The organism is Georgenia satyanarayanai (genome assembly GCF_900116375.1).
GTDB lineage: Bacteria > Actinomycetota > Actinomycetes > Actinomycetales > Actinomycetaceae > Oceanitalea > Oceanitalea nanhaiensis.
Window position 1 is genome coordinate 165,285 of sequence record NZ_UETB01000004.1, and the last position, 101,853, is coordinate 267,137.

A 101,853-nucleotide genomic window follows, 5' to 3' on the forward strand; every position below is an offset into this window, starting at 1 on the left:
GCTGGGCTGGTGAGGGTGGCCGGCGGGGCGGGTCAGGCCGTGAAGCGCTCGACGGCGCGGGCGGACTCGGCGCGGTAGGCCTCGAGGACCTGCGGCGTCGGCTCGGCGGACAGGACGCGGGTGCCCTCCCGCTCCCACACCGGCGGCTGCTCGGCGCCGGACAGCACCCAGGCGGCCTGGCGGGCCGCGCCGTCGGCGACGTACTCGCCCGGCTCGGGAAGCTCGACGTCCTGGCCCAGCACGGCCGGCGCGACCTGCTGGACGGCCGCCGAGCGTGCTGCGCCGCCGATGAGGCTGATGCGCCGCACCTCCACGCCCTGGGCCTGGACGGCGGCCATGCCCTCGGCGAGGTGGCACATCATGCCCTCGACGGCGGCGCGGGCGAGGTTCTCGCGCGTCATCGACGCGCGCGTCATCCCGTGCAGGGACCCGGTGGCGGTGGGCAGGTTGGGGGTGCGCTCGCCGTCGAGGTAGGGCACGTGTACGAGGCCACCGGCGCCCGGCTCCGCGGCGAGCGCGAGCTCGCTGAGCCCGGCGTGGTCGACGCCGAGCAGCCGGGCCGTCGCGTCCAGCACGCGGGAGGCGTTGAGCGTCGTCGCCATCGGCAGGAAGTGCCCGGTCGCGTCGGCGAAGCCGGTCACCAGGCCGCTCGCGTCGCGGACCGGGTCGGCGGCGACGGCGGAGACGACGCCGGAGGTGCCCAGCGAGATCGTCACGTCCCCGGGCGCGAGTCCGACGCCGAGCGCCGCGGCCGCGTTGTCCCCGGCGCCGGGGCCGAGCAGCGCTCCCGTGCCGTCCACCTGGCCGGCGGTCGCGGAGGGACCGAGCACGCGCGGCAGGACGAGGTCGGTCTCCCGGCCGAGCGCGAGGTCGAGCAGGTCGCGCCGGTAGGTGTTGCCGGCCGGGTCGAAGTACCCGGTGCCGGAGGCGTCGGAGCGGTCGGTGGCGAGGTCCTCCAGCGCCCCGGTGCCGAGGAGGCGCCAGGTGAGCCAGTCGTGCGGGAGGGCGACGGCGGCCACGCGGGCCGCGTTCTCCGGCTCGTGCTGGGCGAGCCACCGCAGCTTCGTCACCGTGAGCGAGGCGACGGGCACCGAGCCGATGGCCTGCACCCAGGCGCGGCGCCCGGCCTCGACGTCGCCGTCCCCGAGCTCGCGCACGAGGTCGGCGGCCGCCTCCGCGGACCGGGTGTCGTTCCACAGCAGGGCCAGGCGGATGACCGCGCCGTCCGCGTCGAGGACGACCATCCCGTGCTGCTGACCACCGACCGAGACGGCCGCGACGTCGTCGAGACCACCGGCCTGAGCGAGCGCTTCCTGCAGCGCGTCCCACCACGCCTCGGGGTCCACTTCGGTACCGTCAGGGTGCGACGCCTGGCCGGAGCGGACCAGGCGTCCGGTGTCCGCCTCCCGGACGACGACCTTGCAGGACTGTGTCGAGCTGTCGACTCCGGCAACGAGCCGGCCGGCGAGCGGGGATGTCATGGCGCCACCTCTTCGGGACGAGATTGTTAGAGCATGGAACTAAACCAGGCGGGGATCGGTATGGTCAAGGCATGACGGTCACTGACGACGCGCAGAGCGTCACTCCGGGCTTGCTCACCCCTGGCGTGGGGCAGGCGTCGCTGCGCGACCAGAACCTCTCCGTGGTCACCATGCTGGCCTATGCCGCGCCGGAGCCGGTCTCCCGCGCCGCGATCGCCGCAGGTAGTGGCCTCACGCGCTCGACGGTGTCCCGGCTCGTCGACGAGCTCCTCGCCGGTGGGCTGCTCGAGGAGCTGCCGCCGCAGATCGCCGGGCGGGGCCGGCCCGCCACGCCGCTGGTCCCGGCACGCGGCACGATCGCCGGGCTGGGCCTGGAGGTCTCCCCGAGCTACCTCGGTGCCCGGCTGGTCGACCTCAGCGGTGCGGTCCTCGCCGAGCGCGTGGTGCCCGCCCACCTGGAGGCGAGCGACCCCGACGCCGTGCTCGGCCGCCTCGTGCACCTGGCGCGGGACATCCTCGCCTCCAGCGACGGGCGCTGGCGCGTGCTGGCGGGCGCGCGCCTCGCGGTCCCCGGCCTCGTCGACTCCGAGGGCCGGGTGCTGCGCACGCCCAACCTCGGCTGGCCGGAGGTCCTGCCCGCCGAGCGCCTTCGCCTGCCCGCCGTCCCCGGCGGGACGGAGCTGGCGCCGGTCGGTGTCGGCAACGAGGCGGACCTCGCCGCCCTCGCCCACGCGCTGGACGCCCCGGGCCGGCCCGCGGGCAGCGGGACCTTCTTCTACGTCTCCGCCGACATCGGCGTCGGCGGCACGTCCGTCGTCGACGGCGTGCCCGTGCGTGGGCGGCACGGGTGGGCCGGGGAGGTGGGCCACACGCTCGTCGACCCGGCCGGGCCGCCCTGCACGTGCGGCGCCGTCGGCTGCCTCGAGCAGTACGCCGGGCGAGACGCCCTCCTCGCCGGCGCCGGCCTCGGTCCGGACGCCTCGGCCGAGGAGCTGGCCGCGGCCGCGGCCGAGCCCGGTCCGGCGCGCGACGCCGTCGACCGCGCGGGGCGGGCGCTGGGCGCCGCCCTCGCCAACGTCGTCAACCTGCTCGACGTCGACGACCTCGTCCTCGGCGGGCAGTTCATCCCGCTGCTGCCGGCCCTGCGCCCGGCCCTGGAGGACGAGCTCGGCCGCCGCGTCCTCGCGGCCCCGTGGCTCGACGTGACGATCCGACCGGGCCTGTCCGGTGAGCCGGCACTGACCGGGGCGGCGCTCGCCGTCCTGGGCGACGTGGTCGCCGCGCCGTACGACTGGCTGCCCGGTGCTTGACACCCCCTGCCCCTCACGTAGTTAAATTGCGCTAAGAAACAAAACCCACTCGACGAGGAGTCACTCCATGGTTCGCAAGCCCACCCCCGACGACCGCTTCTCCTTCGGCCTCTGGACCGTCGCCTGGTCCGCCCAGGACCAGTTCGGCGCCGCCAGCCGCCCGGTGCTCGACCCCTGGGAGTACGCCACCAAGCTCGCCGAGCTCGGCGCCTGGGGCATCACCTTCCACGACGACGACGTCGTCCCGTTCGGCGCCGACGACGCCGAGCGTGAGCGCATCCTCTCCCGCTTCAAGCAGGCGACCGACGACGCCGGTCTGACCATCGAGATGGTCACGACCAACACCTTCAGCCACCCGATCTTCAAGGACGGCGGCTTCACGGCCAACGACCGCTCCGTGCGCCGCTTCGGCCTGCGCAAGGTGCTGCGCAACGTCGACCTCGCCGCCGAGCTCGGCGCCACGACCTTCGTCATGTGGGGCGGGCGCGAGGGCAGCGAGTACGACGGCGTCAAGGACGTCAACGCCGCGCTCGACCGCTACCGCGAGGGCATCGACACCGTCGCCGGCTACATCAAGGACAAGGGCTACGACCTGCGCATCGCGCTCGAGCCCAAGCCGAACGAGCCCCGCGGCGACATCCTCCTGCCGACCGTCGGCCACGCGCTCGGCTTCATCGCCGAGCTCGAGCACGGCGACATCGTCGGCCTCAACCCCGAGACCGGGCACGAGCAGATGGCCGGCCTCAACTACACCCACGCCCTGGCCCAGGCGCTGTGGTCGGGCAAGCTCTTCCACATCGACCTCAACGGTCAGCGGTCCATCAAGTACGACCAGGACCTCGTCTTCGGCCACGGCGACCTGCTCTCGGCGTTCTTCACCGTCGACCTCCTCGAGAACGGCTTCCCGGGCGGCGGCCCCCGCTACGAGGGCCCGCGCCACTTCGACTACAAGCCCTCGCGCACCGAGCACATGCAGGGCGTGTGGGACTCGGCCGAGGCAAACATGTCGATGTACCTCATGCTCGCCGAGAAGGCCAAGGCCTACCGCGCCGACCCGCGCGTGCAGGCTGCCTTCGAGGAGTCCGGCGTGCTCGAGCTGTCCCAGCCCACGCTCGCCGAGGGTGAGTCGCTCGAGGGCTTCCTCGCCGACCGCAGCACCTTCGAGGACTTCGACGTCGACGCCGCGGCCGCGCGCGAGTACCGCTTCGTGCGCCTCAACCAGCTCGCCATGGAGCACCTCATCGGCTGACCGCCGCCCCCACCGCACCCCACCCTCGCCGAGCGCTGAGTTGTTCCAGGAACAACTCAGCGCTCGGCACTGAGGGACGGGGAGGCGGAGGGGGAGAGCGAGGCCGCGCACAGGCCAGGCGCCGCCACACACATCCGCCGACAGCTGAGTTGTTACGCGTAACAACTCAGCTGTCGGCGGACTTGTGTGTGCGGGTGTGGGCGTTCGGGCGCTGGGGGCTACAGGCCGATGAGGGCGCCGAGCTCGGCCTTCATCTGGTCGAGGCGCTCGGCGGCGGCGCGCCGGGCCGCCGGCAGGCGGTCCTGCTCGCTCACCGGCTCGACGGCCTCGAGGTAGCACTTGAGCTTGGGCTCGGTACCGCTGGGCCGGATGATCGCCCGGTCACCGCGCGCGGTGAGGTAGACCAGTCCGTCCGTCGGGGGCAGCCCGTCCTCCCCGGCGGAGAGGTCGATGGTCCGCACGACCGGGGAGCCGGCCAGCGACTGCGGCCCGCTCTCACGCAGCCGCTGCATGGCCGGCCCGATGACCGAGACGTCCGAGACACGCAGGGTGAGCGGCGCCGTCGCGTGCAGCCCGTGCTGGAGGGCGAGCTCGTCGAGGACGTCGAGCAGCGTGCTGCCGCGGTCGACGAGCTGGGAGGCGAGCAGTGCCACCCGGACGGCCGCGCTGATGCCGTCCTTGTCGCGCACGGCCTGGGGGTCCACGCAGTAGCCCAGGGCCTCCTCGTAGCCGAAGACGAGCCCCGGCACCCGGCTGATCCACTTGAAGCCGGTGAGGGTCGTGCGGTGCTCCAGGCCGTGGGAGGTGGCGATGCGGGCGAGCAGTCGCGAGGACACGACCGAGCTGGCGAGGACGCCGTGCCCGGACACCGCGGCGCTGATCGCGGACTGCTTGCCCAGCAGCGCGCCCACCTCGTCACCGGTGAGCTGGCGCCAGCCCTCCACCGTGCCCGGGGCCGGCACGGCCACCGAGCAGCGGTCGGCGTCGGGGTCGTTGGCGATGACGAGGTCGGCCTCCACCTGCTGCGCGAGGCGGAAGGCGAGGTCCAGGGCGCCGGGCTCCTCGGGGTTGGGAAAGGCAACCGTGGGGAACTCCGGGTCCGGCTCGGCCTGCTCGGCCACGACGTGGACGTCGGTGAAACCGGCGGCCGCGAGGGCGGCCACGGCCACCTCCGCCCCGACGCCGTGCATCGGGGTGTACACGATGCGCAGGCTGCGGGCGTAGCCGTGGGGGACGAGCGAGGCGACCCGGGCGATGTACTCCTCGGTGATCGAGGCGTCGAGCACCTGCCAGCCGTCGACGGGCAGCGGGACGTCGGTGAGTGCGCCGACGGCGTCGATGCGGGCGGCGATCTCGGCGTCGGCCGGAGAGACGAGCTGGGCGCCCTGCCCGGAGTCGGTGACGACCCGGCCGCCGAGGTAGACCTTGTAGCCGTTGTCCTCCTTGGGGTTGTGGGAGGCCGTCACCATGACCCCGGCGTCGGCCTCCAGCGCCCGCACGGCGTAGGCGAGCACGGGGGTGGGCCCCACGGACGGCATGAGCATCGCCCGCCCGCCCGCACCGGTGATGACGGCGGCCGCGTCCTCGGCGAAGCGCGCCGAGCCGTGGCGGGCGTCGTAGCCGATGACGACGCGCGGGGCGGCGCCCCCGAGCTGCTCGGTCAGCCACGCGGCGAGTCCCGCGGTGGTGCGGATGACGACGGCGCGGTTCATCCGGTTCGGCCCACCACCGAGGGCCCCGCGCAGCCCGGCGGTGCCGAAGGCGAGCGGCCCGGAGAACCGGTCCTCCAGCTCGGCGCGGGCCTCGTGGGCCTCCGGGCCGCCGGCCGTGGCGCGCTCGAGGAGCACCCCCAGCTCGTTCGCGGTCTGGGGGTCCGGGTCCTGGGTGATCCAGCTCCGGACGACGTCGACGTCCATGGACGGTTCCTCTCTCAGATACGACGGACGATGTCTGCCAGCAGCCGGGAGATCCGCGGGCCGGCGTCGCGGCCGGCCTCGATGACCTCCTCGTGCGAGAGCGGCTGGGCACTGATCCCGGCCGCCTGGTTCGTCACGAGCGACAGGCCCAGGATCTCCAGGCCCACGTGCCGCGCGGCGATGGCTTCCAGCGTCGTCGACATCCCCACGAGCGTGCCGCCGAGGAGCGCGACCATGCGCACCTCCGCGGGTGTCTCGTAGTGGGGGCCGGGGAGCTGGACGTAGACGCCCTCGGTGAGGGTGGGGTCGACCTCGCGCGCGATCTCGCGCAGCCGCGGGGAGTACAGGTCGGTGAGGTCGACGAAGGTCGCGCCCTCGAGGGGCGAGGCGGCCGTGAGGTTGATGTGGTCGGAGATGAGGACCGGCGTGCCGGGCGCCACCGCCGGGTCCAGGCCGCCGCAGCCGTTGGTGAGGACGAGGCGTTGCACACCGGCGGCGGCGGCCGTCCGGACGCCGTGCGCGACCGCGCGCACGTCGCGGGACTCGTAGAAGTGCGTGCGCGAGCCGAGCACGAGGGCGTGCCGGGTCTCGTCGTCGGCGTCGATGCGGATCGAGCGGATGGTGGCGCCGTGCCCGGCGACGACGGGGGCACGGAAGCCGGGCACCTGTTCCGCGGGCACCTCGGCGACGGTCTCACCGAGCAGCTCGGCCGCCCCGCCCCAGCCGGAGCCGAGGACGAGGGCGACGTCGTGACGGGCCACCCCGGTGAGCTCGGCGAGGCGGTCCGCGGCCTCGCGGGCCAGGGCGAAGGGCGCGTCGTGGTCCGGTGTGCCGGTGGGGGTGACCATGCCCCGACGTTACCGTCCGGGGTGCTCGGCAGGCATGCTGCGGGACAAAGGCGGCACAATGCCTGCGTGAGCACTACGACCGACGATCACCGTCCCGCGGGGGAGCGCCCCGACCCCACCGCCCCCGCCGAGGGGCGCCGTACCCAGGACGCCGCCGGCAGCTCGCCGGTCCGTGCGGGCAGCCGCGTCGTCATCATCGGCGGCGGCCCCGGCGGCTACGAGGCGGCCCTCGTCGCCGCGCAGCTGGGCGCGCGCGTGACGCTCGTCGAGCGGCAGGGGACCGGCGGGGCCGCCGTCCTCACCGACGTCGTCCCCTCCAAGACCCTCATCGCCACCGCCGAGTGGATGACGACGACGGACGCCGCCCCCGAGCTCGGCATCCGCGGCGGGGGCGGGACGTCCGTCGACATGGCCGCCGTCAACAGGCGCGTCCTGGAGCTCGCGCGACGGCAGTCGCAGGACATCCGCGCCCGCCTCGAGCGGGAGGGCATCCGGGTCGTCGACGGCACCGGCCGGCTGGCCGGCCACCTCGGCAGCACCGGCACCCGGCCCGTCCACGTCACCACCGCCGACGGCGACGAGCTCGAGCTCGTCGCCGAGATCGTCCTCGTCGCCACGGGCGCCACACCGCGGGTGCTGCCCGACGCCCAGCCCGACGGCGAGCGCATCCTCACCTGGGTGCAGATGTACAACCTCACCGAGCTGCCCGAGCACCTCGTCGTCGTCGGCTCCGGCGTCACCGGCGCCGAGTTCGCCGGCGCCTACAACGGCCTGGGCGTGCCGGTCACGCTCGTCTCCAGCCGCGACCGGGTGCTGCCCGGGGAGGACGAGGACGCCGCCGAGCTCATCGAGAACGTCTTCCGCAACCGCGGCATGACCGTCCTGTCCCGCTCCCGCGCCGCCGCGGTCCGTCGCACCGGGGACGGCGTCGAGGTCGAGCTCACCGACGGCCGCGTCGTCTCCGCCTCCCACTGCCTCGTCGCCGTCGGCGGGGTCCCGAGCACCGCGGGCCTGGGCCTGGAGGAGGCGGGTGTCGTGCTGCGCGACAGCGGGCACATCCAGGTCGACCGCGTCTCCCGCACGACGGCGCCACGCGTCTACGCCGCCGGTGACTGCACCGGGGTCCTGCCCCTCGCCTCCGTGGCCGCGATGCAGGGGCGCGTCGCCATGTGGCACGCCCTGGGCGACGCCGTCTCCCCGCTCGACGTCGACGCCGTCACCGCCAACATCTTCACCGCACCCGAGATCGCCACGATCGGTGTGAGCGAGCGGCAGGTGCTCGACGGCGAGGTCGACGCCGTCGTCACCCAGCTGCCGCTGGCCCGCAACCCGCGGGCGAAGATGCTCGGCATCCGCGAGGGCTTCGTCAAGGTCATGGCCGACCGGCACTCCGGGGCGGTGCTCGGCGCGGTCGTCGTCGCGCCGCGCGCCAGCGAGCTCATCTTCCCCCTCGCCGTGGCCGTCACCCAGCGGATCACCGTGGACCAGCTCGCCAACGTCTACACGATCTACCCCTCCCTCAGCGGCTCGATCGCCGAGGCCGCCCGCACGCTGCACCAGACGGGGGAGTGAGCGGCCCCATGACCGCACCCGCACTGCCTGACCTGCGCACGGCCGACGTCGTCGACCTCACCCGTGCGCTGTGCGACATCCCGTCCGTCTCCGGTGAGGAGGGACCGCTCGCCGACGCGATCGAGGCCGCCCTCGCGGGGCTGCCGCACCTGGAGGTGCTGCGCGACGGTGACGCCGTCGTCGCCCGCACGCAGCTGGGCCGCGAGCGTCGGGCGGTCGTCGCGGGCCACATCGACACCGTGCCGGTCGCGGGCAACCTTCCCAGCGAGCTGCGCACCGTCGACGGCGAGGAGGTGCTGTGGGGCCGCGGGAGCGTCGACATGCTCGGCGGCGTCGCCGTCGCCCTCCACCTCGCCGCACGCCTCACCGCCCCCGCGTGGGACGTCACCTGGGTCTTCTACGACAACGAGGAGGTCGAGGCCGAGCGCAACGGCCTGGGCCGTCTGTCGCGCAACCACCCGCAGTGGCTGGACGCCGACTTCGCCGTGCTCGGGGAGCCGAGCAACGGCGGCATCGAGGGCGGCTGCAACGGCACGCTACGCGTGTCCGTCACGACGGCGGGACGCGCCGCCCACTCCGCCCGCGCCTGGCGCGGGGTCAACGCCATCCACCTCGCCGCGCCGATCCTCACGCGGCTGGCCGAGTACCAGCCCCGCTCGGTCGAGGTCGACGGGCTCGTCTACCGCGAGGGCCTGTCCGCCGTCGGGATCAGCGGCGGCATCGCGGGCAACGTCGTGCCCGACTCGTGCGAGGTGCTTGTCAACTACCGCTTCGCGCCGGCGTCCTCGCTCGCCGAGGCGGAGGCACACGTGCGGGAGGTGCTCGCCGGCTACGACGTCACCGTCGTCGACGGCGCCGCCGGGGCGCGCCCGGGCCTCGACGCCCCCGGGGTGGGCGACTTCATCGCCGCTGTCGGGCGCGTGACGGGCGGCGGCCCCGCCCCCAAGTACGGGTGGACCGACGTCGCCCGCTTCGCCGCGCTCGGGGTTCCCGCCGTCAACTTCGGGCCCGGGGACCCGTCCCTGGCCCATGCTGACGACGAGCACTGCCCCACAGACCAGATCCGTGACTGCGCCTCCGCCCTGGAGGCGTGGCTGACCGAAGGAGCACCATGAGCCGGTCCTACAACCGCAACGGCTCGGCCGACGGGGGCCGGGCGTCAGAGCGTCCCGCCGTCCGTGACGGCCGCGGGTCCGACGTCTACCGCAAGGGCCCGGTGACGCTGCGCGGTTCCCAGATCCCCCACGAGACCTCTGACGAGCGGCTGCTCGCCCAGGACGGTGACGCCGACTGGGTCCACTCCGACCCGTGGCGGGTGCTGCGCATCCAGAGCGAGTTCGTCGAGGGCTTCGGCGCGCTCGCCGAGCTCGGCCCCGCGATCAGCGTGTTCGGCTCCGCCCGGACCAGCACCGACTCCGCGGAGTACCGGATGGGCGAGGAGGTCGGACGCCTCCTCGTCGAGGCCGGCTACGCCGTCATCACCGGCGGTGGTCCCGGCGTCATGGAGGCCGCCAACAAGGGTGCGTGCGACGCGGGCGGGGTGTCCGTGGGGCTGGGCATCGAGCTGCCCTTCGAGCAGGGCATGAACGAGTGGGTCGACCTCGGGGTCAACTTCCGCTACTTCTTCGCCCGCAAGACGATGTTCGTCAAGTACGCGCTCGGCTTCATCGTCCTGCCCGGCGGCTTCGGCACCATGGACGAGCTGTGGGAGGCCCTCACCCTCGTCCAGACCGGCAAGGTGAACTCCTTCCCGATCGTCCTCGTCGGCTCGGAGTACTGGGGCGGGCTGCTGGCCTGGGCGCGCGACACCATGGTGCCGGCGGGCACGATCGCCGCGGCGGACCTCGACCTCATCCAGCTCGTCGACACCGCCGAGGAGGCCGTCGAGCGGGTCCAGGACCGGCTCGCGCTCATGCGCGACGAGGCCCAGTCGCAGGCCCGCACGGCGGAGGAGACCGCCAGCTCCTGAGCGTGCCGGGCCGTGCCGCCCTAGCGCGCCGACCTGCACCGTTGCCCCGAGGCCACACCGCCGCGGGGGAGGGGTGGACTAGACTGGCCCCGGTGCGCCGCAGACCCTGCGGCACGACACGTCGAACGAATAGGGGTGCCAGATGGCCGCGATGAAGCCGAGGACCGGGGACGGGCCGATGGAGGTCACGAAGGAGGGACGCGGCATCGTCATGCGCGTTCCCCTCGAGGGTGGCGGCCGCCTCGTCGTCGAGCTCACGCCCGCGGAGGCGGGCGAGCTCAGCGAGGCCCTCAGCGCCGTCGCCCCCGCCTGAGCGTTGACCTCCCTGAGCGAGCTCGGTCTCGCCGAGCTTCCTGAGGTCGTCGGTGCGGCCGGCTCGCTGGACGGCGCCGACCTCACGCAGGTCGACGCCGTCGTCGTCGCCGTCGCGCCCGCCGGCGCGGGCGACGAGGGCGTGGAGCCCCGGCCCGGCACCGCGGACGCGGCGGCGCGCTACGGCATCGACCTCGTCGACCTCGCCGCGCGCCACGGCCTGAGCGGGCGGGCGGGGGAGTCGGCGGTCCTCGACCTGCCGCGTGCCCTGCCCGGGCGCGACTTCGGCTGGAACGGGCTGCCGGCCCGCCTGGTCCTCGTCGGCGTCGGCGACGCCGGTCCGGACGCCATGCGCAAGGTGGGCTCGGCCCTGTGCCGGACGACCACCGGCCTCGGCACGGTCGTCACGCCCGTCGGCGCGCTCGCCGGCAGCACGGGCCTCGCCGCGCTGCTCGAGGGCTTCTGGCTCACCGCCTACCGCGGCCCGCGCATGGCGCAGTCCCCGCGGCCCGGGAAGCCCGCGGCCGCGCGGCTGGTCCTTCTCGGCAACGACGGGGACGCCGCCGTCGTCGCGGCCGCGCGAACGGCCGCCACCGCCACGGTGCGGGCGCGCTTCCTGGCCGCCACCCCGTCCAACGTCAAGAACCCGCAGTGGCTCGCGGAGCAGGCCCAGGCGCTGGCCTCGGGCGTGCCCGGCGTCAGCGTCGAGGTCCACGACGAGGCCTGGATCCGGGCGCAGGGGATGGGCGCGCTGCTCGCCGTCGGCTCCGGCTCGGCCACCCCGCCGCGGCTGGTCACCGTCACCTACAGCCCCCGCGAGCGCGGCGGGCGCACCGTCGCGCTGGTGGGCAAGGGCATCACCTTCGACACCGGCGGCATCTCGATCAAGCCGCGCGAGGCGATGGTCGGCATGAAGACCGACATGGCCGGCGCCGCCGCAGTGCTCGCCACCGTCCTGGCGGCCGCCGAGCTCGACGTGCCCCACCGGGTGGTGGGCGTGCTGGCCCTGGCGGAGAACGCCTTCGGTGCCTCCGCCTACCGGCCCGGTGACGTCGTGCGCGCCTACGACGGCACGTCGATCGAGGTGTCCAACACCGACGCCGAGGGCCGCATGGTGCTGGCCGACGCGATGGCCTGGGTGCGCGACACCGCGCGCCCCGACGTCCTCGTCGACGTCGCCACCCTCACCGGTGCGGTGACGCTCGGCCTGGGCCGCACCCACGCCGGTCTCTACGCCACCGACGAGTCCCTCGCCGGGGCCCTGCAGGCGGCGGGTGAGGTGAGCGGCGAGCGGACGTGGCGCCTGCCTCTGGTGGAGTCCTACCGGCACAGCCTCGAGTCCGCCGTCGCGGACATCTCCCACCAGGCGCGCGACCCGCACGTCTCGGGAGGGTCGATCACCGCGGCGCTGTTCCTCCAGCACTTCGCGGGGGACACCCCGTGGGCACACCTCGACATCGCCGGGGCCGGCCGCGCCACCAAGGCTCGTGACGAGATCCCCGAGGGCCCCACCGGCTTCGGCGCCCGCCTGCTGCTCCGCTGGCTGCAGACGCTCTAGGTCCAGATCCCCCCGCTCCCACAAGCGCCGAGAGCTGAGTTGTTCCGCGGAAGAACTCAGCTCTCGGCGTTCGTGAGGGCGGGGGGCGGTGTGGGCGGTGTCAGTCCTCGGTGACGAGGGGGTAGACGCCGTTCTCGTCGTGGACCTCCCGGCCGGTGACCGGCGGGTTGAAGACGCAGATCGTGCGAATCTCGGTGCGCGGGCGGACGACGTGCTTGTCGTGCTCGTTGAGCAGGTACATCGACCCGGGCCGCAGCTCGTGGGTCTCGCCGGTACCGAGGTCGGTGATCGTGCCCTCGCCCTCGACGATCATCACGGCCTCGATGTGGTTGGCGTACCAGAACTCGTTCTCGGTGCCGGCGTACAGGGTGGTCTCGTGGACGGAGAAGCCCACCTTGTCGCGGGCCAGGATGATGCGCTTGGAGCGCCAGTTCGGGGTCTTGATGTCGAACTCGGTGTCGTCGAGGTCGTGGAAGCTGCGGACGATCATGTCGGTCTCCTCAGGGTCGGGGATGGCGGAGTCACAGGTGGGCGCGCGTGACGGCGGGGCGGGAGCAGCGCTCCCGCCCCGCCGTCAGGGGGTCAGTTCTCGAGGACGGTGACGACGGCCTGCTCGAGGATGCGCATGCCGGCCTCGAACTCCGCGGGGCTGATGGTGAGCGGGGGCAGCAGCTTGACGACCTCGTCGTCGGGGCCGGAGGTCTCCACGAGCAGGCCGCCTGCGAAGGCCTCCTTGGTGACCCGCCCGGCGAGCTCGCCCGAGGGGAACTGCAGCCCGCGGGCCAGGCCCCGGCCCTTGGCGACGAGTCCGTAGCTCTCGTAGCGGGCCACGAGCGCGTTGAACCGCGACTCGATCGCCAGGCCGCGGGAGATGGTGCTGCGCTCGAGCGTGTCGTCGGACCAGTAGCGGCGGATCGCCTCGGTCGCGGTGACGAAGGCGGGGTTGGAGCCGCGGAAGGTGCCGTTGTGCTCGCCCGGCTCCCAGATGTCGAGCTCGGGGCGCACGAGGGTCAGCGCCATCGGCAGGCCGTAGCCGCTGATCGACTTCGACAGCGTGATGATGTCCGGCACGATGCCGGCCTCCTCGAAGCTGAAGAAGCCCCCGGTGCGGCCGCAGCCCATCTGGATGTCGTCGACGATGAGCAGGATCCCGTGCCGCTTGCAGAGGTCCGCGAGGTTGCGCAGCCACTCGGCGCGGGCGGCGTTGATCCCGCCCTCGCCCTGGATCGTCTCGACGATGACGGCGGCCGGCTGGTTGAGGCCGCCGCCCGAGTCGGTGAGCAGCCGCTCGAGGTAGAGGAAGTCCTGGACGTCGCCGTCGAAGTAGTCGTCGTACGGCATCGGCGTCGCGTGGACGAGCGGGACGCCTGCCCCGCCGCGCTTCATGGCGTTGCCGGTGACCGACAGGGCGCCCAGGGTCATGCCGTGGAAGGCGTTGGTGAAGCTGATGACCGACTCGCGGCCGGTGACCTTGCGGGCGAGCTTGAGCGCGGCCTCGACGGCGTTGGCGCCGCCCGGGCCGGGGAAGACGACCTTGTGGTCCAGGCCGCGGGGGCGCAGGATCGTGTCGGCGAAGGTCGTGAGGAACTCCTCGCGCGCGGCGGTGAACATGTCGAGCGAGTGCACGATGCCGTCGCGGGCGAGGTAGTCGAGGAGGACCTTCTTCAGCGCCGGGTCGTTGTGCCCGTAGTTGAGGGAGCCCGCACCGGCGAAGAAGTCGATGTAGGCGTTGCCGTCGGTGTCGTACATCGTCGCGCCGACGGCGCGGTCGAAGGTGACCGGCCAGGAGCGGGAGTAGCTGCGGACCTGGGACTCGAGCTCGGTCGTGGTCTCGGACGGGGTCGGGCTGGTGATCGTCATCGGGGAGGCTGCCTTTCGTGGCGGGGACGCGTCGGTGGGTGTGGGGTTCAGCTCTCGATGGGCTCCAGGGGGCCGATCCTCACCAACCCTTCGGTCTCGTGTCCGGCATCGGGGAAGTCGGCGGCGGCGAAGAGCTCGCTGCGCACCAGGGGGGCGCCGCGCTCGGCGGCGAAGCTCTCGAACAGGCGCTGGGAGGCGGTGTTGTCCGCCGTGATCGAGGCCTCGACGAAGCGGGCACCGGCGGCGACGTCGGCCAGCAGCCGGGCGGCCAGGCGCCGGCCCCGCTGGGCCGGGTCCACGGCCACCTGCCAGACGAACAGCGTGTCCGGCTCCTCGGGGCGGCGGTAGCCGAGAAGGAAGCCCACCACCTCGCCGTCGACCACAGCCACCCGGCAGGTGCGCGCGAAGTCGCGAGCGAGCAGCAGGTAGGCGTAGGAGGTGTTGAGGTCCAGGGCGCCGGAGTCACGGGCGAGGCGCCACATGTCGGCGCCCTCGGCGGGCCGCGGGGGCCGCACGGTCACGGGCGGGTGGCCACCGCCTGTGTCGGCGGCGGCGGAGGGGACACGGGGTACTGCTGGTGTGGCAGGGGGCATACGGGCGTCTACGTTAACGAGGTCGCGCGCGGTGCGACAGCCCTCGGGTGCCGCACCCGGCGGACTCGGGCCGTTCCGCGCGCGCCGACGGACCGGCGGTATCGCGTGGCACTGTGCGGGAAGGTCGCCCTCGGCCCGCGGTGCTGTCGGGCAGGGAAAATTGCGTCCACATGGTGAGATATTGCCGCGGCTGTGACCTGGGACATGCCCGACGTGTGGACGGTCAGTGGCGGGGCCGAGCCTTCTCCGCGGGGCGCTCACCGTCCCGCTGGCTCTCCTTCTCCGCCCGGCGCCGGGCGCGCTCGAGGGCTCGCTCACGCATCGCCCGGGCCTCGTCCTCGAGCTCCGCGGCCCGCTCCTCGCTGCGCGTGAGGTTGTCACCGGACTCGGGGTCGAAGAGGTGGAGGGAGGTCGGGTCGAACCACAGCTCGGCCGGGTCGCCGGCTCGGACCCGGCTGGCGGCGTTGAGCGAGATGATGAGCTGGGTGCGCATGCCCTCGCCGTCGAGGTCCCGGTCGAGCTCCTCGAGCTGCGCCTGGACGGCCTCGTGGGTCTCGAAGGGGATGTAGGCGTAGAGGACCTCACCGAGCCACTCGGTGACGTCGACGTCCACCTCGAACGTCACCCCGCTGTCGGTGCGGTCCTGCTCCATGGTGTCGACGTCCTCGAAGGCGTCCGGACGGATGCCGACGATGACGACCTCGCGGTCCCCGACGGCGGCGCGCATCCGCTCGTCCATGGGGACGTCGACGATCGGCAGCCGCAGGACGTCACCCTCGACGATCCCGGGCAGGAAGTTCATCGGCGGCGAGCCGATGAAGCCGGCGACGAAGAGGTTGACGGGCTGGTCGTACAGGCCGCGCGGGCTGGCGACCTGCTGCAGCTCGCCACGGCGCAGGACGGCGACCCGGTCCCCGAGGGTCATCGCCTCGGTCTGGTCGTGGGTGACGTAGACGGTGGTCGTGGCGAGGTTGCGCTGCAGGCGCGCGATCTCGGTGCGCATCTGACCGCGCAGCTTGGCGTCGAGGTTGGACAGCGGCTCGTCGAAGAGGAAGGCCTGGGCACGCCTGACGATGGCGCGGCCCATGGCCACGCGCTGGCGCTGGCCGCCGGAGAGGTTGGCGGGCTTGCGCTCGAGGTGCTCGTCGAGCTCGAGCAGCCGGGACGCCTCCCGGACGCGCTCGTCGATCTGCTCGTCGGTGTACTCGCCCTTGGCCAGGCGCAGCGGGAAGGCGATGTTCTCGTAGACGGTCAGGTGCGGGTACAGGGCGTAGTTCTGGAAGACCATGGCGAGGTTGCGGTCCCGCGGCGCCCTGTCGTTGACGACCTCGTCGCCGATGCGTAGCTCCCCGTCGCTGATGTCCTCCAGGCCGACGATCATCCGCAGCAGGGTGGACTTCCCGCAGCCGGAGGGGCCCACGAGGATGACGAACTCGCCGTCGGCGATGTCGAGGTCGATCCCCTTCACGGCGGTGAACCCGTCGGGGTAGGTCTTGACCAGGTTGTTCAGGACGATGGACGCCATCTGGGACTCCTTCGGATCGGGACGGGCTCGTGCGGGACTCAGCCCTTGACGGCACCCTGGGTCAGGCCGGAGACGATGCGTCGCTGGAAGAGCACGACGACGATGATCACCGGGATCGTCACGACGATCGCCGCGGCGGAGATCGACCCGGTGGGCTCCTCGAACTGGGACGCTCCGGTGAAGAAGGCCAGCGCCGCCGGCACCGGGCGGGCGGCCTCGGTGGACGTGAGCGAGATGCCGTAGACGAAGTCGTTCCACGCGATGAAGAACGCGATGATGCCGGTGGTGAACACCCCGGGGGCGGCAAGCGGCACGACCGCTTTGCGGAAGGCCTGGAACGGCGTCGCGCCGTCCACCTGGGCCGCCTGCTCCAGCTCCCAGGGGATCTGCTGGAAGAACGCCGAGAGGGTCCAGATCGAGATGGGCAGCGTGAGCGACAGGTACGGGATGATGAGGCCCGGCCACGTGTCGTACAGCCCGATGGACCGCCAGAGGTTGAACAGCGGGGTGACGATGGAGATCACCGGGAAGATCGACACCGCGAGCGACGTGATGAGGATGAGCCGGCGTCCGGGGAAGTCGAGGCGGGCGATGGCGTAGGCGGCGAGGGTGGCCAGGACGACGGCGATGAACGTGGCGATCAGCGAGATGCCCACGGAGTTGCGCAGCGCGCTGAGGAAGAGATCCTGGGCCGCGCCGCTCGGCAGCAGGATCGTCCCGTAGTTCTCCAGCGTCCACTCCGGGGGCAGGAACGTCCCGGAGTCGACGTCGGCGGGGGTCTTCAGCGACGTCATGAGGATCGACAGCACGGGGAACAGCGCCCACACGAGGACGACGATCGTGATGAGTGCCCAGGCCAGGCGCTGCTTGCCGCTCAGTGCACGGCCCATGTCACTGCCCTCCCGTCCGGGTCAGGTCGACCTTGAACCCCTTGACGGTGCCGATGGCGATGCCGATGACGCACAGGAAGAGGAGGACCGAGATCGCCGAGCCCATGCCGATCTCCAGTCTGCCGATCGAGGTGTTGTAGGCCAGGAGCGACAGTGCGCGGGTGTTGTTGGCACCGCCGGTCATGATGAAGATGTTGTCGAAGATCCGGAAGGCGTCCAGCGCGCGGAACAGGACGGCGACCATGATCGCGGCCTTCATGTTCGGCAGGATGACCCTGCGGAGGACCTGCCACGGCTTGGCGCCGTCGACCTTGGCGGCCTCCTCGTAGTCCCCGGAGACCTGTGCCAGGCCCGCGAGGAGGAGGAGGGAGATGAACGGCGTCGTCTTCCACACCTCGGAGGCGATGATGACGAAGAGTGAGGTCCCGGTCCCCGCGAACCAGTTGAGGTTCTCGTTGAAGCCGGGGATCCACGACAGCCAGTTGTTGACGTAGCCGGAGTTGATGTCGAAGGCGTAGAACCACGCGAAGGCCGAGACCACGGTGATGATCCCGTAGGGGATGAGGATCGCGGTGCGCAGGGCGCCGCGCAGCTGCCGGATGGCGCGGTGCATCACCATGGCGAGCGCAAAGCCGAGGATGAGCTCGAGCAGCACCGTGACGACCGTGATGAACACCGTGACGAGCATGGAGATCCAGAACTGGACGTCGCTGAGGACGACGCCGTAGTTCCCGAGCCCGACGAACTCGCGCGCGTCCGGATCGGTCAGGCGGTAGCTGAACAGCGAGTCGAAGAAGGCCTGGACGATCGGGTAGACGGTGACCGCGAGCATGATGACGAACGCGGGGCCGGCGAGCATCCAGCCCAGGCGCGCCTCCGCCTTGGCGCGGCCGGTCCGGCGCCGCCGCCGCCCGGGGTGGTTCGGGGGAGTGTCCTCCCGGGCGGCGTCGGCGACGACCTGCCCGTCCGGAGCTGTCGAGCTCACAGCAGCCGCTCCCCTCGAAGGACGCCGGTGATGAGGTCGGTGGCGACCTCGGGACTGCGATCGGGGTCGATGTCGGACATGGGGTACCACGTCTCCTGCAGGCCGATGGAGACCTCGTTGTAGTAGGGCGTCTGCGGCCGGGGGACCGCCTCCTCGAGGGACTCCCGGAGGAGGTCCGCCATCGGGTAGGCCTCCTGGATCTCGGGGCGGTCGTACACCTCGGCGTTGACCGGCACGTTCCCGCTGCGCTCGACGAACAGCGCCTGGTGGTCCGGGTTGCGCAGGCACTCGACGGCGTCCCACGCGAGGTCCGGGTGCTCGGTGAACGCCCCGACGGCCATGTTCAGCCCGCCGACCGGTGGTGTGCTGGGGGTGTCGGGGTCCACCCGCGGGTACCGTGCCCAGCCGATGTCCTCGACGACGTCGGGGGCGGTGTCGTTGGCGGCGGGCCAGGCGAAGGGCCAGTTGACCATGAAGGAGCCGTTGTCCCCGAGGAACTCACCGACCGAGGCGTCCTCGTTCTCCGTGGGCATGCCGGGCCCGCCGAGGCCCTCCCCGGCGATGGTCGACATGATCTCCGCGGCCCGCCGTCCGGCGTCGCTGTCGAGGTTGACCTCCAGCTCGTCGGCCGGGACCTCGGGATTGGGCAGGATCTCCTCGCCCTGGGAGGCGACGAGCGCGTTGACCCACACGGTCAGCGACTCCGCCTTGGTGCCTTGGACGCCGAGGTAGGTGCCGGTGTCCCGGGCGACCTCGATGATCTGGTCCCAGGTGACCGGCTGGCTCATGTCGAGCCCGGCCTCCTCCACCACCGACTTGCGGTACCACAGGAGCATCGTGTTGCTGAGGTACGGGGCCGCCACGACCTCGCCGTCCCAGGTCGCGGAGTCGACCGCTCCCTGGACGACGTCGCCGGTGAAGGTCTCCACGAGATCCTCGGGCACCGGGGCGAGGAACCCGGGCTCGGACAGCTCGGGGATGAAGGGTGGGTCGACGCTCATGATGTCGATCGACGCGTCCTCCGCAGCCAGGCGGCGGGCCAGCTGCTCGCGCTGGCTGGCGGCGTCGTTGGGCAGCAGGGAGATCTCCACCCGGTAGGCACCGTCGGAGGCCTCCGTGCAGTTGCGGGCCATCTCCACCTGGGTGCCGCCGCCGTCGGGGATCGTGTACCAGGTGAGCGTCGGCGGGCCGGACTCCGCTGAGCAGGCGACGAGCCCGGTGCTCAGCGCGAGCGCCAGTCCGACTGTCGGTGTCGAGCGTCGTCGCACGAGGTCCTCCCCGGTTGAGGTTGGCCCCTATGGAACACCGGGGGTGTGATGCGCGCCACTCCAGAGGGTGCCGGGTGCCGACGACGTCGTGCGGTGACGACCCCCGCCGCCCACAATGGGCGCCATGGCTACCAGCAGCGTCGACCGGTCCGATGCGCTGCGCCCGGCGGCCGCGCACCCCGCTGCCGTCGTCCAGGGCGAGACGTACCGGTTCACGGTGCTCACCACCCGCCTCCTGAGGATGGAGTACTCGGCCGACGGCGTCTTCGAGGACGCCGCGACCCAGCTCGTCGTCAACCGCAGCTTCCCGGTGCCCGAGTTCACCGTCGAGGAGACCGACGAGGCCCTGGACATCCGCACCGAGCACCTGCACCTGAGCTACACCAAGGGGCCGTTCAGCGCCTCACGCCTGTCGGTGACGATGCGCGGGAAGGTGCAGGACTCCCACCGCACCCGGTGGCACCACGGGGACCCGCAGCCCGAGCCGGGGTGGCGGCTGAACAACCTCGGCGGCACGGCACGCACCCTGGACGACGTCGACGGCCCGATCGAGCTCGAGCCGGGCATCCTCTCCTACAACGGGTACGCCACCGTCGACGACTCCGCCTCCCTGCTCCTCACACAGGACGGCTGGGTACGGCCCCGTCGCGCCACGGGCGAGGACCTGTACTTCTTCGGCCATGGCCGCGACTACGCGGCGGCGCTGCGTGACTTCTTCACGCTGACCGGCCCCAGCCCGCTGCTGCCCCGCTGGACCCTGGGCAACTGGTGGAGCCGGTACTACGCCTACTCCGACACCGAGTACCTCGAGCTCATGGACCGCTTCACCGAGGCAGGCATCCCCTTCTCGGTGGCCGTCCTCGACATGGACTGGCACCTCGTGGACATCGACCCGAGCCTCGGCTCGGGCTGGACCGGGTACACCTGGAACACGGACCTGTTCCCCGATCCGGCCGCGTTCCTCGAGCGGCTCCACGACCGCAACCTGCGGGTGACCCTCAACGTCCACCCGGGTGACGGCGTGCGGTCCCACGAGGCCGCCTACGCCGACGTCGCCCAGGACCTGGGCCTGGACCCCTCGACCGGCCACGAGATCGTCTTCGACATCTCCTCGCGAGCCTTCGTCGAGTCCTACCTGCGGCGGCTGCACCACCCCCACGAGGCCATCGGTGTGGACTTCTGGTGGCTGGACTGGCAGTCCGGCACCGCCTCCCGCATCCCCGGCCTCGACCCGCTGTGGCTGCTCAACCACGTCCACTACCGCGACTCCGGGCGGGACGGTCGGCGGCCGCTGACCTTCTCGCGCTACGCGGGGCTGGGGAGCCACCGGTACCCGGTGGGCTTCTCCGGTGACACCGTGGTCAGCTGGGAGTCCCTGCGGTTCCAGCCCTACTTCACCGCGACTGCCGCCAACGTCGGCTACTTCTGGTGGAGCCACGACATCGGCGGCCACCTCGGTGGCGCCAAGGACGACGAGCTCGCGACGCGGTGGTACCAGCTCGGTGCCTTCTCACCGATCAACCGCCTCCACAGCACGCGCCACGCCTTCAACTCCAAGGAGCCGTGGCGGTTCGGGCAGCGCGCGGAGCAGGTGATGACGCGCTACCTGCGCCTGCGCCACCAGCTGGTGCCCTACCTGTACTCGGCGATGTGGGAGGCGCACACCGACGGGACGCCTCCGATCCGGCCGATGTACCACGACCACCCGCAGCGGCACGAGGCCTACGAGGTGCCCAACCAGTTCGCCTTCGGGCCCGACCTGCTCGTCGCGCCGGTCACCGAGGCCACCGAGCCGGCGACCCACCTGGCCCGGGTGGACGCCTGGCTTCCCGAGGGCCGGTGGTACGACGTCCTGACCGGCCGTCGCTACTCCGGCGGCGGGAAGCGCGCGCTGTACCGGCCGCTCGACGACATCCCGGTGCTCGCCCAGGCGGGGACGGTGCTCCCGCTCGCCTCCGACGTCATGGCCGACCCGGGCCACAACCCGACGGCGCTCGACCTCATGGTCTTCCCCGGGGCCGACGGCGTGTGCACGGTCATCGAGGACGACGGCGAGGCCGAGCCGGCCGACCGGCACGAGACCCGTGTGGAGCTGAGCTGGGGCGGGACGGGGACGTCGGGCCTGGATGCCACGCTCACCGTTCGCCCGCCCACCGGGACAGGTGCGCTGCGACGTCGGGAGCTGACCGTCCGTCTCGTCGGCGTCGAGTCCGTCCGGGCGGCACGCCTGGACCCGGGGCAGCGACCGCTCGACCTGCATCGGGACGAGCGTGGGCTGCTCGTGGTGCCGCTCGGACCGACCGACCTCAGCGAGGGCATCGTCCTCCACCTCGAGGGCGTGGGGCTGACGACGCCGGACCTCGCCCGGGAGACCTTCACCCTGCTCGACCAGGCCGAGATCGCGTACGACGCCAAGTCGGCCGTCCAGGAGCTGGTCGAGCGGCTCGAGGGCAGCGCGCTGCTCGCGGCCCTGCACTCGCTGGACCTGCCGGGGCACCTGTACGGCGCCCTGGTCGAGCTCGTCTCAGCGGCGGACTGACGGCAGCGGGCCGCCTGCCGCCGGGTGCGACGTCAGGAGGCGGGTCGTGCTGTGTGCAGGTGCAGCAGGAGGCCGGCGGTCAGGCACGTGACGGCGGCGACCCCGAGGACGGCGCCGCCGTAGGCGACGAGGAGCTCGCCCCGGTTCGCGCCCGGCCCGATGGTCGCCGCGGTGAGGACGAGGGAGAGGGCGGCGAGCAGCCCGGCGAACCCCGCGGCGAGGAGCAGGAGCCGGCGCGTCACCGTGGTCGGGCCGTGCGCCGGGCCGGGCAGGTGCGGCTGGGCGACGAGGACCGCGAGGGCGCCCCACAGCAGGACGACGAGCATCGCCGCGGCGACGTCGGAGGCGCGGTGCCAACCGTTGACCATCGTCGCGAGCCCCGTCCCGCCCGCGTAGGCCCAGCCGGCGAGGGTGGCGGCCCACCGCCAGCGCGGCGGCGCGACGAGGACGGCGACGGCGGCCACCGTGCCCGCCACCGTGGTGTGCCCGCTCGGCAGGGAGTTGGCGACGGCCTCGGAGACGCCGAGGTCCGGGCGGGTGAGCACCCCGTACTTGAGGACCTGTGTCGTGACGTTGGCGCCGCCGACGAGGAGCGGCACCGCGAGGGCCGCGCGCCACTGCCGCTGCGCCAGGGCAAGGGCGACCCCAGCGGCGATGACGACGACGAGGAAGAGCACCGAGACGACGTCGAGCACCGTCTGGCTGCCCTCGGCCAGCCGCCCCCGCCCGATCCGCGAGCCCTCGAGCGCGGTGCTCTCCACCCGCTGGCCGAGGGAGGTGACGACGAAGACCCACCACACGGCGAGCACTCCCACGGCCGCGAGCACGGCAGTGAGGGCAGCGTCCCGGCGCAGGGTGCCGGCGGGGCGGGCGGCGGGCGGGCCTGCGCTCACGCGCGGGACGGCTCCCCGCCGTCGGGCCCAGTCTCCTGGGACTCGGCCGGCGCGTCCTGCTCCTGCTGGTCGGTGCGCAGGGAGGGCAGCTCGGCGGTCGCGTTCGGGTCGAGGTCCTCACCGTCGCTCGCGGGGTCCTCCTCGGGGACGTCGTCGCCGTCCTCGGCCCAGTCCTCGGGCCGGCCGGGGACGACGACGGGCTCGCGGTGGCCGATCGGCTCCGCGTCCCGGACCTGCTCGGCGAGGTCCTCGAGCATGTGGACGGCGTCCGCGACGATCTGCTCGTTGGACGTGTTGACACCGTGCATGAGCCAGCGCGCCAGGGCGAGCTCCCCGACGAGCTGGGCACGGTCGAGCAGGTACGTGTCGGCGTTCTCGGGCCGTGCGAGGGCGTAGGCCTCCTCGATCGCGTCGAGGCACTCCTCGGGGGCGGTCGCGAGCAGCCAGGCGAGGTCGACGGCGGGGTCACCGACGTGCGCCTCGGAGAAGCTGATGACGGCGCTCACCTCCCCGTCCTGGACGAGGACGTGCTCCTCGGCGAGGTCGCCGTGGACGGGGGTGGTGCGGAAGCGCCACAGCGCGACATCCTCCAGCGCCCGCTCCCAGCGGGCCAGGACGGCGGTCGGGACGTGTCCGGTGCGGGCGGCGGCGTCGACCTCGGCGAGGCAGCGCTTGCGGTACTCGTCGGCGTCGTAGACCGGCAGCCCGGCGTCCTCGACGACGCGCGCGGGCAGCTCGTGGAGGGCGGCGAGGCAGCGACCGAGGTCGGCCGCGAGGCCGGGCCCGGGGCCGAGGCGCTCGAGGTCGAGCGGGCGGCCCCGCAGCTGGCGGTAGACCATCGCGCGCCCGCCCTCGGGCAGCGCGGCGAAGCCGGCGGGCTCGGGCACGGCGAAGGGCAGCGCGCCCTCGCGGACGTGCACCGCGAGGGCGGCCAGCAGCGCGACCTCCGCCTCGAGCGACGCACCGGCCGAGGCGTGCAGCGGGCAGCGGACCACCCAGTGACGGCCGCCGGAGTCGAGGACCCCGGTGACCTGGAAGTCGGCGGTGGTGCTCTGCGGGGAGCGGGTCGCGACGACGTCGAGGCCCGGCACCGCCGCAGTGGCGAGCGCCGCCAGGGCGAGGGGCGTTCTACGTGTCACGCCCCAACCGTAGGGCGCGCGCGCCCTCCTCACGCGCGGCGCCCGCGGCGCGCCCCCAGATCGGGGGGCGGATACGGTGCCCGGGTGGCCCTCACCCAGCTCCCCCTCGCCCGGACGACCATCGACGCCGACGGCGCCTCCCGCGCCCGTCCCGGCCTGCTCGGCGAGCTGCGGCACGACCCCGCCACGCGCGTCGTCCTGGTCCACCGGGGCCTGGTCGGGGCGGAGGAGGACGGTCTCGTCCTGCTTCCCGCCGCCGACGTGCCGGCAGCCGCGTGGACGGCCGAGCAGGTCCACTACCTCGGCCGCGAGGGGGATGCGCGCTTCGTCGCGCTCGTCCTGCCCGGCCACCTCGGCTCCGAGCGGGACCTCGACGGCGCACCGGTCGACACCGACGCCCCTCTCGTGGGCCTCCTGGGCGGCGTGGAGATGCGGCACCTGCGGGAGGTCGGGGACCGGCTGAGCGACCGGGACACCGGCCTGGGCACGACGGCGGTGGCGCTCGCCGCGTGGCACGAGCGCAACCCGCGCTGCCCGCGCTGCGGGGAGGCCACCGAGGTGCTCGAGGCCGGGTGGGTCCGCCGCTGCGTCGTCGACCACTCGCTGCACTACCCGCGCACCGACGCCGCGGTCATCATGGCGGTCGTCGACGCTGAGGACCGTCTGCTCCTCGGGCACGCCGCCCACTGGCCTGAGCACCGCTTCTCCACCCTGGCCGGATACGTGGAGCCGGGGGAGTCGCTCGAGGCGGCGGTGCGGCGCGAGGTGGCCGAGGAGACCGGCGTCGTCGTCGGTGAGGTGCGGTACGAGGGCAGCCAGCCGTGGCCCTTCCCGTGCTCGCTGATGACCGCCTTCCGGGCGGACGTCGCCGCGGGCGCGGGCACGGAGATCGCCGTCGACGGCGTGGAGCTCACCGACGCGCGCTTCTTCACCCGCGCCGAGCTGGCCGACGCCGTCACCGAGGGCACGGTGCTCCTGCCGTCGCTCTCCTCGATCGCGCGCTCGCTCATCGAGGACTGGTACGGCGGCCCGCTGGTGGCCCCCTGACGACCGTGTGGGGTCCGGGTCCCCACAGGACCCGAACCCCACACGATGACCGCGGCACCTCAGCCGACCTCAGCCCAGGCGGGTCCTCACCTCGTTGAGGGAGGGGTTGGTCGCGGCGGAGCCGTCGGGGAACAGGACGGTCGGGACGGTCTGGTTGCCGCCGTTGACCTCCTCGACGAAGCTCGCGGCCTGCGGGTCCTCCTCGATGTTCACCTCGAGGTAGCCGATGCCCTCGCCGTCGAGCTGCTTCTTCAGCCGGCGGCAGTACCCGCACCACGTCGTCGTGTACATCGTGATCGTGCCGGGCTCGGGCGTCGTCGTGCTCATCGAGGTCTCCTCGGGTCGGGTTCGCTGACCATAACGCGACCCCGCGACGCCGTATTTCCCGGTCGCTGGGGACGGGCGGGCCGCGTGTCGGCGCGGGCTGAGACACTGACCGCGATGACGAGCTCGACCACCCCCAGCAGCGAGGAGCTCCTCGCCGCTCTCGACGACGACCAGCGCGCCGTGGCCCAGACCCTCACCGGACCCCTGTGCGTCCTCGCCGGCGCGGGCACCGGCAAGACCCGCGCCATCACCTACCGCATCGCCCACGGCGTGCACGCCGGCGTCTACAGCCCGACGACGGTCCTCGCGGTCACCTTCACCGCCCGCGCCGCGGGTGAGATGCGCTCGCGGCTGCGTGACCTCGGGGTGGGTGGCGTCCAGGCACGCACCTTCCACGCGGCGGCGCTGCGCCAGCTGTCCTACTTCTGGCCCGCCGCCATCGGGGGCGGGCTGCCGAGGATCCAGGAGCACAAGGCTCCGCTCGTCGCCGAGGCGTCCTCCCGGCTCGGCCTGGGCGTGGACCGCGTGAGCATCCGCGACCTCGCCGCCGAGATCGAGTGGGCCAAGGTCAGCCTCGTCACCGCCGAGGACTACGTGGCCCGCGCCGTCGCCGCCGGCCGCGAGGAGGCGGCGGGGCAGGACCGCGCCACCGTGTCCCGCCTCCTCGAGATCTACGAGGACGTCAAGACCGAGCGCGGCGTCATCGACTTCGAGGACGTCCTCCTCCTCATGGTCGGCATCCTCGAGGAACGGGAGGACGTCGCCGCGGAGGTCCGCCGCCAGTACCGCCACTTCGTCGTCGACGAGTACCAGGACGTCTCCCCGCTCCAGCAGCGTCTGCTCGACCTGTGGCTCGGGGGCCGCAAGGAGCTGTGCGTGGTCGGGGACGTCTCCCAGACCATCTACTCCTTCACCGGCGCCACGCCGCACTTCCTCACCGACTTCCCGCGCCGCTTCCCCGGCGCGGAGGTGGTCCGCCTCGTGCGGGACTACCGCTCCACGCCGCAGGTGGTGTCCCTGGCCAACAGCGTCCTCGAGCGGGCCGGGCGCCATCGCTCCAGCGCCGCCGTCCGGCTCGTGGCCCAGCGTCCCTCGGGGCCCGCCGTGCGCTTCGAGGCCTTCGACGACGACGTCGCCGAGGCCGCCGGGGTGGCCGCGCGCATCGCGGCGCTGGAGAAGTCCGGGGTGCCCCGCAACGAGATCGCCGTCCTGTACCGCACCAACGGGCAGGCCGAGGCGATCGAGCAGGCGCTCGCCCAGGCGGACATCGGCTACCTCGTCCGCGGCGGGGAGCGCTTCTTCTCCCGCCGCGAGGTGCGCGAGGCGGTCGTCCTGCTGCGCGGTGCCGCCCGCACCATGGCCGACCACCCCATGCCCGACGCCGTCCGCGACGTCCTCGCCGGCATGGGGTGGGCACCCGAGCCCCCCGCGGCCCGCGGCGCCGTCCGCGAGCGGTGGGAGTCGCTCCAGGCGCTCGTCGCGCTCGCGGACGAGATCGCGGCCGCCCGCGGCGCTGACCTCGCCGGCCTCGTCGCCGAGCTCGAGGAGCGGGCCGGCGCCCAGCACGCCCCCACCGTCTCCGGCGTCACCCTCGCCTCCCTCCACGCGGCCAAGGGCCTGGAGTGGGACGCCGTCTTCCTCGTCGGGGTGAGCGAGGGCCTGCTGCCCATCTCCCTGGCCGAGGGGGAGGACGCCGTCGCCGAGGAGCGCCGCCTGCTCTACGTGGGCGTCACCCGCGCCCGCGAGCACCTCATGCTCTCCTACGCCCGCGCCCGCACCGTCGGCGGGCGCGCGAGCCGCAAGCCCTCCCGGTTCCTCGACGGCCTGTGGCCCGAGGAGGGAGCCGCGCGCCGCCGCCCTGCCGCCCGGGCGCCCCGGCGCGACCGCCTCGCCGAGCTCACCGAGACCGACCCCGAGGGCGCTGCCCTCGTCGAGCGGCTACGCGCCTGGCGCGGGCAGGTCGCCACCGCGATCGGCAAGCCCCCCTACACGGTCCTGCACGACACGACCCTCGCCGCCATCGCCGAGGCCAAGCCCAAGGACCTGCGCCAGCTCGGGATCCTGCGCGGCGTCGGCGCCGCCAAGCTCGAGGCCTACGGGCCGGCCGTCCTCGCCGTGGTGCGCGGCGAGGACGTCGTCGTCGAGCCGCCCGGCGCCTGAGCCGTCCGGCTCGCCGAGCCCGCGGGATCGCAAGGATTCCCGCCCGTCGCGACGATCGGGAAAGTCTGCCCGATAAATCCCTTGCCCACCGTCACGGCGCAGGCGTAATGTCCCTCTCGTCCGTGACCGAGTAGGGGCCCGTGCCTAGCCAGCACACGAGGGCTCCCTGTGTGCGAAGGGGAGGTGAACCGCAGTGATGACCATCGTTCAGATGGATGCCGCCAGCCGTGGGCTGGGTCGAGCCATGCCCGGGTTCACCGGGGACTGTGCCCGCCTTCGCCCCGCGCCCGTCGGCTTCGCCGAGGGCCACGCGCTCCGGACGCCGTAGAACCGCACACGTTCTCCGCCGGACCGCGCAGCTCCCGACCGCGGTCCGCCCCTCCCGGGGACTGCCGCAGGTCCGTCCAGACCCGGCTTCGCACTCACGGAGACACTCGTGCAACTCACCACCCTTCTCGACCGCCTCAACGAGGGGTCCTCGCAGTCGTGGCCCCTGGCCGAGGAGACGGACGTGCTCGCGCTGGTCGAGCCCGCCGTGCTCGCCCCGTGCCAGGACACGGAGGACCCCGACCTCTGGTTCGCCGAGCGCCAGGCGGACGTCGAGTTCGCCAAGACGCTGTGCCGCACCTGCCCCGTACGCGAGGCCTGCCTCGCCGGCGCCCTCGAGCGCGCCGAGCCATGGGGTGTGTGGGGCGGAGAGGTGTTCGTCGGCGGAGAGGTCGTCGCGACCAAGCGCGGACGCGGCAGGCCCCGTAAGCACCACCCCGCGGCCTGAGGTCAGGCCCGAGCGGCGGGGACCACCCCCGTCCGCGCCGGCAGGCCGGTGCACCCGCAGTCCGGGTGCACCGGCCACTGCTGCGTCCGGGGCACCGGGCGCCGCGCGTCGACGACGAGGCTCGTCCCCGCCGTCGCCACCTGCCGGCCGTCGAGGTGCGCCACCAGCTGCCCGACGGTGACGGCGGCCGCGAGCAGGCAGGTGCCGGCCTCCACACCGCGGGTCGGCGTCCCGAGCAGCTGCGTGGCCACCGCCGGCCACCGCTCGTCCGCCGCCGTGCGGTGCAGCTCGACGCAGCGCCCGCAGGGCCCCGCCCCGGGCGTGACGAGCGGGCCGACGACGACGTCCACCTCCCGCGTGACGACGAGCAGGTGGACGATGTCCTCGCGCACGAGCGGCCGCAGCCGCACCGGGTCGCTCACGTCCTGCTCGACGAGGACGACGACGTCGGGCCGGGTCCGGGCCGGCGCCGAGGTGCGCAGGTGCGGGTACGCCAGGCGCAGGACCGCCCGGCCCCGCTCCCCGCGCTCCTTGCCGACGTCGTGCAGCACGTAGCCGCCCAGGCCGACGTCGTCGCGCCGCACCCGTGCCCGGTCCTCCACGAGGAGCGTCCCCACGCCCGCCGCCGCCAGCCCCGAGGCGACGAGCAGCCCCAGCCGCCCGAGCCCGAGGACGGCGACCACGGCACCGCCGCGGCGGGCGACGACGGCGCTCGCGTCCCGCTGCGCCACCCGTGACCAGTGGTCGATCTCCGCGCCCAGCCCCTGGTGGTCCAGGGACGGGTCGCGGGCCCGCTCCAGGGCGCCGCACTCCTCGAGCCGGGCCAGCAGCTCGCGCGCCCTGCCGGCGCGCACGCCGAGCTCGCGCCCCCGGGCGAGGAACGCGTGCTCGCTCGTCTCCCGCTCGAGGCCGTCGAGCAACCGCTGCTCCTCGCCCGTGAGGTCGTCGAGGACGACCGCGAGGTCCGGGTCCGCGTGCACCTGGCTGCTGCCCTCGTGGCGCCACAGCACCTGGGTGCCTGGTCGTAGTCGCATCTGCCCTCCCTCCGTCGAGGATGGCAGCGGGAGGCCCGGCGCCGCGCGGGTGCACCGGCGTCCTGTGGACAGCCGTGGCTGTGGACGGCCGTGACCCGCGCGGCGGAGCTGTCGGTGGCCGGCCGTAGATTGGTGGCATGTCGCAGATCGAGGTCAGGCGCAGCCGTCGGCGCACGCGGACGGTCCAGGCCTTCCGCGAGAACGGGCGCACCGTCGTCGCCATCCCGGACCGCTTCACCGCGGCGGAGGAGGCGGAGTGGGTGGCGCGGATGGTCGAGCGGCTCGAGCGCACCGGGCGCCGGCGCCGGCCGTCGGACGCCCAGCTCGCCACCCGCGCCGAGCAGCTGTCCACCCGCTACCTCGAGGGCCGCGCCCGCCCGCAGTCGGTCGCGTGGGTGGGCAACCAGACCACCCGGTGGGGCTCGTGCACCCCGGGCACCGGCACGATCCGCATCTCCGACCAGGTCAAGGGGATGCCCACGTGGGTGCTGGACTACGTGCTCGTCCACGAGCTCGCCCACCTGCTCGTCGGTGGCCACGGCCCCGACTTCTGGGCCTGGGTCGAGCGCTACCCCCAGACCGAGCGGGCACGCGGCTTCCTCGACGGCGTCTCGTTCGCCCGCCGGCTCGAGGGCCAGGAGGCGCCCGAGCCGGACGGGACGGAGGACTAGCGGAGGTCGCCTTCGTCGTCGTCGCCGTCGGGACGACTCTCGCCGGGGTCGTCGTCGGCGGCGTCCGTGGGCTCGGACTGCTCGGCCTCGGCGAAGATGCTGGCGAGGGCGGCGTCGACGTCCTCGTCCGCGCTCGCGGCGGCGTCCCGGGCGGTGACGAAGCCCAGCGGGTCGTCGAGCTCCTCGGCGGTCGGCATGAGGTCGGGGTGCGACCACAGCGCGTCGCGCGCCTCGGTGCCGCGCTGGCCGGCGAGGTGGGTCCACAGCGCCGCGGCCTCGCGCAGCCGCCGCGGCCGCAGCTCGAGGCCGACGAGAGAGGCGAAGGTCTGCTCGGCGGGACCGCCCGCGGCGCGGCGCCGGCGGATCATCTCGCGCAGCGGCACGGCGTGCGGCAGGTGCGGGGCGACGGCCTGGCCGGCGACGACCTCCACCCAGCCCTCGACGAGCGCCAGGGCCGTCTCGAGGCGGACGAGCGCCGCGCGCTGCGCGTCACTCTGCTCGAGGGCGAAGACCCCGCCGGAGAAGGCCTCGCGCAGCGACTCCGGGTCGCTCGGGTCGAGGCCCCGGACGGCCTCCTCGATGGCGCCGGTGTCGATGGAGATCTCCCGGGCGTAGGCCTCGACGGTGCCGAGGAGGTGGGCGCGCAGCCACGGCACGTTCGCGAAGAGCCGCGCGTGGGCGACCTCCCGCACCGCGAGGAAGAGGCGCACCTCCTCCGCCGGGGCGTCCAGGCCCTCGGCGAAGGCGTTGACGTTGGCGGGGACGAGGGCGGCGTCGGGCCCCTCGACGAGCGGCAGACCGGTGTCGGAGGCGCCGAAGGCCTCCGCGGCGAGCGTCCCCACGGCCTGCCCCACCTGCATGCCGAAGACCGCGCCGCCGAGCTGGCGGATCATGCCGCCGCCCGCACCGGCGCCCAGGCCGGCCGCGAGCGGGTGGTCGCCGAGCTCCCGGGTCTGCTCCTCCAGGACGCGCTCGAGCGCGCGGGCCACGGAGGTGGCGATGGGCTCGGCAAGCGTCTTCCACGTCGGCAGCGTCTCGCGGGCCCACTCGGAGCGGGACCACGCCCGAGTGGCGCCACCGCTCGGGCCGAGCTCGGTGACGGCGTCCAGCCACAGGTCGGCAACGCGCAGCGCCTCGGCGGCGTCGGCAGCCTGGGCCGCTGTGACGGTGACGTCACCGGCCTGGCGGACCACCTGGGTGGCGACGTCACCGGCGAGCGCCCAGTTGACGGGGTCGCTGCCTCCGGCAGCGAGGATGTGCTGCATCTGGCCGAGCATCATCGCGAGCTGGTTGCGGTCCTGGGGGAGGCCGGCGGCGTTCGCCATCGCCTCGGGGTCGAGGCCGGCGGCGCGCATCGCGGCCATGGCCTCGTCGGCGGCCTGCGGCCCGAGCATGGAGCGCAGCAGCGCCTCCCAGCTCTCCTCACCGGCGGGGTCCTGGCTCATTCGACAGCTCCGATCCTTCGGGGGGCACCACGGTAACCCCGGGGCCGGACGCGTCCGAGCACGGCCGGAGCGGTTTCGCCCAGGGCGTGACGGCGCCCGACGGTTCGGCCTGCCGCCCGCACGGGGTGATGATGTGGCCGTGCCTCTGCGACCCGACCAGCCTCCGACGACCGACGACGACCGGCCGCTGCTCACGCCTCGGACGGTGACGGCGGCAGTGGCCGGTGCGGTGACCTTCGTCCTCGCCCTGGCGATGCTGTTCATCACCCCGCCCTACGCGGTCCAGAGCCCCGGCCCCACGCTCGACACGCTCGGGGACGTCCCGGACGGCTCCCCGCTCATCACGGTCGAGGGCACCGAGACCTACCCGACCGACGGCGAGCTGCGGCTCACCACCGTCTCCACCCGCGGCGGGCCGGGCTACCCGGCCACCGCCGCCCAGATCATCGGCGGCTGGCTGTCGGGGACGACGACGGTCCTGCCCCGGGAGGCCGCCTTCGACCCCGAGCAGACGCGGGAGGACGTCGAGCAGGAGTCGAGCCTCCAGATGAGCTCCTCGCAGACGAACGCCACCGTCGCGGCGCTCACCGAGCTGGGCTACGACGTGCCCACCGAGCTGCACGTCGCCGGCACCAGCCCCCACGGCGCGACCGCCGGGCTGCTGGAGGAGGGGGACACGCTCGTCACCATCGCCGCCGGTGCCGGCCCCACCGAGCTCAGCTCCTTCGCCGTGCTCAGCGACGTCCTGGCCGACACCCCGCCCGGGTCGACGGTCACCCTCGGCGTCGAGCGCGCGGGGGAGGAGACGCAGGTGGAGGTCGTCACCGACGACGACGGCGACGGCGGCAGCCTCCTCGGCGTCATGATCTCCCCGGAGGTCGACCTGCCCGTGGACGTCGGCTTCGCCATCGAGAACATCGGTGGCCCGAGCGCGGGCCTCATGCTCGCGCTGGGGATCATCGACGTGCTCACCCCCGGCTCGCTCACCGACGGGGCCGTCGTCGCCGGCACCGGAACGGTCGACCTCGCCGGCGACGTCGGTCCGATCGGCGGCATCGCCCAGAAGATGGCCGGTGCGGTGCGCGACGGCGCCGAGTGGTTCCTCGCCCCGGTGGAGAACTGCGGCGACGTCGTCGGTGCGGTGCCGGAGGGGCTGGAGGTCGCAGCCGTCGACACCGTCTCCGACGCCGTGGAGGCGCTCGAGGCGGTGACGGAGGGACGGACCGAGGACCTCGAGCGCTGCCCGGCCCCCTGAGCGAGGAGCCGAGCTAGGAGAAGGTGGCGCGCAGCGCCTCGACGAGCCCGGGCACCGCGTCCGGGGCACCGCCCACGGCGTCCTCGGAGTCGTGCGCGCGCGAACGCAGCGCGCACCAGGACTCCCCGGTGCGCAGGACGCCGGCGACGATCCGCACGTCCTGCCGGTCGGGGTGCGCCTCGAGGTAGGCGACGGCCTCCTCCGGGTCGCGGGGCATGTCGGTCTCCGCCTCCGGGGGGACGACGATGCGCTCGACGACGATCGCGGCGCCGTCGACCTCCTCGGGCCACCCGAGCTGGGCGAGCAGCTCCTCGAGGCTGTCGGCCTGCGGCAGGCCGTCCTGCTCGATCGACAGCAGGTGCTCGGGGTCCAGCCGCGCCGACTCCTGTGCGCCGTCGGGCAGCTCGGAGGCGAGCGCAGGGTTGACCGCCAGTGCCGAGGCGGTGCGCACGAGCGAGAACACGAGCACGGGGGAGTCCCACCCGAGCGAGCCGACGTGGCGCTCGATGTCGCGGACCGCCTCGGTGAGGGCGTGCTGGCGGGGGGTGGGGTCGGTGGGGGAAGCCGTCATGGGCCCATGATCGCGCACCTCCGCACAGGGAGGCGAGCGGCGCGTGTGGGAACCTAGAGGGCGGGTGGCGCGTTGTCCCGGTAGGGGCGACCTCGCGCCGCCTCCCGACAGCTCCACGACCGAAGGTGCTACCACGTGACGACTGCTTCCGTCCCACGCCCACCGCGGCCCGCCGGAGGCCGACGACGCGGCGCACTCGTGCCCACGCTCGTCGTCCTCGCGGTCCTCGCGGCGATCCTCATGATCACCGCCCAGTTCTGGACGGAGGTGCTGTGGTTCTCGCACCTGGACTTCGAGGCCGTCCTGTGGCGGGAGTGGGTCACCCGCGCGGTGCTCTTCGCCGTCGGCTTCCTCGTCATGGGCGTGTCCGTCTGGCTCGGCCTGCGCCTGGCCTACCGCTCGCGTCCCATCTACGCACCCGTCACCCCCGAGCAGCAGAACCTCGACCGCTACCGCGAGAGCGTCGAGCCGCTGCGCCGCCTCGTGATGATCGGCGCACCGGTCGTGCTCGGCATCTTCTCCGGCATCTCGGCGAGCGGGAACTGGCGCTCGGTGCTCATGTGGCTCAACCGTGAGTCCTTCGGCACCACCGACCCGGAGTTCGGTCTGGATGTCGGCTTCTTCGTCTTCACCCTGCCGGTGCTGCGCACGCTCGTCTCCTTCCTCATGACGGTCGTCCTCATCACGCTCGTCGCCTCGCTCGTCACGCACTACCTCTACGGCGGCATCCAGCTCGCCGGTCGTCCCCAGCGGGTCACCCGCGCCGCGCGGGTCCAGCTGTCGATCATGGCCGCCGTCTTCGTCCTCCTCATCGGGGCGAACTACTGGCTGGACCGCTACTCGCTGCTCGTGGAGGAGAACGAGCGGTTCGCCGGGGCGTCGTACGCCGACATCAACGCCAACCTCCCGGCGCGCACGATCCTCGCCATCGTCGCCGTCCTCATCGCGGTGCTGTTCGTCGTCTCGGCCTTCCGCGGCAGCTGGATCCTGCCTGCTGCCGGGGTCGGCGTCATGATCGTCTCCGGCGTCGTCATCGGCGGCATCTACCCGGCTGTCGTCCAGCGCTTCCAGGTGACGCCGAACGCCGTCGAGGCGGAGTCGGAGTTCATCCAGCGCAACATCGACGCCACCCTCACCGCCTACGGTCTGGACGACGTCGACACCCAGACCTACGACGCCGTCACCGAGGCCGAGGCCGGTCAGCTGCGCAACGACACCGAGTCGACCGCGAGCATCCGACTCCTCGACCCGAACATCGTCAGCCCCACCTTCCGCCAGCTCCAGCAGAACCGGCAGTACTACGACTTCAACGAGACGCTGTCCGTGGACCGCTACGAGATCGACGGCGAGAAGCGCGACACCGTCATCGCCATCCGTGAGCTCAACCAGGAGGGCCTGGGCAACGACCAGCGCACCTGGGTCAACGACCACACGGTCTACACCCACGGCTTCGGCGCGGTCGCGGCCTACGGCAACACCGTGTCCGGTGACGGCCAGCCGGCCTTCTTCGAGTACGGCATCCCGAGCGTCGGTGAGCTGGAGGACTACCAGGAGCGGGTCTACTTCGGCCAGAACACGCCGAGCTACTCCATCGTCGGCGCCCCCGAGGGCACCGAGCCGTGGGAGCTGGACTACCCGGACGACGACGCACCGCAGGGTCAGGTCAACACCACGTACCAGGGCGACGGCGGACCGAGCCTGGGCAACTTCTGGAACCAGCTGCTCTTCGCGATCCGCATGGGCTCGGAGCAGATCCTGTTCTCCGACCGCGTCAACGCCGAGTCGCAGATCCTCTACGACCGCGACCCGCACGAGCGCGTGCAGAAGGTGGCGCCCTACCTGACCCTCGACGCCCGCGCCTACCCCGCGATCGTCGACATGGACGACGACGAGTCCACCCCCAAGGAGCTCGTGTGGATCGTCGACGGCTACACGACGACGAACGAGTACCCCTACTCGGCGCGTGAGTCCCTCGAGGACGCGACGACCGACGCGCTGACCGACGAGCTCGGTGGCGTCGTCGTCGGCCCCGCGCCGGAGGAGGTCAACTACATCCGCAACTCCGTCAAGGCGGTCGTCAACGCCTACGACGGCGAGGTCACCCTCTACGAGTGGGACGAGGAGGACCCGATCCTCCAGACCTGGCAGAACGTCTTCCCCGAGCACATCTCGCCGATGGCCGACATCAGCGGCGACCTCATGAGCCACCTGCGCTACCCCGAGGACCTCTTCAAGGTCCAGCGTGAGCTGCTCAGCCGCTACCACGTGACGGACGCGGCCTCCTTCTACTCCGGTGGAAACTTCTGGAACATCCCCAACGACCCCACCGCCGGGGAGGGTGTGCCGCAGCCGCCGTACTACCTCACCCTGCAGATGCCGGAGCAGGAGGACGCGCAGTTCTCCCTCACCTCGAGCTTCATCCCCGGTGGTCAGACCGACCGGAACATCCTCACCGGCTTCCTCGCGGTGGACTCGGAGACCGGCAACACCTCGGGTGAGGTGAGAGAGGGCTTCGGGCAGCTGAGGCTCCTCGAGCTGCCCTCGGACGTCACGGTGCCCGGACCGGGCCAGGTGCAGAACACCTTCAACTCCAACCCGACGATCTCCACCGAGCTCAACCTGCTCCAGCAGGGCGGGTCGCAGGTGCTGCACGGCAACCTCCTCACCGTCCCGGTGGGTGGCGGCCTGCTCTACGTCCAGCCCGTGTACGTCCAGGCCTCGACCGGCACGCAGTACCCGCTGCTGCAGTACGTGCTCGTGGCCTTCGGTGAGGAGATCGGCTTCGCGCCGACGCTGACGGAGGCGCTCGACCAGGTCTTCGGCGGTGACTCGGGCGCCGAGGGCGGTGACGCCGACGTCGTCGGCGAGACACCCGAGGGCGAGGCGCCCGAGGGGGAGACGCCCGAGGGCACCACCGAGGTCGACGCCGGTGCGCAGCAGCGCCTCACCGAGGCGCTGGCGGACGCGAACCAGGCGCTCCAGGACGGCCAGGCGGCCCTCACCGAGGGCGACTGGACGACCTACGGCGAGGCGCAGTCCCGCCTCCAGGCGGCGCTCGCGGAGGCGGCCGAGGCCCAGCAAGAGCTCGACGCCGCCGCGGCGGGCGACGTCCCGCCGCCCGAGGACGGCGCGACGCCGCCGACCGACGGTGAGGGCGAGGCGCCTGCCGACGGCACGCCCCCCGAGGGCGGCGACACCGGCGGAGGCTGAGCCGGCCGCGGCGGTCCGGCGGGTGGTGAGTCACCTCACTGCCCGCCGGATTGCCACCGGGGGTCACCGCCGCGTAGGGTGGTGACTACCGACGCGGGGTGGAGCAGTTCGGTAGCTCGCCGGGCTCATAACCCGGAGGTCGCAGGTTCAAATCCTGCCCCCGCTACCAGATCAGGCCCGGGAATCCACGGATTCCCGGGCCTGAGGCCTATAGAGATTTGATCCACCCTCCACAAACCCTCCACTTTGGCCTCTCCGTCGAGGTCGGGTCGGGTCTGCCGTGCGGTCGTCGCCGGTCGCTGCCGGGGTGTCACGGCTGCCACGGCGCGTCCCGCGCACCTGGCAGGCATGGGAATCTCAGCGACACGGTTGGGCGGGCTGGAACCACTCCTGGACGTTCAGGACCTCGCCGAGTACCTCGGCGTGCCGATCCGGATGATCTACGACTGGCGCCAGACCGGGCACGGTCCGCGCGGCTTCCGGGTGGGCCGGCACCTGAAGTTCGCCGTCTCGGACGTCGCGGCGTGGGTCGAGGCCCGGCGCAATGCCACGGCGGACCGCCGCGATCGCTCGGCGGGGTGATCTGAGGTGGCCCGGCCGCGCACGCCGATCGGCACGTTCGGCGACATCGAGTTCACCGCCCTGGCCAACGGGGTGGTCCGCGCCCGGGTGCGTGTCCGGGACCTCGACGGTCGGCTCCGGCGGGTCGAGGCGCGCGGCACGACGCGCAAGGCGGCGGAGCACCGCCTGAAGGAGAGGCTTTCCCGCCGGGCCGACTACGCCACCGGGACCGGGGAGCTGACCCCCGATGCCTCCTTCGGGCGCCTCGTCGACCTCTGGCTGGAGGATCTCGACCTCGAGGGCAAGCTCGCGCCGAGCACCAGGGCGCTCTACGAACGCAACATGCGGCAGCTGGTGATGCCGGCCTTCGAGCACTACACGCTGCGCGAGATCAGCGTCGCCAAGGTCGACAGGTTCATCAAGGCGCTGGCGACCACCCGGAGCTACAGCATGGCCAAGCAGGCGCGCACCGTCCTCAGCCTCGCCCTCGGCCTGGCGGTCCGCTACGACGCGCTCCGGGAGAACCCGGTGCGGGACACGGCCCGGTTGAGGAAGCCGCCGACTCGGGCGATGGCCCTGACCCTGGACCAGGTCGACGCGATCCGGGCCGCCGTGCGGGGATGGCGCCGAGAGCCCGGGATGCCCGGACCGCCGCCGGACGGCCAGCTCGACCAGATCATCGAGGTCATGCTCGGCACCTCGGCCCGCATCGGCGAGGTGCTGGCGATCCGTAAGTGCGACGTCGACGTCACCGTCTCACCCACCACCGTCCGGCTCAGCGGGACGATCGTCTCGCCCACGGGAAAGCCGACCCACCGGCAGCCGCACCCCAAGACCGCCAAGTCGGCCCGAACCGTCGCGGTGCCGTCATTCACCGCTGAGGTGCTGCGCCAGCGGCTCGCCGCGATCGCCGACGAGGACCCGGAGCACCTGATCTTCTTCAGCCGCAACCACACGCCGCTGACGACCAACAACGTGCGCCGGCGCCTGCGCGCCATCCTGGACGAGGCCGGTATCCCGGGGGTCGCGCCGCACTCGTTCCGTCGCACCGTCGCGACGGTCATCGACCGGGCGGGCGGTGCAGACCTCGCGGCCGAGATGCTCGGCCACACCTCGTCCCAGATCACCAAGGAGCACTACATCGAGCCCGACGAGAAGGTGAACCCGGTGACCGCCGAGATCCTCGAGTCACTCGCTCCTCGTGACAGCAGCACCGACGAGAAGTGACCTCCGGACGCGGTGTGAGGAGCCCTCACCACCGTTCTCTCCCCCGAAGCGCGCTCGCCGAACCCGGGGCGCAGGCCGACTTCGGCCTGCTCATCGTCCACGAGTGCGATCGCTCGATCCATGTGGCCAGTCTCGCGTGGGTGCGTTACCGAGAACGTACGGGGTGCCTGACCCCGTACGCACCCCGTACGCACCCCGTACGCACCCCGTACGCACCCCGTACGCACCCTGACGAGGAGCATCAGCCCAGGCCATGGGGCGTACGGGCAATCGTTGGCCGCGGGTGAGCGACTGGTGTCAGACATCCGGCCCGAGGCCAGCGGCGAACCGTCGATCAGTCGCCCACGCGGTGTTTCCAGTACCCCGGCAGGCGTCTCTCATGGGCGTAGGCGACGATCACGACCTCGCCTTCCGCAACGTAGTAGATCACCCCGTAGGGGAAGCCGGGCACGCCCTTGCGCCGGACGACTGGCTCACGGTCCCAGTCGCGGATCGGTGGCCATGCGTCGGGCATCGCGGCGATGCTCTGCCGTGCCTGGCGCGTGGCATCAAGGAACTCCTGGCCGGTGGCCGAGTCGTCGTACCAAGCGGCTCCGGCACGAAGCTCGGCGCGCGCCTCGGGATGCTCCCGCTGGGCGAGCGTCACCGGCGCTTCGACGCGAGTTCAGCTGATAGGAGCCGGTACGTCTCGTCCGCGTCGACCAGTTCGACATTGCCCGCGAGGATGTCGTTGATCCGAGACCCGACCTCATCGCGCCAGGCGACCTCGACCTCCGCCGGATCAGTGTCGGCGTCCTGATCCACGCTGAGCCGAAGCATGCGAGCAGCTTCCAGGCGCTCATCAGGAGTGAGCGAGTAGCCCGCCTCGATGTACTCCGTCAGCTTCGGGGTCATGCATCGATGGTACGGCGGCGCGCCGACGTCGGCCAGGACTGTGGACGTCGGCAGAAAGCATGCCCGCGCTGCCAGGCAGCCGGATGATTCACAGCACGTGCCTCGGTCCGTCGCGTCGATACTGCGGCCCGCTCGTTCATGCCCCGAGAAGTGCGCGAGAAGCCCCCGTTCGACTTCCAGGTGCGTCGTCGGCGCCAGAGCCACCAGCGTGTAGCACGATGCAGACCGGGACCGCGGGCTCGTCGCCGAGGATCATGCCGTCCTGCGAGCGGTCGCACTCGCGCGCAGATACCTCACGAACGAGCCGAGCCAGTGGCCAAGTTGTAGTCCTCACACCTCTGGCACCAGAGGCGGCTGCTGTTACGTCCGTACGGAAGCGAGGCGCGTGATGGCCGAGGTGTCAGTTGTCCAGATCGACCCGGGACTCTGCCCGCGATGCGGTGCGCCGGTCCCGCGACGACGAACGGGACGCCCCGCTACGTGGTGCTCGCAGTCGTGCCGGCGCGCGGCATACGAGGAGAGACGTGCGGCCGCACGTGGCGCGATCGCGGTGCATGTCGTCGACCGGGTGACCACGAAGACGGTCGAGAAGGAGCATGGGATCGAGGACTGCGTCGGCCGGGTGCTTGCGTCACCGGTGGCATGCACGGTGCTGCTCGAGGCGCTGGTAGAGCACCTCGTGGACAAGCAGAAGATGTGGGACCCGAAATGGGCGCGGACCGTCGGCGTCGCGGTACGCGTCGGCGGCACGTTGGCGTTCGCGCGGACGCGCACTCGATGAGCGTGCGGCGCTGTCATGGTGTTCACCGGAGGCCGCGAGTGCGGCAAGAACGGAGTGCGCGGTGCCGATGGCCCCGGCGCAGCCGATTGAAGACCGCAGCTGTGGCGCGCACGGGGCCCCGCCACCGGAACACATCACCGGACGGGCCATACGGACACCGGTCAGAGGGGCGAACACGCTGGCCCGCGCCGTTCTCGTAGCGGGTTCCTCAAACGGGACGACCGCAGAGCCCTCGTCGCACCGCCACAGGACGACGGGGCCGGAGTCCCAATGGCGTTCTCTAGGACAGAGGTGTGGGGGCTGGTGGACAGCACCCCGGCAAGCGGAGCGGCTTGCAACGTGGCGATCAGAGATCGTCATTGAGGTCGAGCAGGATCTCGCCGTCCTCGGCGTCACTCTCGGCGACGGCATCAGTCGTAAACGACTCCACCGTTGCGGTGTAGTAGCCGCCGCCCCGTGGCACCCGCGTCTCGAAGTAGAACATGCAGGCATCGCCGGCGCTGGAGAGAGCCCCTGCTCCATCTGGGCAGTTCCCACAATTGATCCGGAGGCGTCCAAAATCTGCACCTGGGGCTCGTCCATCAGATCGGTGACTCGGTCGTGCATGCTCTGCTGGGGGATCAAGGGAAGGCAGTCCTCCCATCATCAGTCACGAGGGACACGTCCGGTGTGAGTACCAAGCCGCCGCGCACAGTGAGTCCGGTGATGCTAACCGCGCCGGCCACACGCCACCCTGGTCATGTCAGCGCGCCACCATGACCACGATTGTCACCACGTAAGCCGCGGCGACCAGGCCGATTCCCGGCAGGGTGAGAACCACCCCGCGTCGGGCCCGCCGCTGGCCGTCGTCGGGCCCGGGGTCCTTGCGCTGCTTCGCAGTCATCGCACGCTCCGTTGACGTCGGCTCGAGCCAGGTGAGGCGGGCTCCCCCGCGGATTTCGCGTGGGATTGTGTGGAGTGTTACCAGCTCAGGTCGTGACAGCCGCCACTGTCGGCGGCCTCCACCTGCAAGGTGGCGTGGGCGATACCGTAGCGGTCGCGCAGCACCTGGCGCGCGCCGGCCAGCACGGCGCCGTGGTCGGCGCCCTGGTCGGCGACCAGGTGCGCGGTGGCCACGTTCATCCCCGAGGTCAGCGTCCACAGGTGCAGGTCGTGGACCTCCGCCACGCCCTCGACCGCGTCCAGGGCGCCGGCGACGTCCTGCGGGTCGACTCCCTCCGGGGCGTGCTGGGCCAGGACTGCGGCCACCTGCCTGCCCAGGACCACCGCCCGGATGATGACGAAGACCGCGATGAGTGCCGCGACCACGACGTCCCAGACCGGCTGACCGGTGAGGATGATCAGCGCGCCGGCGACCATGACGCCTACCGACCCGGCCGCGTCGGCGATCACCTCGTAGTAGGCGCCCTTGACGTTCAGGCTCTCCTTCGAGCCGCCGCGCAGCAGCAGCATGGAGGCGATGTTGATCACCAGGCCGGCGAACCCGACCGCGAGCATGGCACCGGAGGCGACCTCCGGCGCATCACCCAGCCGGCTGATGGCCTCGACCACCACGTACACCCCGACGGCGAGCATCGCGAGCACCGCCAGCGCCGAGGCGAACACCTCCGCCCGGTAGGAACCATAGGTTCGCCGCCCCGAGGAGTCCGGCCGGCTGGCGATCCGGGTCGCCACCAGGGCCGCGCCCAGCACCACCACGTCCGCGGCCATGTGCCCGGCGTCCGACAGCAGCGCCAGCGACCCCGACACCAGCCCCGCGATGAGCTCGATGAGGAAGAAGCCCGCCGTCAGGGCGAACGCCCCGGCCAGCCGCCGGCGGTGCCGGCCACCGGCATGCCCGACCGCTGGGGCGTGACTGTGCCCCGCCCCCATCAGCCCTGCCCCCCGTCGTGGCGGGCGTGCTCACGGGAGACGTCCAGCAGCATCCGCACGTGAGCGTCGGCCAGCCGGTAGTACACCATCCGCCCCTCCCGCCGGTTGTCGACCACGCCGGCGGTGCGCAGCACCCGCAGCACCTGGGACACCGACGCCTCCGGGACGTCCACCGACGCGGCCAGGTCGCACACGCACAGCTCCCCCGCCTCCAGCAACGCGTACAGCACCCGGGCCCGCCGCGGGTCCCCGAGCAGCTTGAACAACCCGGCCAACCGGGCGGCCTCCCCTTCGTCGGGGATCTTCTCCCGGGTCAGCGCCACCTTCTCCGGGTGGACGGCGGCGACCTCGCACGAATCCAACGGCGTCACACTCATGCGTCGACCATACACCTATGCAGATGTGCAGATCACGCCTGGGGAGCAGGCGCCAGAGATCAGCGTGTGCTGTATGGTCAGCGCATGCTGACTCTTGCTTCGCGGTTGGACGTGATGAACCGGCTGGGCCGGGCGATGGCCGATCCCACCCGCTCCCGCATCCTCATGACACTCCTCGAGGGCCCCAGCTACCCCGCGGTCCTCGCCCGCGACCTGGACCTGACCCGGTCGAACGTCTCGAACCACCTCACCTGCCTGCGGGACTGCGGCATCGTCGTCGCCGAACCTGAAGGCCGCCAGACACGGTATGAGATCGCCGACCCGCACCTCACGGTGGCGGTGACCGCGCTGGTCGAGGTCACCCTGGCCGTCGATGAGAACGCCCCGTGCGTGGATGCCACCTGCACGGTGCCCGGCTGCTGCCCCAGCGGGACTGTGGCATGAGCGCGACCACCCACGCCCCCGTCGAACAGCACGAGAGCGACGAGGAGCACGAGGCCCCGTGGTGGGGTGACCGCGCCGTCATGATCCCCGTCGCCTCGGGCGCAGCGTTCGTCGCCGGGCTCGCCTGTGAGTGGTCCGGCGCCCCGACGGCGGCACTAGTGCTCTTCTGGGCCGGTCTGCTGCTCGGGGCCTCCACCTTCGTCCCCGGCGCGCTGCGCAAGCTCGCCACCGGCAAGCTCGGCATCGCGCTGCTGATGACGATGAGCGCCACCGGCGCCGTCATCCTCGGCCACGTGGAGGAGGCAGCGGCCCTGGCGTTCCTCTACTCCATCGCCGAGGCCCTCGAAGACCGCGCCATGGACCGCGCACGCGCCGGGCTGCGCGCCCTGCTCAAGCTCGTGCCCGACACCGCCACCGTCCTTACCGACGGCAAGACCCTCACCGTCCCGGCCCGTGACCTGACCCCCGGGCAGGTCATGGTCATCCGGCCCGGTGAGCGCATCGCCACCGACGGCATCATCCGAACCGGTCACAGCAGCCTGGACACTTCGGCCATCACCGGTGAGTCCATCCCCGTCGAGGCCGGCCCCGGTGACGAGGTTCCCGCCGGGGCGATCAACGCCGCCGGTGTCCTGCAGGTCGAGGCGACCGCGCCCGGCACCGGCAACTCCCTGACCACGATCGTGAGCCTGGTCGAGCAGGCCCAGGCCGAGAAGGGGCAACGCGCCCGGCTGGCCGACCGCATCGCCCGCCCGCTGGTGCCCGGGGTCCTGGTCCTGGCGGTGCTCGTCGCCGTCATCGGCTCCCTGGCCGGTGACCCGCAGACCTGGATCGCCCGCGCCCTGGTGGTGCTCGTGGCCGCCTCCCCGTGTGCGCTGGCGATCGCGGTGCCCATCACCGTGGTCTCCGCGGTCGGCTCGGCGAGCAAGTTCGGCGTCATCATCAAGAGCGGGGCCATCTTCGAACGGTTCGGGGACATCGGGCATGTCGCCTTCGACAAGACCGGGACTCTGACCCGGAACCAGCCCACCGTCACCGCCGTCGTCCCCACCACCGATGGCACCGAGGAGCAGGTCCTGGCCTGGGCCGCCGCGCTCGAGCAGCACAGCACCCACCCGCTCGCTGCTGCCATCACCCAGGCGGCCCCCGCAACCCCCGCGGCCGTGGGTATCACCGAGGAAGCCGGTCACGGCATCCACGGCACCGTCGACGGCGTGGTGATCAGGGTCGGCAGCCCCCGTTGGGTTGACCCGGGCGACCTCGCCGACCGGGTCCATCACCTGGAGGCCCAGGGGATGAGCGTCGTCGTCGTGCACCGCGACGGCGCGGTCGCCGGGGCGATCGGGGTGCGTGACGAGCTGCGTCCTGAGGTTCCCGAGGTCCTCCAGACCCTGGCGGGCCAGGGCATCGGCGTCACGATGCTCACCGGGGACAACGAGCGCACCGCACGCGCGCTGGCGGCCCAGGCCGGCATCGGTGACGTGCGTGCCGAGCTGCGCCCCGAAGGCAAGTCAGCTGCCGTGGACGAGCTCCGCGCCCACCGGCCCACCGCGATGATCGGCGACGGCATTAACGACGCCCCGGCCCTGGCGGCAGCCGATGTCGGGATCGCGATGGGGGCCACCGGCTCCGACGCCGCGATCGAGTCCGCCGACATCGCCTTCACCGGTCAGGACCTGCGGCTCCTGCCCGAGGCGATCGCCCACGCCCGGCGCGGGCGGCGCATCGTCAACCAGAACATCGTCCTGTCGCTGCTCATCATTGCCGCCCTGCCACCGCTGGCCATCACCGGCGTCCTGGGCCTGGCCGCCGTCGTGCTCATCCACGAGGTCGCCGAGGTCCTGGTCATCCTCAACGGACTGCGCGCCGCCCGTACCCGCCAGCCCACGCTCGGACGCTGACCCCGCGGACCAACCGGCCGCACTAACCGTTCGCCGGCGATCCGGCGCGCCCTGAAAGGCACCGATGGAACTGCTCACCCCGATCCTGCAGGCGGTCGGCCTGTTCGTGGCTACGAACATCGACGACATCATCGTCCTGTCCCTCTTCTACGCCCGCGGCGCCGGCCAGCGGGGCACCACCCGCAAGATTCTTGCTGGCCAGTACCTCGGCTTCGGCGGCATCCTGCTGGCCGCCGTGCTGGTCTCCCTCGGGGCCCGCACCTTCCTGCCCGAGGCCGCCCTGGCCTACTTCGGGCTCATCCCCCTGACCCTGGGCCTGTACGCGGCGTGGCAGGTGTGGCGCAACCGCGATGAGGACGATGACGACGACGAGGCCAAGGTCGGTGACCGCCAGGTCGGCACGCTGACCGTGGCGGCCGTAACCTTCGCCAACGGCGGGGACAACATCGGGGTCTACGTCCCCGTCTTCGCCACCGCGTCGACCACCGCGGTCATCGCCTACTGCCTCGTCTTTCTCGCCCTCGTGGGCCTGCTCGTTCTCGCCGCGCGGTACGTCGCCACCCGCCGGCCCATCGCCGAGGTCCTCGAACGCTGGGAGCACATCCTCTTCCCGCTGGTCCTCATCGGCCTGGGCGTGGTCATCCTCCTCGAGGGCGGGGCCTTCGGCCTCTAGCACCCACCCCTCCACGATCCCACGGAGCCCTCGTGACCACTGACGTCGCCGCCGTCGCGGCACTGACCCTGTACCTGGCCGGCCTGGCGGCCGCCTTCGGTGCCCGCTCCTGGATCCACCGGCGGCGCACCGGCTCCGCCGATTTCCGCGGCCTCAGCGGCGCCCCCGGATCGGCCGAGTGGTGGGGCGGGATCCTCTTCGCCGGCGCTCTCGTGCTTGGCGCCGCCCGGCCCTGGTCCGCGCCGGCACCACTACCCCTATCGCCCTGCCCCCGGTCGTTCAGTGGGCGGGCCTGGCCGTGGCGATCGCCGGCTTCGCCGGCGTGCTGGCCGCCCAGGCGGCCATGGGCTCCTCCTGGCGGACCGGTGTCGACCCCACCGAGCGCACCGGCCTGGTCACTTCCGGCATGTTCGCCGTGGTGCGCAACCCCATCTTCACCGCGATGCTCACCGCCCTGCTCGGCCTGACGCTCCTGGTCCCCACGGCGTGACCGCCGCGGCGCTCCTCTGCCTGCTCCTCGCCGTGGAGATCCAGGTCCGCCTCGTCGAAGAGCCCTACCTGATCCGCGCCCACGGACACGCCTACGCAAGTTACTCCGAACGAGTAGGCCGGTTCCTCCCTGGCCTCGGCCGGCTCACGCACGACCGTTGACCCCCCTCCACCACCTGCTCCTCCGGCCCGCTGTCGGCCCACTGTCCGGTGCGGGATGGTCAATCGACGCCCTGCCGGTAGTGCAGCTTCGCCAATCTGGCCAGCGTCAGGGGTGGCCGGGCGCTCGGCGCACACGTCCTGGCGTCCAGCGCACCCCTTGGATCGGGAGGGTCAGCTGGCCACGGTGGTGGTCGTAGTGCTGCACCGGGTAGGCGTAGACCTCGGCCAGAGTCATCACGTCGGAAAAGTATGGGTCCCAGCTGGTGAGAAAGGGCATGCCGCGTGCCAGCGTGCGCTCATGCTCTGTGTGCAACCGGAGGGTCAGCGCGGCGATGGTGCGGTCGCACAGACCGCCCATCCGGCGGTGGTTGAAAACCAGCGTGGCGCCGCAGCTGCCGAGGTAGTTGATGAGGTGGAAGGGGCGCTGTCCGGCGTTGAGCAAGTGCGCGAATCCGCGCCCGACAGGCTCGGGTAGGAGGCTGACGAACCGGACCAGCGGCACCAGCCGACGCACGACAAGAAATCCGAAGACCATGTGGAAGAGCAGCTGCTCATTAGTCCATCGGGTGCCCTCTGAGCCGGCGCGCAACTGTGCGGGGGAGGCGGTGGCCAGCAGCGCATGAAGGTCGGCTCGTGCGCGCTCCAACTCGGCGGCGATGCCAGCACGGTCGACCGGGCCATCAAGGTTCGAGGTGGCCGAGTCCATACTTCTGATCATCCTCGCTACCGGGTATGTACGGCGAGTGCCTGCGAAAGTCACGAGGTGTCCGCAGAGGGATCCCCCTGCGGCGCGTCACTGCCTGGCTTCCCGAGCAACGTGGGCGTCGCCGGGGCGGGTTCCTCTTGCGGGACGGTCGCCGAGCCGGCGCACCCTTCGCCAGATCGCCGCAAGCGGCGTCGAAGATTCACGCCATGAGAGTGACGCCGCGCAACCACTGTTCAACCTGTGAGGCCGCGTGGGTGACCTCTTCGCCCCGGACAGCGAGGCCCTCACCGATGGAGGCACCGACCGTGAGCTCGGTGTAGACGTCAACGGATCGCCCGAGACCGCTCATTGCGTGCGTCGTCACGGGCAGGACGCGCTTGCCCTCTAGGGGGACCGACTCGACGAACGTGGACAGGATCATGGGTGGTCGGACGTTCCAGATGGGGCTGGCGAGGATCACCGTCTCGTATCGGCTCACATCTGGCCGTGGCGAGGCGATCGCGGGCCTGGCGTCCTGTTCCTGCTCGCGGACGTTGCGCGCGACGGTCGCCTCGTAGTCGGCCGAGTACGGGTCGGCCGCCTCGATCCGGTAGGTCTCACAGTCGACGCGGTCAGCGATCATCGTGGCAAGGACCTCGGTGTTGCCAACCTCAAGATCGCGCCGTCCGCCGTACCAGTAGTTCTCGCCGGGCCGGCAGAAGTACACGAGCAGCGTCCCGGTGTTGGTCCGGGGCCTTGGAGTCACGGCTGAGGGCTGCGGGCTCGGGGCGGTGTCCTGGGACATGCAACCGGCCACGGTGAGCAGGGTCGCCCCGCCGAGGGCCAGGCCGGCACGCAGGAACGTCCGCCGGCTGGTCGAGCGCGCGGTCATCCGCCCGGGGCGGTGATCGCGTCGCCGCGGGTGGCGGCCAATGACGCCAGCAGGGCCAGGCCGTCGGCGGCGGGTGTACCGGGTGCGGCGCTGTAGGCGATGAGGACGAGGCCGGGGTGCTGGACGAGTTCCATGACGTCGTACTCCAGGACGAGGACGCCGACCTCGGGATGGCGCAGGCGCTTGAGGCCCGTGCGGTGCAGGCGCACGTCGTGGGTGGCCCACAGGGTGCGGAACATCTCGGAGCGGGTGGACAGCTCGCCGACGAGGTCGGACAGCGGCTTGTCGTAGGGGTTATGCCCAGCGGCGCCGTGCAACGCCGCGACGCAGTCGTGGGTGACCTGCTCCCAGTCGGGGTAGTAGTCGCGCGCCGAGGCGTCGAGGAACGCGTGCCGGGCGCTGTTGGGTGGGGTGCCGGTGTGCCGGGCGAAGCGGTAGACGGGGCTGAGCAGCTCTCGGGCGAGGGCGTTGCCGGCGACGACGTCCATGTGGGAGTCGCGGACGTAGGCCGGCACGGTGGTCATCGCGTCGAGGACACGCTGCATCGAGGCGTGCACCGCGGGGCGCGGCGTGGGGGTGCGGCGCCGCCGCGTGGACTGGTTGGCGGCGTGGGCAAGGTTGCGCAGGTGCAGCTGCTCGGCCTCGTCCAGGCGCAGAGCGGCCGCGATCGCGTCCAGGACGGCGTCGGAGGCGCCGGCCAGGTTCCCGCGCTCGAGGCGGGCGTAGTACTCCGAGGAGACGCCGGCCAGGACGGCGACCTCGTCGCGGCGCAGCCCGGCGACCCGGCGTCGTCCCGTGCCAGCGGGCAGGCCGACGTCGGTCGGGCTGAGCCGGGCGCGGCGCGAGGATAGGAAGTCACGCACCTCGTCACGTTGGTCCATGCCCTCGACGGTACGAGCCCGAGGGCCGGGTAGCCACGTACTGCCAGTACACCCATAAGCAGGACGTTCCTGCCTGGGTGGGCGGGTGGTGGAGTGGAGGCACACGAGGGCGCCGGCCAGTGCTGGTGCTCGTCTTACCTGAGAGCTCACCGGAGGAACGGACCCATGCAGACAGTGACCTTGAACAACGGCGTCGAGATGCCGATCATCGGCTTCGGCGTCTTCCAGGTGCCCGCGGAGGAGACCGAGCGCGTCGTGAGCGACGCGCTGGCCGCCGGTTACCGCCACCTGGACACCGCCGCCTCCTACGGCAACGAGGAGGCCGTGGGCCGCGCCATCAAGGCCAGCGGCATCGCGCGGGACGAGCTGTTCGTCACCACGAAGCTGTGGATCCACTCCGGCGGGGAGGAGGGCACCAGGCGCGCCTTCGACACCTCCCTGCGACTGCTCGGGCTGGACTACCTGGACCTGTACCTGATCCACCAGCCGCTGGGGGACTACTACAGCTCCTGGCGCGCCATGCAGGAGCTGCACCGTCAGGGCGCGATCCGGGCGATCGGCGTCTCCAACTTCCACCCCGACCGGCTCGTGGACCTCATCGACCACAACGAGATCACCCCGGCCGTCAACCAGATCGAGACCCACCCCTACCACCAGCGCACGAGCGACCAGCAGGTCATGAGCGAGCGTGGCGTGCAGATCGAGGCCTGGGGCCCGCTCGCCGAGGGCAAGAACGGCATCTTCAGCGACCCGGTCCTCACCGCGATCGGTGAGGCCCACGGCAAGTCGGTGGCCCAGGTCACGCTGCGCTGGCTGATCCAGCGCGGAGTGGTCGTGATCCCCAAGTCCTCCCGGCCGGAGCGGATGGCCGAGAACTTCGACGTCTTCGACTTCGAGCTCACCGATGAGGACATGGCCTCGATCGCCACCCTCGACACCGGCGTCAGCGTCGCCTTCGACCACCGCGACCCCGCGATGGTCAGCTACCTCAACGACCGCCGAAACGGCTGATCGCTCACCGCTCCCGCGCAGGGGCGGCTCACGATCCGCCCGGCGCTCGGCCCGCCTACCCGTCCCCAGGAGGAACGACGATGATCACGCGCACCCTCGGCACCAGCGGCCTGGAAGTCTCTGCCCTCGGGCTCGGCTGCATGGGCCTGAGCCATGGCTACGGCGCCGCCGTCGACCATCAGGACGGCATCGCGCTCATCCGCGCCGCCGTCGACCAGGGCGTCACATTCTTCGACACCGCCCAGGTCTACGGGCCCTTCACCAACGAAGAGCTCGTTGGCGAAGCCTTGGCCTCGGTCCGCGACGAGATGGTCATCGCCACCAAGTTCGGGTTCTCCTTCGACGGCTCGACCTCCACGGGGCTCGACAGCCGGCCCGAGCACATCCGCGCCACCGTCGAGGACTCCCTGCGCCGCCTTGGTGTCGAGTCGATCGACCTGCTCTACCAGCACCGCGTCGACCCCCAGGTCCCCATCGAGGACGTCGCCGGTGCCGTCAAGGACCTCATCGCCGCGGGCAAGGTTAAGCACTTCGGGCTCTCCGAGGCCGGCGTCTCAACGATCCGCCGCGCCCATGCCGTCCAGCCGCTCACGGCACTGCAAAGCGAGTACTCCCTGTTTTGGCGCGAGCCGGAGGCCGAGATCCTGCCCACCCTCACCGAGCTGGGCATCGGGTTCGTGCCATTCAGCCCGCTCGGCAAGGGCTTCCTCACCGGCGCGATCACCACCGCTACGACATTCGCCGAGGGCGACCTGCGCAACAGTCTGCCGCGCTTCACCGAGGACGCCCGCGCCGCCAACCAAGCACTCGTCGACGTCGTCAGGGACGTCGGCGCCCGACGCGACGCCACCGCGGGGCAGGTCGCACTCGCCTGGTTGCTCGCCCAGCACCCGTCGATCGTTCCGATCCCAGGGACCACAAAGGTGCACCGCCTCGCCGAGAACAACGGCGCCGCCCAGCTCGAGCTGACGGCCGAGGACCTCACCGAGCTCACCCAGGCCTCCGACCAGGCAGACATCCGGGGAGCCCGGTACCCCGAGCACATGCAGAGATGGATCGACCGCTGACCCCACCAGCTGCGGGCGACGCAGCACGTACTGTCGCATCACACCACCAAGCGGCACTCCGTGACGATCCGCTGGAACTAGCGGAACGAAACGTCCGTTCAAGGATCGTCCAGCGGGGCGGACCGGCAGCGCTGGCGGTTACACCGGACGCGCTCGGTGCACGCTCTGCGCGGCGGCGCCCGCGCGTCCGTCGCGAGCACGAGAATTGCTCTGTCGACTCATGGTAGTACTGCGGTGGCATTACGGTATGAAGCTCAGTGTCAGCCTGCCAGAGGAGGATGTGGCAATCCTCGACGAGTACGCCCGTACCGCCGGCCTGCCCTCGAGGTCTGCAGCGGTGCAACACGCCGTGCGGATGCTCCGCTTACCCGACTTGGAGCAGGACTACGAAGCCGCGTGGCAGGAGTGGGAGGCCTCGGGCGATCAGGCGGCATGGGACTCGACCGCAGCCGACGGAATCGCCAATGTTGCGCGGTGAGATCCGGCTCGTCGATCTGGACCCCGTGCGCGGGAGCGAGGCCAGCAGTCGTCGTCCTGCCGTGATCGTCAGCAATGACCGAGCGACCGCGGCCGCGGCTCGACTTGGCCGCGGAGTTGTCACCGTGGTGCCGGTCACCAGCAACACCGACCGGATCTTCCCCTTCCAAACCCTCCTGCCCGCAGCCGTGACCGGCCTCCGGCAGGACTCCAAGGCCCGGGCCGAGCAAGTCCGCTCCATCGCAGTCGAGCGCCTCGGCGCCGTCATCGGACGAGCCCCTGCCGACGTCATGGCCCACCTCGACGACGCGCTTCGCCTCCACCTGCAGCTGTAAGCACCGCACTGCAAAAGTGGCGCTGGCCTGGATCCTGGGGACGCCGGCAGTCGGCAGGATGGCTGGGGTGCCAGCATCCGAGCCGCCCTCCATTTACCCTCCACATTGAGCCGTCACAGCCCGTCACAGACCGGGTAGAGTCGGAGGTGCCAGCGAGGAGACTTCCTCGACAACACAAGCGAATCCGCTGTTTCCCGCGCCGATCGGCGGTAGCCGGAAGGCCCTCGATTCGTTCCGGAGGTCGCAGGTTCAAATCCTGCCCCCGCTACCAGGAGAAGGCCCGGACCATCAGGTCCGGGCCTTCTGCGTTCCCCCGGGCTGTCGCTCAGGCGGGGCCGTGCCAGGCGAGCAGGAGCAGGCAGACGTCGTCGTGGCCCTCGCCGGGCGGGAGCAGCCGGTCGGTCACGGCCTGGACCGCCTCCTCCGGCCCGAGCACCAGGGTCTGCGCGCCCACCTCGACGAGCTCGTCGAGCCGGGTGGGCAGCGGCCGGTCACGTCGCTCCACGAGCCCGTCGGTGTAGAGGAGCAGCCGGTCACCGGGCACGAGGTCGACGGCCGCCTCCGGCCGCTCGCTCCCGGGCGCGGTCAGTCCCAGGGGTGTGGAGCGCCCGTCCCACACGAGGCGGGGCGTGCCGTCCCGCTCCAGGAGCAGGGGCGGGAGGTGGCCGGCGCACGCGAAGCGGAACCGGCCCGTGACGAGGTCCAGCTCGCCGTACAGGAGGGTGGCCGAGGTGGAGTCGGGGACGCGCCGGACGAACCGGTCGAGCGCACCGAGGACCCCGGCCGGGCCGATGCCGGGGCCGGCCACCGCCCGGACGGCGCTGCGCAGCTGCCCCATCGCGATGGCGGCGTCCAGCCCACGGCCCACGACGTCACCGACGGCGACCCCGAGGACGTCGTCGTCGAGGTGGAAGGCGTCGTGCCAGTCCCCGCCGACCTCGAGAGACTCCACGCCCGGCCGGTAGGACGTCGACACGACGACGCGCTCGTCCTGCGGCAGGGGAGCGGTGAGAAGGGCCTGCTGGAGCTGGTGCGCGATCGCGGCGCTGCGGTCGAAGAGGCTGGCGCGGTCCAGGGCGGCACCCGCCTGCTGGCCGACGGCGGTGAGCATCGCCAGGTCCGGCGGCTCGGCGCCCGCGCCGTCGTCGGGGAGCAGGGACAGCACCCCGAGCAGCCCCGACCGTCCGTGGAGGGGGACGAGGACGCGGCCGGCGTCGACAAGGGCCGTGCGCGGCCACGACCGCGGGGGCAGCGTGCCCGGGGTGCCGGTCTCCTCACCGGTGACCGAGTGGGCGACCAGGCGGCCGCGGGCGTCGGTGAGCCAGCACGTCGCCGCGCGGGCCCCCAGCGACGGCGTGGTGCCCAGCAGGGCGGAGGCCACCCCGTCACGGCCGACGGCGGCCGACAGCGCCGCGGTGACGTCCTGGAGCACCCGGGTGCGCTGGGCGGCGGCGTCGGCGTCCTTGCGGGCGGCCAGCAGCTCCCGCTCGTAGCGGGAGCGGTCGCGGGCGCTGGAGACCGCCACCCTGACCAGGCCGTCGGGAGCCACGACGGCGGTCATGAGCACGGGGACGCGGCCGTCCGGACCGCGCAGCTCGAGGGCCACCTCGTCCACCCGCCCCTCGACGTGCAGCAGGGGGGAGAGGTGGGTCTCCCAGTAGATGCGGCCCCCCACCGAGAGGAGCTGGCTCAGGCGCACGCGCCCGAGGACGTCGGCCGCGGGCCGCCCCACCCACTGGAGGAGGGTCGTGTTGGCGTCGAGCACCGTGCCGTCGCCGGCCAGCACGAGCAGGCCGCTGGGGGCCTCGTCCCAGGAGGCGGCGCGGTCGCTCACGCCGGCAGGTACGCCTTCATCGCCGCGACGAGCTGGTCCGGGGCGCTGAGGTTGGGGCAGTGCCCCACCGCGTCGAGCACGGCGAAGTCGCTGTTCGGAAGGTGGTCACGGACGTACTCACCCACCTCCATGGGCGCGATGACGTCCTCGCGGCACTGGACGACGAGCGCGGGGGTGGCGACCCCGGGCAGGTCCGCCCGGTTGTCGGACAGGAACGTCGTGCGGGCGAAACGGCGGGCGAGCGTCGGGTCGGTCCGGCAGAAGCTCGTCGTCAGCTCCTCGCCCAGCTCGGGGCGGTCGGGCACGCCCATGATCACCGGGGCGATGTGGGCCGACCAGCCGAGGTAGTTGTCGTCCATGGTCTCGAGGAGCTCGTCGATCTCCTCCTGGCTGAACCCGCCGCGGTAGTCGCCGTCGTCGATGTAGCGGGGGCTGGGGCCCACGAGCACGAGCCGGTCGAAGAGCTCGGGACGCTCGCGAGCCGCGAGGACCCCGATCATGGCGCTCACGGAGTGACCGACGAACACCACCGGTCCGGCGTCGAGCGCGTCGACGATCTCGACGACGTCCTGCGCGTACCCCTCGAGGCGGGCGTGGCGGGAGGCGTCGTACGCGGAGGGGTCCGACGCGCCGGCACCGACGTGGTCGAAGAGCACCACCCGGTGCGTCGGCTCGAAGCTCGGGACGACGAGTCGCCACATCTGCTGGTCGCAGCCGAAGCCGTGGGCCAGGACCATGGTGGGTCCCTCGGCCGCACCGCTCACCCGCACGTTGTTCCGCTTGAGTACATCCACGAATGCGACATTACGGCACCTGGGCCGGCCCCAGGCTCACACCGGGGCGGGAAGCGGGAAGGACCGGTCCGCGAAGAAGATGCTGCGGGCCGCCCGCTGCCCCGGCGTGGTGCGCAGCGCCGTGAAGGCGGCCTCCATGGCGGCCGGGGAGCGCACCAGTCCCATGGACCGCCGCATCGCCACCCGCCCGCGGAACCGCCGGCGCAGCGCGGCACCGTCGTAGGAGCGCAGCGCGCTTGGGTCGCCCGTGGTGAGGGCCTCGTCCAGGGCGTCCGCGGCGTGCTCGGACAGACGCAGGCACGGGTCCAGGCCACCGGCGGTCAGCGGGGACACGGCCCCGGCGGCGTCCCCCACGAGCAGCCCGCGGCGGGAGCTGATGCGTCGCAGCAGCCCGCCGACCGGGATGGGGCCGCCGCGGCGCTCGACGTCGGTCGGGCGGGACGGCAGCCCCGGCGCCACCGCCGTGAGCTCGCGCAGTGCGCGCCACACGCCCTCGGGGTAGCGGGAGGCGTAGCCGGCCGTGCCGAGGTGGACGTGCTCGCCGTCGTCGACGACCCAGCCGAGGTACCCCGGCGCGAGCCGCGGGTGCAGGACGCAGTGGAAGGTGGGGACCTCGGTGCCCGCGCTCGGGAAGACCTCCTCGGCGCCGACGAGCAGGCGCTCGTTGCGGTCCAGGTGGAGGTCCCGTGCCACCCGGGAGCGGGCGCCGTCGGCCCCGACGACGAACCGCGCGCGGACCACGGACGGCGCGCCGTCGCCGCCCACGAGCTGCGCCGCGCCGTCGGCGTACCCGGCGTAGCGGGTGCCGAGGAGCACCTGGGCGCCCGCCTCGCGCGCCCGGGCGGCGAAGGCGGCGTAGAGGCCGGGCATGTCCCCGACACGGAACTCGTCACGGCCGCTGACGAGGACGACGGGCCGGCGCAGGCTCGGCGGGTAGAGCGCGACCTGCCGGATCGGCGGGCCGAGGTGCCCGGCCGGGAGCGGGAAGTCGTCCAGGGTGCGGCGCACGAAGATGCCGGTGGTCCGGATCGACCGGCCGAGGTCGGCGCGTTTGTCGACGACGCTCACGGCGTGACCGCGCCCGGCGAGGAGCGTGGCCACGTGGAGACCGGCCAGTCCCGCCCCGACGACGAGGACGTCGGTGTCCCACCCGGCGCTCACGGCGCCGGGGTCCCGTCCGGCTCCCAGCGCAGCAGGTCGCCCGGCTGGCAGTCGAGCGCCTCGCACAGCGCCTCGAGGGTGGTGAAGCGGACGGCCTTGGCGCGACCGTTCTTGAGCACCGCGAGGTTGGCCGGCGTGATGCCCACCCGCTCGGCCAGCGTCCCGACCGACATCTTCCGGCGGGCGAGCATGACGTCGATGTCGACGACGATGGGCACCTAGATCACCTCGTCCAGCTCGGAGCGCAGGTGCTCGGCCCGGGCGGCGGTCTCGACGGCCTGGACGAGCAGCGTCCGCATGACGTAGACGACCAGTGCCACACCGGCGACCACGAGGGCGATGCCGCACAGGAGTCCGACGACGCCGGGCGCGACCTCGTCCCCCGGGGTCGTGCGGTTGACGACGGCGAAGGTCACCGCGACGCCGAGGACGAGCACCGACGCCGCCGCGATGGCGCCGATGACGACGTCGACGTAGCGGAACGCGCCCGTGGAGAAGACGGTGCCACGGCGCACCATCCCCAGCAGGCGCAGGATGCACACGGCGATGACCTGGAGGCACACGACCCCGAGGAAGAGACTGGCGGCGAAGGCCACCCGGGGGCCGGTGGCCAGGCCGTCGAGATCGACCCAGAGCAGCGGCAGCAGGACCGCCTGGACCACGACGGACCCGGCGAGCGCGACCGCGATGACGAGTTGGAGCACGCGGATGACGTACCTGCCCATGAGGACCTCCTCTGATTGACCGACGATGGGAATCTATCGAGACTCGATAGGCGATCGCAAGAGGGTGGCGTAATTCCGTTGCCTCACGTCGCGGGGAGGACGCAGGCTGTGGTGTCCCCGCGGACCCCCGCGCGTGTGAGGGACGGACGGTGAAGGACGAGCGATGACAGACCTGCGGAGCGCCACCCCAGCGCGCTGACGCCCACGGGCGCGGCGCGACGTCCTGCCGCCCCGAAAGGTCCTCACCGTGCCCAGCCCCTCGTCCTCCGTCGTCCTGCACGACCTGTCCTTCTCCTGGCCCGACGGCACCCCGGCCATCGACCGCGTGAGCGGCGCGTTCGGCTGTGGGAGCACCGGGCTCGTCGGTGCCAACGGCGCCGGCAAGTCGACGCTCCTCCGGCTGGTCGCCGGGGACCTCCTCCCCACCGGCGGCTCGGTCTGCGTCCGGGGCGTCGTCGACCACCTCCCGCAGCGGCCGGTGCCGGCCGCCACCCTGGCCGACCTCCTCGGCGTCCGCGCCGTCCTCCGGGGCCTCCGCGCGATCGAGGCGGGATCCACCGACCCCGCCGACTTCGACGCCGTCGGGACGGGCTGGGACGTCGAGGAGCGGGCCGCCGCAGCCCTCGCCTCCCTCGGCCTGCCCGTGGACCTGGACCGCCCCGTCACCGCGCTGTCCGGCGGGGAGGCCGTCCTCGCGGCGCTCGCGGGCGTACGGCTGCGCGACGCCGACGTCGCCCTTCTCGACGAGCCGACGAACAACCTCGACGGCGACGCGCGCGAGCGGGTCTACGAGCTCGTGCGCGGGTGGCGCGGCACGCTCGTCGTCGTCAGCCACGACCTCACGCTCCTGGACCTCATGGACGCCACCGCCGAGCTGCGGGCCGGTGAGCTCGCCACCTTCGGCGGCCCCTACAGCGCCTACCGGGAGTGGCTCGCCACCCAGCAGGAGGCCGCCCGGCAGGCGCTGCGTACCGCCGAGCAGGCCCTGCGCCGGGAGCAGCGTGAGCGAGCCAGGGCGGAGGAGCGCATGGCGCACAGCCGGCGACAGGGCCGCAAGGACCGCGCGGACGGCAGGTACCCGCCGATCGTCCTGGGGGCGCGGCGCAACGCCGCCGAGCGGTCCCAGGGGGAGCGCCGGGCAGCGGCGGACGCGCGGCTCGCCTCCGCCCAGGACGCCGTCGACCTCACCGGGACCGCCGTCCGCGGGGACGACGCCGTGCGCGTGGACCTGCCCGACCCTCGCGTGCCCCGCGGGCGCCGGCTCGCGGTGCTGCCGAGCAGCGACGGGCGCGACGTCGTCCTCCAGGGCCCCGAGCGCGTCGCCCTCGTGGGCTCCAACGGCGTGGGCAAGACGACGCTGCTGCGCTCGCTCCTGCCCTCGCTGTCGGCTCGCGTCGGCTACCTGCCCCAGCGGGCGGAGCTCGACGACGGCGCCACCGTCCTCGACACCGTGCGCGCCGCCTCCCCGCACCTGCTGCCCGGGGAGGTGCGCAACCGCCTCGCGCGGCTCCTCGTGCGCGGGGACATGGTCGACCGCGCCGTCGCCACACTCTCCGGCGGCGAGCGCTTCCGGGTGGCGCTCGCGCGCGTGCTCCTCGCCGACCCACCGCCGGAGCTGCTCGTCCTCGACGAGCCGACCAACGACCTGGACATCCCCACCGCCGACCAGCTGGTCGCGGCGCTGGGCGCCTACCGGGGCGGGCTGCTCGTCGTCAGCCACGACGGCGCCTTCCTCGAGCGGCTCGACCTCCACGCCGTCGTCCGGCTCACGGCGGACGCTCGGCTCCAGCGGATGACCTGACGAGGCAGTCGCTACCGGCGGGTGCGGATCTCGTGGACCGAGGCCCAGCCGAGGACGGCCAGCCCGGCGACGGCGACGACGACGAGCCACGGCACGGGCGCGGCGCCGTCGAGCAGGAGGGCGAGGCCGACGGCCACCTGCGCGACCGCCTGGACGGCGAGGAACCCGGGCAGCGCGCCCCTCAGGACGGCCACCTCCACCCGCCCGCGCCACGAGACGGCGTCGGCGACGGCGCCCACGCGCAGGACGGCGTGGGTGAGCACGACGAGGAGCACCAGCGCCCACCACGGGCCGGGCGAGAGGGCGAGCATGGCGACGAGGACCGCCACGGTGATCCCGAGCAGCGCGGCGTGCGGCCGCACCGCGACGACCACACCCAGCGCCGCCGCCACGGCCTGCTCCGTCGGGCTGGCGGCCACGACCGCGCCGGCCCCGGCGACGACCGCGAGCAGCGTCGCGCGCAGGACGAGGGCGGGCACGGCGGGACCCGTGCGCAGCGTCGTCCGGGGCCGGCGGGCCGCGCGCCGGCGGCCCACGGCGAGCGAGCCGTCGGGCCGGGGCAGGACGGCACGCACGCGCTCGAGCAGCCGCTGCAGCGCGCTCACCGGGGCACCCGGTGGCGGCGGCGCGCGAGGGTGGCCAGCTCGGCCCGCCCCCCGGCGGGCGGCGGCCCGTCCTCCGCCCAGCGCACCACGTCGACGCCGCCCCGCCGCAGCGTGGTGAGCCGGTCCTCACGCTGGATCGCGACCATCCGGTAGGCCATGAGGGTCCGCACCGACATGTCGGCACCACGGACCGGGGGCAGCACGTCGACGGCGACCACCCGGTGGCCGGCGTGCCGCCACGTCAGCGCCATCGTCGCCGCCTCGTCGTCGAGGAAGGTCGACAGCACGACGACGAGCGCGCCGGAGGGCACCTGCGGTGCACGGACCCGGGGGCGGGGCGTGCCCTCCGGGGCCGCGAGCGCCAGCCGCCGCACGACCCGCTCGAGGTGCCGGCGTCCGCCGCCGGGGCGCACGGGCCGACGGCGCAGGCCGAGGTCCTCCAGGCCCACCCGGTCGCCCTGGCCGAGGTAGGCCCGCGCGAGCGACGCGGCGGCCTCCCGGGCGATGTCGAGGGAGGTGACGTCGCTGGTGAGCACCTCGCGGCCGCCGGCCCAGGTCGAGACGTCCGGACCGACGTCGTCGCGGGAGTCGATGACGAGCACCACAGTCGCCTCGGCCGTGGACTGCGTGCGGCGCACGTACAGGTCCTGCAGCCGGCCGCCCTCCACGCCCCGACGGGCGCTGGTGCGCCAGTCGATCCGGCGCAGACGGTCGCCGGGGGTGAAGAGGTTGACGTCGTGGAGCTCCTCACCGTCACCGATCCGCCGGGCGGCGTGCGGGCCGACGAGGCCCTGCAGCCGCGGCGGGAGGGGCAGCTCGCCGAGCGGGCGCTGCCCCGGCAGGACGAGCACGGTGGCCGGTGCCACCGTGCGGACGTCACCCGTGGTCAGGTGCCCGCTGCCGAGACCGACGGCGTCGAGGCGGAAGAGCTGGTTCTCCCCGGTGCGCACGCTCGTCGTCGCGAGCGTGACCTCGCGGACCTGGCCCGGGAGGAGCCTGACGAGACGCTCCTCCGGCTCGGTGCCGGGGCTGGAGGCGCGCAGCCGCGCCGCGACGGCACCCTCCGGGACGTGCAGGAGCGCCGGGGCGTGCAGCTCGGTGCTCGCGGTGAGCTGGCGGGGTGCCCGGACCTCCACCTCGAGCGCACCGCGCGGACGGCGGGCCCAGCCCCACACGGCGGTGAGGAGCGGGGCGACGCCGAGCGCCGCGACGTCGGGGCGGCCGGCGAGCGCACCGGCGACCAGCACCCCCGCCCCGAGGACGAGCGCGGCGGTGAGGTGGGTGAGCGGCGCCCAGCGGGTCACCGGGTGCTGGCCGGGCCGGGGACCGAGGACAGCAGCGCGGTGACGACGCTGCTCGGCTGGGTGCCGCTCGCCCACGCCGCTGCCGTGAGGGTGAGGCGGTGCGCCAGCGCCGGCACGGCCACCGCCTTGACGTCCTCCGGGGTGACGAAGTCGCGCCCGTCGAGCACGGACAGCGCCCGCGCGACGAGCAGCAGCGCCTGGGAGCCGCGAGGGGACGCACCGACCTCGACGGCGCTGTGGGTGCGGGTGGCCGCCGCCAGGGCGACGCAGTAGGCGACGACGTCCGGCTCGACGGCCACGGCCTCGACCCCCGCCTGCATGGCGAGCAGCTGCTCGGGCGTGACGACCTGCCGCACGTCCGCGCGCTCGCGGCGGCGGTCCAGCCGCCGGTGCAGGACGTCCGCCTCGGCGCCCGCGCTCGGGTAGCCGACGGCCAGGCGCACCATGAACCGGTCGAGCTGGGCCTCGGGCAGCGGGTAGGTGCCCTCGTACTCGACGGGGTTGGAGGTGGCCATGACGTGGAAGGGCTCGGGGAGCGGGAAGCTCGTCCCCTCGACCGAGACCTGCCGCTCGGCCATCGCCTCGAGGAGCGCGGACTGCGTCTTGGGCGCGGTCCGGTTGATCTCGTCGGCGAGGAAGAGCCCGGTGAACACCGGACCGGGGCGGAAGGTGAAGCCCGCCGTCGCCGGGTCGTAGACGTAGGAGCCGGTGATGTCGGCGGGCAGGAGGTCCGGCGTGCACTGCAGCCGCCGGAAGTCCAGACCCAGCGCCGTGGCCAGGGACCTCGCCGCCAGCGTCTTGCCCAGCCCGGGCACGTCCTCGAAGAGCACGTGCCCACCCGCGAGGACCGCCGCCAGCGCCAGGCGCAGCGGCTGCGTCATGCCGACGACGGCGGTGCCCACCTCGCGCAGCACGTCACCGCCGAGGGTGGCGACCTCGGTGACGGGCAGCGGGGCGGGCGAGGGCGTGGGGTGGTCAGGCACGGGGGCTCCGGTTCTCGAGGGCGGTGAGGCAGGCGTCCAGGGCCCGCACGGGCTGGGGCGTGGTGGCGCGCAGGGTGCGCCACGCGCGGTCCCCGAGGTGGGCGCGCACGGCGTCGTCGTCGGCGGGGTCGATCCCGGCGAGCGCGAGGCGGCCGGCGGCGACCTCCCGCAGCTGGCGCAGGCCGCGCTCGCCGACGCGGCCGTCGCGGTCGGTCAGTGACCAGGACAGCTGGGAGACCTCGTGGCGGTGGCCGGCGCGCTGCTCGGCCGGCAGCTGCGGCAGGCCGTGCTCGCGGCCGAGGTCGCGGTGTCCGACGACGGCCGCGACGACGGCGGTGGCGGCTGCGGCCAGGGCGATGTTGACGCCGTCGAACCCGATGGCCCACATGGCGGCGACGACGGCGGCGACCGCCAGGACGGCGACAGCGGCCCGGCCCCGGCTCACCGGGACTCCCAGGAGGCGGCGATCTGCTCGAGGCAGCGGCCTGCCTCGGCGACGTCCTCGGCGGTGAGGACGGCGTGCGGGGCGAAACGGGCGCGGTGGTACAGGCGCAGGAGGCCACGGGTGGCGACCGGGTCGGCGCTGGTGGAGTCGAGGACGGCGGTGGTGAGCTCGGTGGGGGTGTCCGACGGTGCGCGCTGCACGCCTGAGCTCGCGGCGGCAGCCTCGAGCTCGAGCCAGGCGGCGACGACGGCGTCGTCGGGCTCCCCGCGGGAGGCGAGCACCGCGCGGGCCGCGGCGACGCCGCGACGCAGGGCCGGCAGGTCCGGCTCGGGCTCGCCGGGGTCGGGCGCGACGGCGGTGCCGAGCGCCGGGTCGTGCGGCGGGGCGGTGCTGCCGCGGGCCAGCGTCGCGCGACGCAGGAGGGCACGGAGCAGGAGGGCGAGGAGGAGGAGACCGGCGGCGGCAAGGAGGAGCGTGACCGGCAGGCCGCGCTCGCCGGGCTCCGGTGGCGGCTCCTGCTCGACCTCCTCCGCCGGCGGGCGCGTCTCCTGCTCGGCCGGTGGCGGGGCCAGCTCGACCTCGCGCGGCGCGACGTGCCAGGGCCCGGCGAGCGCGGCGCCGGCCACGACGGCGAGCGCGACGACGGCCGCGAGCAGGGGCAGGAGCAGCGGGCGGGCCGTCCCGGGGGCGCGGCGCTGCGCCGTCGCCCTCCGCCCGTCCATGGCCTCACCGTATCGGGCCGCCGTCCCCTACCGTGGGGACATGGAGCGACGGGTGCGCAGGGGCCGCCTCACCTTCGACGTCCGCGACGAGGGCAGTGGCCCGCCGGTGCTGCTCCTGCACGGCTTCCCGCAGGACTCGACGAGCTGGCGGCACGTCGTCCCGCGGCTCCGCGCGGCCGGCCTGCGCACGATCACGATGGACCAGCGCGGGTACTCCCCGGGCGCCCGGCCCGCGCCGCGGGCGGCGTACCGGCTGGAGTTCCTCGTCGCGGACGTGCTCGCGGTGCTCGATGCCGCCGGCGTGGACCGCGCCCACGTCGTCGGGCACGACTGGGGCGGCGGGGCCGCGTGGGTGGCCGGGTCGCGCCACCCGGACCGGGTGGCGTCCCTGACGGTCGTCTCGACCCCGCACCCGGCGGCGCTCACGGCGGCGCTGCTGCGCTCGGACCAGGCGCTGCGCTCCTCCTACATGGCCTTCTTCCAGCTGCCCGGTCTGCCCGAGCGCGTGCTGCGCAGGCGCCTGGAGCAGATGCTCGTCTCGGCGGGGCTGCCGCCCGAGCAGGCCCGGCACTACCAGGAACGGATGCGCGAGCCCGGGGCGGCGCGCGGTGCGCTCAACTGGTACCGCGGCGTGCCGCTCAGCCGGGAGGGTGCCGGCCGCGTGCGGGTGCCGACGACGTACGTGTGGGGCGAGGAGGACCCCTACCTCGGGCGCCGGGCCGCCGAGCTGACCAGGGACTACGTGCACGCCGACTACGAGCTCGTCGTCCTGCCCAGAGGGCACTGGTTGCCCGAGCTGAGCCCGGAGGCGGTCGCCGACGCCGTGCTGTCGAGGGTCGCCTCAGCGGCCTGACCGGGCACCGCCCCCGTGCACGGGGGCACGCCGCGGGTTGTACTGGTGGCGACCGTGCCACCGACGCCCGGAGGGTGCCGTGAGAGTCAAGGGCTGCGTCGTCGTCGTCACCGGCGCGTCCAGCGGGATCGGACGCGCCACGGCACTGCGCTTCGCACGGGAGGGGGCGGACGTCGTCCTCGCGGCGCGCCGCGGGCAGGCGCTGGAGACCGTCGCCGAGCAGTGCCGCCGTCACGGTGTGCGGGCGCTGCCCGTCGTCACCGACGTCACCGACGCGGCGGCCGTCGACCGGCTCGCGCAGCAGGCGGTGACGTCGTTCGGCCGGATCGACGCCTGGGTCAACATCGCCTCGGTGACCGTCTTCGGGCCGTTGCTGGCCACGCCGATGGAGGACGTCCGGCGGGTCGTCGACGTCAACGTCATGGGCTACGTCCACGGGGCGCGCGCGGCGCTGGAGCACATGCGCCGGCAGGGCAGCGGCGTGCTCGTCAACGTCTCCTCGGTGGTGGGGGAGATTCCCCAGCCCTACACGCCGGCCTACTCGATGGCCAAGGCCGCGGTCCGGGCGCTGTCGGTCAGCCTGCGCTCGGAGCTGTGGCTCGACGGCGCCCGCGACATCCACGTCGTCACCGTCCTGCCGGCCACGTACGACACCCCGTTCTTCCAGCAGGCCGCCAACTACAGCGGCCGGCGGGCGCAGCCGATCCCCCCGCTCTACGCCCCGCCACGCGCCGCGCGCGGCATCGTCGGGGCCGTACGCCGGCCGCGGCGGGAGGTGACCGTCGGCGCCGGGGGCCGGCTCATGCGTGCCCAGCACCGGGTCGCGCCGGCACTCACCGAGACGATGATGGCCGTCCTCGTGGACCGCACCCACCTCTCACGGACGCACAGTGCCCCGCCCACGAGCGGCAACCTCTACGAGCCCTCCTCCGACGAGCGGCTCGCGCAGGTGACCGGTGGCTGGGGCGGGCGGCGGCGCACGGCCGTCCGCACGCTCGCCGGGGCCGGTGCGCTCGTCGGCGGCGGGTTGGCGCTGCGCCGGCTGCGCCGCTGAGACGGTCCCGAGCGGCCCACCGGCCGGCGCACCGACATCCACGCCCACGACCGAGGAGATCCCCCCGTGACCGAGTCCCCCACCGTGTCCCCGTCCGACGCCGCCCGCGCACTGCTGGGCGTCCTGGTGCCGATGGTCGCCGGCGGGGCGATCGCCCGCCGCCCGCGCGTCATGGGGCTGGCCCAGCGGCTGGACCTCGACAGCCGCGCCGTCAAGGAGATGCAGCGGCTGCGCGACCGCTACGGACCGGGCCCCGTCCAGGTGCTGCCGGGTCGGGGCATGGCCCTGCTCCTCGACGCCGGCGACGTCCACCGCGTGCTCAACGGCTCTCCGCGGCCCTTCAGCCCGGCGAGCCGGGAGAAGCGCGGGGCCCTGGGCCACTTCCAGCCCGAGGGGGTGCTCGTCTCCAGCCCCGAGGAGCGCACCCACCGTCGGCCGTTCAACGAGCAGGTGCTGCAGCCGGGGCGGCCCGTGCACGACCACGGGGAACGCATGGCCGCGGTGGTCACCGAGGAGGTCGAGGCGCTCCTCGGCCACGTCGACTTCACCGGCGAGCTCACGTGGGACTCCTACGCCGTCGCGTGGTGGCGGATCGTGCGGCGCATCGTCCTGGGCGACGGCGCGCGCGACGACGAGCAGGTCACCGACGACCTGCTGCGGCTGCGCAAGGACGCCAACTGGGCGTACTTCAAGCCCCGGCGCACGGCGCGGACGCGTCGCTTCCTGCGCCGCGTGCAGGAGTACGTCGACCGGGCCGAGCCGGGCAGCCTCGCCGAGCTGACGGCCAGGACGCCCGCGCGCCCCGGCACCGAGCCCCACCAGCAGGTCCCGCAGTGGCTCTTCGCCGCGGACGCCGGCGCCTGGTCGTCCTTCCGGGCGCTCGGGCTGCTGTGCACCACCCCGGGGGCCGTCGCCCGCGCCCGGGAGGAGCTGGACGGCTCACCGGACCTGCCCTACCTGCGCGCCGGCGTGCTGGAGTCCCTGCGGCTGTGGCCCACCACCCCGCTGATCCTGCGGGACACCACCGAGGACACCGAGTGGGCGCGCGGCACCCTGGCGGCAGGCTCCTCCGTCGTGATCTTCGCGCCGTTCTTCCACCGCGACGAGCGCCACGTGCCCGAGGCGCACCGCTTCGCCCCCGAGCTGTGGCTGCGGGAGCGCACCGACGCGGACTGGCCGCTCGTGCCCTTCAGCGGTGGGCCGGCGATGTGTCCGGGCCGCAACGTCGTCCTGCTCATGGCGAGCACCGTCCTCGGGCGGCTCCTCGCCGAGCGGGACTACGCCGTCGAGGGCGGCCCGCTGAAGACCGGCGGCCGCGTCCCCGGCTCGCTCAGCCCCTTCGCCCTGCGCTTCCGCGTCAGCCGCTAGCACGCACCCCTCGGTGTGCTGTCCGAGGAGAGTCTTCCGCTCGACGTAGCACTCCTGCTACATTTGCTCCCACCACTACGACGGAGGGTGGGACATGGACAGCAGAGGGTCGGTCGTCATCGAGGCGACGGACGTGCGCATGCGGTACGGGACCACGGACGTCCTCGACGGCGTGACCTTCCGCGTCGACCGGGGCGAGGTCGTCGTGCTGCTCGGGCCCAACGGCGCGGGCAAGACGACGACGATCGAGATCCTCGAGGGCTTCCGGCTCCCCTCCGGGGGCCGCGTCCGCGTGCTCGGTCAGGACCCCGCCCGCGGCGAGGAGTCCTGGCGCGCCGACGTCGGGGTGGTGCTCCAGTCCTGGCGCGACCACGGCCGGTGGACCGTGCGGGAGCTCGTCGAGCAGTTCGGCTCCTACTACCGGCCCTACTCCGCCCCGGAGCGTCCGCGGCCCTACCCGACTGGGGAGCTCCTCGAGCGCGTCGGGCTCGCCGAGCGGGCCGACCAGCAGGTCAAGAAGCTCTCCGGGGGTCAGCGGCGCCGGCTCGACGTCGCGATCGGGATCGTCGGTCGCCCCCGGCTCCTCTTCCTCGACGAGCCGACGGCCGGCTTCGACCCCGTGGCCCGCCGCGACTTCCACGACCTCATCCACCGGCTCAGCGACCTGGAGGACACGACGATCCTCCTCACCACCCACGACCTCGGCGAGGCCGAGAAGCTCGCCGACCGCATCCTCATCCTCGACGGCGGACGGATCGTCGCCGACGGCAGCGCCGAGCAGCTCGCCCGGCAGGTCGCCGGACGCACCGAGGTGCGCTGGTCCGCGGACGGGGAGCGGCACGTCCACGCGACGTCCGACGGCACGGCCTTCGTCCGCGACCTCCTCGCCCGGCTCGGGGAGGAGGTCAGCGACCTCGAGGTCCGCCGCACCACCCTGGAGGACACCTACCTGGCGATGGTCGCGCGCAGTGACGCGCCCCTGCGCCACGGGGCCGCCCTCCCCAGCCTGAGCCCCGTCTCCCAGGAGGAGGCCCGATGAACCCCACGACCAGCGCGGTCCACGCCGGTGCGCGCCGCGGGTGGATCGAGTTCCGCAACTCCCTGCGCGCCCCCGAGGACCTCACCTACTACCTCCTCGGCACGACCGTCTTCCTCGTCGTGCTGTGGCTCAACCGCACCAACGAGGTCGAGGGCACCGGCATCACGGTGGCGCTCCTCCTGCTGCCCGGCGTCCTCGCCTTCACGACGATGTTCTCCGCCTCCTACGGCCTCGCGACCGCCGTGGCCGCCGAGCGCGAGGACGGCACGCTGCTCCGCGCCAAGTCCGTCCCCCACGGCATGCGCGGCTACGTCACGGGGCAGACCGTCCGCGCCAGCCTCGAGGTCGCCTTCAACGTCGTCGTCCTCACCGTCCCGGCGACCCTCGTGGTCCCGCGCCTGTGGTCCGCCACCGGTCCCACCGACGTCCTCCTGCTCGCCGCCGCGCTCGCGCTCGGGCTGGCCGCCTGCCTGCCCATCGGCTTCGCCGTCGGCTCGGTGTTCCGCAGCCCGCGGGCGGTCGGCGGCTGGGGGATGCTCGTCATGGCCGGCCTCGTCTTCGTCTCCGGCGTGTTCGTCCCCGCCTCCCAGCTCCCCGGCTGGGCGCAGCTGCTCGGCCAGCTCACCCCGATGTACTGGATGGGGCACCTCATGCGCCAGGCGGTCCTGCCCGAGAGCGTCGTCGTCATCGAGATCGGCGAGACGTGGCGCACGGCGGAGGCCTTCGGTGTCCTCGGCCTGTGGGCGCTCGTCGGTGTCGTGCTCGCCCCCGTGCTCCTGCGCCGGATGGCGCGGCGCGAGTCGGGCTCCGTCGTCGCCGCCGGCCGGGAGAAGCAGCTGCAGCGTGTCTGAACCGAAGAGCCCGGAGACCGTCCACAACCGCATCGCCACCCTCCGCGTCGACCGCGGCGTCACCCGCCGCGAGCTCGCGGACGCCCTCGGCGTCCACTACCAGACGGTGGGCTACCTCGAGCGGGGGGAGTACGCCCCCAGCCTGCACCTCGCCCTGCGGATCGCCGCCTACTTCGACGTCCCGCTCGAGTTCGTCTTCTCCCTCGAGCCCTTCCCGCGGATCGGGCCGGCCTGAGCTCAGTGGCGACGGTAGGTGAGGATGCGGAAGCGCATCCCGTTCTCGCCCACGTGCCAGCCGCCGTCGTCGGGGTCCTGCTCGACGACCTGCCACTCCGGGCCGATCGGCGGCGCGTAGGTGTCGCCCTCGACGGCGTGGTCGATCTCGGTGACGACGAGGAGGTCGGCGTGGTCGATGGCGGCCTCGTAGACCTGGGCGCCGCCGCAGATCCACGCGTCCTCGCCGGCGACGAGCTCGAGAGCGGCGGCGAGGTTGTCGACGACCTCGGCGCCCGGCGCCTCGAAGTCGGGGTTGCGGGTGAGGACGACGTTGCGGCGCCCGGGCAGCGGCCGGATCTTCTCCGGCAGCGACTCCCACTGCCGGCGGCCCATGACGACGGCGTCGCCCGCGGTCGTGCTGCGGAAGTGGCGCAGGTCCTCGGGCAGGTGCCAGGGAAGGTCGTTGTCGCGGCCGATGACGCGCTCGTGGGCCTGGGCCCAGATCATCCCGAGGGTCATACCGCCACCGGTGCCTTGATCGCGGGGTGGTGCTGGTAGTCGTGGACGACGACGTCCTCGTAGGTGTAGTCGAAGAGCGAGGGCGCCCGCCGCAGCTCGAGGCGGGGCAGGGGGTAGGGCGTGCGGGAGAGCTGCTCGCGGACCTGCTCGACGTGGTTGTCGTAGACGTGGCAGTCCCCGCCCGTCCACACGAAGTCCCCGACCTCCAGACCCACCTGCTGGGCCACCATGTGGGTGAGCAGGGCGTAGGAGGCGATGTTGAAGGGCACACCGAGGAAGAGGTCCGCCGAGCGCTGGTAGAGCTGGAGGGACAGGCGTCCCTCGGCGACGTAGAACTGGAAGAAGGCGTGGCACGGGGCCAGGGCCATCGCGTCGAGGTCCGCGACGTTCCACGCGGAGACGATCATCCGGCGCGAGTCGGGGTTGTTGCGCAGCGTGTCGAGGACACCGGCGAGCTGGTCGACGTGCCCGCCGCCCGGCGTGGGCCACGAGCGCCACTGGTAGCCGTAGACGGGACCGAGGTCGCCGTCCTCGGCGGCCCACTCGTCCCAGATGTGCACACCCTTCTCCTGGAGCGGGCGCGCGTTGTGCTCACCGCGCAGGAACCACAGCAGCTCCTCGACCACCCCGCGCAGGAAGACCCGCTTGGTCGTCACGAGCGGGAAGCCCGCACGCAGGTCGAAGCGCATCTGGTGGCCGAACACGCTGCGCGTGCCGGTCCCGGTGCGGTCGGACTTCGGCGTGCCGTGCTCGAGCACGTGGCGCAGGAGGTCCTCGTAAGGGGTCGGGACGAGCGGAGTGGTCACGGCGCCATGGTAAGCCGAGGGCCGCCGCCCGGGTGGTCCGGTGCGGCGGCCCTGTGGCGGGTCCGGCTCGAGCCGTCAGGCGTTGGCCGGCTCCTTCTCGCTCTGCTCGATCGTGCGCGGCGTGTGCGCCACCTGGATCTTGCGGGGCTTGGCCTCCTCGGCCACCGGGATCGTCAGCGTGAGCACGCCGTCGGCGTAGTCGGCGTCGATGCGGTCGACCGCGAGGCCGGTGCCCAGCGCCAGCTGGCGGGCGAAGGTCCCGGTGGGCCGCTCGTGGGACAGCCACTGGACGTCCTCGCCGTCCATGCTCGTCCGCTCGGCGCGGACGGTGAGGGTGCGGTCCTCGACGTCGATGTCGATCGTCGTCGGGTCGACGCCCGGCAGGTCGATCTGGGCGACGAAGGTCTCGCCCCGGCGATAGAGGTCCAGGGGCATGGCGGTGGCGGCGGGTGCCTGCCGGAGCACCGTGTTGAACATGCGGTCCATCTCGCGGAACGGGTCGGTGAAGTGAGCCATCTCAGTCCCTCCTTCTCGGTCAGGCGCCCGATCCGACCGGGCACCGCTGGCTCAATTCTGGCACTCGACGGGTGAGAGTGCCAGCGTCGTTCACCGACGGCGAAAGAGTTGAGTGGGATCGGCTCAATCTATGTGCTGACCTGCGTGGACGTGGGGACAGCGGGGACCGGCCCGAAGGCGTCACGGGCCCCGGTGACGACCTGGCCGGAGAGTCGGCGGCCGAGGAACCAGCCCACGACGGCACCGATACCGAAGGGCGCGAGCCGCCCGAGCATCAGCGCCCCGCCCTTGGTCGCCACCACGCGGACGAGGCGGCGGGAGAGCCCCTTGTTGACGGCGCGGACCGTGCCGAGGGGCAGCCGGGTGAGCAGTCCGCGGCCCCAGTAGAGGCTGCTGACCCCGAGCTCGCCGTGCAGGGCGCGGGCGCCGTCCTCACCGAGGAGCGCGGCGAGCAGCAGGGTGCGCCGGCGTGCGACGTCCTCGACCTCCACGCCGTGCACGTGCGCGACCGCGCCGACGAAGGTGGTGCTCGCGCGCAGGTAGCTGCCGAGGTTGGCGGCGGTGAGCAGTGCGGCCACCCCCGTGCCGACGCCCGGCACGGCCGCCGTGAGCCCGACGGCGGCGCTGAGCACGCTGACCCGGCGCCGGTAGCGCCGCTCGAGGAGGGCGACGACGTCGGCCGGCGAGGCTCCGGGGTTGGCGGCGGCGACCTTCTCGGCGAGCGCGCGGGACCGGCCGGCGCCGTTGGCGAGTGCCTTCTCGATGCGCCGCTCGAGAGCGTTGGCGGCCGGCTCCACCTCGCCGTCGCGCTCCGTGGCGGGGCGGCGGCGGCTCACGACTGGCCCCGCAGCGGCTCGTGGGTGACGGCGACGTCGTAGGTGGCGCCGGCCTTGATGGTGCGACCCACCGTGCACTGGCGACCGGAGGTGCGGTCGACCCGTTCGGCGAGCTTGTCCCGCTTCTCGTCGTCGAGCTCGGCGAGGTCGAGGAGGAGCTCGACGTCGAGGTGCCCGTAGCGGTTCTCGTCCTCGACGCCGACGGAGGAGACGCCGACGACGGCCGGGAAGTCGTCGCCGAGCCTGCTGCGCAGCACGTGGTCGGTGGACAGCGCGGTGCACGCGGCGAGGGCGATCTTGAGCAGCTCACCGGGGGAGAACACGCCCTCGGCGTCGCCGCTGCCGATGCGCACCTGCGCGCCGCGGCCGTTGTAGGCGATGTACTCGGGTCCGCCCTGGCGCTCGGCCCACAGGGCGCGTGCGGGGGAGACGTGCTCCTCGGGGGTAGGGGTCGGCTCGTCCGGCGTCGTCGTGTCGCTCATGCCCCGATCGTGGCACGCCCCGCCCCCAGCGGCACCGCGGTTCCCCCTCCTCCCAGCGGGGCGGGGAACGGGAGAGGGACGACCCTCCCGCGCCGAGAGCTGAGTTGTTCCTCAGGCGGCCGAGAAGGAGAAGACCCTCCCCGCGCCGAGAGCTGAGTTGTTCCCCAGGTCTCCGGGAAGGGGAGACCCTCACTGCGCCGAGAGCTGAGTTGTTCCTCAGGTGTCCGGGAAGGGGGAGAGACCCTCCCCGCGCCGAGAGCTGAGTTGTTCCCGGATGACCCGTGCGGCTCCGGAAGAACTCAGCCCTCGGCGGGAGGGTGCCGGGGGTGGTGGGTCAGGGGGCGGCGGGGTGCGGGCGTCGGCCCGGGAGGAGGGAGCCGAGCTGGGTGCGTCCGCTGGTGGGGAGCAGCGTCGCGAGCAGACGACGCCGGCGGGTCACCCGCCCGCGCTGCCACTCGACGACCCGTCGTACGTCCTCGCGCATCGTTCCGAGCTCGGGGGTCCGGGCCGCGTACCGGGCGGACTCGAGCCGGTCGGTGGCGCGGTCCAGGGCGTCGCGGGCTGCGGCGTCGGGCTGGATCTGCCGCGCGTAGTGGTCGCGCAGGACGCGGGGCGTCGCCGCGGGCGGCGGGGCCACCCCGAGATCGGCGAGGCCGTCGACCAGTGCGGTCCACTCGGCCTCGATCCACGCGGCGGGGCTCCGCCCGCGGCGTGACCTCCACCGGTGCCAGCGGCCGGCGAGCGGCACGACCGACGCGAGGGCGACCACGGCCGCGAGGCTCAGCGCCGTCCAGCCGATCGTCTCGGCGTGGCGCTCGAACCAGCTCTCCTCACCGCCAGCGCCCATGCCGCCCGTGGTGTCCGGCACCGCCGGCGCGGCGGTCGGCTCCTCGGTCGAGGGCACCTCCTGCGGGGTGGGGACCTCCTGCTGCTGCCCCTCGGTGGCGTAGGTGGGCGCCGTCCCGCTGCGCTGGCCCGGGGTCGGCTCGAAGCGGGTCCAGCCGAGTCCGGTGATGAAGAGCTCGGGCCACGCGTGGGCGTCGGACGCCACGACCGTCCGGGTGCCGTCCAGGCCCCGGGAGCCGGGCAGGAACCCGACCGCGAGGCGAGCGGGGATGCCCTGCGCCCGCGCCATCATCACCATCGCGGTGGCGAACTGGGTGCAGTAGCCCTGCTTCGTCGCGAGGAAGTGGGAGATCGGGTCGAGCGGCTCGCCGTCCGGACCCTCGACGGGGTCGGCCAGTGTGAGGGAGTAGCTGAACTCCGGGCTGCGCAGGTAGCGCTGGATCTCCAGGGCGACGTCGATCTGGTTGGTCCGGTCACCGGCGAGCTCGGCGGCCAGGTCCCCGACCACACCCGCGGAGGCCGGGTCGACGGCGAGCGTGTTCGGCCCGCCGTACCCGAACGTCCGTTGCAGGGTCCCGTCCGGGTGCTCGACCACCGTCGTGCCATCGCTGAGATAGGTCTCGTACCGGCCGTCGGGGTACATCATCGCGACGGTCATGCCGTCGGGCGTGGTCGTGAAGACCGCGCCGTCCTCGGTGGTCTCGTTGACGAGAGTGTCCGGGGGGTACCGGTCGGCCAGCGGTTCCGGCGGTGCGCCGACCTCCTCCGGCAGGGTCTCGAGTGCCCCCATCTCGTGGTACCGGACCTCGTAGGTCCCGGGGGCGGAGTCGACGTGCATCGCCTCGCTGAGCGGGTCCCACGTCCAGCCGACCTCACCGAGGTCGACCTCGGACGCCGGGTACGGCATCGCCAGCTGCGGGGCGCGCATACCGTTCTGGGTGACGGTCATCGTCCGCGGCGTCGACTCGATCCCTGACTCCGGGTAGATCAGCGTGCTCATCGGGCTGAGGAACGGTTCCCGGAACGGCCCGGAGGTCGCGTCCCCGACCGGCAGCCACTGGCCGTCGGCGTAGGTCAGGCTGCTCATGACCCGCAGCGGTGGCGGGGAGCTGTCGTCGGTGCGGTAGCGGATCACCGGCGCGTTGGAACGGTCGGCGAGGTCCTGGCTGAGGTCGAGGGTGTCGGTGAAGCTCACCGTGCCCGGCGCGCCCTCGCCCGACCGCCCGTCGACGAGGACGGTCGGCGGCAGGTGCGGCAGCATGCCGGGGAGCACGACGGCGAGGACGAGCGCCGACAGTCCCATGACCCGCGCCGTCACGCCCAGCCGGTGGTGGTTGCCCCGGGCCGCGGCCGCCCGGTCGACGCTCACCGCTGCCTGGGGCCCGTCCTGCTCCTCCTCCAGCCGTGAGCGCCCCTGCTGGGCGAGCAGCACGAGCCAGGCCGCCGCCCCGATGAGGAAGTAGCGCGGGTCGAGCGCCTGGCCCGAGCCGGAGGCTGCCCCCGCGGAGACGAGAAGGAGCGGGATGCCGGCGAGCGCGCCCGCCCGGAGGGTGACCCCGAGCGCCTCGACGACGAGGGCGAGCGCGGCGATCGAGCCGAGCACCACGAAGGTGAGCCCGGGCGTCGCAGGCGCCGGGACGGCGTAGGTCTGGATGGTGCCGATGCCCTGACGGACGAGCGCGCTCATCGCGACGAGCGCGGACTCGTCCGCCGGCCGGTGCTGCTGCGCCCAGCCCGCCAGTCCGCTGAGGAGGGCGAGCACCTGGGCGAGCAGGACGAGCCAGGCCGGCACGCGCGCCATGCGCACGAGCGAGCCGGCGGCGACGACGAGCAGCAGCACCCCGAACAGCGGCCCGATCCACGGTCGGGTCGAGACGAGCTCGCCGAGCGGCCAGGAGACGGCGACGAGCGCCGTCACCGCGAGGAGGGACTCCACCCACCGGCCGCGGAGCAGGGCGGTGACCCAGGGGTCGTTCATCGCAGGCCCGCCAGGTCTGCCCGCCGACCGGGGGAGGGCGGGACGGCGGCGGCCCACACGTCGGCGACGGTGTCGCCGTCGCGGACGGTGCGGGTGCGCCAGCCTGCGGCGGTGAAGATCGGCACGAGCTCGCCGTCGTCCGGCACGGCCCAGCCGCGCACCTCGGGGTCGTCGGAGAAGGACGTGGTGTCGAGGACGAGCGCGACGCCGAGGCTGCCGGGGGAGCGGACGGCCGGCACGGCGAGGACGGCCTCGGGGTCGTGGTCGGCGACCACCGCGACGACGACGGCGCCGTCCGCCGTGAGCGCGTGCGCGTCGCTGACGTAGGGGGTGAGGGCGTCGGCGGTCGGCTCGACGAGCGCGAGGGACCGCAGCGCGGCGAGGAGGTCGGTGCGGCCCGGCTCCCCGGCGCCCACGACGTGCACGGCGTAGCCGTCCTCGCCCAGGTGGACGGCGAGGGAGGCGACGGCGCGCACCGCCCACTCGAAGGCCTCGGCGGCGTCACCGTAGGCACGGGCCCGGGCGTCGAGGAGCAGGACCGCGCGGCGACGGGCGGGACGGTCCTCCTGGCGCACCATGAGCTCGCCGCGGTGGGCGGTCGTGGGCCAGTGGACGCGGCGCAGGTCGTCGCCGTCGCGGTAGGCGCGGATGCTCACGTCGTCCTCCCCGTGCAGCGCCACCATGTGGGGCACCTGCCCCTCACGGCCCAGACCGCCGCCGTGGACCCGGCCCGGCCCGAGCGGCTCGATGCGGGGCAGGACGAGCAGGTGGCTCTCGCCGGGGAGCTGGACACTCGCCGTCGTCATCCCGAAGGGGTCGCGTCGCTCCAGGCGCAGCGGCCCGAGCGGGTGCGCGCCGCGGGAGGTGGAGGCGACGCGGTAGCGCACGGTGTGGCGCTCACCGGGGTCCATGCGCGGCAGGAGGAAACGGGGGCCGGCGCCGAGCAGCGGGTCGAGCTGCTCCTCAGCCACCTGGAGCGGGCTGAGGCGGGTGCCGCGGCCGCGCAGGACGAGCTCGACGTCCGCCGGCTGGTCGGGTGCCACGAGGGTGGGCGAGACGAGCCGCTGGAGTGTCACGGGCGGAGGCGGCCGCCAGCCGACGACGACGGCGAGCACCGGCAGGCCGGTGACGAGGACACCGGCCCGGGTGATGTCCGGGTAGCCGAGCAGTGTCCCGAGCGCGACGACGACGACCCCCAGCGCGAGGAAGACCTGCCCCCGGCCGGTGAGACGCGGGCGTCGGATCATCGCGCCCCCACGGGCACGGGCACCTCGGCGAGGAGCCCTGCGACGACCTGCTCGGGCGTCTCGCGGGCGAGCTGGGCGTCGTTGCTGAGGATGACGCGGTGGGCGAGGACGGGGACGGCGAGCACCTGGACGTCGTCGGGAAGGACGTGGGTGCGCCCGTCCAGGGCCGCGTGGGCACGGGCGGCGCGCACGAGGTGGAGGGCCGCGCGCGGGGAGATGCCCAGCCGCAGGCGGGGGTGACGCCGGGAGGCGGTGGCGAGGTCGACGACGTACTGGAGGACAGCGGGGCTCGCGTACAGCGTGCGCACCGCGGCGACGAGCCGCGCGACGGTCAGCGCGTCGGTGACCGGCCGCAGGGTGGCGAGCGGGTCGGTGCGCGAGTGCGCGCCGATCATGTCGAGCTCGGCGGCGGGGGCGGGGTAGCCCATCTCGATGCGCGCCATGAAGCGGTCGCGCTGCGCCTCGGGCAGCGGGTAGGTGCCCTCCATCTCGATGGGGTTCTGCGTCGCCATCACCATGAACGGCTCCTCGAGCCGGTAGGTCGTGGCGTCGACCGTCACCTGGCCCTCCGCCATCGCCTCGAGCAGCGCCGACTGTGTCTTGGGCGAGGCACGGTTGATCTCGTCGCCGACGACGACGTTGGCGAACACCGCGCCCGGCCGGAACTCGAAGGTGCGGGCGTCCTGGTTGAAGACGCTGACGCCGGTGACGTCGCTGGGCAGCAGGTCGGGGGTGAACTGGATGCGCTGGACGCTGCAGTCGATGCTCCGTCCCAGGGCCTTGGCCAGCATGGTCTTGCCGACCCCGGGCACGTCCTCCACCAGGAGGTGGCCCTGGGCCAGCAGCACGGTGACCACGGTCCTGACGACGTCGTCCTTGCCGGCGATGACGCTTGACATGGCGGCCTCCACCCGGTGGGCGACCTCCTGAAGCTCCTCGAGTTCGTTCACCACTCGATCCTCCCCCATGGACCGCGGCCCGGGGAGGGGATCGGGTGGCTCACCTGCCGGCGAGGAAGTCCAGCCCGATGGAGCGCTCGACGGCGAGGACCTGGTCCACGGCACCGGCGGCGGCCTTCTCGATGGGCTTGCCGAAGAACGGGACCGAGGCGGTGATGTCCCCGGAGAAGGACTGCACCGTCCCGCCGCCCGGACCGGCCTGCAGGGACATGCGCCCGATGACGCGCACGGGGGCGCCGACGATGTCGAGGGACAGGGTGCCGGCGCGGCTGCGGTCGGGGTGCGGAGCCTCCCAGGCCTCGACCAGCCGCACGTCCAGGCTCTGGCCCACGAGGGAGCGGAACGAGGAGGGCACCTGGTCGGTGGGCATCTGTCGGCGGGTGGTGACGGTGAACGCCTCGCCCTCCCGGAGAACCTCCTGGGTGGAGTCGAGCGCGCCGGAGGCCGCGATCTTGCGCCGGACGAACTCCTCGTCGGCGAGCATCCCGGCCACCGTGTCCACGTCGGCGGGGTAGTCGATCGTCGCGTCGAAGCGCACGTTGCTCCTTCAGTCGGCGGAGGCCCCAGCGTAACCGGGACCGGCGACGGCGCGCGGGCGGCGGGCTATACGCTGACGGGGTGTCGACGCTCAGCGAACTCATCCAGGACCGCTCACGGCTCGACCCGCACAGCATCGAGCGGCTGCACCAGCTCGTCGGTGACTGGCAGGTCGTCTCCGACCTCTCCTTCGCCGACCTGCTCCTGTGCATCCCGATGGGGGAGGAGGACTTCCTCATCGTCGCGCACTGCCGTCCCTCGACGGGGGCGACGGTCTACTACGAGGACGTCGTCGGCCGCCTCATCCCCGCCGGGCGGCGCCGGTTGCTGCGGCAGGCGATGGAGCGCCAGGTGCCGGTGCGTGCCACCGAGCCGCGCTGGATCGGCTCCCACGCCGTCCGCGAGGACGCGGTGCCCGTCGTCCACGAGGGTCGCACCATCGCGGTGATCTCGCGGCAGGCGAACCTCGGCATCACCCGCACCTCCAGCCGCCTCGAGCTCAACTACGTCGAGGCCGCCGACGCGATCTGCGCGATGGTGGCCCGCGGGGAGTTCCCCCAGCCCGGCTCGCCCACGGGCTCACGGCGCGGGGCGCCGCGCGTGGGGGACGGGCTGTTCCGGCTGGGGCTGGACGGTGAGGTCCTGTACGCGAGCCCCAACGCCCTGTCCTGCTTCCACCGCCTCGGGGTCATCGGCGACCTCACCGGAAAGGTCCTCGTCGAGGCCGTCACCGACGTCATGGACGGCGAGAGCCCGGTGGACGAGTCGTTGCCCGTCGTCATGACCGGCAAGGCGGCCTGGCGCTCGGAGATCGACGCGCACGGCGTCGTCGTGTCCTTCCGTGCCATCCCCATCACGGAGAACGGGCAGCGGCGCGGGGCGGTGCTCCTGTGCCGCGACGTCACCGAGGTGCGCCGCCAGGAGCTGGAGCTGCTCACCAAGGACGCGACGATCCGGGAGATCCACCACCGGGTGAAGAACAACCTCCAGACGGTGGCCGCGGTGCTGCGGCTCCAGTCGCGACGCTCGAGCAGCGCGGAGGTGCGCGACGCGCTCGGCGAGGCGATCCGGCGGGTGTCGACCATCGCCCTCGTCCACGACATGCTGTCCCAGATCATCGACGAGATCGTCGACTTCGACGCCCTCTTCGTGCGGGTGCTGCGCCTGTCCGCCGACGTCGCGGCCGGCGAGGGGCACGTGCGCACCGAGGTGCGGGGCAGCTTCGGTCAGGTCCCGGCCGACGACGCGACGGCGCTCGCCGTCGTCCTCACCGAGCTCGTCACCAACGCCGTCCAGCACGGTCTGGGGCCGGCCGGTGGCACCGTCGTCGTCACCGCGGAGCGGGAGGGGGAGCAGCTGGACGTCACGGTGCGCGACGACGGCGCGGGCCTGGCGGAGGGCAGCGTCCTCAGCGGCCTGGGCACCCAGATCGTCTCGACGCTCGTGCGCGGCGAGCTCGGGGGCACCATCGACTGGCGCCCCGCGCCGGGCGGCGGCACCGAGGTGGCCGTCCGGGCGCGGATCGCCGACGCGCGCTAGTCCGCCGCGCGCTCCTCCCGGCGCCGCTGCCGTGCGCGGCCCCGGCTGCCGGTGCGGCTCCACACGAACCAGCCGACGGCGCCGACCACCCCGGCGACGACGACCCACTGGAGGATCCCGGTGTACCGCTCGACGACGTGCCACTGCTCACCGAGCAGGTAGCCGGCCCCGACGAGCACGGTGTTCCAGATGGCCGAGCCCGCCGTCGTCAGCCCGATGAACACGGGCAGGGGCATGCGCTCGATGCCCGCGGGGATCGAGATGAGGCTGCGGAAGACCGGCAGCATGCGCCCGAAGAACACGGCCTTGGTGCCGTGCCGGTGGAACCAGCGCTCGGTGTCGTCGATGTCGCCGGCGTCGACCAGCGGCAGCCGTTCGGCGACGGCCTTGAGGCGACGGACGCCGAGCGCGGCGCCCAGGCCGTACAGCGCCAGCGCGCCGACGACCGAGCCGAGGATCGTCCAGAGGATGACGCCGACGAGCGAGAGGTCGCCCTGGCTGGAGGTGAAACCGGCGAGCGGGAGGATGACCTCGCTGGGGATCGGCGGGAAGAGGTTCTCCAGCGCGATGGCGATCGCCGCCCCCGGTCCGCCGAGGGTCTCCATGAGGTCGACGGCGAACTCGGTGACCCCGGCGAACAGGCCGCCGTCGTCCGGCACGGAAGAGGCCCCCGGTGCCACAAGGGGCACCGGGGGCCTGCTCAGCAGTGCGGTGGGGCTCAAGAGGCCCGGCGGGCGCGCGCGGTGCGGCGCTTGAGCGCGCGGCGCTCGTCCTCCGAGAGCCCGCCCCAGACGCCGGCGTCCTGGCCGTTCTCCAGCGCCCACTTGAGGCACGTGTCGACGACGGGGCACCGGCGGCAGACCGCCTTGGCCTCCTCGATCTGGAGGAGGGCGGGCCCGGTGTTGCCGATCGGGAAGAAGAGCTCGGGGTCCTCGGTGAGACAGGCAGCGGTGTGGCGCCAGTCCATGGCAACTCCTTCTTGGGCGCAGCGGGAGGCCGGGATCGTTGAGGGGGGAAGTCCAACGCGGCCAGTGACTGCCACCAACCCTCACACGCCCCGGTCACGCACGACAAGGGGGTCGGGTATGTGAACTGCAGGTAAAGCGGAGTGGTGTTCGTCACACGCGCGGCGTCGGTCACACCGGCCCGCGACGTAGGCTGGTTGGGTGACCACTGAGCGTCCCGCGCGACCGCCGCTGCCCCTCGTCCTCGCCCTCCTCCTCGTCCTCGTCGAGGTCGGGGCACTGGCCGCGCTGGCGGTGGGGATGCTCGTGGAGGTGCTCGGCGGAGCCACCGTGAGCGGTGCCGTCACAGCGGTGCTGGCGCTCCTCTTCCTCGGCATCTGTGCCCTGCTCGTCGTCGCGGCGCGCGCGCTGCACCAGCGCCGGCGCTGGGGCCGCGGACCGCTCGTCACCTGGCAGCTCCTCGTGCTCGCCACCGGCATCTCCCAGTCGGGTGTCATCCCCGGGGGGATCGTCGCGCTCCTGGTCCTGCTGCCCGTCGCCGTGACGGTCGGGCTCCTCGTCCCGCCGTCGGTGGCCTGGGCCGACCGGACCGCCCCGCCGCGCGCCGTCGTCTAGCCCCTCCTCCCTACGTGCACCCCTTCCTTCTCGCCGAGCGCTGAGTTGTTCCGCGGAACAACTCAGCGCTCGGCGCTAAGGGAGGGGGTGTCGGCGGTGGGTGGGGCGCGTCAGGGATGTGCAGGACGTCCGGGCAGGACGAGCACGGCGTCGCCCACGGGCCGCTCGCCCGCCGCGTCGGAGGGCACGGTGAGCAGCCGGCCTTCGGCGACCATCGCCGTGGACCCCCCGCCGTCGAGGTTGAGCGCGTCGCGCAGGCCGAGCCCGACGGCCACGTCCGCGGCCTCCGGGACGGACAGGCCGAGCGCGTCGGTGCTGCGCCCGTCCGCGGTGACGAGGACGAGCCGGCCACGGTCGTCGACGCCGGCGAGGGTGCGCGGGTTCCGCTTGTGGACCCACCCGTAGTAGAAGCTCGGGTTGTCGGGGTGCACCATGCCGTCCGTCGCGGGGGTGACGTGCCGCCGGCCGTCGCGGACGAGCTCGGGGCCGCCGTTGACGACGGCGGGGTACCGGCTCGGGTGCACCGTGCGCCCGTCCTCGTCGGTGAGCGCGGTCCGCACGTCGAGCCGGCTGCCCTCCTCGGCGAGCGAGCGCAGGACGGGGGCGAGGTCGCCGGTGGCCTGGACGGTGGTGCCGCCGTCAGGGACCGGGCCGCCCCGGTCGTCGCGCAGCTCGGTGACGCGACCGTGGCGGTCGAGGACCGCCTCGACACCCTCGCCGGCGGGGGTCCGCTCCGCGAAGGTTTCCGTGAAGACGACGAGCTCGTCGGGGTCGGTGCACGTGACGTCGTGCAGCGGCAGGGTGGTGGGGACGTCGTCGAGGCCGCCGCAGTTGCGGACGAGGCCGGGGACGCGGTTGAGGCCGTCGAGGGGCAGGCGGGTGCCGCCGGCCCGGACCTCGCCCTCCCAGCCGACGCGCTCGACCTCGGTGCGGCGCGCGTCGGGACGGAGCAGGAGGGCGGGACGCTCCCCGACGGGCTCGCTGAGGAGCTCCCCGTCGACGACGGACACCCCGGCCGGGTCTCCGGGTGCGCCGGCCCGCGGGTCGAGGACGAAGAAGCCGCCGTTGACGGCGGCGAGCGCGCCGGACAGGGCGGCGAGCTCGGAGGTCGTCTCCCGCTGCTCGACGTCCGGACCGAGGGACGCGGCGACCTCGCCACGGAAGTGGCGGGGGTCGACGGTGAGGACGTCGATGCGCCACGGGCCGCGGTCGTCGTCGCCGTCGGCGTCCCAGGCGGTGGAGAGGGTGGAGCCGCGGTGGCCGGCGGCGACCACCTGCTCGCGTGCCGCGTCGGCGGCGGCGCGGTCGGCGAAGGAGCCCACGCGCACGCGCCAGCCGAGGCTGCCACCGGCGAAGTCGGCGACCGGCTCGGTGAGGACCTCCTCGACGCGAACGTCCAGGCCGGCGTCGCGGAGCTCGGCGGCCACCTCCTCGGCGCTCGCGCGGTCGCGCAGAGCGGTGGCCGGGGCGTCCGGGTCGGGCGAGTCGGAGCCGGCCGGGACGGAGACCTCGACCGTCCACGGGTAGGTCGCGGTGGTCTCGCCCCGCACGATGCGGGTGAGGGTGACGCCGGGGGCGAGCTGCTCGGTCCGGCGCGTCTCGGGCAGGTCGGCGGCGCCGAGCGGCAGGGCCGCGTCCGGCTCCGGCTGGGCACCGGCGAGCAGCGGCAGGGTGAGCACGGCGGCGGTCGTCGCGGCAAGGACGGCGGCGCCGCGCCGGGCGCGGGGCTGGGACATGGGGGCCTCCCGGTCGGTGCCGTCCGGCGCCGGACGGCGGGGTGAGCTGTCGTCGCCAGTCTCACCGCGTCGTCCCCGCCGCGCCACAGCACGACCGGACCCCGCCACGTGGGGGACGTGACGGGGTCCGTCGTCGTCGGCGCCGGCCCCTCCAGCCCGGCGCCGACGGGTCTACTCGGCCGCGAGGGCGGCCACCGGCGGGGTGCGCACGGCGCTGCGGGCGGGCAGCACCGAGGCGGCCAGGCCGGCGAGGAGCGCGACGACGACGATCGCGCCGAGGTAGGCCCAGGGCACCGCGAGCGCGAGCTCACCGGACGGGCCGAGCAGGACCGCGGTCCCGGCCCAGCCGTACAGCAGGCCGAGGACGGCGCCGATGAGCACGCCGGCCAGGGCGAGGAAGACACCCTCGACCGCGAGCATCCGCCGCAGCTGGCCACGGGTCAGCCCCATGGCGCGGAGCAGGGCCGACTCGCGTCGCCGCTCGATGACCGACAGGGACAGCGTGTTGGCCACGCCGATGAGCGCGATGACGACGGCGACGGCGAGCAGCCCGACGACGATCGCCAGCAGCGTGTTGATGACCTGCTCGAAGACCTCGCGCTGGGCGGCGGGGCCGTCGACGTACGGGGTGTTGTACATGGCGTCGGGGTCGTCCACGCTCGTGGCCGACTGCGCCTCCGTCAGGCGGTCGGAGACCGCGGTGATCGTCGCGCTGTGCTCGGTGCCGGACAGGCGCACCCACAGCTCGGTGACGGATGCCTCGGGGTCGATCGCCTCGCGCAGCCCGGCCGGGGCGTAGGCCCAGTCGCCGCCGCCGCCGACGACGACGGACAGCTCCGCGTCGCCCAGGGTGACGTCCTGGCCGTCGGTGACACCCGCGAACTTGGCCCAGGTGGAGCCCACGAGGAGGGTGTCGGACTCGAGCCCCTCGAGCGTCGACGCGTCCCGCATGACCTCCTCGGCCGCGGCCCTGTCGACGAGGGCCACCGAGGTCTCGACCTCGCCCTCGGCGGTGGACAGGGTGACGACCGCCTCGGAGATCTCGAGGGTCTCGGCGACGTTGTCCGTGCGCTCGACCGTGTCGCGCTGGGCGTCGGTGAGGGAGGCGGTCCGGCCGGTCTCCGGGTCCCAGGCGCTGGAGGTGACGACGAGGTCCACGGGGAACTCGCTGCGGAGCATCGCGTCGAGGCTGGCGCGGGCGCTGACCGCACCGGTGGACATGAGCGCGACGAGGGTGACGCCGATGACGAGAGCGGTGGCCGTCGCGGCCGTCCGGCGCGGGTTGCGGACGGCGTTCGCCGTCGCGATCCGGGCCGGGGTGCCGCCGCCCAGCCGCCGGGTGACCGAGCCGAGGACCCGGACGACGGACGGGACGACGAAGACCATGCCGAGCATGACACCGGCGAAGGACACGAAGCCGCCGAGGATCCCGAGCGCGAGCCCGGCGAGCAGGGCGGTCTCCTCGCCGATGTCGGAGGCCGCGAGCGACGGGGCGACGGCGACCATGACGCCGCCGGCGACGATGAGGAGGATCGAGGCGACGACCCGCAGCCGCGAGGCGCCGCGCGGGTCCGGCGGCTGCGGGGGGCGCAGCGCGGCGAGCGGGGAGACGACCGTGGCCGCCCGCGCCGGGGACAGTGCGGCGAGCACGGTGACGAGGGCGCCCGTGACGACCGGGACGATGACGGCGGCGGCCGTGATGCTCACGCTGCCGGGGATCGCGAAGGGCAGGTCCTGGGTGCCGAGCACCCACAGGGCGCCCTGCGCGAGACTCGTGCCGAGGAGGAGGCCCGCGACGCCCGCGACGACGCCGAGGATGAGCGCCTCGGTGAGCACCGAGCGGCGGACCTGCCGCTTGGTCGCGCCGACCGCGCGCAGGAGCGCCAGGGTGTGGGTGCGCTGGGCGACGAGGACCTGGAAGGTGTTGGTGATGACGATGGCCGCGACGAACATGGCCAGCGCGCCGAACGCGAGGATGACCGCGGTCAGGACGTAGGCCTGCCCGGTGAGCTCCTGCAGCCGCTGCTGCGCGAAGGACTCGCCCGTGTACACGGTGGTCTCCGGCAGGACGTCGGCGACGTCCGCGGCCAGGGCCTCTGGGGTGGTGCCGTCGGCGGCCCGCACGAGCACCTCGTCGAAGGCGAGGTCACGGTCGGTCTCGGCGACCCACGTGTCTCGCTGGGCCTCGGTGACGAGCACCGCGGAGCCCGTCCCGACGAGCGGCGAGGGGTCCTGCAGGAGCCCGACGACGGTGAGCTCGCCCTCGGTGACGGGGGTGCTCTCCTCCGCGCCGGCGGGCGCGGGCAGGTAGACGTCGGCGGAGATGTCCACGGTGTCGCCGAGACCGACCTCGAGCCGCTCGGCCGACGCGGCGTTGATCGCGGCCTCGCCGGGCGCCGTCGGCAGCGCACCGTCGAGGAGCGTGGCGCCGGACAGGCCCGGGGAGCCGACCGTCTCCACGGAGGACCAGTCCTGCCGGCCCCCGGCGACGAGCGAGCCGAAGATCGCGAGGTGGCCGTCGGCGACGGCGACGCCTGGCAGCGCCCGCACCTCGTCGAGCTGCTCCGGGGTGATGAGGTCGGCGCCGGCCGGGACGACGACGTCCGCGTCGGCGATGTCGGCGGTGACGGCGTCGTAGGTGGTGTCACGGATGACCGCGGTCCCCAGCAGGGTGGCCGCGATGAAGGCGGTGCCGAGCATGATGGCCAGCCCGGCGGCGAGCAGGCGGCCGGTGCTGCGCCGCATCTGGGTGAGGGTGAGGCGCAGCATCAGGCGTTCACCGTGCGCAGCGCGTCGAGGCCGGCGAGGACCGACTCGGGGGTGGGGCTCTGGATCGTGCCGGCGATGCGGCCGTCGGCGAGCAGGACGACGCTGTCGGCGTAGGACGCGGCCGCGGGGTCGTGGGTGACCATGACGACCGTCTGGCCGAGCTCGCGCACGCTCGTGCGCAGGAAGGACAGCACCTCGGCGCCCGAGCGGGAGTCGAGGTTGCCGGTGGGCTCGTCGGCGAAGACGACCTCCGGTCGGGTGATGAGGGCGCGGGCGATGGCCACGCGCTGCTGCTGGCCGCCGGACATCTCGCTGGGCCGGTGGGTGAGACGCTCGCGCAGGCCGAGGGTGTCGACGAGGGTGTCGAGCCAGGCCTGGTCCGGCGTCGTGCCGGCGAGCTCGCAGGGCAGGGTGATGTTCTGCAGGGCCGTGAACATCGGCAGCAGGTTGAAGGACTGGAAGACGAAGCCGACGCGCTCGCGGCGCAGCAGGGTGAGATCGGTGTCGCCCAGGGTGGTGAGCTCCGTGTCGCCGAGGACCACCTGGCCGTCCGTCGCGGTGTCGAGGCCGGCGAGGAGGTGCATGAGCGTGGACTTGCCCGAGCCGGAGGGGCCCATGATCGCGGTGAACTCACCGGCGGGGAACGTGACGTCGACGCCGCGCAGCGCGTGCACGGCGGCGTCGCCGCTGCCGTAGACCTTGCTCAGGGCGCGGGCGCTGACCGCGGCTCGGCTGGGGGAAGTGCTCACAGGGGTTCTCCTCGGTGGGGCGGCGCTGGCCGCGTTCTGGTGATGTCACCGACGCTACGGGCGGCGCCGCAGGCACCGCGTCGTGCCGTGGACCCGTTCTCTGGTCATCCCGTGGTCGTACACCGCCGCCCCCGCCGTCATACCGGTGCGCCCCGGCCCCACCGCGTGGGCGACCCCGCCGCGGGCGCGTTGCCGAAGGGCGGGTGCCGCCTCCAGGTCCGCGGCCCGCGACGTCGTCGGGGTGGACCGCTGGGACCTACGACCCCGGGGTGACCAGTCCGGTCTCGTAGGCGACGACGACCGCCTGGACGCGGTCGCGGGCGCCGAGCTTGGACAGCACCCGGCCGACGTGGGTCTTGACCGTGGCCTCGGCGACGAAGAGCTCGGCCCCGATCTCGGTGTTGCTGCGCCCGCGTGCCATGAGGACGAGGACCTCGCGCTCGCGGTCGGTGAGGGTGTCCAGGACGGCGGGAGGCGCCTTCTGCTCGTCGGGCAGGATCTGGGCGAGGTGCTCGATGAGCCGCTTGGTGGACGAGGGCGCGATGACGCCGTCGCCGGCGTGGACGGTGCGGATGGCGTCGAGCATGTCCTCCGGCGGCACGTCCTTGAGGAGGAAGCCGCTCGCTCCGGCCTTGATCGCCCGCATGACGTACTCGTCGAGGTCGAAGGTCGTGAGGATGACGACCTTCGGGCCGTCGGCGCCGCGCGAGGTCAGCTGCTCGGTGGCGGTGAGCCCGTCCATGCCGGCCATGCGCACGTCCATGAGGACGACGTCGGCGGCGTAGGAGTCGAGCATGCGCAGCGCCTGGGCACCGTCGGAGGCCTCGGCGACGACCTCCATGTCCGGCTGGGAGTTGATGACGAGCGCGAAGCCGGCGCGGACGAGCTGCTGGTCGTCGACGAGGGCGACGCGGATGGGGGTGGACTCGGGGGCAGTGCTCACGGGGTTCCGTTCTGCTGGGGCTGCGGCCATGATGCCGGAGCCAGCGGAGCGCCGTCGCCCGCACCGAGGACGGGAGCAGCCGGCTGGCTCCCCGGCAGCGGGATCTCCGCGCGCACCCGGTAGCCCCCGCCGGGTTTGGCGCCGGTCTCGAGCGTCCCGGCGAAGAGCGCCACCCGCTCGTGCATGCCGACGAGCCCGTGCCCGGCGCCGTCGCTCGTCGCGGCGGCGCCCCGGCCGGTGTCGTCGACCTGGATGGACAGGCGCTGAGCGGACCACTGGAGCATGACTGTGGCGCTCGCGGAGGGCCCGCCGTGCTTGAGGACGTTGGTCAGCGCCTCCTGGCAGATCCGGTAGACGGTGAGTCCGAGGCCCGGGGGCAGCGGGCGGGCCTGGCCCACGCGCACGAGGGAGACGTCCAGGCCCGAGGAGCGCACCTGCTCGACGAGCGTGTCGAGGTCGGCGTCGATGGGCTGGGGGGTGGTGGTCTCGGGCCGGCCGTCGGTGCCGGGGGCGCGGAGGACGCCGAGGATCTTGCGCATGTCGGCGAGCGCGGCACGGCCGGTCTCGCTGATCGTCGTCAGCGCCCGGACGGCGGCCTCGGGATCGGCGGTCGCGGCGTAGCGGCCGCCGTCCGCCTGGGCGATGACGACGGACAGGGAGTGAGCGACGACGTCGTGCATCTCGCGGGCGATGCGTGAGCGCTCCGCGGCGGTGGCGATCTGCGCCTGCTGGTCGCGCTCGATCTCCAGGCGCCTGGCGCGCTCCGCGAGGGTCTCCGTGTGCGCGAGGCGGCTGCGGCGCACCAGCCCCATGGCCCAGACGAACAGGCACACGACGCTGACGAGGCCGCCGATGAAGATGATGCTGACGAGGCTGTCGAGGGAGATCCGGAAGTCGACGGGGCCTCCCCCCGCCAGCCCCGGCCCCGAGGACCCGTTGACCCACAGGGCCAGGAGGAGGGAGCCGAACATCGCGCTGACCAGGGCCAGCCGCCCTGCCCACGCGGGTCCGTAGACGGTGACCGAGTACAGCGCGACGAAGATGAGGACGTCGGAGCCGACGAGCGGTGCTCCGGAGACGAAGTGGAGGAGGGCGGCCGAGTAGACGACGACGGCGGACCGCACCGGGCGGGAGCGCCGCCAGTACAGCGCGGCCGGCATGACGACGGAGGCCACCATGCCGAAGAAGACGGCGTACCCGCTGGCGTGGGCCGTGGCGGACACGACCGACGGCAGCGCGACGAAGACGGCGAGCGCGAGGGCGACGAGGAGGTCGACGACGCGGCTGCTGTCACGCAGCGCCGGCTCCGGCGGCCGGGGCACGCCCGGCAGGCCGGAGGCAGGGTTCCGCCACGCGCCCGGCCCCTGCCAGGGCTGCGTCGCGCCGTGCGGCGCGGGCTGCGGGGGCGGGGGTGGGTAGGGCCCCCGCGGGGGCCCCGGGGGGCCAGGAGGTGCGGTCACCGGGTCAGTCCACCGGCTCGATGAGGGCGGGGGAGTCCACCCGGACGTTGCCCACCTGTGGGCCCACCCGGTGGAACTGGAGCTTGGGCCGCTCGGGCGCGATCACGGCGAGGGCCTCCTCCGGCGTGGTGACCGTGGGGTCCAGCCACCCCGCGACCGCGGCGCGACGCAGCACGACGGGCTCGCGGTCGTGGATGTCGGTGAGCTGCGAGCGCGCCGGCTGGGTGAGGATCGTCGTGGACAGCAGCCAGCGGCTGGGGTCGGACTCGCTCTTGCTCGGGTCCCTCCAGAAGGAGTAGAGACCGGCGAAGGCGAGCGGGGCGGCGTCGGCCCGGTGGATGAAGTGGGGGGTCTTGGAGCCGTCGGCGTTCTTGCGCCACTCGTAGTAGCCGTCGGCGGGCAGGATGCAGCGGCGGGTGCGCAGCGACTTGGCGAAGGCGTTCTTCTCCGCGACCGTCTCGATGCGCGCGTTGATCATCCGCACCCCGATCTTCGGGTCGTCCGCGAACGCCGGCACGAGGCCCCAGCGGGCGGCGTGCATCTGCCGGCCGGCCCCGGCCTCGGCACGCTCGAGGATGACGCGCACCTGGTCGGTGGGCGCCACGTTGAACGACGGGTGGACATCGTTGGCGTCGTCGGCGATCTCGGCGACGTCGAAGGCGTCAGCGAGCTCCTGAGCCTGACGGAAGGATGCATATCGGCCGCACATGGTCATAGCGTGCCAGGGGGCGCCGACACCCGGCGTCCCCCGTGAGGTTGACCTCCTGTGTCCACCCGGGGGTGGATCTCAACGCACCCGGGCGTACTGGGAGCCGGACCGGGTGCGCTCGACCAGCTCCTCCTCGACGAGGTAGCGGCGCAGCGTCGCGGTGTCCGGGCCGAAGCGCGAGAGCCGCTCCCCGAGCACCTTCTCGGTCACGACCTCCTCCGGTCCCAGCACCTGCTCGGCGACCAGCTCGAGCAGCGCCCGGCGCTCGCCGTCGTCGGCGGGGTAGCGGTCGATCCGCCCCCGGCCGTCGAGGAACCGCGCCGGCCCGGTGGGACGGGGACGGGACGCGCCGGCGAGCACGCGGGTGAAGGCGTCGGGCTCCTCGACGACCCGGCCGTCGACCTCGCGGACCAGGCCGGCACCGAGGAGCGTGTCGAGGGCGCGCCGTCGGCGGGAGCGGCCGAGGTCGGCACCGAGCAGCCCGGTCTCGACGCCGAGCACGACCTGCGCGAAGACCCGGCGGACGTGCGGGTTGGCCAGCGCCGCCACGGCGGGGCGCCAGTCCGGGCGGTCGTCCTCGTCCACCGTGTCAGCCTATGCCGGGTGTCGGGTGGGGCCGGGCCAGATGTGGTGGGTCGCGCGCGACGGCGTCTGCGGTCCGCGGGGGACGCTCTCAGCCCAGGGCGTCCGGCCCCTCCTCCACGAGCAGGCGGAACTGCTCGGCATCGAGGACGGGCAGCCCCAGCTCCTCGGCCTTGGCGAGCTTGGAGCCGGCTCCCGGCCCTGCCGCGACGTAGTCGGTCTTCTTGCTCACGCTCGTCGCCGCCTTGCCGCCGGCGGCGATGATCGCCTCCTTGGCGCCGTCGCGGGTGTAGCCCTCGATGGCACCGGTGACGACGACGGTGAGACCGTCGAGCACCCCGCCGGCGGTGGCTGCGGCTCCCGGGCCGGGATGGCCGGGGGTGGCGAACCGGACACCGGCCGCCGCCCACCGCTCGACGATCTCCACGTGCCAGTCGACCTCGAACCAGTCCTTGACGGCGTCAGCGATGATCCCGCCCACGCCCTCCACCGCCGCCAGCTCGGCGCGGTCCGCGGCGCGGATCGCGTCGAGCTGGCCGAAGTGGGCGGCCAGCGCGCGGGCGGCGACCGGGCCGACGTGCCGGATGTTCAGCGCGACGAGCAGGCGCCACAGGTCCTTCGTCTTGGCCTTCTGCAGCTCGTCCAGCAGCGTGACGGCCTGGCTCGAGGGGTGAACCTTTCTGACGTTCTTTCGCACCCCCGCCTTGCGGCGCTCCGCGGGTGTGGCGGACTCGTACCCCGGCGGGTAGGTGAGCTCCACCCGCTGGAACGGACGGCGACGCACCGGCTCGCCGTCGTCGTCCACGCGCGGCTCGCCCGTCTCGTTGTCGCGGACGATCACCTCGATGGGCACGAGCTGGTCGAGCTCGAGGTCGAAGAGGCCGGCCTCGGTGGTGAGCGGCGGCTCGGCGGGCGCGGCAGGCTGGGTCAGCGCAGCCGCCGTCACCTCCCCGAGCGCGTCGATGTCCAGCGCACCGCGGGAGCCGATGTGCTCCACCCGCCCGCGCACCTGAGCGGGGCACGAGCGGGCGTTGGGACACCGCAGGTCGATGTCTCCCTCCTTCATGGGCCGCAGCGGAGTGCCGCACTCCGGACACTCGGCGGGCATGACGAAGGGCCGCTCGCTGCCGTCGCGGCGCTCCGCTACCGGTCCGAGGACCTCGGGGATGACGTCACCGGCCTTGCGCAGCACCACGGTGTCCCCGATGAGCACGCCCTTGGCCTCGACGATCTCCTGGTTGTGGAGCGTCGCCTGACGCACGGTGCTGCCCGCGACGTGGACGGGTTCCATGACGGCGTAGGGAGTGGCCCGGCCGGTGCGCCCCACCCCGATGCGGATGTCGAGCAGGCGCGTGTGGACCTCCTCGGGCGGGTACTTGTAGGCGATCGCCCAGCGGGGGGCTCGGCTCGTCTGGCCCAGCTCGGAGTGCAGGGCGAACTCGTCGACCTTGACCACCACGCCGTCGAGCTCGTGCTCGACGTCGTGCCGCTCCCGTCCGTACTGCTCGACGAACGCGAGCACCTGCTCGACGTCGTGCAGCACGCGCGTGCGGGGGCTCACCGGCACGCCCCAGCCGGCGAGGAGGTCGTAGACCTCGCTCTGCGCGGCAACGGGTGGGTCGCCCCAGGCGCCGAAGCCGTGGGCGTAGAAGGAGAGGGACTGGAGCCGGGCCACGCCGGCCTCGTGCTCCAGGCCGGTCTTCTTCTCCAGCAGCTGACGCAGCCCACCGCTCGCAGCGTTGCGCGGGTTGGCGAAGGCCGGGAACCGACGGGCAGCGCTCTCGCGCGCCCTCTCCTCGTCGAAGGGGCGCCTGCGCGCTTCCGCACGCTCGCGCGCCTCCTCGACGGCGCGGTCGCGCAGTCGCGCCTGCAGCGCGTTGAGCTCCTCGAAGGCGGCGACGGCGATGAACACCTCCCCGCGCACCTCGACGATGGGCGGGTGTCCCTCCCCGGCGAGCCGCTCCGGGATGAAGTCCAGGCGGCGCACGTTGCTCGTCACGAGCTCGCCCGTGTGACCGTCGCCGCGGGTGGCCGCCGAGGTGAGCACACCGTGCTCGTAGCGCAGGGACACGGCGGCGCCGTCGATCTTCAGCTCGGTCAGCCAGGCCACCGGTCGCCCGGCCGCCGCCTCGGTCTTCGCGCACCACTCCTGCAGCTCTTCCGGGGAGAAGACGTTGTCGAGGCTGAGCATGCGCTCGGCATGCTCGGTGGTGGGCAGGTCCGTCGCCCCGGGTGCCCCGACGCGCTGGGTGGGGGAGTCCTGGCTCTGCAGCTCGGGGTGCTGGCGCTCGAGGTCCTCCAGGCGCCGCATCCACCCGTCGAAGGTCGCGTCGTCGACGGGTGAGGTGTCCTGCCCGTAGTACGCCTCGCGTGCGGCGTTGATCCGCTCGGCCAGCGCGAGGGCCTCCTCGCGTGCCTGGTGGAAGGTGACGGGCTCGGGTCCGGTGTGTGCCACGCCGGCCAGTTTACGAAGGCCCGGCGACATGGGCCCGGAGTGCCTGCCAAACTGTGCCGGAGCCGGTTCGAGGTCGCTGTCGGACAGCCGAACGGCTCCGTGAGCCGATCACTGCCAGCGAGGAGGTGACCCTGTGGGGACCGTCCGCACCGTCGAGGTTCGCGCCGTCGACCCCGCCGACACCGAGCGCCTCGGCCGGGTGCTGGCCGAGGCCTATGTCTCCGGGGCGGTCATCGGTCCCGAGGACGGCTACGCGCGGGACCTGCGTGACGTCGCCGGCCGCCTGCCGCACGTGGTCGCCGTCCTCGCCGCCTACGACGGTGAGGAGGTGCTCGGCGGCCTCACCCTCACCGAGGCCGGTACCCCCGAGGCGGAGGTGGCCGTGGCCGGCGAGCTCGAGATCCGTATGCTCGCCGTCGCGCCGCAGCACCAGGGGCGCAAGGTGTCCCTCGCCCTGCTCGCCGCCGCCGAGGAGCTCGGGCGGGCCGGCGGGTACGACGCGCTCGTCCTGTCCTCGCTGCCCGCGATGTCGGCGGCGCACCGCGTCTACCAGCGCTACGGCTTCGACCGCGTCGTCGAGCGCGACTGGGTGGCCGACTGGGACCCCCAGGCGCTCGCGGACGGTACCGCCCCCACCCTCAGCGTCTACCGCCTGCCCCTGGAGGAGCCCTCGTGACGAGCCTCGGCGTGTCCGCCTACTTCCGCCACCTCGACGTCGCCGAGGAGGTCTGCGCCACCGCCCGCGAGGACGGCTTCACCATGCTCTTCGGCTCCCTGCACGTGCCCGAGGAGCCCGACGGCGACTTCCGCGCGCGCATGCAGCGGGTCGGCTCGCTGGCCCAGGACGCGGGGCTCGGGCTCGTCGTCGACATCTCCGGCCCGTCCCTCGCGGCCGTGGGGCTGGACGTGGGGACGGCGGGCACCATGCGTGAGTGGGGCGTCAGCGCCCTGCGGGTGGACTACGGCCTGAGCGACGAGGAGATCGTCGCGCTGTCCCGCTCGATCCCGATCTGGTTCAACGCCTCGACCGCCACGGCAGGGGACTTCGAGCGGCTCGTCGGGATGGGGATGCGCACCGAGGGGATCGGTATCTCCCACAACTTCTACCCCAAGCCGTGGACCGGACTGTCCGACGACTTCCTCGACGCCCAGACGCGGATGTTCCACGACCTCGGCTTCACCGTGCAGGCATGGGTCCCGGGCGACGGCCTGCGGCGCATCCCGCTCGGGTTCGGTCTGCCCACCCTCGAACGGCACCGCGACGTCCACCCCGTGGCGGCGGCCCTGGACCTGCGCCGCGCCGGCATCGACGACGTCTTCGTCGGTGACCCGTCCCTGTCCGAGCGCACCCGCCGGGCCTGGCGCGCGTGGGCGCTGGAGGACGTCGTGGAGCTCGAGGTCGAGCTCACCGCTCCGGTGCCGCAGCCCGTCGCCGAGCGGCTCACCGTGCTCGACCGCAACCGCACCGACGACGCCGCGGCCATGGTTCGCCTCGAGGGCGCCCGGGCTGCCCTCGCCGACGTCACGATCCCGGCCGGCCCCACGGTGGGCCGGGCACTGGGCTCGGTGACCGTCGACAACGACGCCGCCGGCCGCTACAAGGGCGAGATCGCGATCCAGCGCCGCGACCTCCCGGCGGACGCGACCGTCAACGTCGTGGGGCACGTCGTCGCCCGGGACCACGACCTCCTCAGCCGCATCATTCCCGGTCAGCGGGTCCGTCTCCGACTCCGCTGACCCGCCACCCACCCCGCCGGCGGCGCACGTCTCGCCGGCGGCCGCGCACCTACCAGCCGGCATCGGCGGCTCGGCGCGGAAGGGGGCGGCGCGCGGCGGTCGGGAGTGACGAGGGAGTCAGAGGATGACGACAACCTGCACGAGGAGGATCTTGGCAATCATCCCGACGGCGAAGAGCGCGGCGTAGCCCGCCTCCACCCGCTCGTCGGTCACCCGTGAGCTCGCGTACGCGAGGATCGCCGGCTGCCCGACGAAGCCGGCCAGCCCGCCCACCGTGCGGGCCGTGCTTTGCCCGAGCAGCCGCGCGACGAGCACGAAGCCGACCGCCGCCAGCACGGTGAGCACGGCGCCGGCGACGACGATCCGCAGCCCGAGCCCGGTGAAGGCCTGGGCGACGAACGCCTGTCCCGAGGCGAGGCCGGTGGCGCCCAGGAACAGGAGCAGCCCCAGCTGGCGGATCGTGAGGTTCGCCGAGCTCGGCAGGGTCCAGACGACCGGCCCGGTGCGGTCCAGCCGTCCCAGCACCATCCCGACGACGAGCGGGCCGGCCGCCGAGCCGAGCGCAAAGGCCACCCCGCCGGGCAGGGGCAGGGTGAGGAGCCCGAGGAGGAGCCCGACGGCGACCCCGCTCCCGAGGGAGAACGGGTCGATCTCGCTCACCCGCCGCTCGGAGTCGCCGAAGAGCTCGGACAGCGCCGTGAGCCGCCCACGGGGGAAGACGACACGGACGCGGTCGCCGAGCTGGAGGACGAGGTCCTCGTGCGCGAGCAGGTCGGAGTCGCCGCGGCGCACGCGCGTGACGACGCCGTTGAAACGCCCGGGGATGTCGAGCTCGTGGACGGTGCGGCCGGCCACCCTCTGGTCCGAGACGACGAAGCGCCGGAAGTGGACGACGGAGCGGTCGTGAGCCAGGTGCCGGTGCACCCGCCGGCCGAGGTGGGCGACGGCGTCGTCCACGGCCTCGCGGCTGCCGACCACGACGACTCGGTCCCCGGCCCGCAGCTCCTCGTCCTCGTCGACCACGCCCATCTGCCCCTCCCGCTCGAGGTAGGACAGGCGCACCGTCCCCTCGAGGTAGCCGGGGATCTCGTGCAGCGGACCGGGGTGGAGCACCTCGGCGCTGACGTCGATGAGCCCGATGCCGGCGTGGGGCTGCGGGTCACGCTCGGACGTCCACGGCCGGGAGACGACGACGGCGACCATGACGATCGTGACGACCACGCCGAGCGGGTAGGCGAGCGAGTAGCCGATGGCCGGCTCCTGCGTGCCGGTGGCCGTCGCCGCGGCGGCGAGCGCCGGTGTGGCGGTGAGCGAGCCCGCGAAGGCACCGCCCGCCATCCCCGCCGGGATGTCGAGCACCCGGCCCAGGAGGACGGCGCCGCCCGCGACGACGGCGAGCACCCCCGCGGCAGCGGCGAGCACCGGCAGCTGGGTGCGCAGGTCGCGGAAGAAGCGCCCACCCGCGGCGAGGCCGACCATGTAGACGAACAGGACCAGGCCGAGGGTCTGGACAAGGCCGAAGCCCTCGCCGAGCCGTGGGTCCAGCGCCCCCACCGCCAGGCCCACGAACAGGGCGCCGGCGGCTCCGAAACGCACCGGACCGAAGGGCACCATGCCGAGCAGCGTCCCGGCCACGACGACCAGCATGATCGTCAGCAACGGGTTCGCGGCGAGGACGTCGATCACGTGCCGGTCCTCAGAAGAGCCAGCGGAGCGGGTGGAGCAGCTCCTCGCAGACGCGGGCGACGAAGGACCGTCTCTCCCACTCCTCGATCGTCAGTCGGCGAGCGTTGGTGAGGTCGGTCGCGAAGACCTGCTCCATGTGCGAGGCGAGGTCCTCGTCGTGGATCTCGAGGTTGATCTCGAAGTTGCCGAGCATCGACATCCGGTCGATGTTCGTCGTCCCGATGGTGGTCCACCGGCCGTCGACGGTCGCGGTCTTCGCGTGGACCATCGCGCCCTGGTAGAGCCAGATCGACACCCCGCCGCGCAGCAGCCGGTCGTAGAAGGACCGGGCCACCCAGTCGGCGAGGACGTGGTTGGACACCTCGGGGATGAGGACCCGCACGTCCACCCCGCGCCGGGCGGCGCTGAGCATCGAGTCGAGGAACTCGGGGTCCGGGATGAAGTAGCCCTGGGTGATGTAGACGTGCTGGACGGCGCGGTCCATCGCGTTGATGTACGCCCCGCGCACCGGGAAGAGCAGCGAGGAGGGGGAGTTGCGCGCCGCCCGGATCCGCGAGTCCCACGACTGTGCGCCGCGGTCCTCGAGCTCGGGGTGGTGGGGCTTGCGGTGAGCGTTCCAGAAGTCGACGAAGGCGTTGTCGAGCTCCCACACGGCCGGTCCGTCGACCCGCAGGTGGGTGTCGCGCCACTGCGTCGCGTACAGCTCACCGATGTTGTACCCGCCCACGAACCCGATCTCGCCGTCGACGACGACGATCTTGCGGTGGTCGCGGCCCGCCTTGCGCATGTTGAGGGTGAGCAGGCCGGGGCGCCACAGCGGGAACTTCAGCGTGTGGATCGAGTCGGGGAAGCGCTTGAAGGCGGGCGGGACGACGAGGTTGCCCCAGGAGTCGAAGACCACGTAGACCTGGACCCCGCGCTCGGCCGCCGCGACGAGCGCGCGCTTGAACTCCTGCCCGACGGCGTCGCCCTTCCAGATGAAGGTCTCGAAGAAGACGTACTTCTGTGCGCCGCGGATCGCCTCGAGCATCGCGGCGTAGACGTCCTCGCCGTAGGTGTAGACGGTGAGCTCGGAGTCGGCGACGTCGACGCCCACCGGGTCGGTCCGCGGGAACTCGTCACCCGGAGGCTGGCGCCGCTTGCGCAGGGTGTCCACGCCCCAGACGGTGGTGGCAGCCGCGAGCTGGGCGCCCGCCAGCCCGAGGACCCCCCATGCCACGGTGCGACGGAGCCGTGGGCGCAGCCAGTGCCGGACCGTGCTCAGGTTCATGGTCTCAACCTAGAGCAGCGGGCGCGGGCCTGCGGTCGTCCGGTGCGGGAGCGATAGACTCGGTAGCCATGTCCACCATCAATGCAGCCGAGGTCGCGCGCGTGGCCGCGCTGGCCCGGATCGAGCTCACGAACGAGGAGGTCGAGCGCCTGGCCGGGGAGCTCGGCGTCATCGCCGACGCGGTCGCCCAGGTCGGTGAGCTCGTCGGTCCCGACGTGCCCGCCACCAGCCACCCCATCCCGCTGACGAACGTCATGCGCGAGGACGTCGTGGAGGAGCCGCTGTCCGTCGAGGCCGCGCTCTCCGGCGCCCCCGCGAGCGAGGGCAGCCAGTTCCTCGTGCCGCAGATCCTGGGGGAGGACGCATGAGCGAGCTCACCACCGCGACCGCCGCCGAGCTGGCGGAGCGCCTGCGCGCCAAGGACGTCAGCTCCGCCGAGGTGACCCAGGCGCACCTGGACCGCATGGCGGAGGTCGACGGCGCCGTCCACGCCTTCCTCCACGTGAACGGCGAGGAGGCACTGGCCACCGCCCGCGACGTCGACGAGCGGCGGGCCCGCGGCGAGGAGCTGCACCCGCTCGCCGGGGTGCCGATCGCCGTCAAGGACGTCGTCGTGACGAAGGGGCAGCCGACGACGGCGGCCTCGAGGATGCTCGAGGGCTGGGTCCCGCCCTACGACGCGACCATCGTCGAGCGGCTGCGCGCCGCCGGCCTGCCGATCCTCGGCAAGACCAACCTCGACGAGTTCGCCATGGGCTCCTCCACCGAGCACTCCGCCTACGGCCCCACCCGTAACCCGTGGGACCTCGAGCGCATCCCCGGAGGCTCGGGCGGTGGCTCGGCAGCAGCCGTCGCCGCCTTCGAGGCGCCCCTCGCGATCGGTACCGACACCGGCGGCTCGATCCGCCAGCCCGCCGCCGTCACCGGCTCCGTGGGCGTCAAGCCCACGTACGGCGGTGTCTCGCGCTACGGGCTCATCGCGCTCGCCTCCAGCCTCGACCAGGCGGGCCCGGTCTCCCGCACCGTCCTAGACTCCGCGCTGCTCCACGAGCTCATCGGCGGTCACGACCCGCGCGACTCCACCTCCCTTCCCGACCCGGTCGGCGACCTCGTCGCCGCGGCGGGCGCGCAGGACCTGCGCGGCCTGCGTGTGGGCGTGGTCCGCGAGCTCGGCGGCGAGGGCTACCAGGCCGGCGTCGAGGCGAGCTTCACCGCCGCCCTCGACCTCCTGCGCGAGGCGGGGGCCGAGATCGTCGAGGTCTCCTGCCCGAGCTTCGCCTCCGCGCTCGCCGCCTACTACCTCATCCTCCCCGCCGAGGCCTCCTCCAACCTCGCCAAGTTCGACGGCATGCGCTTCGGCCTGCGCGTGGAGCCCACCGAGGGGCCGCTGACCGCCGAGCGCGTCATGGCCGCCACCCGTGGCGCCGGCTTCGGCGACGAGGTCAAGCGCCGCATCATCCTCGGCACCCACGCGCTGTCCGCGGGCTACGTCGACGCCTACTACGGCAGCGCCCAGCAGGTGCGCACGCTCATCCAGCGCGACTTCGCGGCCGCCTTCGAGAAGGCCGACGTCCTCGTCTCGCCCACCACCCCGACGACGGCGTTCCGCTTCGGGGAGAAGCTCGACGACCCGCTGGCCATGTACCTCAACGACGTCGCGACCATCCCGGCGAACCTCGCCGGGGTGCCCGGCATCTCCGTGCCCAGCGGCCTGAGCGACGACGGCCTGCCCGTCGGTTTCCAGGCCCTGGCCCCCGCACGCGAGGACGCCCGGCTCTACCGGGTCGGCGCCGTCCTCGAGCGCATGCTCGACGAGCGCCGCGGGCACCGCCTGCTCGCCGACGCCCCGTCGCTGCCCACCACCGTCTCCCAGGAGGCCGCCCGATGACCGCGACCACGCCCGCGCTCGTCGACTTCGACGACGCGATCACCCGGTACGACCCCGTCATCGGGATCGAGGTCCACGTCGAGCTCGGCACCGCCTCGAAGATGTTCGACGGCGCACCGAACGGCTTCGGTGGGGAGCCCAACTCCGCGACGACCCCGGTCTCGCTCGGTCTGCCGGGAACGCTGCCGGTCGTCAACCGCACCGCCGTCGAGTACGCGATCCGCATCGGCCTCGCGCTGGGCTGCGACATCGCCGAGACCTGCCGCTTCGCCCGGAAGAACTACTTCTACCCGGACGTCCCGAAGAACTTCCAGACCTCCCAGTACGACGAGCCCATCGCCTTCGACGGGCAGGTCGACATCGAGCTCGAGGACGGCACGATCGTGCCGATCGCCGTCGAGCGCGCGCACATGGAGGAGGACGCCGGGAAGAACACCCACATCGGTGGGTCCGGTGGCCGCATCCACGGTGCCGAGCACTCCCTCGTCGACTACAACCGGGCGGGCGTGCCGCTCGTCGAGATCGTCACCCACCCGATCACCGGCACCGGCGCCCGCGCGCCGGAGGTGGCCCGCGCGTACGTGAGCACGCTGCGGGACCTCTTCCGCGCGCTGGGAGTCTCGGAGGCGCGGATGGAGCGCGGCAACGTCCGCGCCGACATCAACGTCTCCCTGCGCCCGAGCCCCGACGCCCCGCTCGGCACCCGCACGGAGACGAAGAACGTCAACAGCTTCCGCTCCATCGAGCGGGCGGTGCGCTACGAGATCTCCCGGCAGGCCGCCGTCCTCGACGCCGGCCAGACGGTGGTCCAGGAGACGCGCCACTGGCACGAGGACACCGGCACGACCTCATCCGGGCGTGTGAAGTCCGACGCCGAGGACTACCGCTACTTCCCCGAGCCCGACCTCGTGCCCCTCGCCCCGAGCCGGGAGTGGGTCGAGGAGATCCGCGCGAGCCTTCCCGAGCTGCCCGCGCTGCGCCGCCGCCGCCTGCAGGCGGAGTGGGGCTACGCGGACGCCGAGATGCGTGACGTCGTCAACGCCGGCGCGCTCGACCTCATCGAGGCGACCGTCGCCGCCGGGGCGGACGCGGCTGCAGCCCGCAAGTGGTGGATGGGCGAGCTCGCCCGCACCGCCAAGGGCGTGAACATCGAGCTGGCCGACCTGTCGATCACTCCCACGCAGGTCGCCGAGCTCGCTGCGCTCGTCGACTCGGGGCGGATCAACGACAAGCTCGCCCGCCAGGTGCTGGCCGGTGTGCTCGCCGGGGAGGGCAGCCCGGAGGAGGTCGTCGTGGCTCGCGGCCTGGAGGTCGTGTCCGACGACGGCGCCCTCATCACCGCCGTCGACGAGGCGCTCGCCGCCAACCCGGACGTCGCCGACAAGATCCGCGGCGGCAAGGTCCAGGCCGCCGGTGCGATCGTCGGTGCGGTCATGAAGGCCACCCGCGGCCAGGCCGACGCCGCCCGCGTCCGCGAGCTCATCATGGAGCGCGTCGGCGCCTAGCCAGCCCCGGCACCTCGCCACACGAGAGCGCCGACAGCAGGGTTCTTCCCTGCTGCCGGCGCTCTCTGTCGTCTCGCGGGGTGGGGATCAGCGCGTGGTGCGGGCGGCGACGAGCCGCTCGACCGCCTCGGCCCGCTCCACCACGTCGCGCACGGTGGCCTCCGTGTCCAGCTCCCGTCCCGCGGCGCCCACGGCCAGGCCGACGAGGAAGGCGGTGAGCGGGGCGCCGGGCCGGGTGGGCCCATGGGCCACCTGCCCGACGAGCGCGAGCAGCTGCTCGTCAGTGCTCCGGACGACGCCCGGGTCCAGGCCGAGCTCGGCGCACACCTCGGCCAGCCACTCGTGCATCACGGCCATCCGCTCGTCGCTCATGACCGGTCCTCCGCCGTCGGGATCCCGCATCGGTCCATGCGGGTCATCGTGGCACAGCGCACCACCGCCGAGGGCCGGACGGCCCTCGGCGGGTGCAGCGGAGGTTCAGCGGAGCCAGCTGTTGCCGACCTTCCCGGCCCACCACTTGCCCAGGCCCCACTTGTCGCCGGACAGGGTCACCGCGGCGATGATGAGGAGCAGTGCCTCCATCCAGTGCGAGTCGAGCACCGGGTTCGTGCCGTGCTCGCCCACCCACGGGAGGGCGACGACGTACATGAAGGCCATGAGCAGGGTGCCGCTGACCGCGGCGATGCGCAGGCCCGCGCCGGTGATCATCGCGACGCCGATGCCGAGCAGGCCGAGCATGAAGACGATGTCACCGAAGGGGTTGAGGAAGAGGGACTGGAAGAGCTCGGCCAGCGGCTGCTCCGGAGGAAGGTTGCCGAGGTAGCCCTGGGCGGGTGTGCCGCCGCTGATCCAGGCCCGCTCGCTCGGCGTCGAGAAGCCGAGCCCGAAGGTCTTGTCGAGGAAGGCCCACAGGAAGTAGAAGCCGATGACGATGCGTCCGACGGCGAGCGTCGCCTGGGCGCCCGGGCGGGTGACGATGTCGTCCATGTACAGGGTCTTGCCCCCGCGGCCCTGAACGCTGGCTCTGGCGGGAGTGGTCGTAGCAGCCATCGGAGTGCTCCTTGAGGTGAGTGGTGCGGTGTGGTGCTGTCACGCATAAGCGTCCTCTTCGGACGAGTCCGACAAACGGGGCCAAGGTCCCGACTTCTCCGTTTCTCGCCTCCGGGCGTGTCCCGGGACGGCCCCGGCGGCGGCGGTGGCCGATAATGGCGGGGTCGCGACGTCGCGACCACGGCGAGAGGACATGACACCGATGGCACTGCCCAGCCCGAGCTACACGATCACCATGCGCGTGCAGGTACCCGCCTCGCAGGCAGCGACGAGCGAGCTCGTGGCGGCCGCCGCCGAGCAGGGGGCCTCCGTCACCGGCGTCGACATCGCGCAGTCCAGCACCGACCACCTCACCGTCGACCTCACCTGCGACACGATCGACGGGCCGCACAGCCAGCGGGTGGTGGACGCGCTCGACGCGCTCGACGACGTCCGTGTCCTCAAGGTGTCCGACTCGACCTTCCTCATGCACCTAGGAGGGAAGATCGAGGTGGGGCTCAAGGTGCCGTTGCGTACCCGGCGTGACCTGTCGCGCGCCTACACGCCCGGCGTGGCCCGCGTGTGCCTCGCGATCGCCGAACGGCCCGAGGACGCCCGGCGGCTCACGATCAAGCGCAACACGGTCGCCGTCGTCACCGACGGGACCGCTGTCCTCGGGCTGGGGGACATCGGGCCGGCTGCCGCGCTGCCGGTCATGGAGGGCAAGGCCGCCCTCTTCAAGAAGTTCGCCGGCGTCGACGCCTGGCCGGTCTGCCTGGACACGACGGACACCGAGGAGATCATCTCGATCGTCAAGGCCCTCGCCCCGGTGTACGGAGGCGTCAACCTCGAGGACATCTCGGCGCCGCGCTGCTTCGAGATCGAGCGGCGCCTGCGCGCCGAGCTCGACATCCCCGTCTTCCACGACGACCAGCACGGCACCGCCATCGTCGTCCTCGCTGCACTCATCAACGCGCTCAAGGTCGTGGAGAAGCGGATCGAGGACGTCCGTATCGCCGTCGCGGGTGTGGGTGCCGCCGGCTCGGCCGTCATCCGGCTGCTGCACGCGCAGGGAGCGCGCAACATCGTCGGCTTCGACCGTGACGGCGCCATCCACGCGGGCAGCGACACACCCGGCGAGCACCACCAGTGGATCGCGGAGCACACCAACCCCGACGGGTTCACCGGCACCCTGCAGGAGGGGCTGGAGGGCGCCGACGTCTTCATCGGCGTCAGCGCGGGGGACATCCTCACCGGCGACGACATCGCACGGATGGGCGATCGCTCCATCGTCTTCGCGCTCGCCAACCCCCTCCCGGAGGTCGACCCGATCGCGGCGGCCGCGCACGCGGCGGTCGTGGCGACGGGCCGCAGCGACTACCCGAACCAGATCAACAACGTGCTGGCCTTCCCCGGCCTCTTCCGCGGACTGCTCGACGCCGGCGCCCGTGACGTCACCCAGGAGACGATGCGGCGGGCAGCCGTCGCGATCGCCGGGGTCGTCGGGGACGACGAGCTCAACCCCTCGTTCGTCATCCCCGGCGTCTTCGACAGCAGGGTGGCCGAGGCCGTCGCCGACGCCGTGCGGGAGGAGGCCGAGGAGGCGCGGGCCGCCGGCCGCTCACCCGCCCGTGCAGATCAGCTGGCCGAGGACGCCCGGGTGACGTGGCCCGGCCGCCAGCCGGGGGTGGAGCAGCCACATGTGCCGTGACCCACACCGCCCCTCCCGGCTCCGCGACGACGGGCACCTTTCCGCGGAACCGCGCGGCTCTTGAGGTGTGCTGTGGCAGCCGTGAACCGGCTTGACCGACGGTCCGTGGCCTGCCTATGATTCTCGAGCCGGCAAGGGAGGCACGGACACGAAGAGCCGAGAGGCTCGGTGGCCGGTCCCGCCGGAACGACTATTGGACAGTGCGCCGCTCGATCGGCGCCGGGTCGGCAGTCGGAACTCGACAGGGTTCAGGGCGACACTCGCAGCAGCGGGACGCGCTGACTCATGCCGGGAAAGATGAAGAGGAGCCCCGATCCGGGTCTGCACGGTCGTGCGAATCCGGCGGTGTGTGTCTGTTTCTTGAGAACTCAACAGTGTGCCAAGTTTTTGATGCCAAATATGATCGTGGCGTCTGACTGTGTGTCTCACCGTCTGGTGGGGTGCTGGTTGGTTGTCGTGGTCGTTAGTTTGTTTGGTTGATGCCTGCCCGTGGTTCCTCGTTTCTGCGGGTGGGTGTTTGCCTGGATCGCTCGCTGCCTTTTTGGTGGTGGGTGTTTCTTCGTATGGTTGTTACCTCTTCGGGGGTGGCGATAGACATTTACGGAGAGTTTGATCCTGGCTCAGGACGAACGCTGGCGGCGTGCTTAACACATGCAAGTCGAACGATGAAGCCCAGCTTGCTGGGTGGATTAGTGGCGAACGGGTGAGTAACACGTGAGTAACCTGCCCCTGACTTCGGGATAACTACGAGAAATCGTGGCTAATACCGGATATGACACGTGCCTGCATGGGTGTGTGTGGAAAGATTTATCGGTTGGGGATGGGCTCGCGGCCTATCAGCTTGTTGGTGGGGTGATGGCCTACCAAGGCGACGACGGGTAGCCGGCCTGAGA

98 protein-coding genes, 1 tRNA gene and 1 rRNA gene are annotated in these 101,853 nt (G+C 73.2%); 42 read left to right on the top strand and 58 right to left on the bottom strand.

Annotated elements, in window-relative coordinates:
- Nucleotides 1–32: 32 nt before the first annotated feature.
- Entirely contained in the window at nt 33–1,481 is a 1,449-nt protein-coding gene (xylB, locus tag DSZ44_RS08045) for a xylulokinase (RefSeq protein ID WP_110852091.1), read from the bottom strand.
- 71 nt (nt 1,482–1,552) lie between these two features.
- On the opposite strand from xylB, the gene DSZ44_RS08050 reads away from it, so the two are divergent.
- Nucleotides 1,553–2,791, top strand: coding sequence for an ROK family protein (locus DSZ44_RS08050; RefSeq protein WP_110852092.1), 1,239 nt, complete (start codon nt 1,553–1,555; stop codon nt 2,789–2,791).
- 67 nt (nt 2,792–2,858) lie between these two features.
- Nucleotides 2,859–4,040, top strand: a complete 1,182-nt coding sequence (xylA, locus tag DSZ44_RS08055) for a xylose isomerase (protein WP_110852093.1) — start codon at nt 2,859–2,861, stop codon at nt 4,038–4,040.
- Nucleotides 4,041–4,258: 218 nt separating this feature from the next.
- On the opposite strand, the gene DSZ44_RS08060 is transcribed toward xylA, so the two are convergent.
- Entirely contained in the window at nt 4,259–5,956 is a 1,698-nt protein-coding gene (locus tag DSZ44_RS08060) for a phospho-sugar mutase (RefSeq protein WP_110852094.1), read from the bottom strand.
- Between the two features lie 14 nt (nt 5,957–5,970).
- Nucleotides 5,971–6,804, bottom strand: a complete 834-nt coding sequence (locus tag DSZ44_RS08065; RefSeq protein WP_110852095.1) for a purine-nucleoside phosphorylase — start codon at nt 6,802–6,804, stop codon at nt 5,971–5,973.
- Between the two features lie 66 nt (nt 6,805–6,870).
- Between DSZ44_RS08065 and DSZ44_RS08070 the strand changes: the two genes are divergently transcribed.
- The 5 genes from DSZ44_RS08070 (at nt 6,871) to DSZ44_RS08090 (ending at nt 12,215) form a co-directional block, all read left to right on the top strand.
- Complete coding sequence (locus tag DSZ44_RS08070) at nt 6,871–8,376, top strand: NAD(P)H-quinone dehydrogenase (protein ID WP_373681242.1); 1,506 nt, start codon at nt 6,871–6,873, stop codon at nt 8,374–8,376.
- Between the two features lie 8 nt (nt 8,377–8,384).
- Nucleotides 8,385–9,491, top strand: coding sequence for a succinyl-diaminopimelate desuccinylase (gene dapE / locus DSZ44_RS08075; protein ID WP_110852096.1), 1,107 nt, complete (start codon nt 8,385–8,387; stop codon nt 9,489–9,491).
- Nucleotides 9,488–10,345, top strand: a complete 858-nt coding sequence (locus DSZ44_RS08080; RefSeq protein WP_110852097.1) for an LOG family protein — start codon at nt 9,488–9,490, stop codon at nt 10,343–10,345. Before dapE ends, DSZ44_RS08080 begins: the two co-directional genes overlap by 4 nt.
- A 142-nt stretch (nt 10,346–10,487) precedes the next feature.
- On the top strand, nt 10,488–10,658 hold the full coding sequence (locus tag DSZ44_RS08085) for a DUF3117 domain-containing protein (RefSeq protein WP_110852098.1): 171 nt from the start codon (nt 10,488–10,490) through the stop codon (nt 10,656–10,658).
- A 3-nt stretch (nt 10,659–10,661) separates the two neighbouring features.
- The gene (locus DSZ44_RS08090; protein WP_110852099.1) at nt 10,662–12,215 is read left to right on the top strand and encodes a leucyl aminopeptidase family protein; all 1,554 of its coding nucleotides are present in this window, start codon (nt 10,662–10,664) and stop codon (nt 12,213–12,215) included.
- 100 nt (nt 12,216–12,315) lie between these two features.
- Here the strand turns inward: DSZ44_RS08090 and DSZ44_RS08095 are convergent, their stop codons facing one another.
- The 7 genes from DSZ44_RS08095 to DSZ44_RS08125 form a co-directional block, all read right to left on the bottom strand.
- Complete coding sequence (locus DSZ44_RS08095; RefSeq protein ID WP_110852100.1) at nt 12,316–12,705, bottom strand: ectoine synthase; 390 nt, start codon at nt 12,703–12,705, stop codon at nt 12,316–12,318.
- Between the two features lie 92 nt (nt 12,706–12,797).
- Nucleotides 12,798–14,075, bottom strand: coding sequence for a diaminobutyrate--2-oxoglutarate transaminase (gene ectB, locus DSZ44_RS08100; RefSeq protein ID WP_110852101.1), 1,278 nt, complete (start codon nt 14,073–14,075; stop codon nt 12,798–12,800).
- Between the two features lie 47 nt (nt 14,076–14,122).
- Nucleotides 14,123–14,596 (bottom strand): diaminobutyrate acetyltransferase, encoded by a 474-nt coding sequence (ectA, locus tag DSZ44_RS08105; protein ID WP_258369320.1) that lies wholly within the window; start codon nt 14,594–14,596, stop codon nt 14,123–14,125.
- A 295-nt stretch (nt 14,597–14,891) separates the two neighbouring features.
- The gene (locus tag DSZ44_RS08110; protein WP_110852103.1) at nt 14,892–16,193 is read right to left on the bottom strand and encodes an ABC transporter ATP-binding protein; all 1,302 of its coding nucleotides are present in this window, start codon (nt 16,191–16,193) and stop codon (nt 14,892–14,894) included.
- 38 nt (nt 16,194–16,231) lie between these two features.
- On the bottom strand, nt 16,232–17,083 hold the full coding sequence (locus DSZ44_RS08115; protein WP_110852104.1) for a carbohydrate ABC transporter permease: 852 nt from the start codon (nt 17,081–17,083) through the stop codon (nt 16,232–16,234).
- A 1-nt stretch (nt 17,084) separates the two neighbouring features.
- Nucleotides 17,085–18,068 (bottom strand): carbohydrate ABC transporter permease, encoded by a 984-nt coding sequence (locus DSZ44_RS08120; protein ID WP_258369323.1) that lies wholly within the window; start codon nt 18,066–18,068, stop codon nt 17,085–17,087.
- Nucleotides 18,065–19,336, bottom strand: coding sequence for an extracellular solute-binding protein (locus tag DSZ44_RS08125; protein WP_110852105.1), 1,272 nt, complete (start codon nt 19,334–19,336; stop codon nt 18,065–18,067). The genes DSZ44_RS08120 and DSZ44_RS08125 overlap by 4 nt, the downstream gene beginning before the upstream one ends.
- A 124-nt stretch (nt 19,337–19,460) precedes the next feature.
- Between DSZ44_RS08125 and DSZ44_RS08130 the strand changes: the two genes are divergently transcribed.
- Nucleotides 19,461–21,875 (top strand): glycoside hydrolase family 31 protein, encoded by a 2,415-nt coding sequence (locus tag DSZ44_RS08130; protein WP_110852199.1) that lies wholly within the window; start codon nt 19,461–19,463, stop codon nt 21,873–21,875.
- A gap of 32 nt (nt 21,876–21,907) precedes the next feature.
- Here the strand turns inward: DSZ44_RS08130 and DSZ44_RS08135 are convergent, their stop codons facing one another.
- A complete protein-coding gene (locus DSZ44_RS08135) occupies nt 21,908–22,768 on the bottom strand; it encodes a phosphatase PAP2 family protein (protein WP_110852106.1) in 861 nt (286 codons plus the stop codon).
- On the bottom strand, nt 22,765–23,907 hold the full coding sequence (locus DSZ44_RS08140) for a phosphotransferase (RefSeq protein ID WP_110852107.1): 1,143 nt from the start codon (nt 23,905–23,907) through the stop codon (nt 22,765–22,767). Before DSZ44_RS08140 ends, DSZ44_RS08135 begins: the two co-directional genes overlap by 4 nt.
- Before the next feature lie 84 nt (nt 23,908–23,991).
- On the opposite strand from DSZ44_RS08140, the gene nudC reads away from it, so the two are divergent.
- Nucleotides 23,992–24,954 (top strand): NAD(+) diphosphatase, encoded by a 963-nt coding sequence (gene nudC, locus DSZ44_RS08145; RefSeq protein WP_110852108.1) that lies wholly within the window; start codon nt 23,992–23,994, stop codon nt 24,952–24,954.
- Between the two features lie 69 nt (nt 24,955–25,023).
- Here nudC and DSZ44_RS08150 read toward each other — a convergent pair whose 3' ends face one another.
- Nucleotides 25,024–25,281 carry a mycoredoxin gene (locus DSZ44_RS08150; protein WP_110852109.1) on the bottom strand — a complete coding sequence of 86 codons (258 nt, stop codon included), beginning with the start codon at nt 25,279–25,281 and terminating at the stop codon, nt 25,024–25,026.
- A gap of 114 nt (nt 25,282–25,395) precedes the next feature.
- On the opposite strand from DSZ44_RS08150, the gene DSZ44_RS08155 reads away from it, so the two are divergent.
- Complete coding sequence (locus DSZ44_RS08155) at nt 25,396–27,441, top strand: ATP-dependent helicase (protein WP_110852110.1); 2,046 nt, start codon at nt 25,396–25,398, stop codon at nt 27,439–27,441.
- 436 nt (nt 27,442–27,877) lie between these two features.
- The gene (locus tag DSZ44_RS08160; RefSeq protein ID WP_110852111.1) at nt 27,878–28,216 is read left to right on the top strand and encodes a WhiB family transcriptional regulator; all 339 of its coding nucleotides are present in this window, start codon (nt 27,878–27,880) and stop codon (nt 28,214–28,216) included.
- Nucleotides 28,217–28,218: 2 nt separating this feature from the next.
- On the opposite strand, the gene DSZ44_RS08165 is transcribed toward DSZ44_RS08160, so the two are convergent.
- Nucleotides 28,219–29,250, bottom strand: coding sequence for a thiamine biosynthesis protein ThiF (locus DSZ44_RS08165; RefSeq protein ID WP_146237503.1), 1,032 nt, complete (start codon nt 29,248–29,250; stop codon nt 28,219–28,221).
- Nucleotides 29,251–29,387: 137 nt separating this feature from the next.
- Here DSZ44_RS08165 and DSZ44_RS08170 point away from each other — a divergent pair, with 137 nt between their 5' ends.
- The gene (locus DSZ44_RS08170) at nt 29,388–29,921 is read left to right on the top strand and encodes a M48 metallopeptidase family protein (protein ID WP_110852113.1); all 534 of its coding nucleotides are present in this window, start codon (nt 29,388–29,390) and stop codon (nt 29,919–29,921) included.
- On the opposite strand, the gene DSZ44_RS08175 is transcribed toward DSZ44_RS08170, so the two are convergent.
- Nucleotides 29,918–31,366, bottom strand: coding sequence for a zinc-dependent metalloprotease (locus DSZ44_RS08175; RefSeq protein ID WP_110852114.1), 1,449 nt, complete (start codon nt 31,364–31,366; stop codon nt 29,918–29,920). The two genes, DSZ44_RS08170 and DSZ44_RS08175, sit on opposite strands and share 4 nt — an antisense overlap.
- Nucleotides 31,367–31,505: 139 nt before the next feature.
- Between DSZ44_RS08175 and DSZ44_RS08180 the strand changes: the two genes are divergently transcribed.
- Nucleotides 31,506–32,621 carry a YlbL family protein gene (locus DSZ44_RS08180; RefSeq protein WP_181424573.1) on the top strand — a complete coding sequence of 372 codons (1,116 nt, stop codon included), beginning with the start codon at nt 31,506–31,508 and terminating at the stop codon, nt 32,619–32,621.
- A gap of 13 nt (nt 32,622–32,634) precedes the next feature.
- Here DSZ44_RS08180 and DSZ44_RS08185 read toward each other — a convergent pair whose 3' ends face one another.
- Complete coding sequence (locus tag DSZ44_RS08185) at nt 32,635–33,192, bottom strand: PPA1309 family protein (RefSeq protein ID WP_110852116.1); 558 nt, start codon at nt 33,190–33,192, stop codon at nt 32,635–32,637.
- 135 nt (nt 33,193–33,327) lie between these two features.
- On the opposite strand from DSZ44_RS08185, the gene DSZ44_RS08190 reads away from it, so the two are divergent.
- The 4 genes from DSZ44_RS08190 to DSZ44_RS08205 all read left to right on the top strand — a co-directional run bounded on the left by DSZ44_RS08190 (nt 33,328) and on the right by DSZ44_RS08205 (nt 38,190).
- Nucleotides 33,328–36,402: a UPF0182 family membrane protein gene (locus tag DSZ44_RS08190; protein WP_110852117.1), complete on the top strand. Its 3,075-nt coding sequence runs from the start codon at nt 33,328–33,330 to the stop codon at nt 36,400–36,402.
- A gap of 92 nt (nt 36,403–36,494) precedes the next feature.
- Nucleotides 36,495–36,571, top strand: a tRNA-Met gene (locus DSZ44_RS08195).
- Between the two features lie 179 nt (nt 36,572–36,750).
- A complete protein-coding gene (locus DSZ44_RS08200) occupies nt 36,751–36,984 on the top strand; it encodes a helix-turn-helix transcriptional regulator (RefSeq protein WP_110852118.1) in 234 nt (77 codons plus the stop codon).
- Between the two features lie 6 nt (nt 36,985–36,990).
- Nucleotides 36,991–38,190, top strand: a complete 1,200-nt coding sequence (locus DSZ44_RS08205; RefSeq protein WP_110852119.1) for a tyrosine-type recombinase/integrase — start codon at nt 36,991–36,993, stop codon at nt 38,188–38,190.
- Between the two features lie 334 nt (nt 38,191–38,524).
- On the opposite strand, the gene DSZ44_RS08210 is transcribed toward DSZ44_RS08205, so the two are convergent.
- Nucleotides 38,525–38,836 (bottom strand): type II toxin-antitoxin system RelE/ParE family toxin, encoded by a 312-nt coding sequence (locus tag DSZ44_RS08210; RefSeq protein WP_110852120.1) that lies wholly within the window; start codon nt 38,834–38,836, stop codon nt 38,525–38,527.
- Entirely contained in the window at nt 38,833–39,084 is a 252-nt protein-coding gene (locus DSZ44_RS08215) for an addiction module protein (RefSeq protein WP_110852121.1), read from the bottom strand. The genes DSZ44_RS08210 and DSZ44_RS08215 overlap by 4 nt, the downstream gene beginning before the upstream one ends.
- Nucleotides 39,085–39,652: 568 nt before the next feature.
- On the opposite strand from DSZ44_RS08215, the gene DSZ44_RS08220 reads away from it, so the two are divergent.
- Nucleotides 39,653–39,865, top strand: coding sequence for a hypothetical protein (locus DSZ44_RS08220; RefSeq protein WP_146237505.1), 213 nt, complete (start codon nt 39,653–39,655; stop codon nt 39,863–39,865).
- A 346-nt stretch (nt 39,866–40,211) separates the two neighbouring features.
- Here DSZ44_RS08220 and DSZ44_RS18260 read toward each other — a convergent pair whose 3' ends face one another.
- From DSZ44_RS18260 to DSZ44_RS08230, 4 genes are all read right to left on the bottom strand, one after another.
- Nucleotides 40,212–40,349 (bottom strand): hypothetical protein, encoded by a 138-nt coding sequence (locus tag DSZ44_RS18260; RefSeq protein WP_181424574.1) that lies wholly within the window; start codon nt 40,347–40,349, stop codon nt 40,212–40,214.
- Between the two features lie 258 nt (nt 40,350–40,607).
- Nucleotides 40,608–40,748, bottom strand: coding sequence for a hypothetical protein (locus tag DSZ44_RS18265; protein WP_181424575.1), 141 nt, complete (start codon nt 40,746–40,748; stop codon nt 40,608–40,610).
- 77 nt (nt 40,749–40,825) lie between these two features.
- Entirely contained in the window at nt 40,826–41,737 is a 912-nt protein-coding gene (locus DSZ44_RS08225) for a cation diffusion facilitator family transporter (RefSeq protein ID WP_110852123.1), read from the bottom strand.
- Nucleotides 41,737–42,114 carry an ArsR/SmtB family transcription factor gene (locus tag DSZ44_RS08230; RefSeq protein WP_110852124.1) on the bottom strand — a complete coding sequence of 126 codons (378 nt, stop codon included), beginning with the start codon at nt 42,112–42,114 and terminating at the stop codon, nt 41,737–41,739. Before DSZ44_RS08230 ends, DSZ44_RS08225 begins: the two co-directional genes overlap by 1 nt.
- Before the next feature lie 84 nt (nt 42,115–42,198).
- Here DSZ44_RS08230 and cmtR point away from each other — a divergent pair, with 84 nt between their 5' ends.
- The 4 genes from cmtR (at nt 42,199) to DSZ44_RS18770 (ending at nt 45,622) form a co-directional block, all read left to right on the top strand.
- The gene (gene cmtR, locus DSZ44_RS08235; protein WP_110852125.1) at nt 42,199–42,558 is read left to right on the top strand and encodes a Cd(II)/Pb(II)-sensing metalloregulatory transcriptional regulator CmtR; all 360 of its coding nucleotides are present in this window, start codon (nt 42,199–42,201) and stop codon (nt 42,556–42,558) included.
- Nucleotides 42,555–44,459, top strand: a complete 1,905-nt coding sequence (locus DSZ44_RS08240) for a heavy metal translocating P-type ATPase (RefSeq protein WP_110852126.1) — start codon at nt 42,555–42,557, stop codon at nt 44,457–44,459. Before cmtR ends, DSZ44_RS08240 begins: the two co-directional genes overlap by 4 nt.
- A 64-nt stretch (nt 44,460–44,523) precedes the next feature.
- Nucleotides 44,524–45,132: a cadmium resistance transporter gene (locus DSZ44_RS08245; RefSeq protein WP_181424576.1), complete on the top strand. Its 609-nt coding sequence runs from the start codon at nt 44,524–44,526 to the stop codon at nt 45,130–45,132.
- 298 nt (nt 45,133–45,430) lie between these two features.
- The gene (locus tag DSZ44_RS18770; RefSeq protein WP_258369324.1) at nt 45,431–45,622 is read left to right on the top strand and encodes a methyltransferase family protein; all 192 of its coding nucleotides are present in this window, start codon (nt 45,431–45,433) and stop codon (nt 45,620–45,622) included.
- A gap of 267 nt (nt 45,623–45,889) precedes the next feature.
- Here the strand turns inward: DSZ44_RS18770 and DSZ44_RS08255 are convergent, their stop codons facing one another.
- From DSZ44_RS08255 to DSZ44_RS08265, 3 genes are all read right to left on the bottom strand, one after another.
- Nucleotides 45,890–46,489: a DinB family protein gene (locus tag DSZ44_RS08255; RefSeq protein WP_110852127.1), complete on the bottom strand. Its 600-nt coding sequence runs from the start codon at nt 46,487–46,489 to the stop codon at nt 45,890–45,892.
- A gap of 199 nt (nt 46,490–46,688) precedes the next feature.
- Nucleotides 46,689–47,273, bottom strand: coding sequence for a flavodoxin (locus tag DSZ44_RS08260; RefSeq protein WP_220035137.1), 585 nt, complete (start codon nt 47,271–47,273; stop codon nt 46,689–46,691).
- An 83-nt stretch (nt 47,274–47,356) separates the two neighbouring features.
- Nucleotides 47,357–48,241 carry a helix-turn-helix domain-containing protein gene (locus DSZ44_RS08265; RefSeq protein WP_110852129.1) on the bottom strand — a complete coding sequence of 295 codons (885 nt, stop codon included), beginning with the start codon at nt 48,239–48,241 and terminating at the stop codon, nt 47,357–47,359.
- 165 nt (nt 48,242–48,406) lie between these two features.
- Here DSZ44_RS08265 and DSZ44_RS08270 point away from each other — a divergent pair, with 165 nt between their 5' ends.
- The 4 genes from DSZ44_RS08270 (at nt 48,407) to DSZ44_RS08285 (ending at nt 51,131) form a co-directional block, all read left to right on the top strand.
- Nucleotides 48,407–49,252, top strand: coding sequence for an aldo/keto reductase (locus DSZ44_RS08270; RefSeq protein WP_110852130.1), 846 nt, complete (start codon nt 48,407–48,409; stop codon nt 49,250–49,252).
- Nucleotides 49,253–49,332: 80 nt separating this feature from the next.
- Nucleotides 49,333–50,319 carry an aldo/keto reductase gene (locus tag DSZ44_RS08275; protein ID WP_110852131.1) on the top strand — a complete coding sequence of 329 codons (987 nt, stop codon included), beginning with the start codon at nt 49,333–49,335 and terminating at the stop codon, nt 50,317–50,319.
- 247 nt (nt 50,320–50,566) lie between these two features.
- The gene (locus DSZ44_RS08280; protein ID WP_110852132.1) at nt 50,567–50,797 is read left to right on the top strand and encodes a ribbon-helix-helix domain-containing protein; all 231 of its coding nucleotides are present in this window, start codon (nt 50,567–50,569) and stop codon (nt 50,795–50,797) included.
- Nucleotides 50,784–51,131 (top strand): type II toxin-antitoxin system PemK/MazF family toxin, encoded by a 348-nt coding sequence (locus tag DSZ44_RS08285; RefSeq protein ID WP_110852133.1) that lies wholly within the window; start codon nt 50,784–50,786, stop codon nt 51,129–51,131. The genes DSZ44_RS08280 and DSZ44_RS08285 overlap by 14 nt, the downstream gene beginning before the upstream one ends.
- A 325-nt stretch (nt 51,132–51,456) precedes the next feature.
- Here the strand turns inward: DSZ44_RS08285 and DSZ44_RS08295 are convergent, their stop codons facing one another.
- Genes DSZ44_RS08295 through DSZ44_RS08315 form a run of 5 tightly spaced genes read right to left on the bottom strand, consistent with a single transcriptional unit; the run spans nt 51,457 to nt 55,645 of the window.
- Nucleotides 51,457–52,965 (bottom strand): SpoIIE family protein phosphatase, encoded by a 1,509-nt coding sequence (locus DSZ44_RS08295; protein WP_110852134.1) that lies wholly within the window; start codon nt 52,963–52,965, stop codon nt 51,457–51,459.
- Complete coding sequence (locus tag DSZ44_RS08300) at nt 52,962–53,759, bottom strand: alpha/beta fold hydrolase (RefSeq protein ID WP_502530282.1); 798 nt, start codon at nt 53,757–53,759, stop codon at nt 52,962–52,964. The genes DSZ44_RS08295 and DSZ44_RS08300 overlap by 4 nt, the downstream gene beginning before the upstream one ends.
- A gap of 36 nt (nt 53,760–53,795) precedes the next feature.
- Entirely contained in the window at nt 53,796–54,920 is a 1,125-nt protein-coding gene (locus DSZ44_RS08305; RefSeq protein WP_220035138.1) for an NAD(P)/FAD-dependent oxidoreductase, read from the bottom strand.
- Nucleotides 54,917–55,138 (bottom strand): helix-turn-helix domain-containing protein, encoded by a 222-nt coding sequence (locus DSZ44_RS08310; protein WP_110852135.1) that lies wholly within the window; start codon nt 55,136–55,138, stop codon nt 54,917–54,919. Before DSZ44_RS08310 ends, DSZ44_RS08305 begins: the two co-directional genes overlap by 4 nt.
- On the bottom strand, nt 55,139–55,645 hold the full coding sequence (locus tag DSZ44_RS08315; RefSeq protein WP_110852136.1) for a DUF2975 domain-containing protein: 507 nt from the start codon (nt 55,643–55,645) through the stop codon (nt 55,139–55,141).
- A gap of 247 nt (nt 55,646–55,892) precedes the next feature.
- On the opposite strand from DSZ44_RS08315, the gene DSZ44_RS08320 reads away from it, so the two are divergent.
- Entirely contained in the window at nt 55,893–57,446 is a 1,554-nt protein-coding gene (locus DSZ44_RS08320) for an ATP-binding cassette domain-containing protein (RefSeq protein WP_110852137.1), read from the top strand.
- 11 nt (nt 57,447–57,457) lie between these two features.
- Here DSZ44_RS08320 and DSZ44_RS08325 read toward each other — a convergent pair whose 3' ends face one another.
- From DSZ44_RS08325 to DSZ44_RS08345, 5 genes are read right to left on the bottom strand one after another with little or no spacing between them, the layout of a single operon-like run.
- Nucleotides 57,458–58,051: a hypothetical protein gene (locus tag DSZ44_RS08325; protein WP_110852138.1), complete on the bottom strand. Its 594-nt coding sequence runs from the start codon at nt 58,049–58,051 to the stop codon at nt 57,458–57,460.
- On the bottom strand, nt 58,048–59,430 hold the full coding sequence (locus tag DSZ44_RS08330) for a DUF58 domain-containing protein (protein ID WP_220035139.1): 1,383 nt from the start codon (nt 59,428–59,430) through the stop codon (nt 58,048–58,050). The genes DSZ44_RS08325 and DSZ44_RS08330 overlap by 4 nt, the downstream gene beginning before the upstream one ends.
- Nucleotides 59,352–60,338 (bottom strand): AAA family ATPase, encoded by a 987-nt coding sequence (locus DSZ44_RS08335; RefSeq protein ID WP_258369326.1) that lies wholly within the window; start codon nt 60,336–60,338, stop codon nt 59,352–59,354. The genes DSZ44_RS08330 and DSZ44_RS08335 overlap by 79 nt, the downstream gene beginning before the upstream one ends.
- On the bottom strand, nt 60,331–60,783 hold the full coding sequence (locus tag DSZ44_RS08340; RefSeq protein WP_110852140.1) for a hypothetical protein: 453 nt from the start codon (nt 60,781–60,783) through the stop codon (nt 60,331–60,333). The genes DSZ44_RS08335 and DSZ44_RS08340 overlap by 8 nt, the downstream gene beginning before the upstream one ends.
- On the bottom strand, nt 60,780–61,505 hold the full coding sequence (locus DSZ44_RS08345; protein WP_110852141.1) for a DUF4129 domain-containing protein: 726 nt from the start codon (nt 61,503–61,505) through the stop codon (nt 60,780–60,782). Before DSZ44_RS08345 ends, DSZ44_RS08340 begins: the two co-directional genes overlap by 4 nt.
- A gap of 40 nt (nt 61,506–61,545) precedes the next feature.
- Between DSZ44_RS08345 and DSZ44_RS08350 the strand changes: the two genes are divergently transcribed.
- From DSZ44_RS08350 to DSZ44_RS08375, 6 genes are all read left to right on the top strand, one after another.
- The gene (locus DSZ44_RS08350; RefSeq protein WP_110852142.1) at nt 61,546–62,358 is read left to right on the top strand and encodes an alpha/beta fold hydrolase; all 813 of its coding nucleotides are present in this window, start codon (nt 61,546–61,548) and stop codon (nt 62,356–62,358) included.
- A gap of 79 nt (nt 62,359–62,437) precedes the next feature.
- A complete protein-coding gene (locus tag DSZ44_RS08355) occupies nt 62,438–63,412 on the top strand; it encodes an SDR family oxidoreductase (protein ID WP_110852143.1) in 975 nt (324 codons plus the stop codon).
- A gap of 66 nt (nt 63,413–63,478) precedes the next feature.
- On the top strand, nt 63,479–64,780 hold the full coding sequence (locus DSZ44_RS08360) for a cytochrome P450 (RefSeq protein WP_258369327.1): 1,302 nt from the start codon (nt 63,479–63,481) through the stop codon (nt 64,778–64,780).
- Between the two features lie 94 nt (nt 64,781–64,874).
- The gene (locus DSZ44_RS08365; protein WP_220035140.1) at nt 64,875–65,819 is read left to right on the top strand and encodes an ABC transporter ATP-binding protein; all 945 of its coding nucleotides are present in this window, start codon (nt 64,875–64,877) and stop codon (nt 65,817–65,819) included.
- Nucleotides 65,816–66,670: an ABC transporter permease gene (locus DSZ44_RS08370; RefSeq protein ID WP_110852144.1), complete on the top strand. Its 855-nt coding sequence runs from the start codon at nt 65,816–65,818 to the stop codon at nt 66,668–66,670. The genes DSZ44_RS08365 and DSZ44_RS08370 overlap by 4 nt, the downstream gene beginning before the upstream one ends.
- On the top strand, nt 66,663–66,905 hold the full coding sequence (locus DSZ44_RS08375; RefSeq protein ID WP_110852145.1) for a helix-turn-helix transcriptional regulator: 243 nt from the start codon (nt 66,663–66,665) through the stop codon (nt 66,903–66,905). The genes DSZ44_RS08370 and DSZ44_RS08375 overlap by 8 nt, the downstream gene beginning before the upstream one ends.
- 2 nt (nt 66,906–66,907) lie before the next feature.
- Here DSZ44_RS08375 and DSZ44_RS08380 read toward each other — a convergent pair whose 3' ends face one another.
- The 9 genes from DSZ44_RS08380 to DSZ44_RS08420 form a co-directional block, all read right to left on the bottom strand.
- Nucleotides 66,908–67,393, bottom strand: a complete 486-nt coding sequence (locus DSZ44_RS08380) for a dihydrofolate reductase (RefSeq protein ID WP_258369328.1) — start codon at nt 67,391–67,393, stop codon at nt 66,908–66,910.
- Between the two features lie 8 nt (nt 67,394–67,401).
- Complete coding sequence (locus DSZ44_RS08385) at nt 67,402–68,211, bottom strand: thymidylate synthase (protein ID WP_110852147.1); 810 nt, start codon at nt 68,209–68,211, stop codon at nt 67,402–67,404.
- 75 nt (nt 68,212–68,286) lie between these two features.
- Nucleotides 68,287–68,727, bottom strand: a complete 441-nt coding sequence (locus DSZ44_RS08390; protein ID WP_110852148.1) for an Hsp20/alpha crystallin family protein — start codon at nt 68,725–68,727, stop codon at nt 68,287–68,289.
- Nucleotides 68,728–68,855: 128 nt separating this feature from the next.
- Entirely contained in the window at nt 68,856–69,563 is a 708-nt protein-coding gene (locus DSZ44_RS08395) for a hypothetical protein (protein ID WP_110852149.1), read from the bottom strand.
- Nucleotides 69,560–70,045, bottom strand: a complete 486-nt coding sequence (locus tag DSZ44_RS08400; protein ID WP_110852150.1) for an OsmC family protein — start codon at nt 70,043–70,045, stop codon at nt 69,560–69,562. Before DSZ44_RS08400 ends, DSZ44_RS08395 begins: the two co-directional genes overlap by 4 nt.
- A 334-nt stretch (nt 70,046–70,379) precedes the next feature.
- On the bottom strand, nt 70,380–72,869 hold the full coding sequence (locus DSZ44_RS08405; protein WP_110852151.1) for a transglutaminase TgpA family protein: 2,490 nt from the start codon (nt 72,867–72,869) through the stop codon (nt 70,380–70,382).
- Complete coding sequence (locus tag DSZ44_RS08410) at nt 72,866–74,116, bottom strand: DUF58 domain-containing protein (RefSeq protein WP_110852152.1); 1,251 nt, start codon at nt 74,114–74,116, stop codon at nt 72,866–72,868. The genes DSZ44_RS08405 and DSZ44_RS08410 overlap by 4 nt, the downstream gene beginning before the upstream one ends.
- Nucleotides 74,113–75,084: an AAA family ATPase gene (locus DSZ44_RS08415; protein WP_110852153.1), complete on the bottom strand. Its 972-nt coding sequence runs from the start codon at nt 75,082–75,084 to the stop codon at nt 74,113–74,115. The genes DSZ44_RS08410 and DSZ44_RS08415 overlap by 4 nt, the downstream gene beginning before the upstream one ends.
- 31 nt (nt 75,085–75,115) lie before the next feature.
- The gene (locus tag DSZ44_RS08420) at nt 75,116–75,613 is read right to left on the bottom strand and encodes a DUF2505 domain-containing protein (protein ID WP_110852154.1); all 498 of its coding nucleotides are present in this window, start codon (nt 75,611–75,613) and stop codon (nt 75,116–75,118) included.
- Nucleotides 75,614–75,693: 80 nt separating this feature from the next.
- Between DSZ44_RS08420 and DSZ44_RS08425 the strand changes: the two genes are divergently transcribed.
- A complete protein-coding gene (locus tag DSZ44_RS08425; RefSeq protein WP_110852155.1) occupies nt 75,694–77,151 on the top strand; it encodes a sensor histidine kinase in 1,458 nt (485 codons plus the stop codon).
- Here the strand turns inward: DSZ44_RS08425 and DSZ44_RS08430 are convergent.
- A complete protein-coding gene (locus tag DSZ44_RS08430) occupies nt 77,148–77,810 on the bottom strand; it encodes a DedA family protein (RefSeq protein ID WP_309146705.1) in 663 nt (220 codons plus the stop codon). The two genes, DSZ44_RS08425 and DSZ44_RS08430, sit on opposite strands and share 4 nt — an antisense overlap.
- Nucleotides 77,811–77,869: 59 nt before the next feature.
- Nucleotides 77,870–78,118: a WhiB family transcriptional regulator gene (locus tag DSZ44_RS08435; RefSeq protein ID WP_110852156.1), complete on the bottom strand. Its 249-nt coding sequence runs from the start codon at nt 78,116–78,118 to the stop codon at nt 77,870–77,872.
- Nucleotides 78,119–78,317: 199 nt separating this feature from the next.
- Between DSZ44_RS08435 and DSZ44_RS08440 the strand changes: the two genes are divergently transcribed.
- Nucleotides 78,318–78,731 (top strand): hypothetical protein, encoded by a 414-nt coding sequence (locus DSZ44_RS08440; protein WP_110852157.1) that lies wholly within the window; start codon nt 78,318–78,320, stop codon nt 78,729–78,731.
- A gap of 110 nt (nt 78,732–78,841) precedes the next feature.
- Here DSZ44_RS08440 and DSZ44_RS08445 read toward each other — a convergent pair whose 3' ends face one another.
- The 8 genes from DSZ44_RS08445 to ligA form a co-directional block, all read right to left on the bottom strand.
- A complete protein-coding gene (locus DSZ44_RS08445; protein WP_110852158.1) occupies nt 78,842–80,467 on the bottom strand; it encodes a phosphodiester glycosidase family protein in 1,626 nt (541 codons plus the stop codon).
- A 171-nt stretch (nt 80,468–80,638) separates the two neighbouring features.
- Nucleotides 80,639–83,236 carry an ABC transporter permease gene (locus tag DSZ44_RS08450; RefSeq protein WP_110852159.1) on the bottom strand — a complete coding sequence of 866 codons (2,598 nt, stop codon included), beginning with the start codon at nt 83,234–83,236 and terminating at the stop codon, nt 80,639–80,641.
- On the bottom strand, nt 83,236–83,985 hold the full coding sequence (locus tag DSZ44_RS08455) for an ABC transporter ATP-binding protein (protein ID WP_110852160.1): 750 nt from the start codon (nt 83,983–83,985) through the stop codon (nt 83,236–83,238). Before DSZ44_RS08455 ends, DSZ44_RS08450 begins: the two co-directional genes overlap by 1 nt.
- Nucleotides 83,986–84,241: 256 nt before the next feature.
- The gene (locus DSZ44_RS08460; protein WP_258369331.1) at nt 84,242–84,928 is read right to left on the bottom strand and encodes a response regulator; all 687 of its coding nucleotides are present in this window, start codon (nt 84,926–84,928) and stop codon (nt 84,242–84,244) included.
- A complete protein-coding gene (locus DSZ44_RS08465) occupies nt 84,925–86,250 on the bottom strand; it encodes a sensor histidine kinase (protein WP_258369332.1) in 1,326 nt (441 codons plus the stop codon). Before DSZ44_RS08465 ends, DSZ44_RS08460 begins: the two co-directional genes overlap by 4 nt.
- Nucleotides 86,251–86,392: 142 nt before the next feature.
- On the bottom strand, nt 86,393–87,097 hold the full coding sequence (locus DSZ44_RS08470; protein WP_110852208.1) for an SOS response-associated peptidase: 705 nt from the start codon (nt 87,095–87,097) through the stop codon (nt 86,393–86,395).
- A 78-nt stretch (nt 87,098–87,175) separates the two neighbouring features.
- Nucleotides 87,176–87,682, bottom strand: a complete 507-nt coding sequence (locus DSZ44_RS08475; RefSeq protein ID WP_110852162.1) for a DUF2087 domain-containing protein — start codon at nt 87,680–87,682, stop codon at nt 87,176–87,178.
- Between the two features lie 88 nt (nt 87,683–87,770).
- Nucleotides 87,771–90,164, bottom strand: a complete 2,394-nt coding sequence (ligA, locus tag DSZ44_RS08480; RefSeq protein WP_110852163.1) for an NAD-dependent DNA ligase LigA — start codon at nt 90,162–90,164, stop codon at nt 87,771–87,773.
- A gap of 103 nt (nt 90,165–90,267) precedes the next feature.
- Between ligA and DSZ44_RS08485 the strand changes: the two genes are divergently transcribed.
- Together DSZ44_RS08485 and DSZ44_RS08490 are read left to right on the top strand one after the other, a co-directional pair.
- Nucleotides 90,268–90,810, top strand: a complete 543-nt coding sequence (locus DSZ44_RS08485; RefSeq protein WP_110852164.1) for a GNAT family N-acetyltransferase — start codon at nt 90,268–90,270, stop codon at nt 90,808–90,810.
- Nucleotides 90,807–91,871 carry a MupG family TIM beta-alpha barrel fold protein gene (locus DSZ44_RS08490; protein ID WP_181424577.1) on the top strand — a complete coding sequence of 355 codons (1,065 nt, stop codon included), beginning with the start codon at nt 90,807–90,809 and terminating at the stop codon, nt 91,869–91,871. The genes DSZ44_RS08485 and DSZ44_RS08490 overlap by 4 nt, the downstream gene beginning before the upstream one ends.
- 117 nt (nt 91,872–91,988) lie before the next feature.
- Here DSZ44_RS08490 and DSZ44_RS08495 read toward each other — a convergent pair whose 3' ends face one another.
- Nucleotides 91,989–93,518 carry an aspartate-alanine antiporter-like transporter gene (locus DSZ44_RS08495; protein WP_110852209.1) on the bottom strand — a complete coding sequence of 510 codons (1,530 nt, stop codon included), beginning with the start codon at nt 93,516–93,518 and terminating at the stop codon, nt 91,989–91,991.
- A 49-nt stretch (nt 93,519–93,567) separates the two neighbouring features.
- Nucleotides 93,568–94,827 (bottom strand): phospholipase D-like domain-containing protein, encoded by a 1,260-nt coding sequence (locus DSZ44_RS08500; protein WP_110852166.1) that lies wholly within the window; start codon nt 94,825–94,827, stop codon nt 93,568–93,570.
- Between the two features lie 68 nt (nt 94,828–94,895).
- On the opposite strand from DSZ44_RS08500, the gene gatC reads away from it, so the two are divergent.
- Genes gatC through gatB form a run of 3 tightly spaced genes read left to right on the top strand, consistent with a single transcriptional unit; the run spans nt 94,896 to nt 98,220 of the window.
- Nucleotides 94,896–95,195 carry an Asp-tRNA(Asn)/Glu-tRNA(Gln) amidotransferase subunit GatC gene (gene gatC, locus DSZ44_RS08505; protein WP_110852167.1) on the top strand — a complete coding sequence of 100 codons (300 nt, stop codon included), beginning with the start codon at nt 94,896–94,898 and terminating at the stop codon, nt 95,193–95,195.
- The gene (gene gatA / locus DSZ44_RS08510) at nt 95,192–96,715 is read left to right on the top strand and encodes an Asp-tRNA(Asn)/Glu-tRNA(Gln) amidotransferase subunit GatA (RefSeq protein WP_110852168.1); all 1,524 of its coding nucleotides are present in this window, start codon (nt 95,192–95,194) and stop codon (nt 96,713–96,715) included. The genes gatC and gatA overlap by 4 nt, the downstream gene beginning before the upstream one ends.
- A complete protein-coding gene (gene gatB, locus DSZ44_RS08515) occupies nt 96,712–98,220 on the top strand; it encodes an Asp-tRNA(Asn)/Glu-tRNA(Gln) amidotransferase subunit GatB (RefSeq protein ID WP_110852169.1) in 1,509 nt (502 codons plus the stop codon). Before gatA ends, gatB begins: the two co-directional genes overlap by 4 nt.
- 87 nt (nt 98,221–98,307) lie before the next feature.
- Here gatB and DSZ44_RS08520 read toward each other — a convergent pair whose 3' ends face one another.
- Nucleotides 98,308–98,592, bottom strand: coding sequence for a DUF6457 domain-containing protein (locus DSZ44_RS08520; protein ID WP_181424578.1), 285 nt, complete (start codon nt 98,590–98,592; stop codon nt 98,308–98,310).
- A gap of 105 nt (nt 98,593–98,697) precedes the next feature.
- Nucleotides 98,698–99,270: a DoxX family protein gene (locus DSZ44_RS08525; protein WP_258369335.1), complete on the bottom strand. Its 573-nt coding sequence runs from the start codon at nt 99,268–99,270 to the stop codon at nt 98,698–98,700.
- Between the two features lie 202 nt (nt 99,271–99,472).
- Here DSZ44_RS08525 and DSZ44_RS08530 point away from each other — a divergent pair, with 202 nt between their 5' ends.
- Together DSZ44_RS08530 and DSZ44_RS08535 are read left to right on the top strand one after the other, a co-directional pair.
- Nucleotides 99,473–100,960 carry an NAD-dependent malic enzyme gene (locus tag DSZ44_RS08530; protein WP_110852171.1) on the top strand — a complete coding sequence of 496 codons (1,488 nt, stop codon included), beginning with the start codon at nt 99,473–99,475 and terminating at the stop codon, nt 100,958–100,960.
- Between the two features lie 597 nt (nt 100,961–101,557).
- A 16S ribosomal RNA gene (locus DSZ44_RS08535) occupies nt 101,558–101,853 on the top strand; the annotation flags it as partial.

Bases quoted from the DNA above. Each gene is read 5' to 3' on its own strand.
- DSZ44_RS08240 (WP_110852126.1), top strand. From the start codon at position 42,555: ATGAGCGCGACCACCCACGCCCCCGTCGAACAGCACGAGAGCGACGAG.
- DSZ44_RS08390 (WP_110852148.1), bottom strand. From the start codon at position 68,727: ATGGCTCACTTCACCGACCCGTTCCGCGAGATGGACCGCATGTTCAAC.
- DSZ44_RS08370 (WP_110852144.1), top strand. From the start codon at position 65,816: ATGAACCCCACGACCAGCGCGGTCCACGCCGGTGCGCGCCGCGGGTGG.
- DSZ44_RS08165 (WP_146237503.1), bottom strand. From the start codon at position 29,250: ATGCGACTACGACCAGGCACCCAGGTGCTGTGGCGCCACGAGGGCAGC.
- DSZ44_RS08065 (WP_110852095.1), bottom strand. From the start codon at position 6,804: ATGGTCACCCCCACCGGCACACCGGACCACGACGCGCCCTTCGCCCTG.
- DSZ44_RS08150 (WP_110852109.1), bottom strand. From the start codon at position 25,281: ATGAGCACGACGACGCCCGAGCCCGGCACGATCACGATGTACACGACG.
- DSZ44_RS08435 (WP_110852156.1), bottom strand. From the start codon at position 78,118: ATGGACTGGCGCCACACCGCTGCCTGTCTCACCGAGGACCCCGAGCTC.
- DSZ44_RS08315 (WP_110852136.1), bottom strand. From the start codon at position 55,645: ATGGGCAGGTACGTCATCCGCGTGCTCCAACTCGTCATCGCGGTCGCG.
- DSZ44_RS08500 (WP_110852166.1), bottom strand. From the start codon at position 94,827: ATGAACCTGAGCACGGTCCGGCACTGGCTGCGCCCACGGCTCCGTCGC.
- gatA (WP_110852168.1), top strand. From the start codon at position 95,192: ATGAGCGAGCTCACCACCGCGACCGCCGCCGAGCTGGCGGAGCGCCTG.
- DSZ44_RS08525 (WP_258369335.1), bottom strand. From the start codon at position 99,270: ATGGCTGCTACGACCACTCCCGCCAGAGCCAGCGTTCAGGGCCGCGGG.
- DSZ44_RS08170 (WP_110852113.1), top strand. From the start codon at position 29,388: ATGTCGCAGATCGAGGTCAGGCGCAGCCGTCGGCGCACGCGGACGGTC.
- DSZ44_RS08345 (WP_110852141.1), bottom strand. From the start codon at position 61,505: ATGGACGGGCGGAGGGCGACGGCGCAGCGCCGCGCCCCCGGGACGGCC.
- DSZ44_RS08155 (WP_110852110.1), top strand. From the start codon at position 25,396: ATGACGAGCTCGACCACCCCCAGCAGCGAGGAGCTCCTCGCCGCTCTC.
- DSZ44_RS08130 (WP_110852199.1), top strand. From the start codon at position 19,461: ATGGCTACCAGCAGCGTCGACCGGTCCGATGCGCTGCGCCCGGCGGCC.
- DSZ44_RS08410 (WP_110852152.1), bottom strand. From the start codon at position 74,116: ATGATCCGACGCCCGCGTCTCACCGGCCGGGGGCAGGTCTTCCTCGCG.
- xylA (WP_110852093.1), top strand. From the start codon at position 2,859: ATGGTTCGCAAGCCCACCCCCGACGACCGCTTCTCCTTCGGCCTCTGG.
- DSZ44_RS08350 (WP_110852142.1), top strand. From the start codon at position 61,546: ATGGAGCGACGGGTGCGCAGGGGCCGCCTCACCTTCGACGTCCGCGAC.
- DSZ44_RS18260 (WP_181424574.1), bottom strand. From the start codon at position 40,349: ATGTTCTACTTCGAGACGCGGGTGCCACGGGGCGGCGGCTACTACACC.
- DSZ44_RS08245 (WP_181424576.1), top strand. From the start codon at position 44,524: ATGGAACTGCTCACCCCGATCCTGCAGGCGGTCGGCCTGTTCGTGGCT.
- DSZ44_RS08495 (WP_110852209.1), bottom strand. From the start codon at position 93,518: ATGCTGGTCGTCGTGGCCGGGACGCTGCTCGGCATGGTGCCCTTCGGT.
- DSZ44_RS08115 (WP_110852104.1), bottom strand. From the start codon at position 17,083: ATGGGCCGTGCACTGAGCGGCAAGCAGCGCCTGGCCTGGGCACTCATC.
- DSZ44_RS08520 (WP_181424578.1), bottom strand. From the start codon at position 98,592: ATGAGCGACGAGCGGATGGCCGTGATGCACGAGTGGCTGGCCGAGGTG.
- DSZ44_RS08080 (WP_110852097.1), top strand. From the start codon at position 9,488: ATGAGCCGGTCCTACAACCGCAACGGCTCGGCCGACGGGGGCCGGGCG.
- gatC (WP_110852167.1), top strand. From the start codon at position 94,896: ATGTCCACCATCAATGCAGCCGAGGTCGCGCGCGTGGCCGCGCTGGCC.
- DSZ44_RS08215 (WP_110852121.1), bottom strand. From the start codon at position 39,084: ATGACCCCGAAGCTGACGGAGTACATCGAGGCGGGCTACTCGCTCACT.
- DSZ44_RS08285 (WP_110852133.1), top strand. From the start codon at position 50,784: ATGTTGCGCGGTGAGATCCGGCTCGTCGATCTGGACCCCGTGCGCGGG.
- DSZ44_RS08365 (WP_220035140.1), top strand. From the start codon at position 64,875: ATGGACAGCAGAGGGTCGGTCGTCATCGAGGCGACGGACGTGCGCATG.
- DSZ44_RS08260 (WP_220035137.1), bottom strand. From the start codon at position 47,273: ATGTCCCAGGACACCGCCCCGAGCCCGCAGCCCTCAGCCGTGACTCCA.
- DSZ44_RS08255 (WP_110852127.1), bottom strand. From the start codon at position 46,489: ATGGACTCGGCCACCTCGAACCTTGATGGCCCGGTCGACCGTGCTGGC.
- DSZ44_RS08380 (WP_258369328.1), bottom strand. From the start codon at position 67,393: ATGATCTGGGCCCAGGCCCACGAGCGCGTCATCGGCCGCGACAACGAC.
- DSZ44_RS08060 (WP_110852094.1), bottom strand. From the start codon at position 5,956: ATGGACGTCGACGTCGTCCGGAGCTGGATCACCCAGGACCCGGACCCC.
- DSZ44_RS08280 (WP_110852132.1), top strand. From the start codon at position 50,567: ATGAAGCTCAGTGTCAGCCTGCCAGAGGAGGATGTGGCAATCCTCGAC.
- DSZ44_RS08085 (WP_110852098.1), top strand. From the start codon at position 10,488: ATGGCCGCGATGAAGCCGAGGACCGGGGACGGGCCGATGGAGGTCACG.
- DSZ44_RS08275 (WP_110852131.1), top strand. From the start codon at position 49,333: ATGATCACGCGCACCCTCGGCACCAGCGGCCTGGAAGTCTCTGCCCTC.
- DSZ44_RS08270 (WP_110852130.1), top strand. From the start codon at position 48,407: ATGCAGACAGTGACCTTGAACAACGGCGTCGAGATGCCGATCATCGGC.
- ligA (WP_110852163.1), bottom strand. From the start codon at position 90,164: ATGTCGCCGGGCCTTCGTAAACTGGCCGGCGTGGCACACACCGGACCC.
- gatB (WP_110852169.1), top strand. From the start codon at position 96,712: ATGACCGCGACCACGCCCGCGCTCGTCGACTTCGACGACGCGATCACC.
- cmtR (WP_110852125.1), top strand. From the start codon at position 42,199: ATGCTGACTCTTGCTTCGCGGTTGGACGTGATGAACCGGCTGGGCCGG.
- DSZ44_RS08445 (WP_110852158.1), bottom strand. From the start codon at position 80,467: ATGTCCCAGCCCCGCGCCCGGCGCGGCGCCGCCGTCCTTGCCGCGACG.
- DSZ44_RS08175 (WP_110852114.1), bottom strand. From the start codon at position 31,366: ATGAGCCAGGACCCCGCCGGTGAGGAGAGCTGGGAGGCGCTGCTGCGC.
- DSZ44_RS08200 (WP_110852118.1), top strand. From the start codon at position 36,751: ATGGGAATCTCAGCGACACGGTTGGGCGGGCTGGAACCACTCCTGGAC.
- DSZ44_RS08400 (WP_110852150.1), bottom strand. From the start codon at position 70,045: ATGAGCGACACGACGACGCCGGACGAGCCGACCCCTACCCCCGAGGAG.
- ectB (WP_110852101.1), bottom strand. From the start codon at position 14,075: ATGACGATCACCAGCCCGACCCCGTCCGAGACCACGACCGAGCTCGAG.
- DSZ44_RS08530 (WP_110852171.1), top strand. From the start codon at position 99,473: ATGGCACTGCCCAGCCCGAGCTACACGATCACCATGCGCGTGCAGGTA.
- DSZ44_RS08095 (WP_110852100.1), bottom strand. From the start codon at position 12,705: ATGATCGTCCGCAGCTTCCACGACCTCGACGACACCGAGTTCGACATC.
- DSZ44_RS08405 (WP_110852151.1), bottom strand. From the start codon at position 72,869: ATGAACGACCCCTGGGTCACCGCCCTGCTCCGCGGCCGGTGGGTGGAG.
- DSZ44_RS08110 (WP_110852103.1), bottom strand. From the start codon at position 16,193: ATGGCGTCCATCGTCCTGAACAACCTGGTCAAGACCTACCCCGACGGG.
- DSZ44_RS08225 (WP_110852123.1), bottom strand. From the start codon at position 41,737: ATGGGGGCGGGGCACAGTCACGCCCCAGCGGTCGGGCATGCCGGTGGC.
- DSZ44_RS08450 (WP_110852159.1), bottom strand. From the start codon at position 83,236: ATGCTGCGCCTCACCCTCACCCAGATGCGGCGCAGCACCGGCCGCCTG.
- DSZ44_RS08185 (WP_110852116.1), bottom strand. From the start codon at position 33,192: ATGACGGCTTCCCCCACCGACCCCACCCCCCGCCAGCACGCCCTCACC.
- xylB (WP_110852091.1), bottom strand. From the start codon at position 1,481: ATGACATCCCCGCTCGCCGGCCGGCTCGTTGCCGGAGTCGACAGCTCG.
- DSZ44_RS08265 (WP_110852129.1), bottom strand. From the start codon at position 48,241: ATGGACCAACGTGACGAGGTGCGTGACTTCCTATCCTCGCGCCGCGCC.
- DSZ44_RS18265 (WP_181424575.1), bottom strand. From the start codon at position 40,748: ATGACTGCGAAGCAGCGCAAGGACCCCGGGCCCGACGACGGCCAGCGG.
- DSZ44_RS08050 (WP_110852092.1), top strand. From the start codon at position 1,553: ATGACGGTCACTGACGACGCGCAGAGCGTCACTCCGGGCTTGCTCACC.
- DSZ44_RS08230 (WP_110852124.1), bottom strand. From the start codon at position 42,114: ATGAGTGTGACGCCGTTGGATTCGTGCGAGGTCGCCGCCGTCCACCCG.
- DSZ44_RS08470 (WP_110852208.1), bottom strand. From the start codon at position 87,097: ATGTGCGGCCGATATGCATCCTTCCGTCAGGCTCAGGAGCTCGCTGAC.
- DSZ44_RS08415 (WP_110852153.1), bottom strand. From the start codon at position 75,084: ATGGGGGAGGATCGAGTGGTGAACGAACTCGAGGAGCTTCAGGAGGTC.
- dapE (WP_110852096.1), top strand. From the start codon at position 8,385: ATGACCGCACCCGCACTGCCTGACCTGCGCACGGCCGACGTCGTCGAC.